At 38.4% G+C, this 115,343-nt stretch carries 124 protein-coding genes, 1 tRNA gene, 1 rRNA gene, 1 pseudogene and 2 other annotated features (1 of these 129 running past the window's edge); of the genes and pseudogenes, 109 read left to right on the top strand and 18 right to left on the bottom strand.

Annotated features, from left to right (window positions below; translation table 11 throughout):
* The 3 genes from ABE34_RS11590 to psiE all read right to left on the bottom strand — a co-directional run.
* A protein-coding gene (locus tag ABE34_RS11590; RefSeq protein WP_197142641.1) for a SpoIIE family protein phosphatase crosses the window boundary here: on the bottom strand, nt 1-546 show its start. It extends 591 nt beyond the left edge of the window; the window shows 546 of its 1,137 coding nt (coding positions 1-546); it begins with the start codon at nt 544-546; its stop codon lies off the left edge, out of view.
* Nucleotides 547-749: 203 nt separating this feature from the next.
* Nucleotides 750-1,760, bottom strand: a complete 1,011-nt coding sequence (locus ABE34_RS11585; protein WP_197142639.1) for a hypothetical protein — start codon at nt 1,758-1,760, stop codon at nt 750-752.
* A 587-nt stretch (nt 1,761-2,347) separates the two neighbouring features.
* Entirely contained in the window at nt 2,348-2,803 is a 456-nt protein-coding gene (gene psiE, locus ABE34_RS11580) for a phosphate-starvation-inducible protein PsiE (RefSeq protein ID WP_197142637.1), read from the bottom strand.
* Between the two features lie 448 nt (nt 2,804-3,251).
* On the opposite strand from psiE, the gene ABE34_RS11575 reads away from it, so the two are divergent.
* Nucleotides 3,252-3,473: a phosphate-starvation-inducible protein PsiE gene (locus tag ABE34_RS11575; protein WP_197142635.1), complete on the top strand. Its 222-nt coding sequence runs from the start codon at nt 3,252-3,254 to the stop codon at nt 3,471-3,473.
* 203 nt (nt 3,474-3,676) lie between these two features.
* Here the strand turns inward: ABE34_RS11575 and guaC are convergent, their stop codons facing one another.
* Nucleotides 3,677-4,660 carry a GMP reductase gene (guaC, locus tag ABE34_RS11570; protein WP_197142633.1) on the bottom strand — a complete coding sequence of 328 codons (984 nt, stop codon included), beginning with the start codon at nt 4,658-4,660 and terminating at the stop codon, nt 3,677-3,679.
* A 374-nt stretch (nt 4,661-5,034) separates the two neighbouring features.
* Between guaC and ABE34_RS11565 the strand changes: the two genes are divergently transcribed.
* Nucleotides 5,035-5,454, top strand: a complete 420-nt coding sequence (locus tag ABE34_RS11565; protein WP_197142630.1) for a VOC family protein — start codon at nt 5,035-5,037, stop codon at nt 5,452-5,454.
* A 61-nt stretch (nt 5,455-5,515) separates the two neighbouring features.
* On the opposite strand, the gene ABE34_RS11560 is transcribed toward ABE34_RS11565, so the two are convergent.
* Nucleotides 5,516-7,465 (bottom strand): methyl-accepting chemotaxis protein, encoded by a 1,950-nt coding sequence (locus ABE34_RS11560; protein WP_197142628.1) that lies wholly within the window; start codon nt 7,463-7,465, stop codon nt 5,516-5,518.
* Between the two features lie 302 nt (nt 7,466-7,767).
* On the opposite strand from ABE34_RS11560, the gene ABE34_RS11555 reads away from it, so the two are divergent.
* Nucleotides 7,768-8,142, top strand: coding sequence for a VOC family protein (locus ABE34_RS11555; RefSeq protein WP_197142626.1), 375 nt, complete (start codon nt 7,768-7,770; stop codon nt 8,140-8,142).
* A gap of 95 nt (nt 8,143-8,237) precedes the next feature.
* On the opposite strand, the gene ABE34_RS11550 is transcribed toward ABE34_RS11555, so the two are convergent.
* Nucleotides 8,238-8,984 (bottom strand): hypothetical protein, encoded by a 747-nt coding sequence (locus tag ABE34_RS11550; protein WP_197142625.1) that lies wholly within the window; start codon nt 8,982-8,984, stop codon nt 8,238-8,240.
* A 269-nt stretch (nt 8,985-9,253) separates the two neighbouring features.
* Here ABE34_RS11550 and ABE34_RS11545 point away from each other — a divergent pair, with 269 nt between their 5' ends.
* The 5 genes from ABE34_RS11545 to ABE34_RS11525 all read left to right on the top strand — a co-directional run bounded on the left by ABE34_RS11545 (nt 9,254) and on the right by ABE34_RS11525 (nt 14,119).
* Nucleotides 9,254-10,441: an acyl-CoA dehydrogenase family protein gene (locus ABE34_RS11545; RefSeq protein ID WP_197142624.1), complete on the top strand. Its 1,188-nt coding sequence runs from the start codon at nt 9,254-9,256 to the stop codon at nt 10,439-10,441.
* Between the two features lie 13 nt (nt 10,442-10,454).
* Nucleotides 10,455-11,324 (top strand): transporter substrate-binding domain-containing protein, encoded by an 870-nt coding sequence (locus ABE34_RS11540; RefSeq protein ID WP_197142623.1) that lies wholly within the window; start codon nt 10,455-10,457, stop codon nt 11,322-11,324.
* A gap of 604 nt (nt 11,325-11,928) precedes the next feature.
* Nucleotides 11,929-12,636, top strand: coding sequence for an amino acid ABC transporter permease (locus ABE34_RS11535; RefSeq protein WP_197142622.1), 708 nt, complete (start codon nt 11,929-11,931; stop codon nt 12,634-12,636).
* A gap of 12 nt (nt 12,637-12,648) precedes the next feature.
* Complete coding sequence (locus ABE34_RS11530) at nt 12,649-13,350, top strand: amino acid ABC transporter permease (protein WP_197142621.1); 702 nt, start codon at nt 12,649-12,651, stop codon at nt 13,348-13,350.
* A 13-nt stretch (nt 13,351-13,363) separates the two neighbouring features.
* Nucleotides 13,364-14,119: an amino acid ABC transporter ATP-binding protein gene (locus ABE34_RS11525; RefSeq protein WP_197142620.1), complete on the top strand. Its 756-nt coding sequence runs from the start codon at nt 13,364-13,366 to the stop codon at nt 14,117-14,119.
* Between the two features lie 56 nt (nt 14,120-14,175).
* Here the strand turns inward: ABE34_RS11525 and helD are convergent, their stop codons facing one another.
* Nucleotides 14,176-16,482 (bottom strand): RNA polymerase recycling motor HelD, encoded by a 2,307-nt coding sequence (gene helD, locus ABE34_RS11520; RefSeq protein WP_197142618.1) that lies wholly within the window; start codon nt 16,480-16,482, stop codon nt 14,176-14,178.
* A 665-nt stretch (nt 16,483-17,147) separates the two neighbouring features.
* Between helD and ABE34_RS11515 the strand changes: the two genes are divergently transcribed.
* The 3 genes from ABE34_RS11515 (at nt 17,148) to ABE34_RS11505 (ending at nt 18,932) form a co-directional block, all read left to right on the top strand.
* Entirely contained in the window at nt 17,148-18,104 is a 957-nt protein-coding gene (locus ABE34_RS11515; RefSeq protein ID WP_197142616.1) for an ATP-binding protein, read from the top strand.
* 23 nt (nt 18,105-18,127) lie between these two features.
* Nucleotides 18,128-18,763, top strand: coding sequence for an RNA ligase family protein (locus ABE34_RS11510; RefSeq protein WP_197142614.1), 636 nt, complete (start codon nt 18,128-18,130; stop codon nt 18,761-18,763).
* 98 nt (nt 18,764-18,861) lie between these two features.
* A tRNA-OTHER gene (locus ABE34_RS11505) sits at nt 18,862-18,932 on the top strand.
* 104 nt (nt 18,933-19,036) lie between these two features.
* On the opposite strand, the gene ABE34_RS11500 is transcribed toward ABE34_RS11505, so the two are convergent.
* Nucleotides 19,037-20,227, bottom strand: coding sequence for a coenzyme F420-0:L-glutamate ligase (locus tag ABE34_RS11500; protein WP_197142612.1), 1,191 nt, complete (start codon nt 20,225-20,227; stop codon nt 19,037-19,039).
* A gap of 226 nt (nt 20,228-20,453) precedes the next feature.
* Here ABE34_RS11500 and ABE34_RS11495 point away from each other — a divergent pair, with 226 nt between their 5' ends.
* Nucleotides 20,454-21,374 carry a LysR family transcriptional regulator gene (locus tag ABE34_RS11495; protein WP_197142610.1) on the top strand — a complete coding sequence of 307 codons (921 nt, stop codon included), beginning with the start codon at nt 20,454-20,456 and terminating at the stop codon, nt 21,372-21,374.
* 380 nt (nt 21,375-21,754) lie between these two features.
* Here the strand turns inward: ABE34_RS11495 and ABE34_RS11490 are convergent, their stop codons facing one another.
* Nucleotides 21,755-22,636 (bottom strand): LysR family transcriptional regulator, encoded by an 882-nt coding sequence (locus ABE34_RS11490; protein WP_197142672.1) that lies wholly within the window; start codon nt 22,634-22,636, stop codon nt 21,755-21,757.
* A gap of 113 nt (nt 22,637-22,749) precedes the next feature.
* Between ABE34_RS11490 and ABE34_RS11485 the strand changes: the two genes are divergently transcribed.
* A complete protein-coding gene (locus ABE34_RS11485) occupies nt 22,750-23,769 on the top strand; it encodes a YeiH family protein (protein ID WP_197142670.1) in 1,020 nt (339 codons plus the stop codon).
* A gap of 118 nt (nt 23,770-23,887) precedes the next feature.
* Here ABE34_RS11485 and ABE34_RS11480 read toward each other — a convergent pair whose 3' ends face one another.
* A complete protein-coding gene (locus ABE34_RS11480; protein ID WP_197142608.1) occupies nt 23,888-24,223 on the bottom strand; it encodes a heme oxygenase in 336 nt (111 codons plus the stop codon).
* A 266-nt stretch (nt 24,224-24,489) separates the two neighbouring features.
* Between ABE34_RS11480 and ABE34_RS11475 the strand changes: the two genes are divergently transcribed.
* The 13 genes from ABE34_RS11475 (at nt 24,490) to ABE34_RS11415 (ending at nt 37,869) form a co-directional block, all read left to right on the top strand.
* Complete coding sequence (locus ABE34_RS11475) at nt 24,490-25,176, top strand: response regulator transcription factor (RefSeq protein ID WP_197142606.1); 687 nt, start codon at nt 24,490-24,492, stop codon at nt 25,174-25,176.
* A complete protein-coding gene (locus tag ABE34_RS11470; protein WP_197142604.1) occupies nt 25,160-26,587 on the top strand; it encodes an ATP-binding protein in 1,428 nt (475 codons plus the stop codon). Before ABE34_RS11475 ends, ABE34_RS11470 begins: the two co-directional genes overlap by 17 nt.
* Before the next feature lie 124 nt (nt 26,588-26,711).
* Nucleotides 26,712-27,575, top strand: a complete 864-nt coding sequence (locus tag ABE34_RS11465; RefSeq protein WP_197229816.1) for a peptidylprolyl isomerase — start codon at nt 26,712-26,714, stop codon at nt 27,573-27,575.
* 12 nt (nt 27,576-27,587) lie between these two features.
* Nucleotides 27,588-28,289 carry a polyphosphate polymerase domain-containing protein gene (locus ABE34_RS11460; protein ID WP_197142600.1) on the top strand — a complete coding sequence of 234 codons (702 nt, stop codon included), beginning with the start codon at nt 27,588-27,590 and terminating at the stop codon, nt 28,287-28,289.
* 14 nt (nt 28,290-28,303) lie between these two features.
* Nucleotides 28,304-28,987, top strand: a complete 684-nt coding sequence (locus ABE34_RS11455) for a DUF4956 domain-containing protein (protein WP_197142598.1) — start codon at nt 28,304-28,306, stop codon at nt 28,985-28,987.
* Nucleotides 28,988-29,029: 42 nt separating this feature from the next.
* Nucleotides 29,030-30,829, top strand: coding sequence for a CotH kinase family protein (locus ABE34_RS11450; RefSeq protein WP_241747040.1), 1,800 nt, complete (start codon nt 29,030-29,032; stop codon nt 30,827-30,829).
* Nucleotides 30,830-30,912: 83 nt separating this feature from the next.
* Nucleotides 30,913-31,515, top strand: a complete 603-nt coding sequence (locus tag ABE34_RS11445) for a class I SAM-dependent methyltransferase (RefSeq protein WP_197142596.1) — start codon at nt 30,913-30,915, stop codon at nt 31,513-31,515.
* Between the two features lie 451 nt (nt 31,516-31,966).
* Complete coding sequence (locus ABE34_RS11440; RefSeq protein WP_197142594.1) at nt 31,967-33,187, top strand: ABC transporter substrate-binding protein; 1,221 nt, start codon at nt 31,967-31,969, stop codon at nt 33,185-33,187.
* A gap of 277 nt (nt 33,188-33,464) precedes the next feature.
* Nucleotides 33,465-34,340: a branched-chain amino acid ABC transporter permease gene (locus tag ABE34_RS11435; RefSeq protein ID WP_197142592.1), complete on the top strand. Its 876-nt coding sequence runs from the start codon at nt 33,465-33,467 to the stop codon at nt 34,338-34,340.
* Nucleotides 34,341-34,353: 13 nt separating this feature from the next.
* On the top strand, nt 34,354-35,289 hold the full coding sequence (locus tag ABE34_RS11430; RefSeq protein ID WP_197142666.1) for a branched-chain amino acid ABC transporter permease: 936 nt from the start codon (nt 34,354-34,356) through the stop codon (nt 35,287-35,289).
* Nucleotides 35,289-36,068, top strand: coding sequence for an ABC transporter ATP-binding protein (locus ABE34_RS11425; protein ID WP_197142590.1), 780 nt, complete (start codon nt 35,289-35,291; stop codon nt 36,066-36,068). The genes ABE34_RS11430 and ABE34_RS11425 overlap by 1 nt, the downstream gene beginning before the upstream one ends.
* Nucleotides 36,068-36,775 (top strand): ABC transporter ATP-binding protein, encoded by a 708-nt coding sequence (locus tag ABE34_RS11420; protein ID WP_197142588.1) that lies wholly within the window; start codon nt 36,068-36,070, stop codon nt 36,773-36,775. The genes ABE34_RS11425 and ABE34_RS11420 overlap by 1 nt, the downstream gene beginning before the upstream one ends.
* A 593-nt stretch (nt 36,776-37,368) precedes the next feature.
* Complete coding sequence (locus tag ABE34_RS11415; protein ID WP_197142586.1) at nt 37,369-37,869, top strand: cupin domain-containing protein; 501 nt, start codon at nt 37,369-37,371, stop codon at nt 37,867-37,869.
* Between the two features lie 73 nt (nt 37,870-37,942).
* Here ABE34_RS11415 and ABE34_RS11410 read toward each other — a convergent pair whose 3' ends face one another.
* The 3 genes from ABE34_RS11410 to rluF form a co-directional block, all read right to left on the bottom strand.
* A complete protein-coding gene (locus tag ABE34_RS11410; RefSeq protein WP_197142585.1) occupies nt 37,943-38,236 on the bottom strand; it encodes a hypothetical protein in 294 nt (97 codons plus the stop codon).
* Nucleotides 38,237-38,318: 82 nt separating this feature from the next.
* The gene (locus ABE34_RS11405) at nt 38,319-39,038 is read right to left on the bottom strand and encodes a DUF6904 family protein (protein WP_197142583.1); all 720 of its coding nucleotides are present in this window, start codon (nt 39,036-39,038) and stop codon (nt 38,319-38,321) included.
* Nucleotides 39,039-39,060: 22 nt separating this feature from the next.
* The gene (gene rluF / locus ABE34_RS11400) at nt 39,061-39,762 is read right to left on the bottom strand and encodes a 23S rRNA pseudouridine(2604) synthase RluF (protein WP_197142581.1); all 702 of its coding nucleotides are present in this window, start codon (nt 39,760-39,762) and stop codon (nt 39,061-39,063) included.
* Nucleotides 39,763-40,085: 323 nt separating this feature from the next.
* On the opposite strand from rluF, the gene adh reads away from it, so the two are divergent.
* The 5 genes from adh (at nt 40,086) to ABE34_RS11375 (ending at nt 45,154) form a co-directional block, all read left to right on the top strand.
* Nucleotides 40,086-41,606 (top strand): aldehyde dehydrogenase, encoded by a 1,521-nt coding sequence (gene adh, locus ABE34_RS11395; RefSeq protein WP_197142579.1) that lies wholly within the window; start codon nt 40,086-40,088, stop codon nt 41,604-41,606.
* Nucleotides 41,607-41,627: 21 nt separating this feature from the next.
* Nucleotides 41,628-41,987 carry a DUF779 domain-containing protein gene (locus ABE34_RS11390; RefSeq protein ID WP_197142577.1) on the top strand — a complete coding sequence of 120 codons (360 nt, stop codon included), beginning with the start codon at nt 41,628-41,630 and terminating at the stop codon, nt 41,985-41,987.
* A gap of 187 nt (nt 41,988-42,174) precedes the next feature.
* A complete protein-coding gene (locus ABE34_RS11385; RefSeq protein ID WP_197142575.1) occupies nt 42,175-43,137 on the top strand; it encodes a DUF4003 family protein in 963 nt (320 codons plus the stop codon).
* Nucleotides 43,138-43,179: 42 nt separating this feature from the next.
* Nucleotides 43,180-44,607 carry an aldehyde dehydrogenase family protein gene (locus tag ABE34_RS11380; RefSeq protein WP_197142573.1) on the top strand — a complete coding sequence of 476 codons (1,428 nt, stop codon included), beginning with the start codon at nt 43,180-43,182 and terminating at the stop codon, nt 44,605-44,607.
* Nucleotides 44,608-44,674: 67 nt separating this feature from the next.
* On the top strand, nt 44,675-45,154 hold the full coding sequence (locus ABE34_RS11375) for an acyl-CoA thioesterase (RefSeq protein WP_079562402.1): 480 nt from the start codon (nt 44,675-44,677) through the stop codon (nt 45,152-45,154).
* A gap of 48 nt (nt 45,155-45,202) precedes the next feature.
* Here ABE34_RS11375 and ABE34_RS11370 read toward each other — a convergent pair whose 3' ends face one another.
* A complete protein-coding gene (locus ABE34_RS11370; protein ID WP_197142571.1) occupies nt 45,203-46,513 on the bottom strand; it encodes a globin-coupled sensor protein in 1,311 nt (436 codons plus the stop codon).
* A 305-nt stretch (nt 46,514-46,818) separates the two neighbouring features.
* Here ABE34_RS11370 and ABE34_RS11365 point away from each other — a divergent pair, with 305 nt between their 5' ends.
* Nucleotides 46,819-47,028 (top strand): hypothetical protein, encoded by a 210-nt coding sequence (locus ABE34_RS11365; RefSeq protein ID WP_079562400.1) that lies wholly within the window; start codon nt 46,819-46,821, stop codon nt 47,026-47,028.
* A gap of 72 nt (nt 47,029-47,100) precedes the next feature.
* Here the strand turns inward: ABE34_RS11365 and corA are convergent, their stop codons facing one another.
* Together corA and ABE34_RS11355 are read right to left on the bottom strand one after the other, a co-directional pair.
* The gene (corA, locus tag ABE34_RS11360; protein ID WP_197142664.1) at nt 47,101-48,060 is read right to left on the bottom strand and encodes a magnesium/cobalt transporter CorA; all 960 of its coding nucleotides are present in this window, start codon (nt 48,058-48,060) and stop codon (nt 47,101-47,103) included.
* A 64-nt stretch (nt 48,061-48,124) separates the two neighbouring features.
* Nucleotides 48,125-48,808, bottom strand: a complete 684-nt coding sequence (locus tag ABE34_RS11355) for a class I SAM-dependent methyltransferase (RefSeq protein ID WP_197142569.1) — start codon at nt 48,806-48,808, stop codon at nt 48,125-48,127.
* Nucleotides 48,809-48,932: 124 nt separating this feature from the next.
* Between ABE34_RS11355 and ABE34_RS11350 the strand changes: the two genes are divergently transcribed.
* The 75 genes and pseudogenes from ABE34_RS11350 (at nt 48,933) to ABE34_RS10980 (ending at nt 112,502) form a co-directional block, all read left to right on the top strand.
* Nucleotides 48,933-49,238, top strand: a complete 306-nt coding sequence (locus ABE34_RS11350; protein WP_197142567.1) for a DUF4870 domain-containing protein — start codon at nt 48,933-48,935, stop codon at nt 49,236-49,238.
* 202 nt (nt 49,239-49,440) lie between these two features.
* On the top strand, nt 49,441-49,911 hold the full coding sequence (locus ABE34_RS11345) for a CtsR family transcriptional regulator (protein ID WP_079562396.1): 471 nt from the start codon (nt 49,441-49,443) through the stop codon (nt 49,909-49,911).
* Nucleotides 49,912-49,925: 14 nt separating this feature from the next.
* Nucleotides 49,926-50,474 (top strand): UvrB/UvrC motif-containing protein, encoded by a 549-nt coding sequence (locus ABE34_RS11340; protein WP_197142565.1) that lies wholly within the window; start codon nt 49,926-49,928, stop codon nt 50,472-50,474.
* Nucleotides 50,471-51,580, top strand: coding sequence for a protein arginine kinase (locus tag ABE34_RS11335; protein ID WP_197142563.1), 1,110 nt, complete (start codon nt 50,471-50,473; stop codon nt 51,578-51,580). The genes ABE34_RS11340 and ABE34_RS11335 overlap by 4 nt, the downstream gene beginning before the upstream one ends.
* Nucleotides 51,570-54,014 (top strand): ATP-dependent Clp protease ATP-binding subunit, encoded by a 2,445-nt coding sequence (locus ABE34_RS11330; protein WP_197142561.1) that lies wholly within the window; start codon nt 51,570-51,572, stop codon nt 54,012-54,014. The genes ABE34_RS11335 and ABE34_RS11330 overlap by 11 nt, the downstream gene beginning before the upstream one ends.
* 268 nt (nt 54,015-54,282) lie before the next feature.
* Nucleotides 54,283-55,659: a DNA repair protein RadA gene (gene radA / locus ABE34_RS11325; RefSeq protein WP_197142559.1), complete on the top strand. Its 1,377-nt coding sequence runs from the start codon at nt 54,283-54,285 to the stop codon at nt 55,657-55,659.
* A 342-nt stretch (nt 55,660-56,001) separates the two neighbouring features.
* Nucleotides 56,002-57,087, top strand: a complete 1,086-nt coding sequence (locus ABE34_RS11320) for a PIN/TRAM domain-containing protein (protein WP_197142550.1) — start codon at nt 56,002-56,004, stop codon at nt 57,085-57,087.
* Nucleotides 57,088-57,099: 12 nt separating this feature from the next.
* Nucleotides 57,100-57,792 carry a 2-C-methyl-D-erythritol 4-phosphate cytidylyltransferase gene (ispD, locus tag ABE34_RS11315; RefSeq protein ID WP_197142662.1) on the top strand — a complete coding sequence of 231 codons (693 nt, stop codon included), beginning with the start codon at nt 57,100-57,102 and terminating at the stop codon, nt 57,790-57,792.
* Between the two features lie 268 nt (nt 57,793-58,060).
* Entirely contained in the window at nt 58,061-58,537 is a 477-nt protein-coding gene (gene ispF, locus ABE34_RS11310; RefSeq protein WP_053482833.1) for a 2-C-methyl-D-erythritol 2,4-cyclodiphosphate synthase, read from the top strand.
* Between the two features lie 91 nt (nt 58,538-58,628).
* Complete coding sequence (gene gltX / locus ABE34_RS11305) at nt 58,629-60,089, top strand: glutamate--tRNA ligase (protein ID WP_197142548.1); 1,461 nt, start codon at nt 58,629-58,631, stop codon at nt 60,087-60,089.
* A 50-nt stretch (nt 60,090-60,139) separates the two neighbouring features.
* Nucleotides 60,140-60,358: a binding site (T-box leader), on the top strand.
* Between the two features lie 160 nt (nt 60,359-60,518).
* Nucleotides 60,519-61,169 (top strand): serine O-acetyltransferase EpsC, encoded by a 651-nt coding sequence (gene epsC / locus ABE34_RS11300; protein WP_079562388.1) that lies wholly within the window; start codon nt 60,519-60,521, stop codon nt 61,167-61,169.
* Nucleotides 61,166-62,566, top strand: coding sequence for a cysteine--tRNA ligase (gene cysS, locus ABE34_RS11295; protein ID WP_197142547.1), 1,401 nt, complete (start codon nt 61,166-61,168; stop codon nt 62,564-62,566). Before epsC ends, cysS begins: the two co-directional genes overlap by 4 nt.
* 5 nt (nt 62,567-62,571) lie before the next feature.
* Complete coding sequence (locus ABE34_RS11290; RefSeq protein WP_276569493.1) at nt 62,572-62,991, top strand: Mini-ribonuclease 3; 420 nt, start codon at nt 62,572-62,574, stop codon at nt 62,989-62,991.
* Nucleotides 62,991-63,743, top strand: a complete 753-nt coding sequence (gene rlmB, locus ABE34_RS11285) for a 23S rRNA (guanosine(2251)-2'-O)-methyltransferase RlmB (RefSeq protein ID WP_197142543.1) — start codon at nt 62,991-62,993, stop codon at nt 63,741-63,743. The genes ABE34_RS11290 and rlmB overlap by 1 nt, the downstream gene beginning before the upstream one ends.
* Before the next feature lie 2 nt (nt 63,744-63,745).
* Nucleotides 63,746-64,258, top strand: coding sequence for an NYN domain-containing protein (locus ABE34_RS11280; RefSeq protein WP_197142541.1), 513 nt, complete (start codon nt 63,746-63,748; stop codon nt 64,256-64,258).
* Nucleotides 64,259-64,326: 68 nt separating this feature from the next.
* Complete coding sequence (gene sigH, locus ABE34_RS11275; RefSeq protein WP_079562384.1) at nt 64,327-64,974, top strand: RNA polymerase sporulation sigma factor SigH; 648 nt, start codon at nt 64,327-64,329, stop codon at nt 64,972-64,974.
* 76 nt (nt 64,975-65,050) lie between these two features.
* Nucleotides 65,051-65,197: a 50S ribosomal protein L33 gene (gene rpmG / locus ABE34_RS11270; protein WP_197142660.1), complete on the top strand. Its 147-nt coding sequence runs from the start codon at nt 65,051-65,053 to the stop codon at nt 65,195-65,197.
* 48 nt (nt 65,198-65,245) lie between these two features.
* A complete protein-coding gene (gene secE, locus ABE34_RS11265; RefSeq protein WP_053596042.1) occupies nt 65,246-65,431 on the top strand; it encodes a preprotein translocase subunit SecE in 186 nt (61 codons plus the stop codon).
* A gap of 510 nt (nt 65,432-65,941) precedes the next feature.
* Nucleotides 65,942-66,475, top strand: coding sequence for a transcription termination/antitermination protein NusG (nusG, locus tag ABE34_RS11260; RefSeq protein WP_079562382.1), 534 nt, complete (start codon nt 65,942-65,944; stop codon nt 66,473-66,475).
* Nucleotides 66,476-66,702: 227 nt separating this feature from the next.
* Nucleotides 66,703-67,128 (top strand): 50S ribosomal protein L11, encoded by a 426-nt coding sequence (gene rplK / locus ABE34_RS11255; RefSeq protein ID WP_004233593.1) that lies wholly within the window; start codon nt 66,703-66,705, stop codon nt 67,126-67,128.
* Nucleotides 67,129-67,247: 119 nt separating this feature from the next.
* A complete protein-coding gene (gene rplA / locus ABE34_RS11250) occupies nt 67,248-67,946 on the top strand; it encodes a 50S ribosomal protein L1 (protein WP_197142539.1) in 699 nt (232 codons plus the stop codon).
* A 61-nt stretch (nt 67,947-68,007) separates the two neighbouring features.
* Nucleotides 68,008-68,154: a sequence feature (ribosomal protein L10 leader region), on the top strand.
* A gap of 33 nt (nt 68,155-68,187) precedes the next feature.
* Nucleotides 68,188-68,688: a 50S ribosomal protein L10 gene (rplJ, locus tag ABE34_RS11245; protein WP_197142537.1), complete on the top strand. Its 501-nt coding sequence runs from the start codon at nt 68,188-68,190 to the stop codon at nt 68,686-68,688.
* A gap of 72 nt (nt 68,689-68,760) precedes the next feature.
* Nucleotides 68,761-69,123 (top strand): 50S ribosomal protein L7/L12, encoded by a 363-nt coding sequence (gene rplL, locus ABE34_RS11240; RefSeq protein WP_197142535.1) that lies wholly within the window; start codon nt 68,761-68,763, stop codon nt 69,121-69,123.
* 77 nt (nt 69,124-69,200) lie between these two features.
* Complete coding sequence (locus ABE34_RS11235; protein WP_197142533.1) at nt 69,201-69,803, top strand: class I SAM-dependent methyltransferase; 603 nt, start codon at nt 69,201-69,203, stop codon at nt 69,801-69,803.
* Nucleotides 69,804-70,044: 241 nt separating this feature from the next.
* Entirely contained in the window at nt 70,045-73,620 is a 3,576-nt protein-coding gene (gene rpoB, locus ABE34_RS11230; RefSeq protein WP_197142531.1) for a DNA-directed RNA polymerase subunit beta, read from the top strand.
* Between the two features lie 336 nt (nt 73,621-73,956).
* Nucleotides 73,957-77,643 carry a DNA-directed RNA polymerase subunit beta' gene (gene rpoC / locus ABE34_RS11225; protein WP_197142528.1) on the top strand — a complete coding sequence of 1,229 codons (3,687 nt, stop codon included), beginning with the start codon at nt 73,957-73,959 and terminating at the stop codon, nt 77,641-77,643.
* Nucleotides 77,644-77,781: 138 nt separating this feature from the next.
* Nucleotides 77,782-78,030, top strand: coding sequence for a ribosomal L7Ae/L30e/S12e/Gadd45 family protein (locus tag ABE34_RS11220; protein ID WP_197142526.1), 249 nt, complete (start codon nt 77,782-77,784; stop codon nt 78,028-78,030).
* 98 nt (nt 78,031-78,128) lie between these two features.
* On the top strand, nt 78,129-78,548 hold the full coding sequence (gene rpsL / locus ABE34_RS11215; RefSeq protein WP_008181595.1) for a 30S ribosomal protein S12: 420 nt from the start codon (nt 78,129-78,131) through the stop codon (nt 78,546-78,548).
* Between the two features lie 151 nt (nt 78,549-78,699).
* Nucleotides 78,700-79,170, top strand: a complete 471-nt coding sequence (gene rpsG / locus ABE34_RS11210) for a 30S ribosomal protein S7 (protein ID WP_079562374.1) — start codon at nt 78,700-78,702, stop codon at nt 79,168-79,170.
* 45 nt (nt 79,171-79,215) lie between these two features.
* On the top strand, nt 79,216-81,294 hold the full coding sequence (gene fusA, locus ABE34_RS11205) for an elongation factor G (RefSeq protein WP_197142524.1): 2,079 nt from the start codon (nt 79,216-79,218) through the stop codon (nt 81,292-81,294).
* 139 nt (nt 81,295-81,433) lie between these two features.
* Entirely contained in the window at nt 81,434-82,621 is a 1,188-nt protein-coding gene (tuf, locus tag ABE34_RS11200; RefSeq protein ID WP_079562372.1) for an elongation factor Tu, read from the top strand.
* A gap of 673 nt (nt 82,622-83,294) precedes the next feature.
* Nucleotides 83,295-83,978, top strand: coding sequence for a response regulator transcription factor (locus ABE34_RS11195; protein WP_197142658.1), 684 nt, complete (start codon nt 83,295-83,297; stop codon nt 83,976-83,978).
* 6 nt (nt 83,979-83,984) lie between these two features.
* Nucleotides 83,985-85,001, top strand: a complete 1,017-nt coding sequence (locus ABE34_RS11190; protein ID WP_197142523.1) for a sensor histidine kinase — start codon at nt 83,985-83,987, stop codon at nt 84,999-85,001.
* Nucleotides 85,002-85,097: 96 nt separating this feature from the next.
* Complete coding sequence (locus tag ABE34_RS11185) at nt 85,098-85,859, top strand: ATP-binding cassette domain-containing protein (protein WP_197142521.1); 762 nt, start codon at nt 85,098-85,100, stop codon at nt 85,857-85,859.
* Nucleotides 85,849-87,819, top strand: a complete 1,971-nt coding sequence (locus ABE34_RS11180) for an FtsX-like permease family protein (protein ID WP_197142519.1) — start codon at nt 85,849-85,851, stop codon at nt 87,817-87,819. The genes ABE34_RS11185 and ABE34_RS11180 overlap by 11 nt, the downstream gene beginning before the upstream one ends.
* A 161-nt stretch (nt 87,820-87,980) precedes the next feature.
* A complete protein-coding gene (locus ABE34_RS11175; RefSeq protein ID WP_197142517.1) occupies nt 87,981-89,297 on the top strand; it encodes a Na+/H+ antiporter family protein in 1,317 nt (438 codons plus the stop codon).
* 477 nt (nt 89,298-89,774) lie between these two features.
* Nucleotides 89,775-90,083: a 30S ribosomal protein S10 gene (gene rpsJ / locus ABE34_RS11170; RefSeq protein WP_004233624.1), complete on the top strand. Its 309-nt coding sequence runs from the start codon at nt 89,775-89,777 to the stop codon at nt 90,081-90,083.
* A gap of 43 nt (nt 90,084-90,126) precedes the next feature.
* Nucleotides 90,127-90,756 carry a 50S ribosomal protein L3 gene (gene rplC / locus ABE34_RS11165; protein WP_197142515.1) on the top strand — a complete coding sequence of 210 codons (630 nt, stop codon included), beginning with the start codon at nt 90,127-90,129 and terminating at the stop codon, nt 90,754-90,756.
* A 26-nt stretch (nt 90,757-90,782) separates the two neighbouring features.
* Nucleotides 90,783-91,406, top strand: coding sequence for a 50S ribosomal protein L4 (gene rplD, locus ABE34_RS11160; protein WP_197142513.1), 624 nt, complete (start codon nt 90,783-90,785; stop codon nt 91,404-91,406).
* Complete coding sequence (rplW, locus tag ABE34_RS11155) at nt 91,406-91,690, top strand: 50S ribosomal protein L23 (RefSeq protein ID WP_004233628.1); 285 nt, start codon at nt 91,406-91,408, stop codon at nt 91,688-91,690. Before rplD ends, rplW begins: the two co-directional genes overlap by 1 nt.
* 47 nt (nt 91,691-91,737) lie before the next feature.
* A complete protein-coding gene (rplB, locus tag ABE34_RS11150; protein WP_079562364.1) occupies nt 91,738-92,568 on the top strand; it encodes a 50S ribosomal protein L2 in 831 nt (276 codons plus the stop codon).
* Nucleotides 92,569-92,628: 60 nt separating this feature from the next.
* Nucleotides 92,629-92,907, top strand: coding sequence for a 30S ribosomal protein S19 (rpsS, locus tag ABE34_RS11145; RefSeq protein WP_049662848.1), 279 nt, complete (start codon nt 92,629-92,631; stop codon nt 92,905-92,907).
* A gap of 22 nt (nt 92,908-92,929) precedes the next feature.
* Nucleotides 92,930-93,274, top strand: coding sequence for a 50S ribosomal protein L22 (rplV, locus tag ABE34_RS11140; RefSeq protein WP_004233639.1), 345 nt, complete (start codon nt 92,930-92,932; stop codon nt 93,272-93,274).
* A gap of 3 nt (nt 93,275-93,277) precedes the next feature.
* A complete protein-coding gene (gene rpsC, locus ABE34_RS11135; RefSeq protein WP_049662850.1) occupies nt 93,278-93,931 on the top strand; it encodes a 30S ribosomal protein S3 in 654 nt (217 codons plus the stop codon).
* 1 nt (nt 93,932) lies between these two features.
* Entirely contained in the window at nt 93,933-94,367 is a 435-nt protein-coding gene (gene rplP, locus ABE34_RS11130) for a 50S ribosomal protein L16 (protein WP_010860599.1), read from the top strand.
* The gene (rpmC, locus tag ABE34_RS11125) at nt 94,357-94,557 is read left to right on the top strand and encodes a 50S ribosomal protein L29 (RefSeq protein WP_049662852.1); all 201 of its coding nucleotides are present in this window, start codon (nt 94,357-94,359) and stop codon (nt 94,555-94,557) included. Before rplP ends, rpmC begins: the two co-directional genes overlap by 11 nt.
* 18 nt (nt 94,558-94,575) lie before the next feature.
* Nucleotides 94,576-94,839 carry a 30S ribosomal protein S17 gene (gene rpsQ / locus ABE34_RS11120; RefSeq protein ID WP_053482810.1) on the top strand — a complete coding sequence of 88 codons (264 nt, stop codon included), beginning with the start codon at nt 94,576-94,578 and terminating at the stop codon, nt 94,837-94,839.
* Nucleotides 94,840-94,882: 43 nt separating this feature from the next.
* Nucleotides 94,883-95,251, top strand: a complete 369-nt coding sequence (gene rplN, locus ABE34_RS11115; RefSeq protein ID WP_004233650.1) for a 50S ribosomal protein L14 — start codon at nt 94,883-94,885, stop codon at nt 95,249-95,251.
* Nucleotides 95,252-95,286: 35 nt separating this feature from the next.
* Entirely contained in the window at nt 95,287-95,595 is a 309-nt protein-coding gene (gene rplX / locus ABE34_RS11110; protein ID WP_197142511.1) for a 50S ribosomal protein L24, read from the top strand.
* Between the two features lie 27 nt (nt 95,596-95,622).
* Nucleotides 95,623-96,162 (top strand): 50S ribosomal protein L5, encoded by a 540-nt coding sequence (gene rplE / locus ABE34_RS11105; RefSeq protein WP_079562362.1) that lies wholly within the window; start codon nt 95,623-95,625, stop codon nt 96,160-96,162.
* Between the two features lie 21 nt (nt 96,163-96,183).
* Entirely contained in the window at nt 96,184-96,369 is a 186-nt protein-coding gene (locus ABE34_RS11100) for a type Z 30S ribosomal protein S14 (protein WP_004233656.1), read from the top strand.
* Between the two features lie 29 nt (nt 96,370-96,398).
* A complete protein-coding gene (gene rpsH / locus ABE34_RS11095; RefSeq protein ID WP_008181717.1) occupies nt 96,399-96,797 on the top strand; it encodes a 30S ribosomal protein S8 in 399 nt (132 codons plus the stop codon).
* Nucleotides 96,798-96,827: 30 nt separating this feature from the next.
* Entirely contained in the window at nt 96,828-97,367 is a 540-nt protein-coding gene (rplF, locus tag ABE34_RS11090; protein ID WP_197142509.1) for a 50S ribosomal protein L6, read from the top strand.
* Nucleotides 97,368-97,399: 32 nt separating this feature from the next.
* Nucleotides 97,400-97,759 (top strand): 50S ribosomal protein L18, encoded by a 360-nt coding sequence (rplR, locus tag ABE34_RS11085; RefSeq protein ID WP_075807301.1) that lies wholly within the window; start codon nt 97,400-97,402, stop codon nt 97,757-97,759.
* A 21-nt stretch (nt 97,760-97,780) separates the two neighbouring features.
* Nucleotides 97,781-98,284, top strand: coding sequence for a 30S ribosomal protein S5 (gene rpsE / locus ABE34_RS11080; RefSeq protein WP_053482806.1), 504 nt, complete (start codon nt 97,781-97,783; stop codon nt 98,282-98,284).
* A gap of 13 nt (nt 98,285-98,297) precedes the next feature.
* Nucleotides 98,298-98,480: a 50S ribosomal protein L30 gene (gene rpmD, locus ABE34_RS11075; RefSeq protein ID WP_049662869.1), complete on the top strand. Its 183-nt coding sequence runs from the start codon at nt 98,298-98,300 to the stop codon at nt 98,478-98,480.
* Nucleotides 98,481-98,514: 34 nt separating this feature from the next.
* Nucleotides 98,515-98,955, top strand: a complete 441-nt coding sequence (gene rplO, locus ABE34_RS11070; RefSeq protein ID WP_079562360.1) for a 50S ribosomal protein L15 — start codon at nt 98,515-98,517, stop codon at nt 98,953-98,955.
* A complete protein-coding gene (gene secY / locus ABE34_RS11065) occupies nt 98,955-100,250 on the top strand; it encodes a preprotein translocase subunit SecY (RefSeq protein ID WP_197142507.1) in 1,296 nt (431 codons plus the stop codon). The genes rplO and secY overlap by 1 nt, the downstream gene beginning before the upstream one ends.
* 70 nt (nt 100,251-100,320) lie before the next feature.
* Nucleotides 100,321-100,974: an adenylate kinase gene (locus ABE34_RS11060; protein ID WP_079562358.1), complete on the top strand. Its 654-nt coding sequence runs from the start codon at nt 100,321-100,323 to the stop codon at nt 100,972-100,974.
* A gap of 250 nt (nt 100,975-101,224) precedes the next feature.
* Nucleotides 101,225-101,302 (top strand): annotated as a pseudogene (locus tag ABE34_RS11055) (type I methionyl aminopeptidase); the annotation flags it as partial.
* Nucleotides 101,303-101,388: 86 nt separating this feature from the next.
* Complete coding sequence (infA, locus tag ABE34_RS11050; protein WP_004233690.1) at nt 101,389-101,607, top strand: translation initiation factor IF-1; 219 nt, start codon at nt 101,389-101,391, stop codon at nt 101,605-101,607.
* A gap of 37 nt (nt 101,608-101,644) precedes the next feature.
* Nucleotides 101,645-101,758, top strand: coding sequence for a 50S ribosomal protein L36 (rpmJ, locus tag ABE34_RS11045; protein WP_000868344.1), 114 nt, complete (start codon nt 101,645-101,647; stop codon nt 101,756-101,758).
* A gap of 24 nt (nt 101,759-101,782) precedes the next feature.
* A complete protein-coding gene (gene rpsM, locus ABE34_RS11040) occupies nt 101,783-102,148 on the top strand; it encodes a 30S ribosomal protein S13 (RefSeq protein ID WP_049662875.1) in 366 nt (121 codons plus the stop codon).
* Between the two features lie 25 nt (nt 102,149-102,173).
* A complete protein-coding gene (rpsK, locus tag ABE34_RS11035) occupies nt 102,174-102,563 on the top strand; it encodes a 30S ribosomal protein S11 (RefSeq protein WP_053482801.1) in 390 nt (129 codons plus the stop codon).
* A gap of 139 nt (nt 102,564-102,702) precedes the next feature.
* Nucleotides 102,703-103,647 (top strand): DNA-directed RNA polymerase subunit alpha, encoded by a 945-nt coding sequence (locus ABE34_RS11030; protein ID WP_004233733.1) that lies wholly within the window; start codon nt 102,703-102,705, stop codon nt 103,645-103,647.
* Nucleotides 103,648-103,704: 57 nt separating this feature from the next.
* Nucleotides 103,705-104,085: a 50S ribosomal protein L17 gene (gene rplQ / locus ABE34_RS11025; RefSeq protein WP_012296051.1), complete on the top strand. Its 381-nt coding sequence runs from the start codon at nt 103,705-103,707 to the stop codon at nt 104,083-104,085.
* A gap of 513 nt (nt 104,086-104,598) precedes the next feature.
* Nucleotides 104,599-105,444 (top strand): energy-coupling factor ABC transporter ATP-binding protein, encoded by an 846-nt coding sequence (locus ABE34_RS11020; protein ID WP_197142505.1) that lies wholly within the window; start codon nt 104,599-104,601, stop codon nt 105,442-105,444.
* Nucleotides 105,420-106,292, top strand: coding sequence for an energy-coupling factor ABC transporter ATP-binding protein (locus tag ABE34_RS11015; RefSeq protein ID WP_197142504.1), 873 nt, complete (start codon nt 105,420-105,422; stop codon nt 106,290-106,292). The genes ABE34_RS11020 and ABE34_RS11015 overlap by 25 nt, the downstream gene beginning before the upstream one ends.
* The gene (locus ABE34_RS11010) at nt 106,289-107,086 is read left to right on the top strand and encodes an energy-coupling factor transporter transmembrane component T family protein (protein ID WP_197142503.1); all 798 of its coding nucleotides are present in this window, start codon (nt 106,289-106,291) and stop codon (nt 107,084-107,086) included. The genes ABE34_RS11015 and ABE34_RS11010 overlap by 4 nt, the downstream gene beginning before the upstream one ends.
* 14 nt (nt 107,087-107,100) lie before the next feature.
* Complete coding sequence (truA, locus tag ABE34_RS11005; RefSeq protein WP_197142502.1) at nt 107,101-107,841, top strand: tRNA pseudouridine(38-40) synthase TruA; 741 nt, start codon at nt 107,101-107,103, stop codon at nt 107,839-107,841.
* Nucleotides 107,842-108,395: 554 nt separating this feature from the next.
* The gene (gene rplM / locus ABE34_RS11000; protein WP_053596074.1) at nt 108,396-108,833 is read left to right on the top strand and encodes a 50S ribosomal protein L13; all 438 of its coding nucleotides are present in this window, start codon (nt 108,396-108,398) and stop codon (nt 108,831-108,833) included.
* A 25-nt stretch (nt 108,834-108,858) separates the two neighbouring features.
* A complete protein-coding gene (gene rpsI, locus ABE34_RS10995) occupies nt 108,859-109,251 on the top strand; it encodes a 30S ribosomal protein S9 (protein ID WP_004233744.1) in 393 nt (130 codons plus the stop codon).
* 226 nt (nt 109,252-109,477) lie between these two features.
* On the top strand, nt 109,478-110,428 hold the full coding sequence (locus ABE34_RS10990) for a DUF4822 domain-containing protein (protein ID WP_197142501.1): 951 nt from the start codon (nt 109,478-109,480) through the stop codon (nt 110,426-110,428).
* Between the two features lie 233 nt (nt 110,429-110,661).
* Nucleotides 110,662-111,375, top strand: coding sequence for an N-acetylmuramoyl-L-alanine amidase (locus ABE34_RS10985; protein WP_197142500.1), 714 nt, complete (start codon nt 110,662-110,664; stop codon nt 111,373-111,375).
* A 71-nt stretch (nt 111,376-111,446) separates the two neighbouring features.
* The gene (locus ABE34_RS10980; protein ID WP_197142499.1) at nt 111,447-112,502 is read left to right on the top strand and encodes a P-loop NTPase; all 1,056 of its coding nucleotides are present in this window, start codon (nt 111,447-111,449) and stop codon (nt 112,500-112,502) included.
* Nucleotides 112,503-112,553: 51 nt separating this feature from the next.
* Here the strand turns inward: ABE34_RS10980 and gerD are convergent, their stop codons facing one another.
* Complete coding sequence (gene gerD / locus ABE34_RS10975; RefSeq protein WP_197142497.1) at nt 112,554-113,156, bottom strand: spore germination lipoprotein GerD; 603 nt, start codon at nt 113,154-113,156, stop codon at nt 112,554-112,556.
* A gap of 153 nt (nt 113,157-113,309) precedes the next feature.
* On the opposite strand from gerD, the gene ABE34_RS10970 reads away from it, so the two are divergent.
* Nucleotides 113,310-113,984: a KinB-signaling pathway activation protein gene (locus tag ABE34_RS10970; protein ID WP_197142496.1), complete on the top strand. Its 675-nt coding sequence runs from the start codon at nt 113,310-113,312 to the stop codon at nt 113,982-113,984.
* Nucleotides 113,985-114,137: 153 nt separating this feature from the next.
* On the opposite strand, the gene ABE34_RS10965 is transcribed toward ABE34_RS10970, so the two are convergent.
* A complete protein-coding gene (locus tag ABE34_RS10965; RefSeq protein WP_241747039.1) occupies nt 114,138-114,797 on the bottom strand; it encodes a hypothetical protein in 660 nt (219 codons plus the stop codon).
* 358 nt (nt 114,798-115,155) lie between these two features.
* Between ABE34_RS10965 and ABE34_RS10960 the strand changes: the two genes are divergently transcribed.
* A 16S ribosomal RNA gene (locus ABE34_RS10960) occupies nt 115,156-115,343 on the top strand; the annotation flags it as partial.

Here is a 115,343-nt window from a genome sequence, read left to right as displayed (position 1 = left end):
CATATCTCCTGCTAAATTAGAAGAGGGAAGATAAGAGACCTCTATTTGAATATTCGTCTCGTTTAAAGGAGCGCTCAAAAGGCTTCTTTGTACATGTGTTGCTAAATCTAATTCGTATTGTATTTTCTTTTCTTGCTGAGTGTGCCAATCTAATTCTGCTTTCAATCGTAAAGCGACCCGAATTCTAGCAAGAAGCTCGGTTTTATTTATTGGCTTTGTAATATAATCTACTCCACCGATATCAAGTGCTTTAGCGAGCGTGTTTTTATCTTCTAGAGCGGTAACAAAGATAATTTGAATATCCTTCAATCGTTCATCTTGCTTAATACGTTTGCAAGCTTCAATACCGTCTACTTCAGGCATCATAATATCTAATAAAATTAAATCCACTGAATTTCCTGTTGGATTTTGCGCATCTAACTGTAAATAATCAAAAAGTTCATAGGCAGATGTTAGAGAAACACAGTTATCATAACCTGCATTTTTTAATATTTTTTCAATTACAAATAGATTGACTTGATTGTCATCTACAAGAAGAATGGTCATAATTATTTCCCCTTATTCTGTCTGAATTAGTGCAAATTATTTATGAATGTATTTAATAACTCTCAATTTTATTATACAAAACATTAGAGAATAACGGTATTTTGATCGATTGGGGAAGTTTTAAACGTTTTTTTAGTAGGTAGTAAAAATATATGAATACGTATAGGGCCAACAAGAAATAGCCAGCCCCAAAACGTATTTTTTTAACTTCTAGCCTTTTTAAAGCCACTATAAATATCAAATGCATTTGCTACGATGGTGATAGCTATGCTGACGAATAATATTCGATCTATAGCTACCAAAATCTTAGCCGAGGTCGTTTCCGTAATCGCAGCGATATAAGGTACAGCGGGACTGTGTATGAAATCAGGGTGAATAGCCATGAGGATAAAAACAATGATTCCTGTACATTGAAGAAGAGCATTAACTACGGCAATTAACATTGTCCATTGGCCCTCCTTCAATTTCCATAATGTTAAAGCTACACTTAAAACGATACAACTTAAAATAATCGGTGCAAAGGAGATCAAGACTTCCTGATTGAATATAGGCATAATAAATTTAAAGCCGCCTTTATTGTGAGAAGTATAGATTCCTATAAGGTGATGAGCATTGAAATAGACAAAGGAGAAGATAGCAATACCTAAGAAACTTAAAATATTATCATTAAGCGAAATCGTTTTTTCTTTAGGAATTATTTTAACTTTAGTTAAATCATCAGGTGTCCAATCTGGATGGTCCTTTATAAAGGGTATTCGAATATTATTTTCCCCAGATCGTTCTATGACAATGAAAGTAACTGTAATCCAGAAGAGTACGTAGATGATTACTGAAATAATATGAGCGATAGTTATAGAAATAGTTTGAATAATAGCAGACAGAAGAGCGCCACCTTCTTCATTATAAAGCACAATACTTTCTATCATCTGTACAATAACTGTAATAATTATTGCCCAAGGAATAACTAATTTTATTGTCCTAATATAACTATCAAACACTTTAGGACCGATTAATAATTGAGGTGCGTTTTGATAGCTTGCTGCAACTTCTACAGGACTTCCTAGCTTCTTAAGCACTTCCTTAATATCTGATTCTGAATAATCTTCAGGTAACATATTTTCAATAGTAGATCTTAATTCTAGACTGGTTTCATCGCGTTTTTCTTTGCGGATTCTTCTAGTTACTTCATGAATATATACATCAATCAGATTCATTCTTTTCGTCTCCCTTCAATAATTGATGCTGTTCCAAATTCATAGTTGTACATTCCTTTTCGAGCTGAGCTATATGTGCTCAACCCATCCTATTTATGAGTTACTTATAATCACTTCCTAATGCTCTAATCGACGAAGTAACGAGATCAGTTCATAGTTACTTCTGAATGGCTTGAATAGGGGGCTAGCCGATAAACGATTTATGTAGTTGACCTAAAAAAAGCACTAATAGTCCACCTCGTTTTTTTGCTGGTGGTAATATATGTTATTATTAAAAACTAAAATTAATGTGGAAAAAATGATGAAAAGAGCGTGTTTAAAATAAATTCAGTGTAGGGTGGGGATGTATATGAGAATTATTGGAAAATAATTAAAGGGAGAAAGCTGTATACATCAGGAAGGTTTACTGAACAAAAGAGACCTTTTATACACAATCAAAACAATGAGCATTATTTTCAGTATGAAAGGTTATGCGACTCCATCATTTTGAAATGAATCTTAAATCCAATGAGGAAAAAGAAAAGGTCGCCAACGAATACAAAGCTCATTGTCTAAGGTTCAAGGGTTTTGATTACTGTAATATAAAGCTATTGTTCTTTTTTCATAAAGAGTGACGAGCGCACAGGTCGTTCCAGCGGTGTAATATTAATAATAAAATAGCTAATAATTAATATTAAAATAATAACGGAATAAATTAAGGTGTTAATGGGATGGTCATGCTCTACGATAATTAATCGAATCATGGCTGTAATCCCTATATATATAAAGTACCTTAGTGGAAAATGATAATTCTCTTTAAAATATTTAATAATCATCGTGATAAATTCAAAATACAAAAAGAAAATAAGAATGTTAGCGAGGAAAAGTTTATAGTCTCCGCCATCTTTGTTGAATAATAAAATTTTAAGAAATTGGATGAGTTCTTTGCAAAGTAGGAAGGATAAAATGAGTGCTAAAAGTACAAGGCAAACATTTAGAAACAATTGTAAAGATTTCGGTACAGCCTTTATTAATTGTAAGTAAGTCGAGTTCTTTTCGTTCACAGAATTCCTCCAATCTTGTAAATCGTCCTAAGTGAAAATGAAAAACTAAATGGAGAACAAATAATCATATGATTTAGCGTCATATTTTATGATTTGAATATAACAAATTATCGTAAATGTACGAGCATTTATTTGTAAAGTTTTGGTGTATATTGGATCATCCTCAAAAGCTATGGATGATATTTGTTAAAACGTATGTTATGTATATAGGTTGATCTTCGTTACGGCTGGGTGACTCCTTGGGGATCAGCGATAGGGGAACGAAGGCTAAAACTATCACATCCTGTGATAACGCCTTCGTGACCAACACCGAAGCGCCCAGTCGGAACGGAAATTAACCACACGTAGGTGATGAGCCTATATATTCGCGAAAGAAAGTTTTTAAAATAAATTAGCTGTATGCTAAAATAGATGTGCATGAATATAAAATTCAAAAGGGGTTTTTAAAATGGCTAAAGAAGCAAAAGCAGGAAAAATTACACCAGAGCGTTTAGAAGAAGCACTAAACGTACGTGATCGTCTTATTATCGAGTTACTAGTACAAGTACTTGATGAAAAGCTTGTAATTGAACGTCCAGTATTACGTGAGCGTGTAGCAAACCTTGTAGACCTTTCTGATCATGATGAAGAATTAAAAGAAACGATCCACGCTGTTATTAACAAACTTTAATTTAAAGGGAAATGCTACACTTCATTGGTAGCATTTTTTCTTTTGCTGAAAAGATATGTTTTCAACAAAAGAATCGGTCAACCAAGAGCCGAGAACGCTCGGGTAGTCCGAAAAATTGCTCAGTATTTGCCCTAGGAGAAACGGAAACCAACAAAAAACCCAAACAAGAATTTATTCCATTCTTGTTTGGGTTCTTCTAGTTTTTAGTATACTTTATCTCCATTAAAAATAGAGTTTTTCACAATTACGTAATCTACATTTCGAATGGCATCTAGTTTATTGCCACCTGCATAAGAAATAGACGATTGAAGATCTTGCTGCATTTCAATTAAAGTATCTTTGATGCTGCCTTTATGTTCAACAAACATCTTTTTACCTTCAACATTTTTACGTTCGCCTTTTTGGAATTCTGAAGCAGATCCGAAGTATTCCTTCACAGTTTTACCGTCGATTTCGATTGTTTCACCAGGTGATTCCTCGTGACCTGCAAATAATGAGCCAACCATCACCATTGAAGCACCAAAGCGAACCGATTTTGCAATATCTCCATGTGTACGAATACCACCATCAGCGATAATTGGCTTTGTTGCAGCTTTTGCACACCAGCGTAGTGCAGCTAGCTGCCAACCACCTGTACCAAAACCAGTTTTGATTTTAGTAATACATACTTTACCGGGTCCAATACCAACTTTTGTTGCATCTGCACCAGCATTTTCAAGTTCACGAACTGCCTCAGGCGTGCCCACATTACCAGCAATTACGAAGCTAGTTGGTAGATGTTTTTTAATATGCTGAATCATACGAATAACAGCATTTGAATGACCATGTGCAATATCGATTGTCATAAAATCAGGCACTACATTAGCAGCTGCTAATTCTTCTATAAATGTGTATTCTTCATCTTTTACACCAACACTAATTGATGCGATTAAGCCACGAGCTTGCATATCTTTGATGAAATCGATACGAGTTTCTGGATTAAAACGGTGCATGATATAAAAGTAACCGTTTTCAGCAAGCTTCACAGCAAGACTTTCGTCGATAATTGTTTGCATGTTTGCTGGTACAACCGGAAGCTTGAATGTATGACCGCCTAAAGTAACAGAAGTATCACATTCTGAGCGACTTTCTACAATACATTTTGCGGGAATTAGCTGAATATCCTCATAGTCAAATACGTTATCCATTATAAACACTCCTAAAATACGAATATTTTTTAAGTTTTGATTTAAATTGTTCGTCATTTGGTAATTTACATTATTTTCGAGTAAATGTCAAAGCTTTTATCTAAATTAATAAAAAAATAGCAGGAAAGAACAGGAATTAAGAGAAATATATAGATATATCACTTTTTGTTAGAGTGGGAAGGCGGTGTAAGTTTACTTTATTCAAAAGTTAAAAGTAGTTTGAGGAAATCCTGAGCTTTTGTAGGGGGAGTAAGCTGTTATTGTTTTTCAAAAGAAGAAAGTATTTTTTGATTGCTTCGTCTAAGATTTGTACTATTAGTTATTAACCATGTAAAATAAAAATTGTTTCGAAAATGACAAAGGGAGTGTTGGAAATGGCAGTAGAGGTTTATTTAAATTTTAATGGAAATTGTCGAGAGGCTGTAACTTTTTATGAGGCAGTTTTTAATACAAACAAGCCTGAAATTATGACGTTTGGAGATTCACCACAGAATCCAAGTTATCCATTACCAGAGGAAGCAAAAGATCTTGTCATGCATACGCGACTTTCGATTTTTGGTAGCACTGTAATGTTTTCAGATACATTTCCAGGACACCCATTCACGATTGGAAACAATGTAACGTTAGCTGTTGTCTCAGGCGATGAGTCCCAAATGCGAAAAGCTTTTGATGGCCTTAAAGAAGGTGGCAAAGTTACGATGGAACTACAAGAAACGTTTTGGAGTAAATGTTATGGCTCCCTTACTGATAAATTTGGTGTTGAATGGCAATTTAGTCATGAGGAGAATAAATAAAATTACTATTAAAAAGCACGATGTTTTTGGAAAGTTCACCATTAACATCGTGCTTTTCTTTTTAGTATTTAAAACGATTCACATAGCTTTGTAATTCATCAGCCATATCGAGAAGTGCTTTTGAGGCTACGGCCATTTCCTGCATCGAAGACAATGTTTGTTCAGTTGAAGCGGCAACTTCCTCTGACGCTGCAGCATTTATTTTAGCGTGATCTGTTAACTCTATAGCTGTTGCAGAAACCTCTTCGACTACTGCTGACATCTCCTGAGCTGATGCAGATATATCCTCCATTTTCGGAGCAATTTCGTGGAGACGCTTAATGATACTTGCAAACTTTTTACTTGTATCTTCTGTTAGCTGTAAACCATCCTGGACATCGGCTGAAGTTTTCATCATTGTTTGAACGGACTTAGCCGTATCTTGTTGAATACCAGTAATTAATGCAGAAATCTGCTCTGCTGATTGATGGGACTGCTCTGCTAACTTCCGTACTTCATCGGCAACAACTGCAAAGCCTTTCCCGTGCTCTCCAGCTCGCGCTGCTTCAATAGCAGCATTAAGGGCAAGCAGATTAGTTTGCTCTGAAATAGCGCTAATAATTTCTAAAATAGAACCAATTTCTTTTGTTCGATCATAGAGAGATTTAATCATCGTATCCGATTGTGTCACAGATTCATGAATCGAGACCATTTGATTAACAGTTTGTTCTACTGCTTGTCCGCCTTCATCGGCCAATTGTATAGCCCGGCTCGATAAATCGGAAACCTGCATTGAGCTATCAGCGATCTCGACGACTCCTTTTGCGATTTCCTCAATAGAAACAGCATTTTGGTCAATACTAGTTGTTTGTTTTTCTGTACTGATAGCAACTTGCTGCATAGCTTCAGTAACTTGCTCAGAAGCAGCGATATTTTGTTCGGCATTCGCAGATAAGCCATGCGCCGAAGTTTGAACATGTTGAGAGCTTTGATCAACGTTACGAATAAGCTTTTTTAAGTTAACCTTCATGGCGATAAAAGCTTCTCCAAGCTGTCCAATCTCATCTTTCGAATGATTGTCAATAAACTCTGTTAAATCGCCCTCGCTAATTTTTATAGCGCTTTGTTTAAGTCGATTGATCGGATTAACGACTGATTTGATCATGAATAACATAAAAATAATACCAACAGTAATAGAAATAGCGATAATTATTAAATTGATATTAAATGTCGAAGCAGCAGCGTTTGCAGCCTCAGCTGTAAACATGGTACCAACGACTTTCCAGCCTGTTAGCTTATTTGTAACAAATTGAAGTTGTCGATCTTTTTCTATAACCGTACCACTATCTTGTTCATAGATTTTAGTAATATAGCTTTCTGTTGCTTCAGCACCACTTTCTTTATTTGGGTGGGCAATATAAATTTTATTACTATCTAGAAGCGAAGCAAAGCCAGTTTCTCCAATGCGTATATCATTCGTGATGGTACTTAATCTAGATATATTTACATCTATCCCTATTACTCCTGTGCCGTCTGGTAAAGCCTGAGTAATCGTAAGAACGATATCACCTGTAGTCTGTGTAACGTATGGAGCTGTAATAGATACTTGGTCTTTGTTATCTATAGCTTGCTTATACCAAGATCTTGTACGAGGGTCAAACCCACTAGGGTATTTTTGAGCAGGTTCATCCAGTAGTCTGCCATCAGAGGTTCCGATATAAATTAGCTCCACCTCTGGATGCATGTTCATGTATTCGTGGAAAAGAGATTTAAGTTCTGTCGTTTTACCTTCTTGTAAATAAGATTGATGGAGCTTGTTTGAAAAATATTGAACGTCTTTCACTTTTGGCTCAATCGTGTTAGTAATATTCGTATTAAGCATGCGCACACTTTCAGTTGCACTTGCTTGCTGTTCTTTTGAAATTTGCCTTCCAGCGCTTTGGTAAGACACAATTCCAATTAACAGTGTTGGAATGAGAAGCATTGCTAAAAACGAAAAAATGAGCTTTTTCCTTAAACTTAGTTGTTTCACTTGAATTATCCTCACTATGATATAGTATTTTAAACTTTTTTATCACCTAATATTGAGTAAGTAATAATGCCTGAGTGGATGGTGATAAAGTCTATACATTTACTTTCTATGTAAACAATAGATAGCTAGGCTCATTTTACCAAAAATAATATAAAAGTTAAGCATTTTATAATAACTGTTCACTATATAGTAGATTTCTTCAATAAATACTTTAAAATTCTCCTAAAAACGATAACCGCTAAATGACATATAAAGCTACTTTTTGATGTATACTAATGCTCAAAAGAGGAGGGAATTGTTTCATGATTCGACAAATTGGACAAGTAATGTTGTATGTAAATGATCAAGATACTGCCGTGAAGTTTTGGACAGAAAAAGTTGGATTTGTTGTAGTTGCTGATCAGGAAGAGGGCGGAGTACGCTGGATTGAAATTGCTCCTACTAAAGAAGCTCAAACTACCTTTGTTTTACACAATAAAGAAATCATTGCAAAAATGCAGCCTGACTTAAATTTAGGGACACCTTCTATAATGTTTTATGCCGAACATATAGAAGATCTATATCAAGATTTTCAAGCAAAAGGCGTTAAAGTAGGGGATTTAGTCATGATGCCAATGGGTAGAGTTTTTAATTTTGCTGATCACGAAAATAATTATTTTGCATTAGTAGAAAAATAAGCCTTGTCTACCCTAGAAAAGGCAAGAATCTGTCCAATTTCGATTGCGGAAATCGGGCAAATTCTTGCTTATTCCTAATATAAGGACATGGTAACTTATTTTAAATCTTCGCCAAAAATCGCTACAGTTTGACGGTCAACGCTAAATTCATTGCCATCCCATTTCAAAATATTTTCTACATAACCTAATCCATCGGCATGAAATCTGCCTGCTATAGCCTGATACGCTAAAATCTCATATATGCCATCTCGTTCATAGTCGACCGGATACAATCCGCTGATTGGATCAACCCATCCTTGAATTGGCTGCTTTAGTGTACCGTCTTGATTATAAATATCTGCTAAATAATCCGGACCTTTGTATTGTAAATCGATAATATATTGTTTTTTTGGATTCATGCTACGCACGGCTACTTTATATTGGTTTTGATAATTAACAGTGTATTTTAGCGTATTACTAAACGTTTCTGCATCAAAAATTGAGCGTATTTTTCCGTTTATTGAGGCAAATATTTCGCCGTTGATAATACCGCCACTACCCCCCGTGTCAGAAATAGCTAAAATATTATCTTGATGATTCCCAGTAAAGTCACCTAAAAATATAGTTGGGTTGTACCCGACGCTTTGTTTTAGCATTATTTTTTCAAATTGGTGCGTCTGTCCGTAAAATATCGCAAGCGTTAGATTTTTCCACAAAGGGCTATCTGGTGTTTTATTCCCCATCAAAAGAACAGTTTCAAGTAAGCCATCTCCGTTAATATCTCCAAATTTCGTCTGAATAACCTGAGGGGTCATAGGCGAAATAGGCATATTATTTAAGGCTGGATTCATATTATTAGTCATACATGCACCTCTTTCTATAGTGTTAGCATATGCTGTAAATATGGCTTGGTGAAAAAAGAAGACATGTAATTAATGTGTATAAAACTTATAAAAAAACTTGTTATTATCCCATTGACATTTTTAAATGTGAAAAGTATTATAAATGTCAACGAATCAGAAAATTCAGTACCACACATTCTCTTGCTACAAAACGTAGTTAGAGATTTTTTACAACATTAATTCTTAGTAAGTATATATGTTTTATACAATTTGGGAAGAAGGAGATTTTCTTGAAAAATTTATTTGTTAAAACAAAGCAACAACAGTATTGGCTCGATCGGCTAGCATCTATTTCTGAGTCAATAAAGGCTGAAGCTAAAGAAGTAGATGAACAATCTCAATTTCCATTCGAAGCACATAAACTACTTCTGCAAATTGGTTATCCAAAACTAACTTTACCGAAAGAATTTGGCGGTGAAGGATTATCAGTCTATGATATGGTACTCGTTCAAGAAACGTTAGCAAGTTACGACGAGAATGCTTCACTTTCGCTAGGATGGACATTAGGTGTTGTAGGTGAACTATATGAGAAAAAGCTATGGACAGAAGATTTACTAAGTTCGTTTGCTCAGGAAATAAAGAACGGTGCAATTATAAATAGGGCTGCGAGTGAAGCGGCAACAGGTAGTCCAACACGTGGAGGGCGACCAGGAACGAATGCTGTTTCAAAAGAGGCAGGTTGGCTCATAAATGGGCGTAAAATCTTTACGACAGCCTCTCCAGTACTAGATTACTTCTTAACATCAGCATGGATTGAGGAGAAAAATCAAATTGGTTACTTCCTTATTCATAAAGATGCCCAAGGGCTTTCAATCGAAGAGAACTGGGAAATGTCTGCAATGCGAGGCACAAGCAGTCATGACCTAGTATTAAAAGATGTAATCGTTCCTTCAAATCATTTAGTAGAGTTACCAAGTCACCCGAGTGGCGGCAAAATAAATGGTTGGATTCTACATATACCAGCAACATATTTAGGGATTGCGCAGGCAGCCCGCGATTATGCACTGCATTTTGCAAATCATTATCAACCTAATAGTTTAAATGCTCCCATTAGTACATTACCTAATGTGCAGCAACTTCTAGGTGATATTGAATTAAAGCTATATCAAGCGCGCTTTGTACTGTATGGGGTTGCCGAAGCTTATGATGACCCAGCTAGACGTGAGCTTTTGGCAAATGAAATGGCAGTTGCTAAGCATACCGTAACAAATTTGGCGATTGAAATCGTCGATAAGGCAATGCGTGTAGTAGGAGCTAAAAGCCTACAATTAACGAATCCATTACAGCGTTATTATCGAAATGTTCGTGCAGGACTTCATAATCCACCGATGGATGATATGACAATTATTAAATTGGCAAAAGCCGCAATTGAACAGCAAAAATCGACTGAACATCAATTACAAAACAATGGAGAATAAGGGGAAATGACATATGTTTAAACAAAAGAAAAAGATTTTCCAATTGGCTGCAATCGGGTTAGCTTCACTTGCTATTTTAGCAGGCTGTAATTCAGGTGAAGCTTCAGATAAAGATTCAGAGGATGGCGGGAAAGTACGCACAGTGAAGGTCGCATTTGACCAGGCGTCTAAGCCAATTAGTTATCTTGATGATAACGGAAATCCGACTGGATATGATGTGGAAGTCATGAAGCTAGTGGATGAACAGTTACCTGACTATAAGTTTGAATTTGTAGGCACGACTAGTGATGATTTACTAATTGGTGTTGAGCAAGGGAAATATCAAGTAGGAATAAAAAATGCCTTCTTTACGCAAGAACGTACGGAAAAGTTTATTTTCCCTAAAGAATTTTTAGGCTTAAGTAGTGCGGGTTTAGTATTACGTAAAGAGGATGAAGGCGTAAAAACATTAGCCGACTTTGCGAAAAAAGATTATTCATTAGCTCCAATTGCTGCGAATAATGCTCAATACACAATTATTGATGAATATAATAAAGCCAACCCAGACAATAAAGTGAAATTACAGGCTGGTGATGCGTTCACTGTCGATGTTGTGCAATGGGTAAATGAAAAACGTGTCGATGGCGGTGTCATGATTGAAGGCCCATTTAAACAACAAGTTATAGCAGAAGATGGCCCCTATCATAATTTAAAGAATGACGTAGTTTACAACGAATTTGCCGTTATTAAAACATGGCCGTTATTCAATAAAAAGGAACAAGAATTTGCAGATGCTTACGATAAAGCTATAGAAAAAATTAAAGAGCAAAAGAAAACAAATGAATTAAGCACTAAGTTTTACGGTCGAGATTTATTTGAAGTGTTAGAAACCGTGAAGCGCTAATAGGCGGTAGCGGTACTACCAAATAAAAGGCTGTTGAGTCAGTATACTCAGCAGTCTTTATTAACTTCTTTCAGCGGTTGTCCAAACACCAGCTGAAGGAAGTTAAAGCCTCCGGCGGATGTCACAGAATCGGAAGGGAGCGCTTAGGGGATGTTAGCCTAAAACCATCGCATCCATGCGATAATGGCTAACTGACCTGCATCGTGCAGGCCTAAGCACAAAGCCGATTTTGGACGCAATTTGCCGAGGCATAATTGATTAAAAAGAGAATTATTGTATCAGGTGTGTTGATTAGGGAAAAATGTTGGTCAATTTTTGGGTAAAAAAGGATTTTTTATAATTTACCTTATATATAAGCATATTTAGCTGATTGTAGTGAAGGGCTACTTGACTCCCGCGGGAAAGCGAGACAGACGAGACCCTGAGGCCAACATGATGTTGGTCACGAAGGCATTGTCACAGGACGTGACGCATTTAGCCTTCGTTCCTTTAGCGAGGGAAGCGGCTCGTCACGGAAATCAGCGTCTTCTACTTAATTTTTGTAATTAAAAATGGCTAATCAACACACCTCTTATTGTACATCTATATAGAAGTTGGTGAGGAAATGGAGAAGTATTTTGATGCATCATACATTTGGAACTCAATTCCTGTATTATTGCCGTTTTTAAAAGTGACCTTCCTAGTCGCAGGATCTTCCATTGTACTAGGTACAATATTTGGCTTATTATTAGCGGCTGCCAAGTTAAGCTCGATAAAATTGCTGCGAAAATTAGCGAACTTATATACAACGATTATGCGTTGTACACCATCTATCGTCTTATTATTCCTCGTCTATTATGGTGTTCCAGCGTTAGCGGAAAACTTCGGCATAAATCTCCACTCGATTGAAACAGCCATTTTCGTAGTTGTAACGTTCACTTTACAGTTTGCAGCGATTATGTCAGAAGTTATTCGTTCTGCTTATTTAGCGATTGATAAAGGGCAATTTGAAGCAGCTGTTAGTGTAGGATTAACGCCATTCCAAGCTTATCGCCGTATTATTTTCCCGCAGGCACTCGTTATCGCTTTACCGAACTTTGGGAATGGAATGATTGCGTTATTACAAGAAGGAGCGCTCGCTTATACAATCGGTTTAATTGATATTGTCGGGAAGGCAAATTTAATTATCGCAAGTAATATTAATGCGCATGCATTAGAAATATATATTGCTTTAGCGATTGTTTATTGGGTGCTGTCGATTATTATTGAAAAATTCTTTGCTATGCTAGAAAAGTTCTTTGGTAAGGGGAAAAAGACATTAGAAACAACGTAAGGAGGCGAAACCATGAATTATCAATTTTTAGTTGAAACATTTTTTGTCGCATTATCAGGTGTACCTATCGCACTCCTTGTGACAATTGTTGCTATGCTTGTTGCTTTACCACTAGGCTTCCTACTAGCACTAACACGGGTCAGTAAAATCCCGGTGATCAATCATATAGCAAAGATATATGTCTCCTTTGTCCGAGGTACACCGATAATCATTCAAATCTTTATTATTTATAGTAGTATCCCGTTACTACTTAAAATGATCTTTGAAAAATATAATATTGCCTATGATATTTATAAAATCAATCCGATTTGGTATGCATTTATCGTCTTCGCATTTAGTACGACGGCAATTTTAATAGAGGTATTTCGTTCTGCTTTAAGTACGATTGAAAAAGGTCAGCTAGAGGCTGCTCATTCAGTAGGCTTAACAACATTTCAAGCTTATCGCCGTATTATTATTCCACAGGCATTAGTAGTAGCGATGCCGAATATTTGTACAGCCACAGTCAATCTCATTAAAGCAACGTCTTTAGGCTATGCAATGTCCTTACCTGAAATTACATTAAAAGCTAAAGTAGCTGCCAATGTTGGCTACAATTATGTGGAAGCATATATTGATATTTTCATTGTGTACTTAATTTTATGTAGTACGGTTGAATACATTTTTAAACGATATGAAAAACATTTAAGTAAATTCAAAGTGGCAAAAGCCTAAGGGGTGAACGAGTATGTTAGAAATTAAAAATATTCATAAATCATTTGGTAACAATGAAATTTTAAAAGGTGTCGATTTAGCTATTGATAAAGGAGATGTTGTCGTTATTTTAGGTCCCAGCGGCTCGGGAAAAACAACATTATTACGTTGCATTAACTTTTTAGAGAAAGCCGACCAAGGACATGCGACATTTGGCGATATCCAAGTAGATTTTCAAAATGCGAAGAAGAAGGACGTACATTCCATCCGACAACGTGTGGCCTTTGTATTCCAAAACTACAATCTTTTTACGAATAAAACAGCGCTAGAAAATGTGACAGAAGGGCTTATTATAGGACGTAAAATTCCAAAGGCAGAAGCCATAGATATTGGCAAAAAAGCGCTTGATAAAGTAGGTTTATCAGAAAAATATGATGCCTATCCAAGTCAATTGTCCGGAGGTCAGCAACAACGAGTCGGTATTGCACGGGCAGTAGCGTTAAATCCTGATATTATTTTATTTGATGAACCGACTTCTGCGCTTGACCCAGAGCTAGTAGGAGAAGTCCTTCAGGTTATGAAAAACATTGCAGCAGAAGGGACAACGATGCTTGTTGTCACACATGAAATGGGCTTTGCAAAAGACGTAGCCAACCGAGTCATTTTTATGGACGGTGGTGTCGTTGTAGAAGAAGGAAGCCCTCATGATATATTTGTTAATCCGAAAGAAGAGCGCACAAAGAAATTTTTAAAACGTGTTATTCCTGAGGATTATAATTACTACATTTAAAAAAGAGAATCTGCTAGCCTTTAATCGAAGCATGCAGATTCTCTTCTTTATTGAAATTAAAGTTTTAAAAAATGGGTTAACTCATTAATGGAATAGATATGCAATTCGTGCATTGCTCGTGTACAAGCTGTGTAGAAATAATTACGTTCTGTTTCTCTAGAATAATTAGTTGCAGAAGCATTGTAGAGCAAGACAGCATCGAACTCAATTCCTTTTGCCATATAAGCTGGTAACAGTAAAATTCCTTTTTTAAATTGATTAGTATGATGGGTAATGAGTTGAAGATCTACGACGTCTTTCATTTGATCAAACACCTTCGTACACTCTTGTTCTGTTTTGCAGATGACTGCAATAGTTTCGAACTTTAGGGACAAGCTGTTAATGTTTTCGACAAGTTTTTCAATTAAATCTATTTCATTTGGAACAATCGTGATAGTCGGTTCGGGACCAGTTCGATTAAAGGCTTCTACTTTTGCGTCCTCATGTAAAATCTTCGAAGTAAGGTGAATAATTTGTTTTGTTGAGCGATAACTTTTCGTTAATATTATTTTTTCTGCTTGTTCACCATACAATTGTGGCGTCAGCAGGGAAGGGTTTTTAAAGGTATGAGGATGGATAGTTTGATGTCCATCGCCTAATATAGTCATACGTGCACGTGGGAATAATTGTTGTAATACAAATAGCTGAAATGGAGAATAGTCTTGTGCTTCATCAACTAAAACATGACGAATCATCGTATTTGTTCGTTGACCTTCTATTTTGTCCTGCAAATATAAAAATGGAGCGGCGTCTTCATATGAAATAATGCGCTTTGTTAAATTTGGGAGTGTTTGTTGACAGATTTCTTCCCAATGGTCGGGCAAAAAGTTCTGTAATTGCTGATGTATAGTATTGTTCATATCAAACAGTTGACGATAAATGCCTAACAAATGAACGAACTTTAATTGTTTCACAGATTGACGAAGTGGCTTGAGCTGTTTTTTGACAATTTGGATAGCTATTTTCTTGCGCTCTTGCTCAAAATCATCAAAGGAGTTTTCTGAAAAGCGACCTTCATGTAAAAGTTCACTATAGGTTTTTGTATATTCTTCAATGTCTAACAGTTCACTAGCTTCTTCTACCCATTCTTTTGTCCGTTCTGCCTTTTCAATTTTTGATAATTGTTGTAACAACCATTCTTTCACTAACTGCAGTCGATTTGGGATCGGCATTGTGACATTGAACGAATAAAAGTACTCAGCGATTTCTTGCGCTGTAATAATTCTTTCTCCTCGAAAAACAATGTTTTTAAATAGCAAACCGTCATTGGCAAGGTACTCTATATATTTGTCCATCAATTCTCGATATTGGAGGCTAGCTTTAAAAGAAATAATCGCAAGCTTCGTTTGGTAGAGCGAGTCATCTTGCTCTGTTAAAAGAGACTCCAATTGCTCATAAGGATATTCTAATTGGAACTGTCGACCTAAACGTTTTGTTGCATATTCGGAGAAGGTTAATTGCTGCATATTATCTTCACCTAAATCAGGTAAAACGGTATGAACATATTGATTAAAGAGCTGATTAGGTGTAATCAATAAAATTTGATCAGCAGTAATTTGGTCTCGATAATGATACAACAAATAAGCAACGCGTTGGAGAGCAACTGCTGTTTTTCCACTACCCGCGACACCTTCTACGATGAGATAAGGCGTGTTGACATGTCGAATAATTTTATTTTGTTCGGCTTGAATCGTTGCTACGATGCTGCGGATATGTTCATTTGCATTTTGAGCGAGAATATCGAGTAATAAATCATCACCAATTGTTAGACCAGTATTAAACATTGATTGTAATTTGCCATTTTTAATGATAAATTGCCGTTTTAAAAGCATCTCACCTTGGATTTCTTCAGTCGCCGTTTCATAAGTAGCCGGGCCAGGTGTGAAATCATAATACATACTTGATATCGGGGCTCGCCAATCATAAATTAGTATGTTTTCATTCGCTTCATCCATTAAGGTTGCTACACCGATATAAATCTTTAAAGGTTCGTTTTGCCCATCCTGTAAAAAATCAATGCGAGCAAAATAGGGTGATTGCAGTAAACGGTCATAAGTTTTTACATCCTTGATGGCACGTTGCTGAGCATGTTGAGAATCGGATAAGAGCTCCGCCTGTTGTTTAATAGCATAATAAGTTTCGTCTATATCCTCAGGAGTATCTAAATTCACTCTGACGTCATCCCAAAAGGTTTTCTTTAATGTTAAAACATTGTCTCTAACATCCTTTTCCTTTTGTAGTAACTCCTCTTTTTTGTGACCAACTGTATTTAAACAAAGAACAAGATACTGATTTTCTTCTGTCCATTCATATTGCTTTTCCAATGTTACTCACATTCCTTTCAATATGGATTTAGAATCGGGAAATTTATCATACAGCTAGTTTGGGAAGAAGTATAGTCTAGTAATTTTGGCAAATTTATGATATAATAAAGTTATAACATAAAATCAAATTTTTAATAAAAAGGCTGTTCCGCAAAAAAAGTGGAGCAGTCTTTTTTGTAGTCGAATTTTCCTCTTTGAAAAATGTTGCTTTTTATGGATAGTCTCCAAAATTTTGGTATGACATCATGTATATAAGTTGATCTCCGTTCTGGCCGGGCGCTTTCCTTGGGTGTCCGATGGGTGTTTTCTATGCGAAAGTGTAGTGCTAACGCAGTGTCAGTGAATGATGTTGGTCATGAAGGCGTCATCGCAAGACGTAATGTTCTTAGTCTTCGTTCTAATACTCGGTCCGGGGGCTCATCTGTGACCAATGAGTTGCCTGGCCTCTGCTCCGGTTAACTTATATTCATGGTATACGTTTCAACAAATGCTATGTCCAATTTATATCATTTTAACCCCCGAAAATTAATCTCTATACTTTACAGTTAAGTGGATGATTGATTTTTTATGAATAACAGCTCCGTGAATAATAAGAATAGACGTTAATTGCCAACTAAAGAATGTGTTTTTATAAACGATATAGACACTTGAAAGGGGGTGAGAAAATGAAGGTGATATTTACGGTTGGGTTACCTGGAAGCGGCAAGAGTACGTTTGTTAAAGGGCTAGCGAAAAGTGAAAATGCAGTTATTCTTTCGAGTGATGCCATACGTCAAGAGTTATTTGGTGACGCTTCAAGACAGAAATCGCGAACAGTATTTCGTGTGTTGTATGAGCGTTTAAATGAATTAGTGGCTAAAGGTCAATCTGTCATTGTTGATGCAACAAATATCGAACGGGAACGCAGGATATTTGCACTAGGTAAATTGTCTGGTGATGTGAGGACGATTTGTTATTATTTTGATACTCCTTATACATTGTGTATAGCAAGAAATCAACAAAGGAAGAGAAAAGTTCCGTTAGTGATAATGGATAAAATGAGGAAGAATTTAGAGTTTCCGATATTGGGAGAAGGATTTGACGAGGTGCATATTGTACATGAAGCGAGTCCGTATGAAATCTCAAAAGAGCAATTTCTTTCGCTAATCCGAAGCGAACCCACATATGATGAGCTTTTTCAAAAGTTGAAATCAGTCCAACTATTTAAAGAGATTTATCAATTTAATCAAGAAAATCCTTATCATCAATTTTTACTTTGCCAGCATACGTATTTTGTTTATGAATATATGAACGAATACTATATGGAAAGTGACAAGTTAGCACTGCAGATAGCTGCTTTATTCCATGATATAGGCAAACCGTTTTGTAAAAAATATAAAGAATTACAACAAAGATATGGATATTATGGACATGAAAATGTATCTGCTCAAATGGTATGCCATTTTTTATTAGAGCTTGGTTTTGAAGAAGACTTTGTTTTAAAGGTGATTAATTTAGTGCAATTTCATATGTTAATTCAATATGGAGGTGATAGGGGATCAAGTAAGATTTATCATTTATTAGATGGTGACTTATTAACAAAGCTTTATTTCTTTCGAGAAGCAGATCAATTTGCGAAGTAGATGTAAACAAAGGAAGTGAGTTTATGACCAATTTGATGAAATATCCAAGAAGCTTTCATTTGCCGTGGAGTAGAGGATATACACACGATGACAAGGTTGCTAAAAATGTTGATCATTTTATTGGAAAAGAGGTTGTTGTAACCGAAAAATTAGACGGGGAAGGAACAACACTTTATCAAAACTATATGCATGCTAGAAGCTTAAATTCAGGAGATCATCCGTCGAGGCATTGGGTGAAAACGTTTCATGCTACATTTGCCTTCCAGATTCCAGAAGGTTGGAGATTATGTGGTGAAAATATTTATGCCAAGCACTCCATTTACTACAATGAGTTAACTAGTTACTTTTATTTATTTAGTATTTGGAACGAAAAAAATATTTGTTTAAGCTGGGATGAAACAGTCCGTTATGCAGCTGAATGGGGGATTGAAACGGTACCTGTATTATATCGAGGTATTTTCGATGAGGAAAAAATAAAGAAGACATTTACAGGGAAATCACTTCTTGGGGGTGAGCAGGAAGGGTATGTTATTAGAAATGCAGCTGCCTTCCATTATGATGATTTTCGATATAACCTGGGGAAATTTGTGAGACAGAATCATGTTCGAACAAGCGAACATTGGTTAAATGAAGAAGTGATTCCTAATCAATTGAAATAAGTATGATTTGAAAAGGTAAAGTATACCTAACTATAAAACAAAAGGACTGAGAAAAATGTAATTCTTAAAGTATGAAACTAATAAAATATAATAAATATGAGGAAGTATGCAGTGGTAGCATGTCCCTTTACGGAATAGGGATTTACAGGTTCGATTCCTGTCATCCTCACTAAATGAAATAATAAACTTGGACATAGCGTCAGACATTGAAGCGTGTACACTATATAAAAAATGAACGCCCAAGTAACATGGGCGTTCATTTTTTATAGCTTATTATTTTGTATAGTTATCGAAATAACCTTGAATATAAATCATTGGTGTTCCTTTGTCACCTGAACCAGAAGTTAGGTCAGATAGTGAACCAATTAGGTCTGTTAAACGACGAGGCGTTGTCCCTTGAGCGGCCATTTGCCCAGTTAAATCTGCATCTTTGTTTTGGATATACTCAGAAATGGCTGCTTTTAATTCTTCGCCGCGAAGTTCCGCAAAATCGTTATCCGCTAAGTATTTTAGTTTTACTTCGTTTGGTGTGCCGTCTAATCCAGCTGTGAAAGCTGGAGAAACAACAGGGTCAGCTAACTCCCAAATCTTGCCCACAGGATCTTTAAAAGCACCATCACCGTAAACCATTACTTCAACTGTTTTACCAGTAGCTTCTTTGATTTTTGCTTGGATGCCATCAACGATTGGTTGGCAAGTATGTGGGAATAATTTTACGCTATCTTCAGTAGCTTTATTTGAACCAAGTAGACCGTATTCTGCATTAAAGCCAGAGTCTTTATTGGGCTCAGATAAAATATTATCAAGACTGTATACTTTTTCAGCACCATTTGCCGTTAAAATACGTTTTGTACGTAAGCGTGTATGAATATCACATGTTAAAATGCTCTTCGTGAAATCTAAAATTGTTTTTGGGTTGTTTGAAAAGATAACTTCACAAGACGCGCCTTCAGCTTCAATTAGTTCTTTATAATATTCAATATAATCTACGCCTGTAAATGTATGTTTTTTATAGCCGAAATGCTCACGGAAATCAGCCTCAGTTAAAGTATCTGTCCAAGGATTAATCCCTTTTACATCTAGCTCATCGATATCAACTAGGTGGTTCCCAACTTCATCAGATGGATAGCTAAGCATAAGAACAACTTTTTTAACGCCTTTTGCAATACCGCGTAAGCAGTTAGCGAAGCGATTGCGGCTTAGGATTGGAAAAATAACACCAACAGTATCATCACCGAATTTAGCAGCTACGTCCGCTGCGATGTCATCGATGGATGCATAGTTACCTTGTGCACGCGCTACGACAGATTCTGTTACTGTAACGATGTCACGATCTTCAATTGAATAGCCTTCTGTCTTTGCTGCGTTTAATACTGTATCAACAACGATTTGCTCAATATTATCGCCTTCGTTAATAATCGGACCACGAAGACCTCTTACTACTGTACCAACTACACGTTCCAAAATAATCTCTCCTTATTAAATAGATAAATGTATGATTAATAGTTATGCCTTGGCATAATTGCGTCTGGAACCGGCTGTGGGTATTACAAAAGACGCCTTGCCGATTCTTTTCGCCTACTGAAAAAGTTAAATATTGTGAAATTAAACCAATATGATTTTACTATACGCCTCTTTAGTGGTATAAGTAAAATTAATAGTTCGTATAATAGCTATAAGAGGTGCTTATATGATAGGGAAATTAGATTTATATCGCGTTTTTAGTATTGTTGCTAAAAATAATAGCTTTTCAAGTGCTGCTAAAGATTTATATATGACTCAACCAGCTGTTAGCCAAGCTATGATGCAATTAGAAAAGGAGCTCGGCACACGTCTTTTTAATCGCACACCTAAAGGGGTGACATTAACAACTGAAGGCAGCCTTCTGTATGAATATACAAATTCAGCATTAGGCCTGTTAGATGCTGGCGAGGAGAAGCTGCTAGAATTTAAAAATTTAACAACAGGTCAGTTGAAAATTGGGGTAGGAGATACCATTTCTCGTTTCTTTTTAATGCCTTATCTAGAGGCGTTTCATACGATGTATCCAAATATAAAATTACAAATGTTAAATGGAACGACTTTGGAAATTTGTAATTTTATTAAATCTGGTGAGGTTGATATAGGACTTTGCAATTTTCCGATAGAAGATCCGACATTAAAGCTAACCGCTTGCACGGAGGTCCAAGATATTTTTGTATGTGGAGAGAAGTACAAAACATTGGCTTCAAAAAGTATAAGCTTTGAGGATCTGCTAAAGTTTCCACTTATTCTTTTAGAGAAAAAATCTAATTCAAGAAAGTACGTAGAAGATTATTTGATTGCAAGAGGAATCCACATTGAACCTGAGTTTGAGCTTGGTTCACATGATCTAGTGCTTGAATTTGCACGAAGTAATTTAGGAATTGCCTGTGTAACGAAAGAATTTTCTAAGGATTATTTGCAACGAGGCCTGTTATATGAGTTAACATTAACAGAAAGTATTCCAACACGAAGCATTGGCATGTGTTATTTGAAAAGTGTGCCCTTATCTCGAGCAGCCTTGAAATTCGTAGAAATTATTGAGCAAAAGCAGGAGCGTAAACGTATAAACCCAAGAACTTTAAAGTGAGATTAGCAAGTAGTGTCGAAAAACAAAATGGTGAAGAGAATCTATGGGCGTCACATTAAATAAAGGAAGGATTTTCTGCGAAACGAGAAGTTGATTCCGACTGGGCGCTTTGTTGCTGCCGCTTCGCTTTCGCACAGTTAAAACATTTGTTGCTGCCGCTTCGCTTTCGCACAGAGCAAAGCTTCCTGGGGGCGTCGGGGCAACAGGATGTTGGTCACGAAGGCGTTATCACAGGACGTGATGCTTTTAGCCTTCGTTCCCCTATCGCTGATCCCCAAGGAGTCGCCCAGTCTCCACTCCAATCAACTGCTTCACATAGTATATACCTTCTGATACATAATAACTTTTCAACAACATGAAGCTTAGCGAATTACTAGTCGCTAAGCTTTCTTTAATAATGCCTCTATAAGAGTGTCAACATTGCGTTTGTTTTTCATTGTAGGTGAGTACAAATAAGAAAATGTTCGTGTAAAATGTTGATCCTCGAGAGGTAAGGTTTTTATATCGTTATTTTTTAATTCACGCTCAATGACACTAGCGGACAGTAATGAAAATCCAAGCCCTTGAATCACGCTTTCTTTCACACCTTGATTACTACTAATAGTAAGAAGTGAACGTACTTGGAGCCCGTTTGCTCTAAATAAATGATCTAAGTAATATCGTGTGCCAGAGCCATCTTCACGTGCAACCCAATTTTGCTGCTGTAAGTCCGCAACCGTAATAGTTGGTACCTTTGCAAGAGGGTGATTACTCGCACTGACAATAAATAATTCATCTTGCATAAACGGATGAATAATAAGTTCATGGTCGTGTGCCTGTCCTTCAATAAGACCGATATCGACTTGTAACAATTTTGTATATTGAATGATTTCTTTCGTATTGCCAATAATAACTTGAAGCTCTAGCTTGGGGAATTGCTGTTGTAGATTAGCTATGATAGGAGGCAAAATATATTCGCCAATTGTAAAACTAGCCCCAATTACAAGCGTCCCTTGGATTTCATGATGATAGGTTAAAATATCTTCCTTTGCTGCTTCCGCAATTGCCAGCATCTGTTTAGCTCGTTTATATAAAATTTCTCCAGTTGGGGTGATTTGTACAGATTTTGGTGAACGGCTAAACAAGGTCGTTTGAAATTCTCGTTCTAAGTTTTTAATGTGTAAACTGACACTCGGCTGTGAAATATGAAGTATTTCGGAGGCTTTCGTAAAATTATTGACTTCCACCAGTGTGATAAATGTTTTTAAAGCATCATACTGCATATCGTTACTCCTATCATTAGAAATATTAATAATTGCCATTATATATATGTATTTTACTAATGATTAACTTTCTAATAAAGTAATAATCATCAAGGATGAAAGAAGTGAACAACATGGATAATGGACAACGTAGGTTAAAAAGTTTCCTAACCCCTGCGTTTATGAAGGGGATATTGTTGACACTCATTATTGCCTTAGTGGCGAAGTATATTTCGACATTTCCGTTCTTCTCAATATTAGGGCAGCTTGTCATTGCCATTATATTAGGTATGGCTTGGAGAGCAGCCTTTAAGGTGCAGGATACTTGGCAAATAGGCATCACATTTTCAAGTAAAAAATTATTACGCCTCGGCATTATTTTATTAGGTATGCGTTTGAATTTAATGGATATTTACAATGCTGGAGCGAGTGTCTTCCTTATTGCGTTTATTAATCTAGTATTTGCTTTACTTGTTGTATATGGCTTAACGAAGGTATTTCATGTCGATAAGAAACTCGGTATATTAACAGCTTGTGGCACAGCTATTTGTGGAGCTGCTGCCGTTGTCGCTATTGCTCCTCAAATTAAAGCAAATGAAAAAGAGACAGCAGTGGGCGCAGCGATTGTTGCATTATTAGGGACTGTATTCACATTAGTCTATACGGTGTTATATTCCGTATTTAATTTAACCCCTACTGAATATGGTATTTTTGCGGGAGGCACTTTACATGAAATTGCTCATGTTATTGCAGCAGCCTCTGCTGGTGGGAATGAAGCAATTGATATGGCGGTTATTGTTAAGCTAACACGTGTCGCATTGCTTGTACCGGTAGCCATTGTCATCGGTATTTTATATCGGAGAATGGACAAGAAGCAGGAAAAGGAAGGATTTTCACTGTCAATCATTCCATGGTTTATTCTCGGGTTTTTAGCGATGAGTGCTATTAATTCGTTAGGGATCGTACCAGCTAATGTAGCGCAAACCTTTGTAAATACCGCTTATATTTTAATCGGAATGGCAATGGCCGGACTAGGTTTAAATGTAGACATAAAAACCTTTAAACAATTAGGTGTAAAGGCGTTTATTGCCGGACTGATCGGTTCGGTTTGTTTATCAATACTTGGATATATTTTAGTTATTTTCATGCGATAAAGTATTAAAAAACCTGCATTTTTAAAAATGCAGGTTTTTTTTAGATAGAATCAGAAGATATGTTAGTTATTATCCCTCTTCCTCGCAAATAGTGAGGATAGGAGATACAAATTAAAAGTTAGCGTAATGCTTCAATTGAAGAAGCTAATTCAGCTATAACTATTTTGCTACCGATCATTGGACTGTTTTCGGGTTTTCCTCCCTCAGAGCTTTGTCCAGGACGGTGATGTGCCGCAGCGAATGCATCGCTATTACGCCAAGCTTGGAAATGCTCCTTAGTCTCCCAGTACATATTGACGCTCATTTCGTCATAAGTCGGATCATCAGTTGAAACTAGTACCTCTACTTTATGGAAGCCTTCGAACTGTTGTAGAGGACCTGGTTTTGTAAAGTTCGGTGCCATTTTTGCAGCAAAGCCGGGTTTGACTTGAATACGATTTGTAACAATAATCATGCTTTTCCCCCCTAATCATTTTGTTTAGTAAATCTACTATATGAATGAATTATCATTGATTATCATTCGCAATCAATGATAATTGGCTTAGGAAGACATTGTCAATAGATTTAAATTGTAAATAGCTCGATATTTGAAGTGTTGGAACCATACATGGAAATATACTTTGCTATAAGAATGAACAGACGCACTAACTCCTGACATTTAACTGACATAAATCGATGATATAATGAAAACACGAATGAGCTGGTAACGAGGTGAAGGACATGGCAAAAATATTAGTAGTAGAAGACGAATATGCAATAAGTCAAGTATTGAAGGCATATTTGAAAAAAGTAGGCTTTGATGTTGTGCAATGTTTTAATGGTGGACAGGCATTGGATATGTTTCAAAAGGTGCAGCCTGATTTAGTATTACTCGATATTATGTTACCAGAAAAAAATGGTTGGTTCATTTTAAAGGAAATTAGAGAATGTAGCTCTTGTCCAGTGATCATGCTAACGGCATTAGGCGATGTAAATAATCGATTAGAGGGTTTTGATCAAGGGGCAGACGATTATATTGCAAAGCCATTTATAGCTGATGAGGTAGTAGCAAGAGTAAAGGCAGTTTTAAGACGTGCTGAAGGAAGTTATAGATCTTCAGAAATAAAACGCTTTGGTGAGCTAGAGATTGATATGAAAGGCCACCGTGTGCTACTTAAAGGAGAAGAAATTATTTTAACGCCTAGAGATTTATCGGTGCTCTTATTTTTGGCAGAACACCCAAATCAAACATTTACACGTGATCAACTGATCGATCAAGTTTGGGGATGGGAGTATGAAGGTAGCGATAGAGCGGTGGATTTAGCTGTAAAGCGACTCAGAAAGGTACTTAAGGAGTGGGATGAGGAAGAGGGAGAAATAAAGACACTACGTGGATTGGGGTATCAGCTAAGTGTTCACAAAAAATAAGCGAGTATCTTTACGCAACTATTGGACAAGCCGCTATTTACTAACGCTCTTTGTAGGTCTAGCTATTATCACTTTTATTTCTGCGGCATGGATTCGACATACGACGTTTCAAAATCGACTAGAGATGATGGAATTTATAGCAGACGAGACTGTATTTCGCCTAACAGATACTTCTGGACAAAATAATGGACCTATGGGGGGGGTTTCAGGGTTTATTGGTAACCGTGAGCGATCTACTATGCGAGAAATTGATCCCGTTTTATATGTTGTAGATACGGCAGGCAATATAGTAAGCAGCAATCGACCGATGCCTCCGGGGAGTGAAAAAAATGTTGCCAACTTACTGGATAGTGAAGAAGGGACAAAGAAGATAACTTTAACGAGTGAGGGACGAGAGTTAGCTCAATATGTCGTAAAACGAAAACTTGAAAAGGACAATAAGGTAGTTGGCTGGGTGCTTGTCTTAGAGAAAAAGGACAATTTAACGAAGGTTAACCAAGCATATGGGCAACTGGCACTATTAATTGGAGCACTTGCTGTATTAGGTTGGGGTGCTATTTATTTTTTATCAAAACGTTTAGCGTATCCAATAAAACAAGTTGCCGAAGCCGCAAAGCAAGTACAAGAAGGAAACTATACATTGGATTTGCCTCAAAATAATAAGGAAGAAGAAATTTATGAGCTCGTTACGTCTTTTAAGGAAATGGCGACTAAGCTAGAGCAATTAGAAAAGACTCGAACAGAGTTATTAGCAGGGGTCACCCACGAGCTAAAAACACCCGTCACGTCAATTAGTGGGTTATTGCAGGCAGTGAACGATGGTGTCGTTACAGGTCAAGACGCTAGTGAATTTATTCAAATGGCGCTAGTAGAAACGACGAAAATGAAAACGATGGTCGGTGATTTGCTAGCTTACAATCATTTTGCTGTAGATGCAATTCCAGTAAAGCTTGAAACAGTAAGTGTTAATCAATTAGTACGTGATACTGTAGCACAATGGGAAGTCATGCAGGATAATGAAAATGTTAAAATACAAACGGATCTCCTTACAGAATCTGTTGATGTACACGCGGATGTTGTAAGAATACAGCAAATAGTTACAAATTTATTGACGAATGCAAAGCAGGCAATGCAAGAAGGGATCGTTACCGTAAAGCTTATGGAAAAAGAGGATGCTGTATCAATTACTGTAAGGGACACTGGATACGGTATTCCTCAAGAAGATCAAGCATTTATCTTTGAGCGTTTTTATAGAGGCGAAAATAAAAAATATGCGGTCCGTGGGTTAGGCTTAGGATTATCACTTAGTAAAATGATGGCGCAATCTATAGGTGGTGATTTACGCTTAATTGACAGTAATTCATCAGGAACATGCTTTGAAATAACACTAAAGAAGGCTACTACGCTCTAAAGGCGTGGTAGCTTTTTTTGTAAAGACTTTTTGAAGGAAATGTAAAGCTGACATCTGACTGACACATTAGGCCTTTATAGTAAGCATTGTAAACGAGAAACCAAAAGAAAGGACGGGATCAAGGATGACCGGAAACAAAAGGTTTTTCCAAATGATGACCTTACCTGCAGCATTATTAATACTACTAGTCGGTTGTGGTGAGAGTAGTGATTATGTGGCGAAGGTTGATGGTGAAAAGATTTTACAAACAGAACTAGATGACGCATTGCGTGAACAATACGGTACAGAGGTGCTAGATACACTAATTACCAATAAAATAGTTGAGCTAGAGGCGAAAAAAGAGGGTGTTTCTGTATCCGATGACGCTATTCAGGAAGAGTATGAGGAGTTAGCGGAGTCATATGGTGGGGAGGAATCATTACAGGAGGCACTAAAGGCGAATGGACTGACAGAGCAGAGTGTGAGGGATAATATTCGCATGTATCAGCTTACAAAAGATGTTATCGCTACAAGCATAGACATATCAGATGAGGAAGTAGCTCAATATTTTGAAGACAATAAAGATAGCTATGGACAAAAAGAAGAGGTAGTAGCCAGTCATATTTTATTGGAGGATGAAGCAACAGCAAAAGACGTGCTAGCAAAAATAAAAGCCGGTGAGGATTTTGCAGATTTAGCAAAAACATATTCAATCGATACAACAACGAATGAGGCTGGCGGGGAAATAGGTTATATTAGCCGAGGACAAATGGAGGAGCAGTTTGAGGAAGTAGCGTTTGGCCTTGAAAAGGGTAGCATCAGCGACATCGTACAAACATCAGAGGGCTATCACATTATTAAAGTAACCGATAAAGTACCGGCAGAAGAGGCAGTATTCGAAAATCTAAAAGATGAAGTTTATGCAACGGTGCTTGAGGAGCGCATAAATGAAGAGTATGCGTCTTGGTTAGCTGAAAAGCAAGAGCAATACAAAATTGAAAAAATGTAAGGAGTGAACTATATGCCAACTCTTACTTCGTTTAACCCTAACGGTCGTAAGGAGATTAAACAGGCCATCTCCTATTCGGACTATGCATTATTAAAAACTAAACTTCGGCATGTGATGCAGTTAGACAAGCATGCTGGGATGAATGGTAAGTATTTAATTCGCAGCACATACTTCGATAATTTTGCAAACAAGGTCCTAAATGAGAAAAAAGAGGGCTTTATCAATCGAGATAAATATCGAGTACGAATTTATGGTAAGTCCACAGAGATTATAAATTTGGAGCGGAAAAGTAAACGTAATAATTTAACGTTTAAAACGAAGTGTGCCATATCTCAAAAGGAATTTGAACAAATGCGCGTTGGGGATATCGCTTGGATGGAGAAAGACAAACGAGCGTTAATACAAGATTTATATCAGGAAATGAAGTATCACCAATTGAAACCGATGACAGTTGTTGATTACGAGCGAGAGGCTTACATCTATCCCTTTGGAAATGTGCGTGTCACATTTGATAGTAAAGTACAATCGAGCTTACGTAATACAGATATGTTTCATCCGAAACTGCCGATGGTTGATGTACTTGAGCCAAACTTAGTTATTTTAGAAGTGAAATATGATGAGTACTTGCCAGATATTATTAAGTACTTATTACAATCAGTAGATACACGTGCTGAAGCATATTCGAAATATCAGCTTAGTCGTATGTACGTATAAAGGAGAATTAAACAATGGATACTATAAAATTTAACGATATTTTTAAATCCAGCTTTTTAGAGAAAACAGCATCATTTTCATTAATAGATTCAATTTTAGGGTTAGTTGTAGCGTTCTTTGTGGGGCTGTTTATTTACGCCGTTTACAAGAAAACCTTTAACGGAGTGATTTACTCACATTCCTTCAATATTTCGCTACTCATTATGACAATGGCAACAGCACTAGTGATTATGGGAATAAGTTCAAATGTGCTGTTATCGCTAGGTATGGTTGGTGCGCTATCAATCGTGCGTTTCCGTACACCTATTAAAGATCCTATGGATTTAGTCTATATTTTCTGGGCAATAGTTTCGGGGATTCTTTGTGGTGCAGGATTTATTCCGCTTGTTATTATTGGCGCAGTTTTAATTGGTCTTGTATTACTAGTATTTGTAAACAAAATTACTGTGGAAAATCCATATCTTTTAATTGTGAAATTTGAAGAAGAGTTTGCTTGTGAAGAAGTGGAGCGTATTATTGCGACACAGTCTAAAAAATTCGCTTTAAAATCAAAATCTATTATGTCAGATATTGAAATCGAAACAACCTATGAAGTTCGTGTTAAACAAAATGATACAAAATTGATGGACAATCTTACAAAAGTACCTGGAGTAAAATCAGCAGTAATGCTTAGTTATGATGGTAATTTCACTGCTTAGTAACCACTCTGGAGGAGTTTTCTACTATGAAGAGAGGTGCAGATGATGATTAAAACACGGGTTGTCTATATTTGTATGGCAATTCTGCTACTCCTCTTTGTTGTTGTATTTGCTGTGCTTCCAAACGCGGGCATTGAAACGAAAAATACCGAGTTTTCCTATGAGACTATTGTATTTAATAAAAATAAAGTAACAACATTAGATATTGAAATAGCCGAGGAAGATTGGACAGACATGCTAGAAAGTGCAGCAGATAAGGAGTTGAAGCAAGCTAATATCACGGTAAATGGCAAGAGAATAGAGAATGTAGCTATTCGTACAAAAGGAAGTTCATCACTGAACTCGATTGTAAATAGCGACTCGGATCGATATAGCTTAAAAATAGATTTCGATTATTACGATGATACACAAAGTTTATATGGCTTGAAAAAATTAAATTTAAACAATAATTTCAGTGATACAACATTAATGCGAGAATATGTTTCTTATGAGCTCATGGAACAAATGGGATTGCCTACACCCGCTCATTCATATATGTATGTCACAGTGAATGGTAAGGATCGAGGTTTATTTTTAGGGGTAGAAGCGGTGGATGAAACATTCCTGGCAAATAACTACGGCTCTAATGATGGATTTTTGTTTAAGCCAGATGGGACAGGCAGTGATTTAAAATATATTAGTGATGATATTGCTGATTATACGGGAATTGGCTTAAAAACGAACGAAGGCAATGTCGATGAATCAAAATTCATTGAAATGATTGAAGCCATTAATAATGGCGGTAATATCGAAAAATATATTGATGTCGATGAAATGCTGCGTTACTTTGCTATGAACACAGCACTCGTGAATCTTGATAGTTATCAGGGAACTATGAAACATAATTACTATTTGTATGAGGAAAATGGTATGTTTTCGATTATACCATGGGATTTTAATATGTCGTTTGGCGGCTTTGGTGTTGGTGGTAGAATGGGTGGCAACAATAAAATCCAAGACAATGCCGATATAAAAGCACCTAATGATGCACAGATAAATGATAAATCCGAAATGAAGCCTCCGAATAATGGTCAACAGCAACAGCCAAATGCTGACCGGAATCGGGGTGGACTCAATATGGGATTTGGATTGTCTGGGGATTTGATGGAAGATAGCGCTATTAACTTTAGTGTGACTACACCTGTATCTGGCACAACTTTAGAGGAGCGGACGCTATTGAACGCCTTACTTTCCAATGAAGAGTATCGTGCAAAATATGAAGGCTATTTAGAAGAGATAGCGACTAATTACTTAACAGAAGATAACGTACACAACATTACCAAAAAATTAGCATTGCTATTAACAACGTATGTGGAAGCAGACCCTACGAAATTCTCTACAACAGAACAATTTATAGAAGCGGTAGAAGGGGAAAAGAGTCTCCCTGAATTTGCAAAGCAGCGCTCCGAATCTATTTTAAAGCAGCTGTCAGGGGAACTTGTTGTGGAAGCAACAACACAAGGGAATATGGCAATGCCTAATCCAGGCGAAATGGGTGACATGAACATTCCGATGCAAAGACCAGATGACTTTGATCCGAATCAAATGCCAGAGGATTTTGATCCTTCACAAGCCCCTCCGTTTAATCAAAATGGCGATAATAAGGGAGAAAGACCAAATGGTGGTGGCCCAATGCAACGACCTGACCAAAATGAAGGACCTATGTGGCCGAACCAAGGCGATGAGCAACTAAAGCAAGGAACCGTTATCGATAAAAATACAGTTCTTACAGCGATTGTTTGTTTTGCGTTGTTAATAGTTGCACTGCTCTTTGTTTTAAAATTTAACCGAAGAGGTCGTTAAAAAAAACCATATCCAAAACTTTTGGGTATGGTTTTTCCTTTTTATCGTGGTAAAATTAATCATTCTTTTTTAGGAGTAATAGTATGAATGAACATCAATTTGATAAATGTTTACATATTAACACAGTAGGTGACCAATACGGATTCCCGAAACTAGCTCACTACCATCGCTATGAGCCAACACCGTATACTGGCTTAGAACAATTATTTTCGGAGTATGAAATGCCTGATCATCCAGTGTTTATTGATATGGGATGTGGAAAAGGGAGAGTCCCTATTTATGTACATCATAAATTTCATATTCCTACAATTGGGGTAGAAATGGATGCAGGTTTTTATGCAGAGGCTGAGAATAATAAAAAGAGCTATCTTCAAAAGAAGAGTGCTCAAGCTCAGATTTCCTTTATTCATTCAATAGCGGAAGACTATGCTATACAACCATGCGACACGGTTTTCTTTTTCTTTAATCCGTTTTCAATCAATATTTTCCGTACAGTTATTCACAATATTTGGAAGTCTTTTGAACTGCATATGCGCGAAATTCATATTATTTTATACTACCCACCATATGATTATTTGCAGTTTTTACATCATGGGACACCTTTCGAATTAATCCATGAGGTCCATCTTGAAAATGAAACAAATATTAACGAACGCCTCTGTGTGTTTGCACTAAAAAAAGCTTAGAGCTGAGCAATAATTCTAAGTTTTTTTTATTTCTTTCCGACGGACACAATTATGCCGAGACTAAAAGCAAACGACCGATGATTACTCCCTCTACTTTTCTTTATTTCCTAGGTAATAAATAGCAACCATTTTAGTGCCTGATATTCTAAATCATGCGATTTATGACCTCTTTTTACGAGACTTTATCGGAAATAATAGGTTTGTATGAATATTCGCAATAAATTAATAGATAATTCACAAATTACTAATTATACTGAAAAATCACTCTAGACTAAATATAAGGAATGTTTTACAATGTAAAAGTCCTAAATGAATAATATTTTGATTTACTTAAAGATAGATAGTTATAAATTATAATTTTGGTTATTTTTGTTATTGAGCAAACGCTATTAATTGTTTATAATTATCTGAAATATCTAATATTTGAGAAAATTCTAGGGGGAATAAAATTATGAGAGAGAACAAAAAGCTTAAAAAGTTTGGCTCACTTCTAGTTGCATCTTCACTACTTGCGGGAGTTCTTGCTGGCTGTGGTGGCGGAGGTAGTTCAAGTTCAGGAGGAGGGTCATCATCAGGTGGTGGTTCTTCTGACGGTGATACGATTAAAATCGGTGCAAACTTAGAGCTTTCAGGGAACGTAGCTTCTTATGGTTCTTCGATTGGTGTAGGTGCAGACCTAGCAGTTAAAGAAATTAATGATAAGGGCGGAATCGACGGTAAAAAGATTGAGCTTATTAAAGTAGATAACAAATCTGAAAACTCAGAGGCTACTGCAGCGGCTCTTAAACTAGCAACACAAGATAAAGTAGTAGCAATGCTAGCTCCAGCAACTTCTGGTAATACAGTTGCTACTGTTCAAATAGCGAACAGCAATAAAATCCCGATTGTTACAGGTTCAGGTACTGCTCCTAACATTACAGTCAATGATGATGATAGCGTTAACGAGTATGCATTCCGTACTTGTTTCATTGACCCATTCCAAGGGATTGTAGCAGCGAACTTCGCTTCAGGTGAATTGAAAGCTAAAAATGTAGCTATTTTTGCGGACAACGCATCTGACTATGCAAAAGGTTTAGCAAAATCATTTAAAGATACAATCACTAAAAATGGTGGGAAAGTTGTAGAAGAAGAAGCGTATGTCGCTAAGGATACTGACTTCCGTACACAATTAACAAATATTAAAGCAGCTAAACCAGACTTTATCTTTATCCCAGGATACTATGAAGAGGTTGGTTTAATTGTTAAACAAGCACGTGAAATGGGTATCGATGTTCCCTTGATGGGGGCTGACGGTTGGGATTCGCCAACTTTAGTTGAACTAGCTGGTGCGAAAGCGCTGAATAACACGTATATCACAAACCACTATTCTGCAGAAGATCCAGATCAAAAAATTCAAGATTTCGTAAAGGCATTTAAAGCAGCGAACAGTGATAAAGCACCAGATGCATTCAATGCACTTGGCTATGACACAATTTACTACATTGCGGATGCTATTAAGCGAGCAGGCTCTACGGACGGGGAAGCTATTAAAACTGCTTTAGCTGACACAAAAGATCTTTCTTTAGTAACGGGTACTTTCTCGGTTGACGAAAATCATAATCCAATTAAAACAGCAACAGTTCTTGAATTTAAAGACGGTAAACAAGTGTTCAACTCTAAAGTTAATCCTTAATGTTTTCTTGGCAAGGGGAGGCGGGTAAACACGCCTCCCTTTTTATGTTTTACCTTCATAAAGTGAAGGCTCTCGCCATTGAAGGTGATGAGATGAATGCGTATATAGTTTCATTAAGTGTTCAAAATCCGGACGCAATTTCTCTAAAGCGAGATTGCTAGATAGACCATGAAAAAAATTTTTTAAAGACGACACAATTTACTCTATTTTCAATAATAACATGTAGTAGTAAATTCTATTTTTGCATTTTTCAGAAAAATAAAGGGAGTGAACGCTCATGGAATGGATACAGCAGCTTGTGAACGGTATTTCACTAGGTAGTATCTACGCATTAATAGCGCTAGGGTATACGATGGTATACGGGATTATTAAGCTGATCAACTTTGCCCACGGTGATGTTTTCATGATTGGGTCATTTATTGGCTTTTACGCAATTGCTAAATGGGAGCTTGGCTTCTTCTCAGCGCTATTATTGGCGATGGTGGTCTGTGCAATCTTTGGTGTTTTAATTGAACGTATTGCTTATAAGCGTTTACGAAATGCTACACGTATTGCTGCTTTAATTACGGCAATAGGTGTATCGCTACTAATTGAATATACAACGATCTACTTCAGAGGTGCGCAACCGGCTGCATACCCTGAAGTCATTACAAATAAATCATTTGATGTTTTCGGTGTTCAAATCAGTAGTACATCAATATTAATTTTATCTGTAGCAATTGTACTGATGATTCTTTTACAATTCATCGTACATAAAACTAAAATCGGGAAAGCGATGCGTGCGGTTTCTCATGATGCAGATGCAGCACGTTTAATGGGTATTAACGTAGATAATACAATTTCAGCAACATTCGCGATTGGTTCTGCTCTAGCTGGTGCAGCAGGTGTTATCTTTGGTGTTTACTATACGAAAATAGATCCATTAATGGGTGTTATTCCAGGGGTTAAAGCGTTTATCGCCGCGGTACTTGGTGGTATTGGGATTATACCAGGTGCTATGGTTGGAGGTATGTTGTTAGGTGTAGTGGAATCATTAGTAAGTGCACTTGGTTTCTCTTTATGGCGCGATGCAGCGGCATTCGTTATTTTAATTTTAATTTTAATCTTCAGACCATCGGGTATCTTTGGTAAAAATGCCCGTGAGAAAGTGTAGGTGAGCGGTAATGATGAAAAAGTCTAAAGTTTTCTGGGGCTATGCCGTATTAGCGCTAGTCATCTATGCAGTTGTTCAAATCCTTATTTCTACAAACATTCTCGATATTTACTATCAAAATATGTTGATCACAATGTGTATTAACATCATGCTTGCGGTCAGTTTGCATATTGTCATTGGGATTACTGGTCAATTCTCGATTGGGCATGCCGGTTTCTTAGCAGTTGGAGCATATGTTTCTGCAATTATTACAACTAAGCTATTGCTTCCGTTCCCATTAGCTATTTTTTTAGGGGCATTAGCAGCAGCTGTAGCAGGTTTAATCGTAGGTATTCCGACATTACGTTTAAAGGGTGACTATTTAGCAATTGCCACGCTTGGTTTTGCGGAAATTATACGTATTATCTTTTTAAATACGGACTATGTTGGTGGCGCGGCAGGGATGCAGGTTCTATATTTATCAAACTGGTCTTATGCATTCATAGGTGTTGTTCTAACAATTTTAGTCATCTCAAACTTTACGAATTCACGTCATGGACGCGCATGTATATCGATTCGTGAGGACGAAATTGCAGCAGATGCAATGGGTATTAATACAACCTACTATAAAGTTGTAGCTTTTGCGATAGGTTCCTTCTTCGCCGGCCTTGCAGGGGCCATTTTTGCACATAACTTTTACATTATCCAACCGACAACTTTCGGTTTCTTAAAATCATTTGATATTTTAATCTTTGTAGTTCTTGGTGGCTTAGGAAGTCTTTCTGGATCTGTCATCGCAGCTATTTTCTTAACAGTAGTCTCAGCATATCTAGCAAACTTCCCAGAAACACGTATGATTATTTACAGTTTAGTATTAATAGTCGTAATGCTATATCGCCCAACAGGGTTAATGGGAACAAAAGAAGTTGCGGATTTATTTAAGTTTGGTAAAAAAGGAGGTACAAAATAATGGCTAGAAACCTTCTTATCAATGTTGAAAACATGGGCATTCAATTCGGTGGTTTAAAGGCGGTACAGGGCGTTAATATGTACCTAAATCAAGGGGAACTAGTAGGTCTTATAGGGCCCAATGGTGCTGGTAAAACAACTAGCTTTAACATGCTTACCGGAGTGTATATGCCAACGGAGGGCGCGATTACATTTGACGGTATAAAGTTGAACGGGCTTGCACCATATCAAGTAACACAAAAAGGTATTAGCCGTACGTTCCAAAATATTCGTTTATTTAAGGAGCTATCTGTTTTAGATAATGTTAAGGTAGCGAACCATTCGCTTGCGAAGCATTCTATGTGGTCTTCCATTTTCCGCTTGCCGAATCATTTTAAAGGTGAGGCAGAAATGGAGCATCAATCTATTGAGTTTCTAAAAATCTTTGGTCTAGATGTTTATAAGGATGAGCTTGCGAAAAATTTACCTTATGGGATGCAGCGCCGATTAGAAATTGCTCGTGCCCTAGCTGCAAAACCTAAGCTACTTTTATTGGATGAGCCTGCAGCAGGGATGAACCCGCAGGAAACGCAAGACTTAATGGAATTAATAGCGTTTATTCGTAAAGAGTTTGGCTTAACCATTCTTCTAATTGAGCATGATATGAGCTTAGTTATGGGGATATGTGAACGTATATATGTGCTCGATCATGGTCAACTAATCGCAGATGGGACACCAGAAGAAATTCGCAACAATTCAAAGGTAATTGAAGCGTACCTTGGTGAGGAGGTTATCAGCTAATGCTAAAAGTACAAAATATAGATGTATTTTACGGTAATATTCAAGCATTAAAGGGCCTCTCTTTAGAAGTAAATGAGGGTGAAATCGTAACGTTAATCGGTGCAAACGGTGCTGGTAAAAGTACATTATTAAAAACATTGTCGGGCCTATTAAAACCAAAGGGTGGCATCATTGAATATGAAGGCTTCTCTATCGCAGGGAAGGCTGCACAGACAATAGTAAAATCAGGCATTTCACATGTTCCAGAGGGGCGTCGTGTTTTTGCCAATATGTCTGTTGAGGAAAACTTAGAGCTAGGCGCATATCTTCGCAACGATAAGGCTGGCATTAAAAAAGATATGGATCATGTGTTTGAACTATTCCCACGTCTTTTCGAACGTCGGAAACAGCAATCAGGTACATTGTCCGGCGGTGAGCAGCAGATGCTAGCGATGGGGCGAGCAATAATGGCAAAACCGAAATTGTTATTAATGGATGAACCTTCAATGGGACTTGCGCCACTCATGGTAAAAAATATTTTTAATATTATTGAGCAAGTCAACAAAGAAGGCACAACTGTATTGCTTGTTGAGCAAAATGCGAATATGGCATTATCGGTAGCGCATCGTGCGTACGTACTTGAAACGGGTCGTATTGTATTATCAGGTACAGCAAAAGAGCTTCAAGAGAGTGACCAAGTAAAGGCCGCTTATTTAGGTGGTTTATAGAGGGAGAAGGCGTCTCAATTTTTGGGACGTCTTTTTTCGTATAATCGGAGGAATGAGCAGACGATAGAAATGTTAAAGTGAAGAATAGAAGGGCTAGAGAGACGTAAAATTATCAAGGCGACGGAAAGAAAGGGCAAAGCGAACGATAGAATGATCAAGGTGAAGGAAAGAAGTCGAAGCGACGGATGGAAAGGCTAGAGCGACGGATAGACCAGTCAAGGCGACGGAAAGAAAGGGCAAAGCGACCGATAGAATGATCAAAGTGACGGAAAGAAGTCGAAGCGACGGATAGAAAGGCTAGAGCGACGGATAGACCAGTCAAGGCGACGGAAAGAAAGGGCTAAACGACGGATAGAATGATCAAAGTGACGGAAAGAAGTCGAAGCGACGGATAGAAAGGCTAGAGCGACGGATAGACCAGTCAAGGCGACGGAAAGAAAGGGCTAAACGACGGATAGAATGATCAAAGTGACGGAAAGAAGTCGAAGCGACGGATGGAATGATCAAAACGACGGATAGAATAGTCAGCGACGAAATAGCAGTAGCATTCGTCGTTTATTATTTGGTAATGTGGAAGAAAGGAGTGATGTTGTATGAAGTATTCAGCACAATATTTTATTGAAAAATTAAATTTAGCAGAGCATCCTGAAGGAGGGTACTATATATCCTCGTTTCGGGCATCTGATGATATGGCTGTAAGAGATGTACAGAGACCAATTTATACGAGTATTTATTTCTTATTACGTTCACAGGATATATCGCATTTGCATCGCTTGAAATCAGACGAGCTTTGGTATTATCATGCTGGCAGCCCACTAACGGTCCATATGATTTTCCCGGATGGTACATATGAGGCGAAGAAGCTTGGATTAAATGTAGAGGCAGGAGAAGTACCACAAATCGCGGTACCGAAAAATACTATATTTGGCTCATCCGTAGAGGATGCAAATACTTTTAGTTTAGTAGGCTGTATGGTTGCACCCGGCTTTGACTTTGAAGACTTCGAATTATTTACACAGGATGAGCTATTAATTGACTATCCACAGCACGAGGAAGTTATTCGAAAAATGGCTTACACGACAATTCAAGAATAGAAGAAAAGTAGCCGTCTCAAAATCATTTGAGACGGCTCATACTATTAAAAATGATTATATTAATGGTGTCAAATTAATAAGGTATGGCTCTTAGGCAAAACGAGGGGTTGATTTCCGTTTCGGCTGGGCACTTTTTTGCTGACGCTTCGCTTTCGCACAGATAAAACATTTGTTGCTGACGCTTCGCTTTCGCACAGATAAAACATTTGTTGCTGACGCTTCGCTTTCGCGCAGTTAAAACATTTGTTGCTGACGCTTCGCTTTCGCGCAGATAAAACATTTGGATGTTGGTCACGATGGCTTTATCACAGGACGTGATGCTTTTAGCCTTCGTTCCCCTATCGCTGATCCCCAAAGAGTTGCCCAACCTACACTCCAATCAACCGCTCACATAGCGTATGTTTTCGGGCATATCACTTTAATGTTTAATATGTGTCGGCTCTTTCTATCTACCACAAAATAGTTTCAGGATAATCAGCTTTAATTTCAATTTCATGTAACGCTTTTTTTGTAGTCATCGCAACTTCCATGAGCTGCGATTTTAACGCTACATATTCATCGTCTTCTAACATCAAGCGCAGAGCAAATGCCGCTAAGTGAGCTTTACGTGCCTCTAAATTTAAATGAATATACTCAAGATTTAAAACGTCTACATACTGTGTTGCATAACGGAATGTTAATGGACTTTTAGTGTGCAGCATTCTTAAAAATACTAAGTATTCATCTTCATGGAGATGCTGCTCTAAACAATTTGCAACAGCTGCTTGGAATTTACGAATTGTGGCAACGTCAATATTCCAATCAGAAGAATCAATTAGCTCTTGATGCAAACGAATGAAGTCATTTAATGAGATAGCAGTAAAAATAAGCTCTGGCCAAAGAATCTCTGCTGCGAAATAAGCATTTTTGTTAGGGAAAATTAGTTCATGCTGTGTCAGAACACTTTTATTGAGCCCGTTGCTAACAAACTCAAGCTGATGCTCCCCCTTGGCAGCTTGACGGAGATTATAACAAACGCTAAGAATACGAAAACGCGCTCCTTGATAATCATAATACTTGTTTTCATCACCAGTTATTTTGTAAATGGCATTAATCAGCTCATCTAGATCCCAAAAATCACCGCTAATACGTGCTCCGGTTAATTGCTCGGTACTTTGAATTGACAGCATAGTCCCATCCCCTTAAATGGCTTTATTTTGGTGTGTATTTAAGTAGTTTGAATAGTTCTGTTCGTTCTTTGTCTGTTAAATCGCGCCACTGTCCAACTTTTAAATTGCCAAGCTTTATATTCATAATACGAATGCGTTGTAGACGTTTAACGGAGTAGCCAAGCGCTGAACACATACGACGTATTTGACGGTTTAAGCCTTGCTCTAAAATAATTTTAAAGACTTTATCAGATATTTTTTCAACATGACAAGGTAGGGTTGTAGTATCTAAAATATCTACACCAGCGCCCATTTTCTTTATAAATTGCTCCGTAATAGGTTTATCAACTTGCACGATATATTCTTTTTCGTGATGGTTTTCTGCACGTAAAATCTTATTGACGATGTCTCCATCGTTAGTCAATAATAATAGCCCTTCTGACTCTTTATCTAGTCGTCCAATATGGAAAATACGAAGAGGGTGATTGACAAAATCAACGACATTTCCTTTAATATGACGTTCAGTTGTGCTTGTAATTCCTACTGGTTTGTTTAAGGCAATATAAACGAGCTGTTCTTCTTTTTTTACCTCTTTTCCATCAACGCAAACCATATCACCAGCCTCAACCTGACTGCCGACAGTAGCAAGCTCACCATTAATCGTTACTTTACCTTCTTCTATCCATTTATCTGCGCCTCGACGAGATACAATGCCTGTCTCACTTAAATATTTATTAATCCGCATATTGTTCTCCTATACATTTATATTATTTTTAAGTATACATTATAGTTGGTCAAACCGTGAATCCTAGAAGCTTTTCTAGCAAATATAAACCACTTTGCAAGCCTAATCACAAAGCCGATTCCAGAGGCTATTATGCCAAGGAATAATCGATTCAAGAATAGATTTCAGTATTAATTCAATAAAATTTTAAAAAGTTGAAATTATTCTTCGTTTCTGACAATATATTGAGTAAGAGGGTATCTATGAAAATATCGTTATTTCGATGAAATTGATGATTTTTGTAGATTATTTTCTCATTATTTTGTGTAAAGGGGAGAAGTAAAATGGTTTATGCATTTCCAAACACTGAAGGATCGGTAGTTCAATTCAAAGAGAAATATGAAAATTACATTGGTGGGGAATGGACACCTCCAGTGAAAGGACAATACTTTGATAATGTTACACCTGTTACTGGACAAGTTTTTACACAATTAGCTCGTTCTACTGCTGAGGATATTGAGCTTGCAGTTGATGCAGCACATGCCGCAAAAGAAGAATGGGGCAAAACATCTCCAACAGAGCGTGCAAACATTTTACTTAAAATTGCGGACCGCATAGAGCAAAACTTAGAAAAGCTAGCCGTTGCCGAAACATGGGATAACGGAAAAGCGGTACGTGAGACATTAAATGCAGATATCCCTCTTGCGATTGATCATTTCCGTTATTTTGCGGGGGCTTTACGTGCACAAGAAGGCGCGGTAAGCCAAATCGATAATGATACAGTCGCTTATCATTTCCATGAGCCAATTGGGGTAGTAGGTCAAATTATCCCATGGAATTTCCCGTTATTAATGGCCGTTTGGAAGCTAGCACCTGCACTTGCAGCTGGAAACTGTGTAGTGTTGAAACCTGCAGAGCAAACGCCAGCTTCGATAATGGTGTTCGTTGAATTAATAGAAGATTTATTACCATCGGGCGTACTTAATGTTGTGAATGGCTTTGGTTTAGAAGCAGGAAAACCATTAGCATCGAACCCACGGATTGGCAAAATTGCCTTTACTGGTGAAACTACGACAGGTCGCTTAATTATGCAATATGCTTCACAAAATCTTATTCCAGTTACATTAGAATTGGGCGGCAAGTCACCAAATATATTCTTTGAAGATATTATGGATGAAGACGATGCCTTTTTAGATAAAGCAGTTGAAGGCTTTGTATTATTCGCCTTAAATCAAGGTGAAGTATGTACATGTCCTTCTCGTGCAATAATTCAAGAGTCTATTTATGATAAATTTATGGAACGCGTCCTACAACGTGTTGAAGCGATTAAAGTTGGGAATCCACTTGATCCGAATACGATGATGGGAGCGCAGGCTTCGAGTGAGCAAATGGAAAAAATCCTTTCTTATTTAGATATTGGTAAGCAAGAAGGTGCAGAATGTCTAATTGGAGGAGAGAAAAATAATGTAGGAGCAGGTTTTGAAAATGGTTACTACATTAAGCCAACTGTCTTCAAAGGACATAATAAAATGCGTATTTTCCAAGAAGAAATCTTCGGGCCAGTTGTTGCCGTAACAACATTTAAAACAAAAGAGGAAGCATTAGAAATCGCAAATGACACACTATACGGTTTAGGTGCAGGTGTATGGACGCGCGATATGAATACGGCTTATCGCTTCGGTCGTGGTATTCAAGCTGGGCGTGTTTGGACAAACTGCTACCATGCTTATCCTGCACATGCAGCGTTCGGTGGCTATAAAATGTCGGGTGTTGGTCGTGAAAACCATAAGATGATGTTAGCGCATTATCAGCAAACGAAAAACTTATTAGTTAGCTACAGCGAAAACAAACTTGGCTTCTTCTAATTAGTAGGGAGGTGCATGAGCGTGGTCATGCGTGTTTTAGCAACAAAAGAAGCGCTAGCACTAATCGAATTATTGAAAGAAAAGCATGGGCCCATTATGTTTCATCAATCAGGTGGATGCTGTGATGGTTCCTCACCAATGTGTTATCCAGAGGGAGACTTACTATTAGGTGACCAGGATGTTTGTCTTGGAGAGATTGGTGGTGCTTCCTTCTACATGCATAAAAATCAATATGATTATTGGAAGCATACACAAATAATCTTGGACGTTGTCGACGGTAGAGGTGGTATGTTTTCACTGGAAGGCGTTGAAGGTAAAAGGTTTTTAACAAGATCAAGAGCCTTTTCCGCAGATGAATTAAAAGAATTAAGATTAATTTAAGTGCACCGAACAAGTGATTAAGCAAATTTACTTTTAAGGACAGCGGCAAGAATATTGCCGCTTTTTTTTATGTTCATTCTTCTGGAAAAAGCGTATGGAAGGTTTTAATTATGTTCTGATTTTTAAAAAACAGCTGAATCTTTTCGACAATATATTACGTAAGTATGGAAAAAGGAGCGTGTTAAACATGGACTTTGTTATGATAGAAAATCAGTTTACAAGTACGGTGGAGGATGTCTCAAAGGCTGTCGGTCGGACGGTTGATCGTAAAATTGTGTTGGCAATCGCTAGCAAATATGTGGCATCTGGAAAACCCTTTGATTCCGTTAAATATAAAAAAGTATTACAAGAAATGAAAAAGCAAACGTCATGGTCATCTCCGTTAAGAACGACGGTAGGTTATAGTATTGCTGCTAATTTGATGGAGCAAGAGGATACAGAACGAGCAGTTAAAAATTTACTGACGAACGTTAGCATAATGAAAGAGGTAAAATTCAGAAGCGGGAATTTTAGTTTTATAGGTGCACAGTTTTTAACGGAAGAGGAAAGTGAGAAACGTGCACATGCACAAGTAGCACGCGCATTATTTGATGCAATCCGCAAGCACCATCGATTTTTAACGTCGTACGATGATATTCCTTATGCAGTATTGTTAAGTAGCCAATCTAACGATGTGGAGCTACGTGCAGAAACAATGAATCGTTATTATAAAGAATTACGTACGTATAATTTTAATGCAGGTAATGAGCTTCAATGGCTATCACAAGTACTGACTTTCTTATCACCTCAATATGATAATAAGTTAGTGCCTAATGTTGTAACGATCCGTGACACACTAAAAAATCAAGATGTAAAGGTCAAGGCGATGCATTATCCATTACTGGGCTTTTTAGCAATCCTTGAAGTGAATCAAGCACAGATTCAACAGATTGTTGATTTATATCAAGAGTTAAAGGGTATGAAACTATTAAAATGGCATCGTGAATTTGTGTTATTTATGGCCACACAAATTGCTATTTATGATATGGCAAATGTACAACAATCTTTATCAATGTCAATCATGTCATCCATTGAATTGCTAATTCAAGCACAGCAGGCAGCAATGTTCGCAGCAGTAAGTGCAGCAGCTGTAGCAGCAAGTTCTTCGTGATAAAATAAAGAAGAACTTGATTTTTGGAGGTGCATTTGAAGGATGAAGGAAACAAAACTTTGGATGAATGGCGAGTGGCAAAACGCAAAGGAAACATATGAACTGAAATCACCCTATAGTGGTGAGGTTATTGCAAAGGTAGCTAAGGCGTCAATTTCTGACGTTGAACGAGCAATCGAAGGTGCTCAGGAGGCATTCCAAACGTTTAAAAAGACAACAGCCTACGAACGTGCCGAAATATTGTATAAAGTGGTCGACATAATGCGCCAGCGTAAAGAGGAATTAGCTGAAATTTTAGCTTTAGAGGCAGGTAAACCAATATCAGCAGGTTTAACTGAAATAGAACGTACAATAGCAACATACCAATTTGCTGCAGAGGGAGCTAAGCAAGCAAAGGGTGAAACGGTACCGATGGATGCTGCACCTGGGGCAGGAGATCGTATTGGCTGGACAAAGCGAGAGCCTCTAGGTGTAATTTCAGCCATTACACCTTTTAATTTTCCCTTTAATTTAGTGGCACATAAATTAGGTCCTGCCTTTGCGGTTGGAAATACGGTTGTATTAAAGCCAGCGACGCAAACGCCATTAAGTTCTATCGTAATGGCGGAAATTTTCCAACAAGCTGGTTTACCTAATGGTGCGCTTCAAATTATTACAGGTAGCGGTGGGGAGCTGAGTGATACACTTGTGACTCACCCGCTTGTGAAAAAGGTGACATTCACGGGAAGCGGTAAAGTTGGATTGAGCATTAAAGAAAAAGTAGGTTTGCGTAAAGTTACTTTAGAACTTGGTTCCAATGCGGCAGTAATTGTCGAGCCGTCGACACCAATTGATAAAATTATTTCGCGCTGTGTCAGTGGTGCCTTTAATTTTGCTGGACAAGTTTGTATATCTTTACAACGTATTTATGTACACACATCTATTATGGATGAATTTACAAAGGCGTTTGTTGCTGAGGCAGAGAAATTGGTGGTAGGTGACCCACTAGATACAAATACTGATGTTAGTGCAATGATTAACCAAAAAGAAGTTGAGCGTATTCGTCAATGGATTGAGGAAGCAAAGTCACAAGGGGCGGTAGTTGCTACAGGAGGAACTTTTACGGAACGTACTTTAACGCCGACTGTAATGACGAATGTGACGGCAAATATGAAAGTTGTTTGTCAGGAAACATTCGCGCCAATCGTCTCAATTGTTTCATATGAAACATTAGACGACGCTATTCGACTAGTGAATGAGTCGGACCTTGGCTTAAATGCTGGAATTTATACGAATGTTTTACAAGATGCATTATATGCAGCGGATGAATTACAGGCAGGTGCTGTTATGATTAATGATATTCCGACTTTCAGGGTTGATAATATGCCATATGGTGGCGTAAAAATGAGTGGCTATGGTCGTGAAGGCATTAAGTGGGCAATCGAAGAAATGACAGATATGAAATTAATTACGATGAAAAAATCGTTCTAATTTGCATCAACTCTTGTTCTGCGATACGATGACGAAAGAACATTCATGAAGGGAAGTCGCAAGAATTATGTCAAACAACGCAATACCGATGAGCCAGTCACGTACTGTTCAGACTCGTCTCGTATTACCGCCAGATACAAATAATCACAACTCCATTTTTGGTGGAAGAGTGTTAGCGTATATTGATGAAATTGCTGCTATTACAGCGATGAAGCATGCAAAAGGTCATGTAGTCACAGCTTCTATCGATTCGGTTGACTTTTTATCGCCAGCACATGTAGGGGCTATTTTAGAAATTGAAAGCATTGTTTCGTCAACTGGACGGTCTTCAATGGAAGTTTATGTTCGAGTTATTTCACGAAATATTGAAACTGGTGAGGAGAAATTAACGACGGAATCCTTTGTAACGATGGTTGCAGTAGATGATGAAGGTAAACCTAAGCCAGTTCCAGCAATTTATCCTGAAACAGATGCAGAAAAACGTCTGTTTGAAACGGGACCAGCAAGACGCGAACATCGTAAACAAAAACGCGAGTTACCGCATTAAAAATAAAAAGGGAAATTGACGTATGTTGTCAGTTTCCCTTTTTCGTACTTACATTTGTAATTCATTTACCACGTTAATAAGTGAATCGGAAGAAGACGAAACAAGTGTAGCTCCTTGTGACAGTTCAGTAATCAAATTAGAGATGGCTGAAATATCTCTGGATGTATTTACATACTGTTGCTGAATGCCAGAAACTGCATTGGCGATATCATTAAATGATTTAGATAAACTGTTTTGCGTATCTACACTATGTTGAATCTTTTGATCAACGTTAGTAACCGAAGTCGACATTGTTGTAATATTACTTTCTGTTTCTTTAATGAGATGAGAAACATTTTGTACCGCATTTTTTGTTTCTTCAGCAAGCTTACGAACTTCCTCTGCAACAACAGCGAAGCCTTTACCATGCTCACCTGCACGGGCTGCCTCGATAGAAGCATTCAGTGCTAATAAGTTCGTTTGATCGGCAATTCCTGTGACCAGTCCTACAATTTCCGATATTTTTTGAGAAGATGTGCGTAGCTGGTTCATCGTAACTTCGAGACTGTTTACACTTTGTAAAATTACTTGTATTAAATCATTTTGATCTTGCAACTGCTGCTGTCCACGTCTGGATTTTTCCTGTGTATCAGCAACGAAGGTTAAACCTTGCTTCGTAGCAACTGCGATATCATCTGTTTGAGAGGAAATGACTAATAAAGAAGCTGCTGTTTCTTCACTAATCTCATTGAGTTCCTCTGCCGTTTTTTGAATGGTAGTAACAAGTGCATGCTTTGTTTCACCTTCTACTGTACGAATGCGTTCCTCTTCTTTTTCATAGGCTTCGATTACAACCTGCTGCTCGAAGTTAATGATTTTGCAGAAGGCATTGATAGCACGAATTGCATCGTGTTTTGATACATCTAACTCATTTATAAAGCGTGTAAAGGTCGTTGTTAATGATTGGAATGAGGCGATATACCACTTCGATTGTAGACCAATTCGAACATGAGTTTCGGCAATTGCCTTTCGTTCATTAATGTAAGAGTCATTAATACGACTTTCAAAAATATCACTCAAATGTTTATGTAAAGTAACTTTTAAACGCTCGATTTGTGATGTTCTGTTTATAATATTTAACAAATCTTGGCTCAAACTAATGGCTGCATAAAATTGATCCACCATTTCAGGGACTAAATCCTTAGCTAAAGGCTGTAGTTGTTTAATGATGGCTAAATCCTCAATTGTTAAATCTAAAAGCTGTAACTGTTTTTGAAGTTTTGGATGGTTTGATACATCCAATTGTACATCGCTCTTATAATTTTCTGGTGCTAATGTAATTGAGTAGCTAGAATCGTTCTTTTTTGTAAACCAACTCATCGTTGTTTGCTCCATTCCTTAGGTCTGTATTATGTATAGAATAGTAAACTAAATACCTATTAAATTACTTGGGTTATTAATTTGCTGAATATATAGTATTTAATATATTCTACTATTTTTTGTGCTATATTTGGTTGAAATTTTAGTTTATTTCTATATTTTTTTATTAGTTACAGATGATTGTCGATTAAAAGTCATGAAATAGACTACTAAAAAGGTAATAGGTAAATTGAATTTGAAATAGGAAACCTGTAAAATACGAACTGTTTAGCTTGAACGTAACAATAGTGTTGAGGAGGTATTATATGGAGAAGAAACGTTTCAAATTTGTCATTCCGGTTATGGTAATTGTAGCAATAGGGTCGGTTTACATGTTAAGAAACTACTATGCTGAAGTACCAGACTTAGATCAACTATTAATTACTATCTGTGCAACATTAGTATCTGGTGTACTCGCATACTTTTTATTTCCACAGCAAGGTGAAGATAAAGTTGATGATCGCGGTCCTTATTAACAGTGAAAGGCACTTTAGAAAAAATCTCTAAGGTGCCTTTAGCTTGTCGACAAATGAATAAATGGCATACTTTTAAGTTTTAAATAAATTGAACCAGCCTTTAAGTTTAAAGATTGCCAGCATGAATAATGCGATAAAAATCATAATTCCGAGTACGATAAAGTAGCTATACTTCCCATGTAGCTCGGGCATATAGTCAAAATTCATTCCATAAACACCTGCAATAAATGTTAGGGGAATAAAGATGGTTGAAACAATTGTTAAGGTCATCATAATGCCATTCATGCGAGTAGAGCTCATCGCCATATAGCTATCACGCATATCGGCAGTGAGCTCGCGGTTAGATTCAATCATTTCAGTGAGTTTTAGCAGATGGTCGTAAATATCTCCGAAATAAGCTCGTTCTGATTTATTAAGTGAAAATCGGTATGAGTTAAGGATGCGATATAATAAATCACGCATTGGTAAAATGGTGCGTCTTAAATCGAGCAAATCACTACGGAATTCAAATACAATTTTCATGGCATTGGGATTACTTTGATAGGTAAGCTCATCTTCAAGTGTATTTAAATGATCCTCAATTTTATAGACAAGTGGGAAATAGTTATCAACGATTTTATCGATTACCTGGTACGTTAAATATACTGTACCACGTTCCCAATTCTTTGGCTGTTTTTCTAACATCATTTGTACTCGATCTATTTCCGGTGCTACATTTTTGTGGAACGTGACAATAAATTTATTTGAAACAAAAATATTTACTTCCTCAGCTGTTAATTCTTCGTTCATCCTTTGAATAACAAAGAAATGGAAATCATCATAAAAATCGAGCTTTGGCCGCTGTAAACGCATTAAACAATCTTCTATAGCGAGTGGATGGAAATGGAAAAACGAATCTAACAGTAGTTCTTCCTCATCGGTTGGACAATTAAAATCGACCCAGTACCATTCAAATTCGTTTTTGTGTATATCTTCAAGTGGAAAGTCTTTTATAAGTTTTTGATCTTTTGTAATGCCAATAGTGCGTATCACAGCTTTCACCTCAATTCTTTTACTTCTATCCTAACAGGTGTATTAATCTTCACAAGAAATAATTTCATATACTTTCTTTATAACATATCCAACCACCAAATAAAGTAGTGGCAAAGAATCTAGATGGTTTTGTAAAGCCTGCCTGCTGTAATAGTGCTAAAATATCCTCTTCACGCATAAATGAAAGAGAACGTATGGATTTCTCCATTTCCGCTACGTCTGATTGTGATAGCTTTGTATGCTGTAGCCAATAAGCGCGCCATAAATCAAATTGTAGTTCGGTCTCTAAAGTACCCAGCTGCCCATATTTTGAAACGAGCACAAATGGAGCACCAGGCTTTAAATTATTTGCAATTTTTTTTAATGTTGCAAGCTTCTCTTGATCATCTTGTATAAAGTGAAGCACTAGTACACAGCTTGCCGCATCAAATTTTACTGAAGGTAGCTGAGTATCCAGTATAGTTCCTTGATATAAAGAAATATTATTAGGTAGAGACTTTAAACGTTCGCCAGCAATTTGTAGCATCGCTTCTGATGGATCGATACCAACAAATGACCAATGAGGTCTTTTCTCGGCGAGCTGTAAAATTTCATTACCGCTTCCGGAGCCAACTACTAAAAATTCAGCGTTCTCAGGTAATGTAGATTGATAAAAGGTTTGTGTTAAACGTAGCATTGCATCGTAGCTAGGTAGCGTGCGACGAATACCTTTTTCATATTCATTTGCAAGTGTGTTATTAAAGTCCATTGAGTATCACATGCCTTTCAAAAAATTTTATAAATCCAATTCAAAAAAATTGAAACTATTTAAGGTGTATTTCCGTAAAAAATAGTACATAAAATAAAAAAATTATATGGAAGGGTTGATATAAATGGAAACTAAATGGTCTAAGGTAATCATACACGCAAGTGCATTTTTTGCGCCATGGTTAGTACCTATTATATTTTTCTTAATTAGTTCGGAGGAAGAGGTAAAGAGCATTTCTGTGCAAGCCTTGCTGTTCCAAGTAGTGATGATAGTTTTACTTACAATTTCGGGTATTTTTAGCTTCCTACTCATTGGTATACCGTTCTTAATTGTTTTTGGGATTATGTATTTTATCGCGCCAATTATCGGTATTGTGAAGGCTTTATCAGATGAGTCTTGGCGTTATCCAATTGTTGGTCGCTGGGTATAATTTCTATAGACGCAAGTATATGCTAGTTGCATATGCTTGCGTTTTTTCTTTTGCCAATAAGGGTATCTTATAGCTAAAGTATTCGGCGGATTTTTTTCTGTGTGCGAAATAATTGCAATTATTTTCAAGCGTTTTGTATAATATACTCAAAGAAAGTCAAAGATAGTCAAAGTCAGTGTAGTAAGCGAGGTGTATTCCTAAAATGCGTAATATATCAGACATCATAGAAGGCTACTTAAAGCAAGTACTTGAATTAGGTGGAGAAGGGCATATTGAAATAAAACGTAGTGAAATTGCAGATAAATTTCAGTGCGTACCCTCACAAATAAATTATGTAATTAATACAAGATTTACCGCCGAGCGAGGTTACCTTGTTGAAAGCAAACGTGGTGGTGGTGGATACATTCGAATTTTACGTGTCCGCGCGAATTCACAAATTGATCTAATCGATGATGTCCTCAGGCAAATTGAAGGTGGGGCATCGCAAATAATGGCAGAAGACTTAGTTTATCGACTAATTGATGAGCAGGTAATTTCAAGGCGAGAAGCGAAAATAATATTAGCAGCAGTTGATCGCTCAACTATCGATTTGCAACTCCCGTTACGGGATCATATTCGAGCAAAAATTTTACGAGCGATGCTAACAACGATTAAATATGAACAGCAAAAATAAAAGAGGTGATGGAAATGATTTGCGAACATTGTAAGCAGCGTAATGCGACGGTTACTGTAACACAAGTTCAAAGTGGTCAAAAGGTGGAGCACCATTATTGTGACGTGTGCGCCTCGCAGTTCCATCCATTTCATGCTGAATTTAAGCAAGAGCCAGTATCCATTCAACAGCTATTATCCAATTGGTTTGGCTCACCTACATGGCAGCAACAAAAAGTGGGTGAAAAGCAGCAAGCACCACCACAACCGCAAACATGTCCACAATGTGGATTTACGTATAAACGGTTTTTAAAAGAAGGTAAATTTGGATGTCCTAGCTGCTATGACACCTTTAGTGAGCACTTACCGAAGCTCTTTAATCGTATACAGGCTGGACCTCAACATATAGGGAAAATGCCCGGCGCTCGAAGCAATGTTTATGTCATCAAAAAGCAAATTGAGGATATTCGTAAACGTATGAAGATTGCTGTAGATAAAGAGCATTTTGAAGAGGCAGCGAAGCTTCGTGATGAAGCGAAGGAACTTGAGAAACAGGTACAATTGGAAGGTGGTGATGTGTCGTGATGATTGAATCGTTTTTAGAGCGTGCTACTCCAACATGGATGAGTGTGGAGGACGATTATTCAGACATTGTCATTAGTACACGCATCCGCCTTGCTCGAAATTTAGATGGTTATCGTTTTCCATTAGCCTTTACAGAGGATGAAGCATTACATGTAGAACAGGCAGTTACACATGCGATAAAGGACAGTACAGAACTTCAAGGAAATTTTTCATATTTTGCTATTAAGGATTTAACGCCTTTACAACGTCAAATACTTGTAGAAAAACATTTAATTAGTCCTCAGCTTGCAAAAAAAGAGCAAGTGGGCTCCATGCTCTTATCGGATGACGAATCAATTAGCATTATGGTGAACGAAGAAGACCATTTACGCATTCAATGTATGACAGCGAGTTTTCAACTTCAAAAGGCATACGAGCAGGCCAATAAAATTGATCGTACCTTAGAGAAAGCTTTGCCTTATGCATTCCGAGATACATTTGGTTATTTAACAAGTTGCCCAACAAATATTGGTACTGGTTTACGAGCATCTGTCATGATGCACCTGCCAGCCCTTACACTTACGGGTCAGATGAATCAAATCATTAATGCAATGACACGATTAGGAATGACGGTAAGAGGAATATATGGGGAAGGTAGTGAAAATATAGGTAATGTTTACCAAGTGTCAAATCAGATTACACTAGGGAAAACAGAGGATGACATTTTAGCGGACATCCAAAGTGTCGCTGAAAAAATAATTCAAAAAGAACGACATGCAAGAGGCAAGTTAATGGAAAAAGCAGAGCTTGCCCTAGAAGACCGTGTGTACCGTGCTTTAGGTACGTTAACATATGCTCGAGTTTTAACGAGTGAGGAAGCTGCTACCTGTCTATCCAATGTTCGTTTAGGAGTAGATTTACAGTTAATTGAAGGTATTAAAGCGACCAAATTAAACGAATGTGTAGTCAGTATGCAACCTGGTTTTTTACAGAATTATGCAGGAGACGTTTTACCGCCTGCTGAGCGAGATCGCGTACGAGCTGAAATGCTTCGTGAGGCACTATCTCAAGAAAGTATGAGTAAGCCTATTATTCGGGGAAAAGGAGAGGATTCATTTGATGTTTAATCGTTTTACACAACGCGCGCAAAAAGTATTACAGCTTGCACAAGAAGAGGCGATTCGTTGGAAGCACGAATCAATTGGAACAGAGCATATTCTATTAGGGCTTATCCGCGAAGGTGGCGGTATTGCTGCAAAAGCATTAGAAGCCATTGATATTAGCCCTCAAATGATTGAAGCGGGAATTGAAGAGCTTGTAGGGAAGGGTAAAGAGGATGTTGGCCCAATTGTCCACTACACACCTCGAGCTAAAAAAGTAATAGAGCTATCAGTTGATGAATCACGTAAATTAGGCCATTCCTATATTGGAACAGAGCATTTACTATTGGCGCTTATTCGTGAAGGTGAAGGGATAGCGGCTCGTGTATTAAATAATGCTGGTGTCGGATTGAATAAGGCTCGTCAGCAAGTGCTATTGTTATTAGGCAATAATGACAATGCTCAATCGGGTCAACAAGCTACACAGGCTGCCAATACACCTACATTAGATAGCCTTGCGCGTGATTTAACACAAATTGCTCGTGAAGGTACTCTAGATCCGGTTATTGGTCGAAGCAAGGAGATTACACGTGTTATCGAGGTACTGTCTCGCCGTACAAAAAACAACCCTGTATTGATCGGTGAGCCAGGTGTCGGTAAAACAGCTATCGCTGAAGGCTTAGCACAGCAAATTATTAATAATGAAGTGCCAGAAATTCTTCGTGATAAACGTGTCATGACACTTGATATGGGGACGGTTGTTGCTGGAACAAAATATCGTGGTGAATTTGAAGATCGCTTGAAAAAAGTAATGGATGAAATTCGCCAAGCAGGTAATGTCATTTTATTTATCGATGAATTGCACACATTAATCGGGGCTGGTGGTGCAGAAGGTGCCATCGATGCATCGAATATTTTAAAACCATCTTTAGCACGTGGTGAGCTTCAATGTATTGGTGCAACAACACTAGATGAGTATCGCAAATATATTGAAAAAGATGCGGCATTAGAGCGCCGTTTCCAACCAATTCAAGTTGATGAGCCAACTGTAGAAGAGGCGATTCAAATTATTCAAGGCTTACGTGATCGTTATGAAGCACATCACCGTGTGAAAATCACAGATGAAGCTATTGAAGCGGCAGCAAAAATGAGTGACCGATATATTTCTGATCGTTTCTTACCAGATAAGGCGATTGATTTAATTGATGAAGCGGGCTCTAAAGTACGCTTACGTTCATTCGCGGTGCCACCAAACTTAAAAGCACTTGAAGATAAGCTGGAAAATATACGCTCTGAAAAGAATGCAGCAGTTTCAGGTCAAGAGTTTGAAAAGGCGGCATCATTAAGAGATACAGAGCAAAAGCTAAAAGATGAAATTGAAACTACGAGAAAAAATTGGAAGGAAGAGCAAGGGAAAGCTGAATCAAAAGTTACAGTGGATGATGTAGCGGCGGTAGTATCTATGTGGACTGGAATTCCAGTATCTAAAATTGCTTCCGAGGAATCTTCTAAGTTATTACAACTTGAAGAAGAGTTACACAAACGTGTTGTAGGTCAAGGAGAAGCGGTAGAGGCAATTTCTCGCGCAATTCGTCGTGCAAGAGCTGGCTTGAAAGATCCGAAACGACCAATTGGTTCATTTATTTTCTTAGGCCCTACAGGGGTTGGTAAAACAGAGCTGGCTAGAGCATTAGCTGAAGTTATGTTTGGTGATGAGGACGCAATGATTCGCGTTGATATGTCTGAGTACATGGAAAAACATTCGACTTCACGTTTAGTTGGTTCACCTCCAGGCTATGTAGGCTTTGATGATGGCGGTCAACTAACAGAAAAGGTTCGTCGTAAACCATATTCTGTAGTATTACTAGATGAAATTGAGAAGGCTCATCCAGATGTTTTCAATATTTTACTTCAAGTACTAGAAGATGGCCGTTTAACAGACTCTAAAGGTCGAGTGGTGGATTTCCGCAACACAGTTGTTATAATGACATCAAACGTTGGTGCGGATGCTTTAAAATATCGGAAAAACCTTGGCTTCAATGTCGGTGGTACGGATACGAAGTATAAAGATATGAAGGGTACGATGCTGGAGGAACTGAAAAAAGCATTCCGCCCAGAATTCTTAAACCGTATCGACGAAATGATCGTCTTCCACTCACTAGAAAAAGAACATTTAAAAGAAATCGTAGCGATGATGGCGAATTCTTTAACAAAACGTCTAAAAGAGCAAGACATTTCGTTAGAGTTAACGGATTCGGCTCTTGAAAAAATTGCAGAGGAAGGCTACGATCCTCAATATGGTGCTCGCCCACTACGTCGTGCATTACAAAAACAAGTAGAAGACCGTTTATCGGAAGAACTACTGAAAGGCAATGTAGAGAAGGGTAACCAAGTGATCATTGATTATGTGAATGATGAGTTTGTTGTGAAGAAAAAAGAGGAAGTTTCTACTTCTAAATAATCGCGATTTAAAAAGACAGCGAGGCTTTAAGTGCCAAGCTGTCTTTTCTATCTTCATTCAAATGAAGATAGAGCCTCCGGCGGATGTCACGGATTTTAAAAGGAACGAATAAAAGATGTTAGCCTAAACCCTTCGCATCCTGCGAAAACGGCTAACTGACCTGCGTCGTGCAGGCCTAGGCACAATTAAAAATCCGGACGCAATTACGCCAAGACGAAATTGGTGTACAATAATACATATAAGAACAAATATTCGAGGTGGATGCAATTTGGCAAAGAAAAAAACAAAATTTGTATGCTCAGGCTGTGGTTATGAATCTGCAAAATGGATGGGAAGATGTCCAGGTTGTGGAGAATGGAATAAGATGGTTGAAGAGGTGGAGGTCGTTGCAAAAGGGCCACGCGGTGCATTCCAACACTCTGCTACGGTTACCCAAAAGGCTCTCCCTATTATGCAAATTGAAGCCGCTGAGGAGTCACGCGTTGCAACAGAAATGGGTGAGCTTAACCGTGTTTTAGGTGGAGGCATCGTACCAGGTTCTCTTGTGCTGATTGGGGGAGATCCTGGGATTGGGAAGTCGACGTTATTATTACAAGTATCTGCGTTGCTTTCAAATAATGGACATCGTGTGCTCTATATTTCTGGTGAGGAATCCATCCGTCAAACAAAGCTGCGTGCAGAACGTTTAGGGGTAATCTCACAGGAACTTTATATATATTCTGAAACAAATTTAGAGCTTTTAAATCAGACGATTGATGATGTGAAGCCAAAGTTTGTTATTGTCGATTCTATTCAAACTGTTTTTCATCCAGAGGTAACGAGTGCACCTGGTAGTGTATCACAAGTGCGTGAATGTACAGCAGAACTTATGCGAATAGCAAAAACAAAAGGAATTGCCATATTTTTAGTCGGGCATGTAACAAAAGAGGGGCAAATTGCAGGACCGCGTATTTTGGAGCATATGGTTGATACGGTATTGTATTTTGAAGGAGAGCGACATCATAACCACCGTATTTTACGCAGCCAAAAAAACCGCTTTGGTTCTACGAATGAAATTGCTATCTTTGAAATGCTTCAAGGGGGCTTAAAGGAAGTGTTAAACCCGTCTGAGTTGTTCTTACAGGAGCGTTCGCAGGGGGCGGCTGGTTCAACAATCGTAGCCTCAATGGAAGGCACACGGCCAATTCTAGTTGAAATTCAGTCGCTTGTAACACCAACAAGCTTTAATTATCCGAAACGAATGGCAACAGGTGTCGATCAAAATCGTGTGCAACTACTTATGGCCGTCCTTGAAAAGAGAATGGGCCTCATGCTGCAGGCGCAGGATGCATATATTAAAGTTGCTGGCGGCGTGAAGCTTGATGAGCCGGCTATTGATTTGGCTGTGTTGACAAGTATTGTTTCGAGTTTTAAGGATCAAGCTGTTAGGGCAACGGATTGCTTTATTGGAGAAGTAGGTTTGACTGGCGAGGTGCGTCGTGTATCTCGTATTGAACAACGTGTGATTGAGGCAGCAAAGCTCGGGTTTAAACGCGCCATCATACCAGCTTCAAATATCGGTGGTTGGGATTTTCCTCAAGGTATTGAGATCGTTGGTGTAGAAACGATAAAGGATGCATTAAATGCTTGCTTTAGGGAGCTATAAAGTATTTTGTGCATGTTGGACAATGTTCTGACATGCACTTTTAACTCCTTTCATCAATTAAACACCAGGATGTTAGTTTTTTTAATTCATAGTATAGAAGGTAGGAAACTCAAAGAGGAGAATTGGCGTCTATGATAATGTCTGTGAAAATGCTTGTTTAATGCAGAGCAGATGTCAAAGAGCATTTCTGATTTTAGTGTAAAAAATTTTTAGTCATTGATTTTCAGTATACTAGGGATGATCTACAAATGGATGAAATTACCGATACTTTGACGGGGTCATAAAAGATTTTCTGCAGTAAACTATGTATAATTATATATTAAGAATGGGGGGTGACAGTTTATGAAAAAATTTGTTCAAATTGCTTTTTTACTGATTGGAGGAGCATTAGGCCTTGTTTTCTTACCGCCATTATACGAATTGCTTCATTTATCATCTAATCCTTGGCTTGATAACCCTTACGTATCGGTAGCTTTAGGAGCGCTATTACTATTTACATTATCATTTGCCTTTTCGGATTATTTTGTACGGCTTATTAGCTGGATGGAAGAGGTGCTATTTAAAGTACCAGTTGGTGACTTATTCTTTGGTACTCTCGGCCTTATTATCGGACTAATCGTTGCTTATTTCTTAGGTTTTGCAATCGATAGTATTGATTTACCGATTATTACAAAGGTTTTACCAATTATACTGTCATTTATGCTTGGGTATTTAGGGTTCCGTGTAGGTTTTAAAAAGCGAGATGAATTAATCCAGCTATTTACTTTGCGTGGTAACACTGCAAAGAAAAAACTAGCGGAAGGTGTAGAGCCTCAAGAAGTACGAGGGAGCTATAAACTGTTAGATACTAGTGTTATTATTGATGGTCGTATTGCAGATATTTCGGAAACAGGCTTTATAGAAGGTACACTAGTTGTGCCACAGTTTGTCCTTACGGAGCTCCAGCATATTGCTGATTCTTCGGATACGTTAAAGCGTACAAGAGGTCGTCGCGGCTTAGATATTTTAAAAAAATTACAAGATGAACGTATGACGAATGTTGAGATTACTGAAGAGGACTTTGAGGATGTTCAAGAGGTTGACTTAAAGCTCGTACGCCTTGCAAAGAAAAGGGGCTACGATACACAAATTGTGACGAACGACTTTAACCTTAACAAAGTTTGCGAGCTACACCACGTTAAAGTACTGAATATCAATGATTTAGCTAATGCAGTCAAACCTGTCGTAATTCCAGGTGAGGATATGCAAGTGATGGTCATTAAAGATGGGAAAGAGCATAATCAAGGGGTTGCTTATTTAGATGATGGCACAATGATCGTTGTTGAAGGTGGACGTAGCTATATAGGACAGGCAATTACAGTAACCGTAACAAGTGTTCTTCAAACATCAGCAGGTCGTATGATTTTTGCTAAACCAAAGGATGACTAGGAAGTGGGAAATGTGCAATATGAAGTAGTATTGCCTGCTGCGGGAAGCGGAAAGCGAATGGGCGCAGGGCAAAATAAGTTATTTTTAAATCTTTTAGAAAAACCGATCCTCGTACACACGCTGGAGGTATTTGAACAGGATAGTCAGTGTACAGGTATTTGGCTCGCGGTAAAGCCTGAAGAGCGTGTGTTGATTCAGAACATGCTAGAGAGGTATGGAATTACTAAAGTTAAAGGTTTACCTGATGGTGGTGCAGAGCGACAGCATTCCGTCCATTCTTGCATGAAAGAAATGAAGCAGGTTGATATTGTGCTTGTGCATGATGCTGCGCGTCCATTTATTACTCACGACATTATAGCGAATCTTGTGCGAAGTGCGCATGACTTTGGCGCTGCGATTGCGGGTGTTCGTGCGAAGGATACGATGAAAAAAGTACGTGATGGTGTTATTGAAGAGACGATTGATCGGGAAAGCTTATGGATGATTCAAACTCCTCAAGCATTTCAATTTGATTTGATTGTGGAGGCAGAGGATGTCGCTGAGAAGGTGGGCTTCCTTGGTACTGATGAAGCAATGCTTGTTGAACGTCTTGGCCATGAGGTGCATATTGTAGAAAGTAGCTACGAAAATGTAAAGATGACGACGCAAGAGGATTTAGTTTTTGGTGAAGCGATCTTGCGTAAACGTGCTTTGAAAACATTATGATAGCATACAAAAAATCTCATTGGCATTAGAGGCTGATGAGATTTTTTTAATTGAACTTTAGTCTAGAGTAAGGTTTACTATTAACTCAATTTCCTAGGAAATATGTTAAAATGTGAGGGTATAATATAGAGTAAATATAAAAGTGAAGGAAGGTGAATGAGACTGCCTTATAAGCTGAATAGAAGCTTTTTGTCTGCATATTTCTTGAAGTAAATGAGCTTCGGTTGGTGGATTTTTTATTTATCTTATGAGACAGTCTCAAAATCATATGTTTCGAGTGGGACAAGGATTTGACGTACATGCATTTGAAGAAGGACGTCCATTAATTATTGGTGGTATAACAATTCCTCATGAAAAAGGGTTAGTAGGGCATTCGGATGCAGATGTTTTATTACACACTGTAACAGATGCAGCGTTAGGGGCTATTGGTGAGGGCGATATCGGTCGTCATTTCCCAGACACAGATCCTGCGTTCAAAGATGCTGATTCAGCGAAATTATTAGAGCATATTTGGAAGATTGTTGAGGATAAAGGCTATGTTTTAGGTAATGTGGATTGTACGATTATGGCACAGCGTCCGAAAATGGCACCGTATATTGAACAAATGCAAAATCGTATTGCTGAGTTGCTTCATGCAGAGCCTTCTCAAGTGAATGTTAAAGCGACAACAACTGAGCGTTTAGGTTTTACAGGTCGCGAGGAAGGGATTGCAGCGATGGCGACAATCCTATTGATGAAGAAATAAAAGCGGGTTCGCAGTGCTTTTATTTCCTGTAACAGAGTGGTAAAATGAACAAAGTCAATTTTTTGAACGAAAATTTAGGAGGCTTTTAATTATGGTGAAAGAAGTTCGTGTTCGTTACGCGCCATCCCCTACTGGTTTCTTACATATCGGTGGAGCGCGTACAGCGTTATTTAACTATTTATATGCAAAACATCATAACGGTAAATTCATCGTACGTATTGAGGATACAGATGTTGAGCGTAATGTAGAGGGCGGAGAAGCATCTCAGCTAGATAACTTAAAATGGTTAGGTATGGAATATGATGAGTCAATCGATATTGGTGGACCGTATGCACCTTATCGTCAAATGGAGCGTCTTGATATTTATAAAGAGCACGCTGAAAAGCTACTAGAGCAAGGTTTAGCTTACAAATGCTTCTGTTCTTCAGAGAAATTAGAAGCGTCTCGTGAAGAACAAAAAGCACGAGGTGTAGCAGCTCCAACTTATGATGGTACTTGCCGTCATTTATCAGCAGAGGAAGTTGCAGCTAAAGAAGCTGCTGGTGAACAATATACAATTCGTATGCGCGTACCTGAAAATGTAACATATGAATTTGAAGATTTAGTACGTGGACAAGTATCATTTGAGTCAAAAGATATTGGTGACTGGGTACTTGTTAAAGCAAACGGTATCCCAACGTATAACTATGCGGTAGTGCTAGATGATCACTTTATGGAAATTTCACATGTATTCCGTGGTGAAGAGCATTTATCGAATACACCAAAACAAATGATGATTTTTGATGCATTCGGCTGGGAATATCCAAGCTATGGTCATATGACATTAATCATTAATGAAAACCGTAAAAAATTATCAAAACGTGATGAATCAATTATTCAATTCGTAACACAATATAAAGATTTAGGTTATCTACCTGAAGCGATGTTTAACTTCTTCGCATTACTTGGCTGGTCTCCTGAAGGGGAAGAAGAGATTTTCTCAAAAGAAGAATTTATTAAAATCTTTGATGAAAAACGTCTTTCAAAATCGCCATCTATGTTCGATAAACAAAAGCTTACTTGGATGAATAACCAATACATTAAAAAATTATCTTTAGAAGAAGTAGTGGCTTTATCTTTACCACACTTACAAAAAGCTGGTTTATTACCAGAAGAATTAACAGAAGAAGAACGTGCATGGGCTACAGATTTAATCGCACTTTATCATGATCAAATGAGCTTTGGTGCTGAAATTGTAGAACTATCTCGCCTATTCTTTAATGATCATATTGAATATGATGAAGAAGCAAAAGCAGTTTTAGCAGGTGAACAGGTACCTGAGGTAATGACTGCATTTAAAGCACAGCTTGAAAGCTTAGAGGAATTTACGCCTGATACTGTTAAAGCGGCGATTAAAGCTGTTCAAAAAGAAACTGGACACAAAGGTAAAAATCTATTTATGCCAATTCGCGTCGTAACGACGGGTGAAACGCATGGTCCAGAACTTCCGAACGCAATTTGCTTAATTGGCAAACAGAAAACAATTGATCGTGTAGAAAAATTTGCGCAATAAGTAGAAATTGATTGACAATTTATTAGTTCGTTGTAAAATGTATTTACATTGAGAAAGCGTTGATAAGGAGAAGTAAGTGGCGCATGCTCTAAAGAGAGGACCATCACCGGCTGAAAGTGGTCTGAGCCTAGGCAAAACTGAAATGCACCTTTGAGCATGGAGCTGAACAAAAAGTAGGCTTTATCGATTCGTTCCCGTTACAGAACGTCCAGAGTGGAAGGCATTCGCCTTCAATCAGAGTGGAACCGCGCAAATTTAGCGTCTCTGTCATTCCTTTTTTGGGATGATAGGGGCGCTTTTTTATTTTCTAGACATAGACTTGAAGTGGGGGATACGCCAAATCCGCTCGGCTAACTCTGGGGTGAAATCAACGTCAGCTATAGTATTTCAAAGGATCCAGGCAGATCAAAATGAAAAGGGGGAGCTTTTGTGTTTAAAAGAATGAAGGAAGATGTAGAAACAATTTTTGAGAATGACCCGGCAGCGCGCAGTGTATTCGAAGTGATATTAACGTACTCGGGCCTACACGCTACTTGGGCACATCGAGTTGCCCATTGGTTCTTTAAAAAGCGTTTTTATTTTATAGCCCGTACCATTTCACAAATTAGTCGCTTCTTTACTGGAATTGAAATTCACCCTGGAGCGAAAATCGGTCGACGTTTCTTTATTGACCATGGGATGGGTGTTGTCATTGGTGAAACATGTGAGATTGGTGATAATGTAACGTTGTATCAAGGTGTAACTTTAGGTGGTACAGGAAAAGAAAAGGGGAAACGCCATCCGACATTAGAGGATAATGTACTAGTTGCAACAGGTGCAAAAGTGTTAGGTTCTATTACAATTGGTGAAAATAGTAAAATTGGTGCAGGCTCAGTTGTCTTAAAAGAAGTGCCACCAAATGCTACGGTTGTCGGTATTCCTGGTAAAATAGTGATTAAGGATGGAGTCCGTCTAGAGAAAAAACTAGACCATCAAAATATTCCTGACCCTGTAGAAGAACGTTGTCAAGCTTTCGAGAAGCAGATTGCAGCAATGAATCAGGAAATCGAACGCTTACAAAAGGAGAGAGAAATACAATGAGTATTCAAATTTTCAACTCATTAACACGACAAAAGGAAACTTTTGTACCGCTGGAGGAAGGCAAAGTAAAAATGTACGTTTGCGGTCCGACAGTATATAACTACATTCACATTGGGAATTCACGTCCTGTTATTGTCTACGATACAGTGCGTCGTTATTTTCAATACAAAGGCTACGATGTGAAATTTGTTTCAAATTTCACGGATGTAGACGACAAAATTATTAAGGCTGCTAATGAACTTGGAGAAGAGGTTCATGAATTAACGGAACGCTTTATTGCTGCATACTTTGAAGATATTACAGCGTTAGGTTGCAAGAAAGCAGATGTACATCCACGCGTAACAGAGCATATGGATGATATCATTCAATTCATTCAAGTTTTAATCGATAAAGGCTATGCTTATGAGTCAGCGGGTGATGTTTATTACCGCACTCGTAAATTTAATGGTTACGGTAAATTATCTCACCAAGCGGTGGATGATTTAAAAATCGGTGCTCGTATAGAAGCGGGTGAGAAAAAAGATGATGCGTTAGATTTCGCTCTATGGAAAGCTGCGAAGTCGGGTGAGATTTACTGGGAAAGTCCGTGGGGCAAAGGACGTCCAGGTTGGCATATAGAATGCTCAGTAATGGCACGTGAGCATCTAGGAGATACTATGGATATTCATGCTGGTGGGCAAGATTTAACATTCCCGCATCATGAAAATGAAATTGCACAATCTGAAGCTCATAATGATAAAACATTTGCGCGTTATTGGATGCACAATGGGTATATTAATATTGATAATGAAAAAATGTCCAAATCTCTTGGCAATTTTATACTCGTAAATGATATTCGTAAACAAATTGACCCGCAAATTTTACGATTCTTTATGCTTTCGGTGCATTATCGTCATCCGATTAACTTTGCGAAGGATTTAGTAGATGCAGCAGCAAATGGTTTAGAACGAATTCGTACTGCCTACAACAATGTCAAACACCGTTTAACAGCAACAGCAAGCTTAGGTGATTGCTCAGAAGAATGGCTTGAAAAAATTGCTGAACAAAAAGCGCATTTTGAAGAAGCAATGGATGATGATTTTAATACGGCCAATGCCATTTCGGTGTTATTTGAATTAGCGCGAATCGCAAATATTTATTTAAATGAAACGAATACTGATGAAAAAGTTTTATTGCGTTTTACTGAAACTTTTGAGGTATTAGGTGACGTCTTAGGTATTGAATTTGCAAAAGAAGAAGAGCTGTTAGACGAAGAAATTGATGCTCTTTTACAGGAGCGTATAGAAGCTCGTAAAAATCGTGATTTTGCCCGTTCAGATGAAATTCGTGACCATTTGCAAGCACAAGGTATCATTTTAGAAGATACGCGACAAGGAACTAGATGGAAACGAGGGTAAGTAATTTGGGTAAACTCCGCAACGAAGATGTTAAGCAATTGAATGCATTAGCGTTAGCCTATATGGGGGACGCTGTTTTAGAACAAAAGGTACGAGAGCATCTGCTACGTGCCGGTCGCGTCAAACCTAACACACTTCATAGGGAAGCGACACATTACGTATCAGCGAAAGCACAATCTATGATTGTACATCGAATGATGGATGAAGGCTTTTTAACAGAGGAGGAGTTGGCTGTGTTCCGTCGTGGACGTAATGCCAAATCCGGCTCTGTGCCGAAAAATACAGATGTTCAAACATACCGTAATAGCTCAGGCTTTGAGGCTGTGCTTGGTAGTTTATTTTTATTAAATGAATTAGAACGCGTTTATGCAATCATTGCATACGCTATTCAAATAATCGAGGAATCGAAAGGAGTGTCAAATTAATGGCAGAGCAAAATGGAGAAATGATTGCCGGTAAAAACCCAGTGTTAGAAGCACTTCGTTCAGGCCGCGATATGAATAAAGTATGGATTGCAGAAGGTGTGAAAAAATCGGGGGTTAACGAACTTCTAGATTTGGCACGTGAACGTGGTGTCATTGTTCAATTTGTCCCGAAGAAAAAGGTTGATCAATTATCAGATGCCAATCACCAAGGAATTGTTGCCTCTGTTGCGGCATATCAATATGCGGAGCTAGAGGATTTATTTGCTGCTGCGGCAAAAAAACAAGAAGACCCATTTTTCTTAATTTTAGATGAGCTAGAGGATCCGCATAATCTAGGCTCTATTATGCGAACTGCTGATGCGATAGGTGCGCACGGTATTATTATTCCGAAACGCCGATCTGTGAGTTTGACAGCTGTAGTGGCAAAGGCATCAACTGGGGCAATTGAGCATGTACCTGTCGTGCGTGTTAATAATCTAGCGCAGACGGTAGATGAGCTAAAAGAACGAGGGGTATGGATTGCAGGTACAGATGCCAAGGGTTCTGCAGACTATCGTAAAATGGATGCAACATTGCCGCTTGCGATTATTATTGGCAGTGAAGGCAAAGGAATGGGCCGCTTATTAAAAGAGAAATGTGACTTTTTATATCATTTGCCGATGGTTGGACATGTCACATCACTAAATGCATCGGTAGCTGCTGCACTTTTAATGTACGAAGTGTATCGTAAACGTCAAGAAGCGAATGATTGACAATGAAAACTATTTTGCTTGTTGACGGCTATAATATGATAGGAGCTTGGAAAGAGCTACGACCATTACGTGATACAAATTTTGAAGATGCCCGTAAGAGATTGATTGAGCTTATGGCTGAGTATAAGGCAGCTATGGGGTGGCGCGTAATTATAGTTTTTGACGCACATCTTGTATCGGGTGTGGAGCAAACTTATTTAGAAAACGATGTCGAAATCATTTATACACGGAAAAACGAAACAGCAGATGAACGTATTGAAAAAATGACTCACGAACTAAAGGCTAGAAATGTACAGATTCACGTAGCAACCTCCGATATGGCAGAGCAAAACGTTATTTTTGGTAACGGTGCTCTGCGAAAGTCGGCAAGAGAGCTAGAAATTGATATGGGTATTATCCAACATAAAATTTCTCATGAGGTGAAACAAAAACATGATAGCAAACCGCCATCCCGCATGGAGCTAAAGCCGGATGTTGCTTTGGCCTTTGAAAAATGGCGGCGTGGTTTGAAATGATTGATTGACTCATATTTTCCAATTCCGTTATACTGTTCCTAATTATCTGTTGTGGCTGAGGTGATACCATGTTTAAAAATAGTATTGTACAAGTGACACAAGATTTTGAACGATTCAATGATGAAGAACTTATTGAAATGGTGCATCAAGGTAATACAGATGCGTTGGATTATTTAATTACGAAATACCGTTTGTTAGTAAGAGCAAAGGCTAGATCTTATTTTTTAATTGGTGCAGATAAGGAAGACATTGTGCAAGAGGGCATGATTGGTTTATATAAAGCCATTCGTGATTTTAAGGGAGATAAGCTTGCTTCTTTTCGAGCTTTTGCTGAGCTATGTATTACAAGGCAGATTATTACGGCTATTAAAACAGCTACGAGACAAAAGCATATTCCACTAAACTCATATGTTTCTCTGGACAAGCCTATTTTTGACGAAGAGTCAGATCGTACTTTAATGGATGTATTAACGGGTGCTATTATGGATGATCCGGAAGAGTTAATGATTCATAGAGAAGAGTTTGGCTACTTAGAAGAGAAGATGGGTGAGATTTTAAGTGAACTAGAACTACAAGTGTTAGCTCTTTACTTAGATGGTCAGTCTTATCATGAAATTTCTGCGAAACTAAATCGTCATGTGAAGTCTATTGACAATGCTTTGCAACGAGTAAAGCGTAAATTAGAGCGACATTTAGTTCTTGAAGAAATGTCTTAGCAGTTGTATACCTTTGTTGACATTGACAAATATAGGTGTTAGTCTTGAAAAGACAAAGTGCCGAAAAGGTGATTATATGGCAAAAAAAGTCGTTCTAAATTGCGAAAAATGCGGATCGAGAAATTATACGTTTCCAGCTAAGGAAGATTCAACTGTACGCCTCGAATTAAAGAAATATTGCTCGCATTGCAATGAACATACAGTGCATAAACAAACGCTATAAAATAATTTGTAAATAGACAGATATGATTGATTCGGAGGTTAGGCTAGAATGGGCAAGATTAAAGGCTTTTTCAGCAATGTAATGTCGGAAATGCGTAAAACAAGCTGGCCAAAAAGTAAAGAACTGACGAAATATACAGTCGTTGTAATTTCAACTGTTGTAATTATGGCTTTATTTTTTGTGTTAGTAGACTTAGGTATTTCATCATTATTCCGCTGGTACTTAGAGTTATAATTTAGTAAATAGCATGTTAATACTTCTGAAATAGCCCGTCATTACAATAAACGGGTTTTTTCGTTTGTTTCGTTTGTTGTACGAAGTGATCAGCAGAAAAATATTCTTAATATGATAAGTATGCTACTCGGGATAGTATGAGGGTAGCGATAGATGACTATGCTAGATTCGGTATATATCATCAGGCTTTCGCTAGCTATTAGCGAAAGCTATGTTTTTCTAATAGCAGTTTGTGAAAAGGGTAAAGAATGCACTTAGCATATCTGATTCATTTCACTTTTATCATCATTCAGTAGAAGATTCCTGCTTCTAAAAGTGGTAGGTTGAATGCAAATGCAGTTCCTTTTTGGTAGGTGTCCAAACACCGACTGAATGAAGATAAAGCCGCTGGCAGATGTCACGGATTTTGAAAGGAACTAATTGTGCAAGCACAATACAAAATCCAGACACAATTACGCCAAGGCGTAATTGATTTAGTAAGGGAGGGACGGACGAGAAGTCCTAGTAGTTATGGAGAAAAATTGGTATGTTGTTCATACGTATTCAGGGTATGAAAACCGTGTAAAAGCAAACCTAGAGAAACGTGTAGAAACGATGGGTATGCAAGATAAGATATTCCGTGTTATTGTGCCTGAACATGAAGAAACGGAATTGAAGGATGGGAAAAAGCGTACAATGATGCGTAAAGTTTTCCCTGGTTATGTTTTAGTAGAGCTTATCATGACAGATGATTCATGGTATGTTGTGCGTAATACACCAGGCGTAACTGGCTTTATCGGTTCATCTGGCGGTGGTGCGAAGCCAACACCTTTATTACCTGAAGAAGCAGACCGTCTACTACAACAGATGGGCATGACTGACAAAGTTGTCGAGATTGATATTTCTGTTGGAGAAGCAGTAGAAGTATTAGAAGGACCTTTTGCGCACTTCCAAGGACGTGTTGAAGAAATTGACACTGAAAAAGGAAAAGTGAAGGTTTCTGTAGACATGTTTGGTCGCGAAACAATTATGGAACTTGATTTTGAGCAAATACAAAAAATGTAGTTTTAGCAACTAAAGTGCCATATGTCTGATGAGTATGTCACAGAATTTGTTATTTACTACTTGCTTAAAAAAAATAAAAGTGGTATCATTTCAAAGGTCAGACTGTCATACTTTGGTTTGACGTCTGCAATGATAATTTTAATGTTATCGGCACTTAGCTGACAGACAGATATTGAGTGGGAGGGGCAACCCAATTACCACATCACGGACTTAAGGAGGTGTGTCTCGTGGCTAAAAAAGTTATTAAAGTTGTTAAACTTCAAATCCCTGCTGGTAAAGCAAATCCAGCTCCACCGGTTGGTCCTGCATTAGGTCAAGCGGGTGTGAACATCATGGGATTCTGTAAAGAATTCAACGCGCGTACTGCTGATCAAGCTGGTCTTATTATTCCAGTAGAAATTTCAGTATTCGAGGACCGTTCATTCACTTTCATTACGAAAACTCCACCTGCAGCAGTTTTACTTAAAGTAGCGGCTGGTATCCAATCTGGATCAGGTGAACCAAACCGTAAAAAAGTTGCAACGGTTAAACGTGATAAAGTTCGCGAAATCGCTGAAACTAAAATGCCAGACCTTAACGCTGCTTCAGTTGAAGCTGCAATGTTAATGGTTGAAGGTACTGCACGAAGCATGGGTATTGTTATCGAAGACTAATCCCATTACTTGATGATGTATTTGTTTTTTGGAAGGTTGCGGAGTTTCTTTGTGAACGCGCAACCTTTATTCGTGGGAGGTAAAATCCGCTATAACCACAATCAAGGAGGAATTATATAATGGCTAAAAAAGGTAAAAAACTGCAAGATGCAGCAAAATTAATCGACCGTAACGCAGTGTACGGCGCACAAGAAGCAATCGAACTTGCTCAAAAAACTAGCTCAGTGAACTTCGATGCTACTGTAGAAGTTGCTTTCCGTCTAGGAATCGATACTCGTAAAAACGACCAACAAATCCGTGGTGCAGTAGTGTTACCAAACGGTACTGGTAAAACTCAACGTGTATTAGTATTCGCTAAAGGTGAAAAACTTAAAGAAGCTGAAGCAGCTGGTGCTGACTATGTAGGCGATGCAGAATACATCCAAAAAATCCAACAAGGTTGGTTCGATTTTGATGTAATCGTTGCAACTCCTGACATGATGGGTGAAGTTGGTAAACTTGGTCGTGTATTAGGACCTAAAGGTTTAATGCCAAACCCTAAAACTGGTACAGTTACTTTCGATGTAACTAAAGCAATCGAAGAAATTAAAGCTGGTAAAGTAGAATACCGTGCTGACAAAGCTGGTATCATCCACGCTCCTATCGGTAAAGTTTCTTTCCCTGCAGAAAAACTAGTAGAAAACTTCTTAACTGTATTTGATGTAGTACAAAAAGCAAAACCTGCTGCTGCTAAAGGTACTTACATGAAATCTGTAAACGTTACAACTACAATGGGCCCAGCTATTAAAGTTGATGCTTCAAGCGTAGTAGTAAAATAATTAGTTTTTTTATATAAATATGTTGACGGCTCTGTCTATCTATGATATGATGGATGCTGTTGTGAATCATCCATTTGTACCGTAGACAGTAGGAGTGACTTGTCACTTAATGTTCCTACCGAGGACATCGGAATTCGGATTCTTATTTTAAAGATGATGACTTTCAGCCTCTGTGTCTATTTTGACCCAGAGGCTTTTCTTTTGACGGTATAAATGACCCATTCTAATAGGAGGTGTCATCATGAGCAAAGCAATCGAAAACAAACAAGTACAAGTTCAAGAGATTACTGAGAAATTCCAAAACGCTGCTTCTGTAGTAGTTGTGGATTACCGTGGTCTTAACGTTTCACAAGTAACTGAGCTTCGTAAACAACTTCGTGAAGCTGGCGTTGAGTTCAAAGTTTATAAAAACACTTTAACACGTCGTGCTACTGAAGCTGTTGGCCTTGAAGGAATCAATGACGTATTAGTTGGTCCTAACGCAATTGCGTTCTCAAATGAAGATGTTGTAGCTCCTGCTAAAATCATCAATGAGTTCGCTAAGAAAAATGAAGCTTTAGAAATTAAAGCTGGTATTATCGAAGGTACGATCTCTTCTGTTGAAGATGTTAAAGCACTTGCAGAACTTCCATCACGCGAAGGTCTTCTTTCTATGCTTTTATCTGTACTTCAAGCTCCAGTGCGCAACTTCGCACTTGCAACAAAAGCTGTTGCAGAACAAAAAGAAGAACAAGGCGCGTAATTCCATACGCACTATAACTTCTGCGGCTTAACCCGCAACAAAAAAACATTATCCAATTAGGAGGAAATTATAATGAATAAAGAGCAAATCTTAGAAGCTATCAAAGCTATGACAGTTCTTGAATTAAACGATTTAGTAAAAGCTATCGAAGAAGAATTCGGTGTAACAGCTGCTGCTCCTGTAGCAGTAGTAGGTGGTGCTGCTGCTGGCGCTGCTGAAGAAAAAACTGAGTTTGACGTAGTACTAGCATCTGCTGGTGGCGAAAAAATCAAAGTAATCAAAGTGGTTCGTGAAATCACTGGTTTAGGTCTTAAAGAAGCTAAAGAAGTAGTAGATAACGCTCCTAAAGCTCTTAAAGAAGGCGTTTCTAAAGATGAAGCTGAACAAATCAAAGCTAAACTTGAAGAAGTTGGCGCATCTGTAGAAGTTAAGTAATCTCGTATTACTTTTAAACAAAAGGAAAGCTCGTCATTGCGGCGAGCTTTTTTTCTTCATTCTGAGGAGGCGTGGAAATGTCAGATCACTATTATACAAGTAAGCCTCAAACTGAGAGTAAACCTCGTCACTGGACATTCAAATTGTTAGGGCATACGTTTTCCTTCGAAACGGATGCAGGGGTATTTAGTAAAAGCGAAGTAGATTTTGGATCCCGTGTATTAATAGATGCTTTTCAAATGCCTGATATTGATGGTGCAATTTTGGATGTGGGGTGTGGGTATGGACCGATTGGATTATCGATTGCCAAAACAAACCCGTACCGTACCGTTCTTATGATGGATATAAATGAACGTGCAGTTGCACTCTCCCAAAAAAATGCGCAAGTAAACGGTGTTCAAAATGTACGGATATTTGTGAGTGACGGACTATCGATGGTTGACAACGATGTAAAAGCCGCAGCTATTTTAACCAATCCTCCAATTCGCGCAGGAAAGGAAACAATTTTCCGTTTTTACGATGGAGCTTATGATAAGTTAGTGTCATCTGGCGAGTTGTGGGTAGTAATACAGAAGAAGCAAGGTGCACCATCAACGGTAAGTTATTTAGAAGAAAAATTTTCTGAAGTCGATGTTGTGGAGAAGAAAAAAGGCTACTGGATAGTACGTGCAAAAAAATAAATGAAATATGCATAAATTATTGACTTGACAAATCGGCTATGATAATATGGTAAAATGCAAAAATATTATTTTGAGGTCGTATGCCCTTTTGTATATGATTGTTATAATGTGGGTATACTTGCCAAGATAAGTTTAGTTAACCGAAAATGAGATCTTTTTGAAGACTCGTTTTCTTTTTGTCTTTCGAAATCATACACTATTTGTATGATTTTGCAAAGACCTAATATCGCTTTATTGAGGGGTGAATGAGTTGACAGGTCAACTAGTTCAGTATGGACAACACCGCCAGCGTAGAAGCTTTGCGCGTATTAACGAGGTGCTTGAGCTTCCAAATCTGATTGAGATTCAAACGGCGTCTTACGAGTGGTTCCTTGAAGAAGGTCTACGTGAAATGTTCCGTGACATTTCGCCGATCGAGGACTTTACAGGTAATCTTTCATTAGAATTCATCGATTATTCATTAGGAGATCCTAAGTATGAAGTCGATGAGTGTAAAGAGCGAGATGTTACTTACGCAGCTCCATTACGTGTGAAAGTACGTCTTTACAACAAAGAAACAGACGAAGTGAAGGAACAGGATGTCTTCATGGGTGACTTCCCATTAATGACAGAAACAGGTACGTTCATTATCAATGGTGCTGAACGTGTTATCGTTTCACAATTAGTTCGTTCACCAAGTGTGTATTTCCATGATAAAACTGATAAAAACGGTAAAAAAGGTTTTGGAGCAACAGTTATTCCAAACCGTGGTGCATGGTTGGAATATGAAACTGACGCAAAAGATGTAGTATACGTGCGTATTGATCGTACTCGTAAGCTACCAGTAACAGTGCTACTTCGTGCATTAGGTTTCGGTTCAGACCAAGAAATTATCGATATTATCGGAGACAATGAATTTTTACGTAATACGTTAGAAAAAGATAACTCTGAAAGTACCGAAAAAGCACTTTTAGAAATCTATGAACGTTTACGCCCGGGTGAGCCACCAACAGTTGAAAGTGCGAAGAGTTTATTATACTCTCGTTTCTTTGATGCGAAACGCTATGATTTAGCGAATGTTGGTCGCTACAAAATGAATAAAAAGCTTCATATCAAAAATCGTTTATTTAACCAAACGATTGCTGAAACGCTTGTAGATCCAGAAACAGGCGAAATTTTAGTAGAAAAAGGTACAGTTCTTGACCGTCGTACTTTAGATAAAATCTTACCGTATTTAGAAGATTCATCAAAAGCGATCGGTTTCCGCACTTTATCACAAGTAGGTGGAGTGCTTGAGGATGATGTAACAATCCAGTCTATTAAAATTTATGCACCAAAAGATGAAGCGCAAAAAGAAATCAATATTATTAGTAATGCGTACATCGATGAAGAAGTGAAGAATATTACGCCTGCTGACGTATTATCTTCAGTAAGTTATTTCTTCAACTTGCTTTACCAAGTAGGGGCAACAGATGATATCGACCACTTAGGTAACCGTCGTCTACGCTCTGTTGGTGAGCTTCTACAAAACCAATTCCGTATCGGTTTATCTCGTATGGAACGTGTAGTACGTGAGCGTATGTCTATTAACGATACAGCGGCAATCGTACCACAGCAATTAATTAATATTCGTCCAGTAATTGCGTCAATTAAAGAGTTCTTTGGTAGCTCTCAATTATCACAATTCATGGACCAAACAAACCCACTGGCAGAGTTAACGCATAAACGTCGTCTATCTGCATTAGGACCTGGTGGTTTAACACGTGAGCGTGCTGGCTTTGAAGTACGTGACGTTCACTATTCTCACTATGGTCGTATGTGTCCAATCGAGACACCAGAGGGTCCAAACATTGGTTTAATCAACTCATTATCTTCATTTGCCAAAGTAAATAAATTCGGATTCATTGAAACACCTTATCGTCGTATTGACCATGAAACAGGTAAAGTATCGGATCAAATTGACTATTTAACAGCTGATGAAGAAGATAACTACTATGTAGCACAAGCGAACTCACTATTAAATCCTGATGGTACATTTGCTAAAGAAGAAGTAGTAGGCCGTTTCCGTGGGGATAATACAGTATTTAATAAATCGCAAATGGACTACATGGACGTATCTCCTAAACAAGTAGTGTCAGCTGCGACTGCATGTATTCCGTTCTTAGAAAACGATGACTCGAACCGTGCACTTATGGGTGCCAACATGCAACGTCAAGCAGTTCCTCTTCTTAACCCAGAAGCACCATTTGTTGGTACTGGTATGGAACACGTTGATGCGCGTGACTCAGGTGCGGCTGTAGTAGCGAAATATGATGGTATTGTTGAGCACGTTGAAGCTCGCTCTATCCATGTTCGCCGCATTGAAGTCGTTGACGGTAAAGAGGTTAAAGGCGATTTAACAAAATATAAATTACAAAAATTCATTCGTTCTAACCAAGGTACTTCATACAACCAACGTCCACTTGTAAAAGTTGGCGAACGTGTGAAACCTCGTGACATTTTAGCAGATGGTCCATCTATGGAAAATGGTGAACTTGCTCTTGGTCGTAACGTACTTGTTGCGTTCATGACTTGGAACGGCTTTAACTATGAGGATGCTGTTATTATGAGCGAACGTCTTGTAAAAGACGATGTGTATACATCTGTTCATATTGAAGAATATGAATCAGAGTCTCGTGATACAAAATTAGGACCTGAAGAAATCACTCGCGATATTCCAAACGTCGGGGAAGATGCACTTCGTAATTTAGATGAACGTGGTATCATTCGCGTTGGTGCGGAAGTACGTGACGGTGACATTCTTGTAGGTAAAGTAACACCTAAAGGGGTTACAGAATTAACAGCTGAAGAACGCTTATTACATGCTATCTTCGGTGAAAAAGCTCGTGAAGTTCGTGATACTTCATTACGCGTACCACATGGTGCTGGCGGTATTATTCTTGACGTAAAAGTATTTAACCGTGAAGATGGCGATGAATTACCACCAGGTGTTAACCAATTAGTTCGTGCTTACATTGTTCAAAAGCGTAAAATCCGCGTAGGGGACAAAATGGCCGGACGTCATGGTAACAAAGGGGTTATCTCTCGTATCTTACCGGAAGAGGATATGCCATTCATGCCAGACGGTACTCCTGTTGATATCATGTTAAACCCACTTGGTGTACCTTCTCGTATGAACATCGGACAAGTTTTAGAATTACACTTAGGTATGGCTTCTCGTTCTCTAGGCATTCATATGGCAACACCAGTATTTGATGGTGCCAACGAGGAAGATGTTTGGGAAACGATGGAAGAAGCAGGTATGAACCGTGATGGTAAAACAATCCTGTATGATGGACGTTCAGGTGAACCATTTGATAACCGTGTATCAGTAGGGATCATGTACATGATCAAACTTGCTCACATGGTTGATGATAAACTTCACGCGCGTTCAACTGGTCCATACTCACTTGTTACGCAACAGCCACTTGGTGGTAAAGCACAGTTCGGTGGACAACGCTTTGGTGAGATGGAGGTATGGGCACTTGAAGCATACGGTGCTGCTTATACACTTCAAGAAATCTTAACAGTTAAATCCGATGACGTTGTTGGTCGTGTGAAAACATACGAAGCAATCGTTAAAGGTGAAAGCGTACCAGAGCCAGGCGTTCCTGAATCATTCAAAGTATTGATTAAAGAACTTCAATCTCTTGGTATGGATGTGAAAATGTTAACGGTCAATGATGAAGAGGTAGAGCTTCGCGACTTAGACGAAGAAGAAGATCTTCAACCAGCTGATGCACTTAACATTGCACCACAGCAAGATAAAGAAGAAGAGCCAGTAGAGTCTTTGGAATAATGGAACACGTTAATTCACAATATTAGTGAACACGGTCAAAGTTATTTTTCAAATTAGTCGGGCAGGATTTAACGCCCTGTCCGGCTTTTTCTTTTAACTTCTTTCAGCAAAAAACACTTGCTGAAAGAAGTTAAAGCCTCCGGCGGATGTCACGGAATCGGAAAGGAATGCTTTGTGCAAACACAAAGCCGATTCCGGACACAATTATGCCGAGGCATAATTGATTAAATCATTCTATTTTTAATCTTTTGCTAAAGAGAAATGATTCTTGCAAACGATTATCGAGCTGCGTAAAAGAGTCTTTATAAAGACCTATACTAGAGGGAGGTAGGCTCCTTGATAGACGTTAATGAATTTGAATATATGAAAATTGGTTTAGCTTCTCCTGACAAGATCCGTTCTTGGTCATACGGTGAAGTTAAAAAACCTGAAACAATTAACTATCGTACTTTAAAACCAGAAAAAGATGGTTTATTCTGTGAGCGTATTTTCGGTCCAACTAAGGATTGGGAGTGTCATTGTGGTAAATACAAACGTGTACGCTATAAAGGTGTAGTTTGTGATCGTTGTGGAGTTGAAGTAACACGCGCGAAAGTTCGTCGTGAACGTATGGGCCACATCGAATTAGCAGCACCAGTATCTCATATCTGGTACTTCAAAGGTATTCCTAGCCGTATGGGTCTTATTTTAGATATGTCCCCACGTGCACTAGAAGAAGTAATTTACTTTGCTTCTTACGTTGTAATCGAGCCAGGTGCTACAAACTTAGAAAGTAAACAACTACTTTCTGAAAAAGAGTACCGTGCATATCGCGAAAAGTTCGGTAACACATTCGAAGCATCTATGGGTGCGGAAGCAATTAAAAGATTATTAGGCAAAATTGATCTTGAAGATGAAACTCATTCTTTAAAAGAAGAGTTAAAATCAGCACAAGGTCAACGACGTACGCGTGCCATTAAACGTCTTGAAGTTGTAGAATCATTCCGTAACTCAGGTAACTCTCCTGAATGGATGATTTTAGATGTACTACCGGTTATTCCACCAGAGCTTCGTCCGATGGTGCAATTAGATGGTGGTCGTTTTGCAACTTCTGACTTAAACGATTTATATCGTCGTGTAATCAACCGTAATAACCGTTTAAAACGTTTACTAGACCTTGGTGCTCCAAGCATCATCGTACAAAATGAAAAACGTATGTTACAAGAAGCTGTTGATGCACTAATTGATAACGGTCGTCGTGGTCGCCCTGTAACAGGTCCTGGTAACCGTCCATTAAAATCACTTTCACACATGCTGAAAGGTAAACAAGGTCGTTTCCGTCAAAACTTACTTGGTAAACGTGTTGACTACTCTGGTCGTTCGGTTATCGTAGTAGGTCCAAACTTGAAAATGTACCAATGTGGTCTACCAAAAGAAATGGCAATTGAATTATTCAAGCCTTTCGTAATGAAAGAGTTAGTAGAACGTGGTCTTGCTCATAATATTAAATCTGCTAAACGTAAAATAGAGCGTTTAAACAACGATGTATGGGACGTTTTAGAAGATGTTATTCGTGAACATCCAGTATTACTAAACCGTGCACCTACGCTTCACCGTCTTGGTATTCAAGCGTTTGAACCAACACTAGTTGAAGGTCGTGCTATTCGTCTTCACCCATTAGTATGTACAGCTTATAACGCTGACTTCGATGGTGACCAAATGGCGGTTCACGTACCATTATCAGCGGAAGCGCAAGCAGAAGCTCGTCTTCTAATGCTTGCTGCACAAAACATCCTGAACCCGAAAGACGGTAAACCAGTTGTAACACCATCTCAAGATATGGTATTAGGAAACTACTACTTAACACTTGAACGTGAAACAGCTCGCGGCGAAGGAACAATTTTCTATGGACCAAACGAAGTATTAATTGCATATGATACAGGTCATGTTCATTTGCATACTCGTATTGCGATTAAAGCAAGCTCGTTAAACAACCCAACATTTACTGAGGAACAAAATAATATGTTCCTATTAACGACTGTTGGTAAAGTAATCTTTAACGAAATCTTGCCTAAATCATTCCCATACATTAATGAGCCAACTGATTTCAACTTAGAGCAAGAAACACCAAGCAAATACTTCGTTAACTTAACAATTGATGAAGAAACGTTAAAAGAGCTTGAGGCAGATGCTTCTTATAATGGGCTTGATGAAAAGGGTAAAGTTGAAGCACAACGCACAGCTGTACTTCGTAAACACTTTGCATCAGTACCAGTTGTAAATCCATTCCGTAAAAAATTCTTAGGTAATATCATTGCTGAAGTATTTAAACGTTTCCACATTACTGAAACATCTAAAATGCTTGACCGCATGAAGAACCTAGGATTCAAATATTCAACACGTGCTGGTATCACTGTAGGTGTATCTGACATCGTCGTATTACCAGACAAAGGCGAAATTTTAGCGGTAGCTCAAGAAAAAGTAGATAAAGTTCAAGCGCAATTCCGTCGTGGTTTCATCACTGAAGATGAGCGTTATGATCGCGTTATCTCAAGCTGGAGTGCTGCGAAAGATGAAATTCAATCAAAGCTGATGAAGTCTCTTGAGAAAACAAACCCAATCTTTATGATGTCTGACTCAGGTGCCCGTGGTAACGCATCTAACTTTACACAGTTAGCTGGTATGCGTGGTCTGATGGCCAACCCGGCTGGTCGTATCATCGAACTTCCAATTAAATCTTCATTCCGTGAAGGTTTAACGGTATTAGAGTACTTCATCTCAACTCACGGTGCTCGTAAAGGTCTTGCCGATACAGCCCTAAAAACTGCCGATTCAGGTTACTTAACACGTCGTCTTGTTGACGTAGCACAAGATGTTATCGTTCGTGAGGATGACTGTGGAACTGACCGCGGTTTAACAATTGGTGCGTTAATGGAAGGCACAGAGCTAATTGAAGCGTTAGATGAACGTATTATCGGTCGTCATACGAAGAAAACAATCTTGCATCCAGAAACAGGTGAAGTTATCTTAGAAAAAGATGGCTTAATCGATCAAGATATCGCTCGTACAGTTATCGAGATTGGTATCGAGGAAGTAACAATCCGTTCAGCATTCACATGTAATACAAAACATGGTGTATGTAAAAAATGTTACGGCATGAACTTAGCAACAGGTGAAGAGGTTGAAGTTGGAGAAGCAGTTGGTATTATTGCGGCTCAATCAATCGGTGAACCAGGTACACAGTTAACAATGCGTACATTCCATACAGGTGGGGTTGCCGGGGATGATATTACACAAGGTCTTCCACGTATCCAAGAGATTTTTGAAGCTCGTAATCCTAAAGGTCAATCAGTTATTTCTGATATCGCAGGTACTGTTTCAGACATCACTGAAATCCGTGAAGGTCTAAAAGAGATTACAATTGAAGGTGAAGTAGAAACACGTAAATACGCAGCACCTTACAATGCTCGTCTGAAAGTATCAGAAGGGGACTTTGTAGAACGCGGTCAAGTATTAACAGAAGGTTCTATCGATCCAAAACAATTGTTAAAAGTTAAAGACGTTTCAACAGTTCAAGAATACTTGTTAAAAGAAGTACAAAAAGTATACCGTATGCAAGGGGTAGAAATTGGTGACAAACATATCGAGGTAATGGTTCGCCAAATGCTTCGTAAAGTACGTGTAATTGAAGCTGGAGATACAGAATTATTACCAGGTTCATTACTAGATATTCACCAATTCTCAGAGGCAAACGTAGATGCTGTTATGAATGGCAAAAACCCTGCAACTTGTCGTCCTGTGATCCTTGGTATTACAAAAGCGTCTCTTGAAACAGAATCATTCTTATCTGCTGCATCATTCCAAGAAACAACTCGTGTGTTAACGGATGCTGCTATTAAAGGTAAACGTGATGAACTTCTTGGTCTGAAGGAAAACGTAATTATCGGTAAACTTGTTCCTGCAGGTACTGGTATGCAACGTTACCGTCAAATCCGTATTGAAAAAGATGAGCTTGAGACAGAAAACCTAATTTCTGCTGAATAATCATTAAAATAAGTGCCGAGGAGATGTATTTTTATCATCTCTTCGGACTTTTTAAAGATATGAGTTGACAGTCGAAATTGGTAATGATAATATATTGAAGGTTGATAGTTAACTGTCTGTACTTCGGAGGATATGAAAATGTCTTATGATAGAGTAAGGGATAGTCAAACAATCATAGGTACAAAGCAAACAGTAAAAGCAATGCGAGCCGGTTCAGTGAAAGAACTTTTTGTGGCACTTGATGCAGACAATTGGGTAACCGATTCGGCCATATCTTTCGCGAGAGAAATCGGTATACCAGTTACTCTTGTTGAGTCGAAAAAGGAACTGGGCAAGGCCTGTGGAATCCACGTTGGAGCTGCAGTAGTTGCGATTACTGTAGAGTAGTTTTTGTGTATTAAACACAAAGACTTTGTTTTTACCCAAAAAATGAACCACCTGGATGTGTGGTATTAACAAGGAATAAATGAAGGGAGGAAAAACCGATGCCTACAATTAACCAATTAGTTCGTAAGCCTCGTCAATCTAAAAGCACGAAATCAAAATCACCAGCGTTAAACAAAGGATATAACTCATTTAAAAAATCTTTAACTGACGTTAAATCTCCACAAAAACGCGGAGTTTGTACTCGTGTAGGTACAATGACACCTCGTAAACCAAACTCAGCGTTACGTAAATACGCTCGTGTACGTTTAACTAACCAAATCGAGGTAACTGCTTATATCCCAGGTGAAGGCCACAACTTACAAGAGCACAGTGTTGTTCTTATCCGTGGCGGACGCGTAAAAGACTTAGCGGGTGTTCGTTACCATATCGTACGTGGTGCTCTTGATACAGCTGGTGTAAACGGTCGTTTACAATCACGTTCTAAATACGGAACAAAACGCCCTAAAGAAAAAAAATAATTTAACATTATTAAGCATTTGCTTAATAATGAACTTTACAATAGTTGTCGCAAATTTTTAATCTTGCTAGCAGATTGGGAATTTGCCAGTCAACTATGACAAAGTAATTCTTATAAAATAAATCGATAACTGTTCGAAAGGAGGAAAACACATGCCTCGTAAAGGTCCTGTTTCCAAACGTGACGTGTTACCAGATCCAATTTATAGTTCAAAACTTGTAACTCGTTTAATTAATAAAATGATGGTTGATGGTAAAAGAGGTACTTCTCAAAAGATTTTATACGGTGCGTTCGATATCGTTAAAGAACGTTCTGGTGAAAATCCAATTGAAGTATTCGAAGCTGCTCTAAACAACGTAATGCCAGTTCTTGAAGTTCGTGCTCGCCGTGTTGGTGGTTCTAACTATCAAGTACCAGTAGAAGTACGTCCAGAACGTCGTACAACTTTAGGTCTTCGTTACCTAGTTAACTACGCTCGTCTTCGTGGTGAAAAAACTATGGAAGAGCGTTTAGCTAACGAAATCCTTGATGCTTCTAACAACACAGGTGCATCAGTTAAAAAACGTGAAGATATGCACAAAATGGCAGAAGCGAACAAAGCATTCGCTCACTACCGTTGGTAATCAATATCTAAACCGCATACGCCCAATATGGAAGGAGAAATACCTATGAAACGCGAATTCTCCCTAGAGAATACACGTAATATTGGGATCATGGCTCACATTGATGCTGGTAAAACAACAACAACTGAGCGTATCCTTTATTACACAGGTAAGATTCACAAAATTGGTGAAACTCATGAAGGCGCTTCTCAAATGGACTGGATGGAGCAAGAGCAAGAACGTGGTATCACAATCACTTCTGCTGCAACAACAGCTCAATGGAACGGCCACCGTGTAAACATCATCGATACTCCTGGACACGTAGACTTCACTGTAGAAGTTGAACGTTCACTACGCGTACTTGATGGTGCTGTAACAGTTCTTGATGCTCAATCTGGTGTTGAACCTCAAACTGAAACAGTATGGCGTCAAGCTACAACTTACGGCGTTCCACGTATCGTGTTCATTAACAAAATGGATAAAACAGGTGCTGACTTCTTATATTCTGTAGGAACTCTACACGAACGTTTACAAGCAAACGCTCACCCTATCCAATTACCTATCGGAGCTGAAGATCAGTTCTCAGCAATCATTGACTTAGTTGAAATGAAAGCTACTTTCTACGGCGACGAAAAAGGTACTGCAGTGACTCAAGGTGAAATTCCTGAAGAGCACCGCGCACAAGCTGAAGAATACCGTGAAAAATTAATCGATGCTGTTGCAAGTGTTGATGAAGAAATCATGGAAAAATATTTAGAAGGCGAAGAAATTTCTATTGCTGAACTTAAAGCGGCTATCCGTCGTGCTACGATCGCAGTAGAATTCTACCCAGTAATCTGTGGTACAGCATTCAAACACAAAGGCGTACGCCCAATGTTAGATGCAGTTATCGATTACTTACCATCTCCATTAGATGTACCAGCAATCAAAGGTACTGATGTTGATGGTGACGAAGAATTAGAACGTCATTCTTCAGATGAAGAGCCATTCTCAGCTCTTGCATTCAAAGTTATGACTGACCCATTCGTAGGTAAATTAACTTTCTTCCGTGTGTACTCTGGAACTTTAGAATCAGGTTCATACGTACAAAACTCTTCTAAAGGTAAACGTGAGCGTGTAGGTCGTATCCTACAAATGCACGCAAACTCTCGTGAAGAGATTTCTAAAGTATTCGCTGGGGACATCGCAGCAGCAGTAGGTCTTAAAGATACTACTACTGGTGATACTCTATGTGACGAGAAAAACCTAGTTATTCTTGAATCAATGGAATTCCCTGAGCCAGTAATTTCTCTTTCTGTAGAACCAAAATCAAAAGCTGACCAAGATAAAATGGGTCAAGCTTTACAAAAACTTCAAGAAGAGGATCCAACTTTCCGTGCTCACACTGACACAGAAACTGGTCAAACAATCATCTCAGGTATGGGTGAGCTTCACCTTGATATCTTAGTTGACCGTATGCGCCGTGAATTTAAAGTAGAAGCTAACGTAGGTGCTCCAATGGTATCTTACCGTGAAACATTCCGTAGCTCTGCAAAAGTTCAAGGTAAATTCACTCGCCAATCTGGTGGTCGTGGACAATACGGTGACGTAACGATTGAGTTCTCTCCAAATGAAGAAGGTAAAGGCTTTGAATTCGAAAACGCTATCGTTGGTGGTGTAGTACCTCGTGAATACATTCCTGCAGTAGAAGCTGGTCTTCGTGACTCTCTTGACCGCGGTGTAGTAGCTGGTTACCCACTTATCGACATTAAAGCGAAATTAGTATTCGGTTCTTACCATGACGTTGACTCGAATGAGATGGCGTTCAAAATTGCTGCATCTATGGCTCTTAAAGAAGCTGCTAAACAATGTGACGCAGTTATCTTAGAACCAATGATGAAAGTAGAAGTTGTAATTCCAGAAGAATACCTTGGTGATATCATGGGTAACATTACTTCTCGTCGCGGACGCGTTGAGGGTATGGAAGCTCGCGGTAACTCACAAGTTGTTCGTGCAATGGTTCCTTTATCGGAAATGTTTGGTTATGCAACAACTCTTCGTTCAGCAACACAAGGTCGTGGTGTATTCTCAATGACATTCGATCATTATGAAGAAGTACCAAAATCGATCGCTGCTGAAATCGTTAAAAAAAATAAAGGTGAATAATTGAATTTTCATCTTGCATAAAGTATAACTAATTTGTAAGCTATGATTGTGGGATGGTGGATGGGCCCGTTCACCATCAGCAATCATTCTATAAATTTTTAAAAAATATAAACATATAATTTTGAGGAGGCAATCTCTAATGGCTAAAGAAAAATTCGACCGTTCAAAAACGCATGCTAACATTGGTACAATCGGACACGTTGACCATGGTAAAACAACTTTAACTGCTGCTATCGCAACAGTTCTTTCTAAAAAAATGGGTGGGGAAGCTAAATCATACGCTGATATCGATAACGCTCCAGAAGAAAAAGAACGTGGTATCACAATCAATACTTCTCACGTAGAATACGAAACTGATACTCGTCACTATGCACACGTTGACTGCCCAGGACACGCTGACTATGTTAAAAACATGATCACTGGTGCTGCACAAATGGACGGCGGTATCTTAGTAGTATCTGCTGCTGATGGCCCAATGCCACAAACTCGTGAACACATCCTTTTATCTCGTCAAGTAGGTGTTCCATACTTAGTAGTATTCATGAACAAATGTGATATGGTTGACGACGAAGAATTATTAGAATTAGTAGAAATGGAAATCCGTGACCTACTATCTGAATATGACTTCCCAGGTGACGATCTTCCAGTAATCAAAGGTTCTGCTCTTAAAGCTCTTGAAGGCGAAGCAGAATGGGAAGAAAAAATCGTTGAATTAATGGACGCTGTAGATTCTTACATCCCAACTCCAGAACGTCAAACTGACAAACCATTCATGATGCCAGTAGAGGACGTATTCTCAATCACTGGTCGTGGTACAGTTGCAACTGGCCGTGTTGAACGTGGTCAAGTTAAAGTTGGTGACGTAGTTGAAATCGTAGGTATTACTGAAGAAGCTAAATCTACAACTGTAACTGGTGTAGAAATGTTCCGTAAATTATTAGACTATGCTGAAGCTGGTGACAACATCGGTGCTTTACTTCGTGGTGTAGCTCGTGAAGATATCCAACGTGGTCAAGTATTATCTAAACCAGGTTCAATCACTCCACACACAAGCTTCAAAGCTGAAGTTTATGTTTTATCAAAAGAAGAGGGTGGCCGTCATACTCCATTCTTCACTAACTACCGTCCTCAGTTCTACTTCCGTACAACTGACGTAACAGGTATCTGTAACTTACCAGAAGGCGTTGAAATGGTAATGCCTGGCGATAACATCGAAATGACAGTAGAACTTATCGCTCCAATCGCTCTTGAAGAAGGTACTAAATTCTCTATCCGTGAGGGTGGCCGTACTGTAGGCGCTGGCGTAGTTGCTTCTATCCAAAAATAATTTAAGCTTTTAGCTTATTTTCAAAACCAATCTGTAGGGACGCTTACAGATTGGTTTTTTATGTTAAAATAAGTTAAAAACATTTGATGATTTTATTTGAATTAGATTATCTTATGTATACATACTAGGTGCAATACCAAAAAGTAGAAATAACTCAACACGCTAAAAGTAAGAATAAAATTTCTTTTATACGAAGTAGCCGGAAATGATAGCTAGTGCCATAGATCAAAATCCCCTTTTGTTTCTATAATTTTCTAATATGTCCTCTCCAAAAGATTGGTGGATGATATTTGTTAGAACGTATGTTAAGTATGCTGATCTTCGTTACAACTGGGCGACTCCTTGGGGATTAGCGATAGAGGAACGAAGGCTAAAAGCATCACATCCTATGATAACGCCTTCGTGACCAACATCGTGCTGTTGCCGCTTCGCTTTCGCGCAGATAAAACCCTTTTGCTGTCGCTGCACTTTCGCACAAACAAAACCAAAATCCTATGCTGCCGCTACGTTGCACTCACGCTTTCGCGCAAAAGACATCTGTTGGCCCGAGACCCTGCAGCGAAAGCGAAGCGTCAGCAACAAAGCGCCCAGTCAGAGCGGAAATCAACCCAACGTTAGGGTGTGAAGATATTTAATACATATAATATCCTGGAAGGAGAGTTTTCAAGTGGAGATGAAAATATTGTTGATAGAAGACGATCCATCCATTTTCGAAATGATTCAGACACGTTTTGCACAGTGGTCGCTTCAAGTTGTAGGTACTAAAGATTTTCAAAAAGTAATGGATGATTTTATTGAAGAAAAGCCACAGCTTGTATTGATAGACATTCAGCTACCGGCCTATGATGGCTTTCATTGGTGCCGTGAGATACGTCATATCTCAAAGGTGCCCATTCTCTTTCTATCTTCACGAGACCATCCAATGGATATGGTTATGTCAATGCAAATGGGTGCAGATGATTTTGTACAAAAACCTTTCCATATGGAGGTATTACTTGCAAAGGTACAAGCCGTTTTACGTCGTACATATGATTATATAGAAGAATCAATGGATGTCACACGGTTTAATGGTGCAGTTATTGACTATGCGCGCAGTGAAATTATGTATGAGGGGAAGCTTGCTTCATTAACTAAAAATGAGCTCTTTATTTTACGTGTATTAGTGGAGAAGGTCGATCAAATTGTTTCTAGAGATGATTTAATGAGAAAGTTATGGGATGATGAACGCTTTGTCAATGATAATACATTATCGGTAAATGTTAATCGATTACGTACTAAGCTTGAGGAAATAGGTTTACAAGAAGTGATTTTAACTAAAAAGGGACTTGGTTATATGGCTTTAACACAAGGGGCGTGATGGACAATGCTCATTTTATTTTTAAGAGAACGCCTCGCATGGATAGGCTTTTTTGTTTTTATTATCATTATGATCAATGTTTTATTTTCTTTAGACGTTGGATTAGTGGGGATTTCGATTTTATATATTAACATTAGCATGCTTATTAGCTTTATGATCTTTCTTTTTTGGCGATACATAGTAGAAGTTGGACAGCTAAAAAATTTCCTAGGAAATGTTGAAAACCAATTTGATGACGTGCATGGCAAAAATTTAGTGTTATCTCCTTTTCAAATGGCATACTTTACGAAAATTGAAGAAGTTCTTTACGGTAATAACACAGAGTTAAATCAAGCAAAGGTACAGCTGCAGGAATATTCGGATGAACTTCTAGCATGGGTTCATGAAGTAAAGGCTCCTTTAACTGCGGTTAATTTGATGTTGGATCGCGTAGAAGATTTGACATTACGTCGTAAATTAGAGACAGAATGGCTAAGGCTGCACTTATTGGTTGATCAGCAGTTACATCAAACACGGTTAGCTTCAATTGAAAAAGATAATTATATGATGGAGATTGAGCTGAAAACCGTTGTCTATAAAGAAATAAGAGCTATGCAGGCATGGTGTCTAGAAAAAGGTATCGGTTTTGATGTGGAAGATTTAACAGATACAGTGACGACGGATGCCAAATGGCTGGCCTTTATCATCCGACAAATTCTATCCAATGCGATTAAATATAGTCCTGCAAATTCAGAGGTAATAATATTTACTGAAGTAGATGCTACTGGAGCAACACTATTACATATAAAAGATGCAGGTATTGGTATCCGTAAGGAGGATCTACCACGAATTTTTTATAAGTCGTATACAGGAACAGCCGGAAGAGAGTCTGCGCAATCGACAGGTATGGGTTTATACTTAGCACATAATGTGGCGCAGAAAATTGGCGTCCGTATTACTGTCCAATCTAGTGTAGGTGAAGGCTCGATATTTACATTACGTTTTCCATTACAAAATGAATATGTCAAGCTAACAGGTAGATGACGAAATTGTCACCTACCTTTTTATATTGTCATGTAAAACACACGAATTGCCGACGTAGACAGAGTACACTTGAACTATAGAAGGGGGCGTTTACAAGTGGCGGTTTTAATTGGTCGTAAAGTAAAAAAAGTATATGGTAAAAAATCAACAGCCCAAGAGGTGTTAAAGGGTATTGATGTAGAAGTAAATCAAGGTGAATTTGTTGGCATTATGGGACCTTCAGGCTCTGGGAAAACAACACTCTTAAATGTTTTGTGTTCAATCGATTTTGCTACAGAAGGTGCTATTGAAATAAATGGGCAAAACTTACGTGGGATGAAGGAAAAGGCGTTAGCTAATTTCCGTCGTGAACAATTGGGATTCATTTTCCAAGATTATAATTTATTAGATACACTAACGGTGAAAGAGAATATTCTACTACCTTTAGCTATTGGCAAGCTACCAAAGGCTGTTGCAGAGAGTCGTGTAAAGGAGCTTACACACTTATTAGGAATTGCTGAGATTTTAAATAAATATCCAAATGAAATATCAGGTGGTCAAAAGCAACGTACATCGGCAGCTCGTGCACTAATTACAAATCCATCACTTGTATTTGCTGATGAACCTACAGGCGCACTTGACTCAAAATCAGCAACTGCACTTTTAAAAAATCTACAAAGTATTAATGAGTCAAAAAAGGCAACGATTATGATGGTTACGCATGATGCCGTAGCAGCGAGTTTTTGTACACGTGTTTTATTTTTAAAGGACGGACTCATTTATAGTGAGCTATATAAAGGAGATAAAACGAGACAGGCATTTTTCCAAGAAATCATGCATACGCAAAGTGTGCTAGGCGGTGACGGCTATGAGTCTTAGTAAACTCGTATTGCGCAGTATGAAGAAAAATATGAAGCATTATTATTTATATTTTTTCGCACTTATTTTTAGTGTTACTTTATATTTTTCTTTTGTGACATTGCAAAATAATGCTGAAGTGCTCGCTACAGTAGAGAAGAGCGGTACGGCCACAGCAGGTTTTAAAGCAGCAACCTATATGCTGTACTTTATTGTCTTATTTTTCGTCCTATATGCCAACCATCTATTTATGAAGCGTCGTAGTAAGGAGATAGGCTTGTATCAGCTAATAGGGATGACAAAGGGGCTTATCGTACGTTTATTAGCGGTAGAAAGTATCTTATTATTTGTAGGTGCGGTCGTATTAGGTATGCTTGCAGGGTTCTTTAGTTCACGCTTATTCGCAATGATTTTATTGCGCGTACTTGAAAAAGAGACACTTGTGACGATGACATTTAGTACAGAGGCATTACAGCAGTCTATCGTAGTATTTGCCATTCTACTATTAATTGTACTTGTGCAAATGGCTTGGATGATTTATCGCGTATCATTACTATCATTATTCAGTGCTTCTAAGCAAGCCGATGAGCGCGTAAAACGTTTCAGTCCATTACAAATGGTTATTGGTTTTTTGGGACTTGTATTCATTGGATATGGCTACTATGCATCAACTAAGCTATTCGATATTAACTCTCAGGGTAATTTAACGCTAAATATGATTATTATTTTAGCTACTACCATTGGTGGAACGTTCCTTGTTTTCCGTTTCTCTGTAGCATTTATTATGAATTCAATTCGTCTTAAGAAAAATGGGCATTTAACTGTGCGTGATGTATTAGCACTAACACCGATTATGCATCGCATGAAAGGTAATGCGAAATCCTTAACACTTATAACGGTTTTAACTGGTGTTTCACTTGGGGTTACAACTTTAGCTTATATTTCGTATTATTCATCAGAAGCGTCGGCATATAGCCGAGTACCAGGTGATTATGTTTTACTTGAAGATAAGGGCCAGGAATTTTTAAAGAAGCTAGAAGAAAATAATATTGCTTTTGATAAAAGAGATTACCGGTTACAGAGTGTTACAGCTTCGTTTACACAACTATTATCTGAAAGTCAGCGAAATGAGGATAATCCCCTTTTTGGTTTAGAAGGAATCATTTATACAATTCCACTTTCTGATTATCAACAAATAGTTCCCGAAGCTGCCGTTTCGGATAATGATGTTATATTAACAAATTATGGTGGCTATATGGCAGAGATGTTTCCGCTTGAAAAGGATCGTGATGTAGTTGTCACTACAGGAGGTTCAGAGGAGGCAACAAAGAAAGAAACGCTTCATGTCAAAGACGTTCGACATGAAAGTATTATAAGTGGTACTGTGACTTCTGGGCCTGGGGGACCAATTTTCGTAGTTTCAGATGCACTGTTTGAAAAACTAGCTACTTATTCAAGTACTTCTGAATGGCACATACAAACTTCTATTAAGATAAAGAATAAAAGTGATTCAGCACGAGCAGAAAAGGTATATATACAATTAAATGAAGAAAATTATTCAAACTTTATACAATCCTATGAAGAAGCACGTAAAGGGAATATTGAAACATGGGGAATTACGATATTTACCGCAGCATTTTTAGGCTTAGCATTTTTAATGACAACGGGTAGTATTTTATACTTTAAGCAAATGTCTGAGGCTGAAGAGGAGCGAGGTTCTTATACGATCTTAAGAAAGATAGGCTTCGCTGAAAAAGATATTATGAAAGGTATTTATATGAAACAAGCATTTAATTTTGGTGTTCCATTAATAATAGGGCTACTTCATAGTTACTTTGCTGTTAAGTCGGGGTGGTTTTTATTTGGATCAGAGTTAACCGCACCATTATGGATTGCTATGAGCTGCTATATAGCGTTATATGCTATTTTCGCTATACTTTCTGTTGGTTATTATAAAAAAGTCATTCGTGAATCATTATAATAGGAAGAACTCTAAAACAGTATGATTAGGTCATACTGTTTTTTGTGTCGTTTAAATGTGGGAAATTATTATAGGGGCATAAAAATATCTTGACTTTCAATTATTAGACGATTAAAGTTTAATGTATTAGTAATCTAGTGTACGAAAGTGTGGTGTTTGAAATGAACGCAGTAATTGTGGCGGTGGCCGTCATGTTAATATTAAGCTTGCTTCGTATCAATGTTGTTCTTTCTCTTGTATTGGGCGCCTTCGCAGGAGGTCTAACAAGCGGCATGGGTATTGAAGCGACTGTACAATCATTTACAGAAGGATTAGGAGCAGGTGCAACGATCGCTTTAAGTTATGGGTTGCTTGGTGGGTTCGCTATTGCCATTTCTAAAACAGGAATTCCTGAATTAATGATTGCAGGGATTTTAAACATATTAAATAAAAATGGTACAAGTAATCGAAAAGGTTTAGTAAAGGTTTTAATTTTCCTACTGATCTTTATGATGTCTATTTTCTCACAAAACTTAATTCCAATTCATATAGCCTTTATCCCATTATTGATCCCTCCGATTTTAAAGGTTTTAAATATGCTAGAGGTTGACCGACGAATAATCGCTACATTAATTGCTGTTGGTTTAATAGGGACGTATAGTTTCGTACCTGCAGGCTTCGGAGCTATTTTCCAAGATATCGTTTCTACTCAAGTAACCGAGGCAGGTATGGAAGCAACATCGCGTGATGTACCAGTAGCGATGGCTATACCGGTTCTAGGGATGTTAATTGGATTATGTGTAGCCTTTTTCGTATATAGAAAACCTCGACAATATCAAAATAAAGATGTTGATACAGAGTCTTTAAATGTTCATGTCAGTAAGTTCGTTATTTTTTCTACGACTGTGGCTTTAATTGTCTCTCTATGTGCACAAATTTATACTGATTCGATGATTGTAGGCGCCTTTGCAGGAATTATGATGATGTATTTTACTGGTGCACTTAAATGGAAAGAGGCTGATGAAATTCTTTCTGAGGGAATGAAGATGATGGCCTTTATAGGATTTGTGATGATCGCTGCAAATGGTTTTGCATCTGTTATTAACGCCACGGGTCATGTAGATAGCTTAATCTCTAGCTCGCTAACAATTCTTCAAGGAAATAAGAGTCTAGCTATATTGATAATGTTGGTCATTGGTTTAATAGTGACGATGGGGATTGGTTCTTCCTTTGCGACAGTACCTATTATTGCAACTTTATTTGTTCCGCTTGCACAAGGGTTAGGAATGAGTCCTTTGGCGATTATATGCCTTATAGGTACTGCAGGTGCTTTAGGTGATGCAGGATCTCCTGCTTCAGATTCTACTCTTGGACCAACTGCAGGTTTAAATGTAGATGGACAGCATAATCACATTTGGGATACATGTGTACCAACGTTTATTTTTATAAACATTCCACTCATTATTTTTGGCTGGGTTGCATGTGTGTTTTTTTTATAAGTAATAGAAAGAGCAGTTTCTAACTATTAGAAGCTGCTTTTTTATTGTCTTTATGAAATTATAGATTGTTAATGGTGACATAACTAAGTGCATCGTTTCCGTTAAAGATATAGTGCATCATCTACAAATTGAGTTCACCAGTGCTTTAGGAACTCGTTCTTGCAGTCGGCTATTGTTTGAAATATTCGAAAACGTTGATATAACAACCTTATGTGTTGCAAAGTGCATGAGAATTTTATATACTAGTAAACGGTTCAGAGGAACGTGAAATATTAGTAGTAAGAATATCAACAACATTTAAAAGAATTTAGCGAAAAGACTTGCTTATTCTTTTTTTATTGGGTATAATGTTGAATGTTGGTCTTTGACTGCGATGAAACGAGAGGTTGCCGACACACCCGGCCGCTTTGCCATGGCGGTGTGACGGAAAATTTTCGTGGAGAATGTCTAGAAAATAGGCGAGAAGGAGGGAAAATAATGGCAAAACAAAAGATTCGTATTCGTTTAAAAGCGTATGATCACCGTATTTTAGATCAGTCTGCTGAAAAAATTGTGGAAACTGCAAAACGTTCAGGTGCAAGTGTATCAGGTCCGATTCCACTTCCAACTGAGAAGTCTGTGTACACGATTCTTCGTGCCGTTCACAAGTACAAAGATTCTCGTGAACAATTCGAAATGCGTACGCATAAACGTCTGATCGATATCGTTAACCCAACACCACAAACTGTTGACGCGTTAATGAAACTTGATTTACCATCTGGCGTTGATATCGAAATCAAACTTTAATGGTAAAAATATAACTTTTTAAAACTTACAGGAGGTGTGACAAATGGCTAAAGGAATCTTAGGTAGAAAAATTGGTATGACACAAGTTTTTGCTGAAAACGGCGATTTAATCCCGGTTACAGTTATCGAAGCTACTCCAAACGTAGTTCTTCAAAAGAAAACTGCTGATACAGATGGCTACGAAGCTATCCAAGTTGGTTTCGAAGACAAGCGCGTAAAGCTTTCTAACAAACCAGAACAAGGTCACGTAGCAAAAGCGAACACTGCTCCTAAGCGCTTCATTCGTGAATTCCGCAACGTGAACGTTGAAGAATACGAAGTTGGTCAAGAAGTCAAAGTAGAAATTTTCGCAGAAGGCGATGTAATTGATGTAACAGGTGTTACTAAAGGTAAAGGTTTCCAAGGTGTAATTAAACGCCATGGTCAATCTCGTGGTCCTATGGCCCACGGTTCTCGTTACCACCGTCGTCCTGGTTCAATGGGTCCAGTTGCTCCGAACCGCGTATTCAAACAAAAGAAATTACCTGGTCAAATGGGTGGCACAGTAGTTACAATCCAAAACTTAGAAATCGTGAAAGTTGATGCGGAACGTAACTTACTACTTGTTAAAGGTAATGTTCCTGGTTCTAAAAAAGCTCTAGTTACAGTTAAAACTGCAATTAAAGCTAAGTAATCACCTAAGGAAAGGAGGAAACAGGAATGACAAAAGTATCTGTACTTAGTCAAACAGGTGCTTCAGTTGGTGAAATCGAATTAAACGATGCGATCTTCGGAATCGAGCCAAATGAAGCAGTATTATTCGACGCTGTAGTTGCACAACGTGCTTCTCTACGTCAAGGTAATCACAAGGTTAAAAACCGTTCTGAAGTTGCTGGTGGTGGTCGTAAACCATGGCGTCAAAAAGGAACTGGTCGTGCTCGTCAAGGTTCTATCCGTTCTCCACAATGGCGCGGTGGTGGTATCGTATTCGGTCCAACTCCACGTAGCTATTCTTACAAATTACCTAAAAAAGTTCGCCGCTTAGCTCTTAAATCAGCTTTATCAGCTAAAGTAGTAGAACAGAACTTCTTAGTTCTTGATGCTCTTTCATTAGCAGCACCAAAAACAAAAGAATTCACAAAAATCCTTAAAGATCTTTCTTTAGAGAAAAAATCTTTATTCGTAACTGCTGACCTAGATGAAAACGTAGCATTATCTGCTCGTAACATCCCTGGTGTAACAGTGTTAACTGCAAATGGAATCAACGTTCTTGATCTATTAGGTCATGAAAAAGTTGTATTCACTAAGTCTGCAGTAGAAAAAGTTGAGGAGGTGCTTGGATAATGGAAGCACGTGATATTTTAAAACGTCCAGTCATTACTGAGCGTTCTTCAGAACTTATGGCAGAGAAAAAGTATACTTTCGAAGTAGACACTCGCGCTAACAAAACTCAAGTAAAAGACGCTGTAGAAGAAATCTTTGGTGTAAAAGTTGAGAAAGTAAACGTTCTTAACTACAAAGGTAAATTCAAACGCGTTGGCCGCTACGGTGGTTACACTAACAAACGTCGTAAAGCGATTGTTAAATTAACTGCTGATAGCAAAGAAATCGAATTATTCGAAATGTAATCCTTTATGGATTTATGATTTGAACAATCAAGAAGGAGGGAAACACAATGGCGATTAAAAAGTATAAACCTACCTCTAATGGTCGTCGTAATATGACGTCTTTAGACTTTGCGGAAATTACAACTAACAAGCCTGAGAAATCATTGCTTGAACCAACTAAACGCAAAGCTGGTCGTAACAACCAAGGTAAAATCACTGTTCGTCATCATGGCGGTGGACATAAGAAGCAATACCGTGTTATCGATTTCAAACGTGTAAAAGATGGCATTCCGGCTAAAGTTGCTACTATTGAATATGATCCAAACCGTTCTGCGAATATCGCATTAATCAACTACGCTGATGGAGCAAAAGCTTACATCTTAGCACCAAAAGGTCTAGAGGTTGGTCAAACAATCGTATCTGGTCCAGATGCTGATATTAAAGTAGGTAACACATTACCATTAGCAAACATTCCAATGGGTACTACAATCCATAACATCGAGTTAAAACCTGGTAAAGGTGGACAATTAGTACGTTCTGCTGGTACTTCTGCACAAGTACTTGGTCGTGAAGATAAATACGTAATCGTTCGTCTACAATCTGGTGAAGTACGTTTAGTGTTAGCTACTTGCCGCGCTACAATCGGTCAAGTTGGTAACGAACAACACGAACTAGTACACATCGGTAAAGCAGGTCGTAGCCGTTGGTTAGGTAAACGCCCAACAGTTCGTGGTTCTGTAATGAACCCTAACGATCACCCACACGGCGGTGGTGAAGGACGTTCTCCAATCGGACGTAAATCACCAATGACTCCTTGGGGTAAACCAGCACTTGGTTACAAAACTCGCAAGAAGAAAAACAAAACGGATAAATTCATCATCCGTAGTCGTAAAAAATAAAGTGGTTAAACTACGGTTCTATGTGAGAGCCGTGGTGGAATCACGAAGGGAGGTTCCTACATGGGTCGCAGCTTGAAAAAAGGACCTTTTGTTGATGACCACTTAATGAAAAAAGTGGAAGCGCAAGAGGCTTCTGAGAAAAAACAAGTTATCAAAACTTGGTCTCGCCGTTCTACAATTTTCCCGACTTTTATCGGTTTAACGATTGCTGTTTATGATGGACGTAAACACGTTCCTGTATACGTTACTGAAGATATGGTAGGCCACAAACTTGGTGAATTCGCACCAACACGTGCTTACAAAGGTCACGGTGCAGACGACAAGAAAACAAGACGCTAATTTTGAGAGGAGGTAAATCCTAATGACACAAGCTAAAGCTATCGCTCGTACTGTTCGCATTGCTCCTCGTAAAGTCCGTCTAGTTGTAGACTTAATCCGAGGCAAGCAAGTTGGTGAGGCAGTTGCAATTTTACGTCATACTCCAAAAGCGGCGTCTCCAGTCGTTGAAAAAGTATTAAAATCTGCAGTTGCTAACGCTGAGCATAACTACGATCTTGACATCAACTCTTTAGTAGTTTCTGAAGTATTCGTTGATGAAGGTCCAACATTAAAACGTTTCCGTCCACGTGCACAAGGACGTGCAAGCGCAATTAACAAACGCACAAGCCACATTACTCTAGTGGTATCTGAGAAGAAGGAGGGTTAATCCGTGGGTCAAAAAGTACATCCAATAGGACTGCGCGTTGGTATTATTCGTGACTGGGAGTCAAAATGGTACGCTGAAAAAGACTATGCAACTCTACTTCACGAAGACATCAAAGTGCGTAAATATATTGAAACGGCTCTTAAAGACGCTTCTGTTTCTAAAGTAGAAATCGAACGCGCTGCAAACCGTGTAAACATTACAATTCACACTGCGAAACCAGGTATGGTAATCGGTAAAGGTGGTTCTGAAGTTGAGAATCTTCGTAAATACCTTAGCGATTTAACTGGTAAACGTGTACACATCAACATTATCGAAATCAAACGTGCTGATCTTGACGCTCGTCTAGTAGCTGAAAACATCGCTCGTCAATTAGAAAACCGTGTATCATTCCGTCGTGCGCAAAAGCAAGCGATCCAACGCACAATCCGTGCTGGTGCAAAAGGAATTAAAACACAAGTATCTGGTCGTTTAGGTGGCGCTGATATCGCGCGTGCTGAACACTATAGTGAAGGAACTGTTCCACTTCATACTCTACGTGCTGACATCGACTATGCACACGCAGAAGCTGACACTACTTACGGTAAATTAGGCGTTAAAGTATGGATCTACCGTGGTGAAGTTCTTCCTACGAAGAAATCTGTGGAAGGAGGCAAATAATATGTTATTGCCTAAACGCGTAAAATACCGTCGTGAACACCGCGGAAACATGCGTGGCGAAGCGAAAGGCGGTAAAGAAGTATCTTTCGGCGAATGGGGCTTACAAGCTCAAACAGCTAGCTGGATTACTAACCGTCAAATCGAATCTGCACGTATCGCGATGACTCGTTACATGAAACGTGGCGGTAAAGTTTGGATTAAAATCTTCCCACACAAACCTTACACTAAAAAACCTCTAGAAGTCCGCATGGGTTCTGGTAAAGGTTCTCCTGAAGGTTGGGTTGCAGTAGTAAAACCAGGAAAAGTAATGTTCGAAATCGCTGGTGTATCTGAAGAGATCGCACGTGAAGCACTTCGTTTAGCATCACATAAGCTTCCTGTTAAATGTAAGATCGTAAAACGTCAAGAAACTGGTGGTGAATCTAATGAAAGCTAATGAAATCCGTGACCTTGCCACTTCTGAATTAGAATTGAAAGTGAAATCACTGAAAGAAGAGCTTTTCAACCTTCGCTTCCAATTGGCGACTGGTCAATTAGAAAACACAGCTCGTATCCGTGAAGTGCGTAAAGCAATCGCGCGTATGAAAACTGTTATTCGTGAAAGAGAAATCAGTGCAAATAACTGATAAAGGAGGTTTTCAAGTATGACTGAGCGTAATCAACGCAAAGTTTACACGGGCCGCGTTGTTTCAGATAAAATGGACAAAACTATTTCTGTTTTAGTTGAAACTCACAAAAAGCACAAGCTTTATGGTAAACGTGTAAAATACTCTAAAAAGTTTAAGGCTCATGATGAGTTAAACACAGCGAAAATCGGTGATATCGTACGTATCATGGAAACTCGCCCGCTATCAGCTACTAAACGTTTCCGTCTAGTTGAAGTTGTAGAAAAAGCGGTTATTATTTAATAACTATTTCGGAACAACCAATTTCCGAAGGGAGGTAACCTAAGTGATCCAACAAGAAAGTCGTATGAAAGTTGCTGACAACTCAGGTGCACGTGAAGTTCTTACAATTAAAGTGCTTGGTGGCTCTGGCCGTAAAACTGCTAACATCGGTGATATCGTTGTTTGTACAGTTAAGAAAGCAACACCAGGTGGCGTTGTTAAGAAGGGTGACGTTGTTAAAGCTGTTATCGTTCGTACTAAATCAGGCGTACGTCGTAAAGATGGTACGTACATCAAATTTGATGAAAATGCTTGTGTAATTATTCGTGATGATAAATCACCACGCGGAACTCGTATTTTCGGACCTGTTGCACGTGAATTACGTGACAGCAACTTCATGAAAATCGTTTCTCTAGCTCCAGAAGTTCTTTAATTTCATGATAGTGCCAATCAAGGAGGTGCGACAGCATGCATGTAAAAAAAGGTGACAAGGTTAAGGTTATCACTGGTAAGGACAAAGGCAAAGAAGGCGTAGTTCTTGCTTCTTACCCTAAACAAGATCGCGTTCTTGTTGAAGGTGTGAACATCGTGAAAAAACACGTAAAACCTAACCAATTGAATCCACAAGGTGGAATTGTAAGCCAAGAGGCTGCAATTCACGTTTCGAACGTAATGCTAATCGATCCTAAATCTGGCGAGCCGACTCGTGTAGGTTATAAAATCGAAAACGGTAAAAAAGTTCGTGTTGCAAAAAAATCAGGTGCAGTAATCGACTAATTTCTATAAAAGAAGGGAGGTACACAAATGAGCCGCCTAAAAGAAAAATATTTAAATGAAGTTTCAACTGCTCTTATGAGCAAGTTTGGATATAAATCAGTTATGCAATTGCCGAAAGTTGACAAAATCGTTATCAACATGGGTGTTGGTGATGCAGTTCAAAACTCAAAAGCATTAGATGCAGCTGTAGAAGAATTAACAATTATCACTGGTCAAAAACCAGTTGTAACTAAAGCGAAAAAATCGATCGCAGGTTTCCGTCTACGTGAAGGTATGCCTATCGGTGCTAAAGTTACATTACGCGGTGAGCGTATGTATGAATTCTTGGACAAATTAATCTCAATTTCACTACCTCGTGTACGTGACTTCCGTGGTGTTTCTAAAAAAGCATTCGACGGTCGCGGTAACTACACTTTAGGTGTTAAAGAGCAATTAATTTTCCCAGAAATCGATTACGATAAAGTTTCAAAAGTACGCGGTATGGACATCGTGATCGTAACGACAGCGAATTCTGATGAAGAAGCTCGCGAGTTATTGACACAATTCGGTATGCCGTTCCAAAAGTAATTAAACAAGGAGGGCGAAAACGTGGCTAAAAAATCTATGATCGTTAAACAACAACGTAAGCAAAAGTTTAAAGTGCAAGAATATACACGTTGTGAACGCTGTGGCCGTCCACACTCTGTATATCGTAAATTTAAACTTTGCCGTATTTGTTTCCGAGAACTTGCATATAAGGGACAAATTCCTGGCGTGAAAAAAGCCAGCTGGTAATCCCCTAATTTGGGAAGGAGGTAAATGTAATGACAATGACTGATCCGATTGCAGATATGCTTACTCGCATTCGTAATGCGAACATGGTTCGTCACGAGAAGTTAGAAGTACCAGCTTCCAACGTGAAAAAAGAAATCGCTGAAATTTTAAAGCGTGAAGGTTTCGTACGTGACGTAGAATACGTGGAAGACAACAAGCAAGGTATTATCCGTATCTTCTTAAAATACGGTAAAGATAACGAACGCGTTATCACTGGCTTAAAACGTATTTCTAAACCTGGTCTACGAGTATATGCTAAAACAAATGAAGTGCCTAAAGTACTGAACGGTCTTGGTATCGCTTTAGTGTCAACTTCACAAGGTTTATTAACAGATAAAGAAGCTCGCGCTAAACAAGTTGGCGGCGAAGTTCTAGCATACGTTTGGTAATTAGCAATAAATGAATGGAGGTGCAACTAAATGTCTCGTGTAGGTAAAAAAATTATCGAGGTACCAGCTAACGTAACTGTTACTGTTGCAGCTGACAACACAGTTACCGTTAAAGGTCCTAAAGGCGAACTTGTTCGTTCTTTCCACCAAGATATGAAAATTGAGCAAGAAGGTAACGTGATTACTGTATCTCGTCCTTCTGACTCAAAAGAACACCGCACAAACCACGGTACAACACGTGCGCTTTTAGCGAACATGATTACTGGTGTTTCTGCAGGTTTCGAAAAATCATTAGAACTAATCGGTGTCGGTTACCGTGCGCAATTACAAGGTAAAAAACTTGTTCTTAACGTAGGTTATTCACATCCAGTTGAGTTCACACCGGAAGATGGTTTAGAGGTTGAAGTTCCTTCTAACACTAAGATCATCGTTAAAGGTATTAGCAAAGAACGCGTTGGTGCTCTTGCATCTAACATCCGTGACGTGCGTCCACCAGAGCCTTATAAAGGTAAAGGTATCCGTTATGAAGGCGAATATGTTCGTCGTAAAGAAGGTAAAACAGGTAAATAATGCTGCCTAAGCATTAGAAAGGAGTGACCCTTGTGATTACGAAACAAGATAAAAATCAGGTTCGTAAAAAACGTCATGCGCGCGTACGTTCTAAAATTTCGGGTACTGCTGAGCGTCCACGCTTAAACGTATTCCGTTCAAATAAGAACATCTACGCTCAACTTATCGATGACGTAGCAGGCGTAACAATTGTTAGCGCATCTTCTCAAGAAAATGGTTTTGAAGCTGCTGGTAGCAATGTTGATGCTGCAACTAAAGTCGGTGAAACAATCGCAAAACGCGCTACGGAAAAAAATATTACTGCTGTAGTATTTGACCGTGGTGGTTACTTATATCATGGACGTGTAAAAGCTTTAGCTGAAGCTGCACGTGAGAACGGTTTAGAATTTTAATAAAAAGGAGGGACACATTTCATGAGTCGAATTGACGCAAACAAACTTGGAGAACTTGAAGAACGCGTAGTTACTATTAACCGTGTTGCTAAAGTTGTTAAAGGTGGACGTCGCTTCCGCTTCACAGCATTAGTTGTTGTTGGCGATAAAAACGGTCACGTTGGATTCGGTACTGGTAAAGCTCAAGAGGTGCCAGATGCTATCCGTAAAGCTGTTGAAGATGCGAAGAAAAACTTAATCGAAGTGCCACGCGTAGGTGGAACAACTCCACACTTAGTGCAAGGTCGCTTTGGTGCAGGAGAAATCCTAATTAAACCTGCTGCTCCTGGTACAGGGGTTATCGCTGGTGGTCCAGTACGTGCCGTACTAGAACTTGCTGGTATTACTGATATTCTTTCAAAATCTCTTGGAACTAACACACCAATCAATATGGTGCGTGCAACTATTCAAGGTTTAACTGAATTAAAACGCGTAGAGGACGTAGCTAAATTACGTGGTAAATCAGTGGAAGAAATATTAGGATAAGGGGGGAAAGATAATGGCTAACAAATTAGAAATCACCCTTACAAAATCTGTGATTGGTTCAAAACCAGCACAACGCAAAACTATTGAAGCATTAGGTTTACGTAAATTAAACCAAACTGTTGAGAAAGCTGATAATGCAGCTACTCGCGGTATGATTGATGTAGTAGCTCACTTAGTTACTGTAAAAGAAAACTAATTTTTAATTAACGAACAAGGAGGTGCCATCCAATATGAAACTTCATGAGTTAAAACCAGCAGAAGGTTCCCGTAAAGTACGTAACCGCGTAGGTCGCGGTATCGGTTCTGGTAACGGTAAAACTGCAGGTAGAGGTCATAAAGGTCAAAACTCTCGTTCTGGCGGCGGTGTACGCCCAGGATTCGAAGGTGGTCAAAACCCTTTATTCCGTCGTTTACCGAAACGCGGCTTTACTAACATTAACCGTAAAGAGTACGCGATCGTTAATCTTGACACATTAAACCGTTTTGAAGATGGTGCAGAAGTAACAACTGCATTATTACTTGAATCAGGTTTAGTGAGCAATGAAAAAGCTGGAATTAAAGTTCTTGGAAACGGAACTCTTAACAAAAAGCTTACAGTAAAAGCTCATAAATTCTCAGCTTCGGCTAAAGAAGCAATTGAAAATGCCGGCGGAACTACTGAGGTGATTTAATGTTTCAGACGATCTCTAACTTTATGCGTGTTCGAGATATACGAAATAAAATCATTTTTACTCTTTTAATGTTAATCGTTTTCCGTATTGGTACGTTCGTACCAGTACCAAACGTTGACGCAAATGTATTAAAGGCAACTGATGAGTTTAATCTCGTTGGTTTCCTGAATACTTTTGGCGGTGGTGCCTTAAAGAACTTCTCAATCTTCGCGATGGGGATTATGCCTTACATCACTGCTTCAATCATTGTTCAGTTATTGCAAATGGACGTAGTACCGAAATTTGCTGAGTGGGCAAAGCAAGGTGAAGTCGGAAGACGTAAACTTGCACAATTTACTCGTTACTTTACAATTGTTCTTGCCTTTATCCAATCATTCGCAATGTCATTTGGTTTTAATAGAATGTATGGTGGATCTTTGATTAAAGATGAGGGAATTTTAACATATGTTATTATTGCTATTGTATTAACAGCGGGTACAGCATTCCTAGTATGGCTTGCTGATCAAATTACTGCGCATGGTGTTGGTAATGGTATTTCAGTTGTAATTTTCGCAGGTATCGTTGCGGCATTACCGACTGGTATTAACCAAATCTATGCACAGCAAATCGAGGGTGCTGGTGATAAGTTATTTATCAATCTAGTGATTCTTGGTTTACTTGTTTTAGTTTTGCTTGCAGTTGTTGTTGGAGTTATCTATGTGCAACAAGCACTACGTAAAATTCCAATTCAATATGCAAAACGAGTTACTGGACGCAATCAACAAACAGGTTCTCAACAAACACATTTACCATTAAAAGTAAATGCTGCAGGGGTTATTCCGGTAATTTTTGCATCAGCGTTTTTGATGACACCTCGTACGTTAGTTCCGTTCTTGGGTGAAGGTGGCGTAGCAACATTTATTTCTAACACGTTTGATTATACAAAACCTGTTGGAATGATTGTTTACGTTATCTTAATCATCGCCTTCACATATTTCTATGCATTCATACAAGTGAATCCAGAAAATGTGGCAGATAACTTGAAAAAGCAAGGTGCTTACATTCCAGGTATTCGTCCTGGTGAAAGTACTCAAACGTATTTAACAAGCGTGTTATATCGTCTAACATTTGTTGGTGCGATTTTCTTAACTGTTATATCAGTAATGCCGATTATAATCATAAACTTTATGAATCTACCTGCCACAGTGCAGATCGGTGGTACTAGTATAATTATCGTAGTCGGCGTTGCGCTCGAAACGATGAAACAGCTAGAATCTCAACTTGTTAAACGTCACTACAAAGGCTTTATGAAATAATGTTGGTTTTTAGGGAACGTGTCATCGTTTCCTGAAATCAGCAAACCTTTTGTGGGAGGAATATTTCCGTATGAATATCGTTTTAATGGGTCTGCCAGGTGCTGGTAAAGGTACTCAGGCAGATAAAATCGTTGAGAAGTACGCGATTCCTCATATTTCTACAGGCGATATGTTCCGTGCTGCTATGAAAGATGGTACAGAACTAGGCTTGCAAGCTAAATCGTTTATTGATCAAGGTGCTCTAGTACCTGATGAAGTAACGATTGGTATTGTTCGCGAGCGACTTGCTAAACATGATTGTGAAAAGGGCTTCTTATTAGATGGATTCCCACGTACTGTTCCTCAAGCTGAAGCTTTAGACAGCATTCTTGCTGATCTTGGTAAAGCTATTGAACATACAATTAACATCCAAGTTGAAAAAGATGAGTTAGTTGCTCGTCTATCAGGTCGTCGTATTTGTAAAACTTGTGGAACATCTTATCATTTAATTTTCAATCCTCCAGCTGAGGAAGGGAAATGTGATAAAGATGGTGGCGAGCTTTACACACGTGCGGATGATAATCCTGAAACGGTTGCAAACCGTCTGGAAGTAAATATGAAACAAGCACAACCATTACTGAACTACTATGAAGTAAAAGGTGTGTTAACAAATATAGATGGACAGCAAGATATTAATAAAGTGTTTGCTGATCTTGATGCTCTTTTACAGGGCAGCCGCAGCTGATACCCGGCTCCGGGCGCAGAATACTGCTTCCGCGGGAGGCATGCGGGAGCAACAACGAAACATAATTTTTTTTGAGAGTTGCAAAAGCATATTGTGCCCGGTATATATTTCTTTTAAAAAGTGCAACATGACTTTTGAAAGAGTATAATGGGTTTCGTGGAAGCATCTGTGTAACGGGTATGAATATCTCATCAAAGACATTCCGGTATTCGTGTAAACATGGAAGGTTCAGTGCCCTAAATGGTTCTGTATATTCCGTGGATTGTGTGAAGCGAAACCAGACGAGCGTCTTTCAAACATCTCTCATACAATCCAAACATATGTTGAAACGAGGTTGCTTCTATAGTTGCAGCAGATATCCGTTTGATGTAACGATGAGAACTTTAATTTGCATATAGAGAGGAGACAGAGTAGATGGCGAAAGATGATGTAATTGAAGTCGAAGGGACAGTTGTTGAGACTTTGCCAAACGCGATGTTTAAGGTAGAATTAGAAAATGGACATGTGATTCTAGCACACGTATCTGGTAAGATTCGTATGCACTTTATCCGCATTCTACCTGGAGATAAGGTTACTATCGAGTTATCTCCTTATGATTTAACTCGCGGTCGTATCACATACCGTTTTAAATAATCTTTTGCGCTCCGGACTACTAAGGAGGTTAGGTTAGATGAAAGTGAGACCATCTGTGAAACCGATCTGCGAAAAATGTAAAGTAATTCGCCGACGCGGTAAAGTAATGGTAATCTGTGAAAATCCTAAACACAAACAAAAACAAGGTTAATTCTAAAGGAGGTGCACAACGTACATGGCACGTATTGCTGGTGTTGATATTCCTCGCGACAAACGCGTGGTAATTTCATTAACTTACATTTACGGTATTGGTAAAACTACAGCTCAGAAAGTATTAGCTGACGCAGGTATTTCAGAAGATACACGCGTACGCGACTTAACTGAAGATGAGTTAAACAAAATCCGTGAACAATTAGACTCTTACAAACTTGAAGGTGACTTACGTCGCGAAACTTCATTAAATATCAAACGTCTGATGGAAATCGGTTCATTCCGTGGTATCCGTCACCGTCGTGGTTTACCTGTTCGTGGTCAAAATACGAAGAACAATGCGCGTACGCGTAAAGGTCCTCGTAAAACTGTAGCGAACAAGAAAAAATAATAAGTAAAGGAGGTTCCTTCTTAACATGGCTCGTAAACAACAAACTCGTAAACGTCGTGTGAAAAAGAATATCGAATCTGGTATCGCACACATTCGTTCTACATTTAACAATACAATCGTAACGATTACAGATATGCAAGGTAACGCTGTATCTTGGTCAAGTGCTGGTGCTCTTGGTTTCCGTGGTTCACGTAAATCTACACCATTCGCTGCTCAAATGGCTGCAGAAACTGCTGCTAAAGCATCCCTTGAACATGGTCTGAAAACGTTGGAAGTAACTGTTAAAGGTCCTGGTGCAGGTCGTGAAGCTGCAATTCGTGCACTTCAAGCGGCTGGTTTAGATGTAACTGCTATTAAAGACGTTACTCCAGTTCCTCATAATGGTTGCCGTCCGCCAAAACGTCGTCGCGTGTAATGGGTGCGTCTCATATTGTATGAGAACATCATTTTTTGTACAGACTGTCTTGTGCAGATAATAAACGATACGTCAATGACGATCGAATCTATGATGGAAAGAACCTATACATTCGATGTTTTGAAGGAGGGTAAATAAAATGATCGAAATTGAAAAACCAAAGATTGAAACGGTGGAGATCAGCGAAGATTCCAAATATGGAAAGTTTGTTGTAGAACCGCTTGAACGCGGATATGGAAACACTTTGGGTAATTCTTTACGTCGTATCCTTCTGTCTTCATTACCAGGAGCTGCTGTCACTTCAATTCAAATTGACGGTGTTCTTCACGAATTCTCAACTGTAGAAGGCGTTGTAGAGGATGTAGCTTCAATTATTTTGAACGTGAAAAAACTAGCTCTTAAAATCTACTCTGACGAAGAAAAAGTTATTGAGATTGATGTAAAAGGCGATGGTACAGTTACAGCTGCTGACATTACACATGACAGTGATGTAGAAATTTTAAACCCGGATCTATATATTGCAACAATCGCTAAAAACGGTCATTTACGTATGCGTATGTACGCTCAACGCGGCCGTGGTTACACTCCTGCTGATCAAAACAAACGTGAGGATCTTCCTATCGGCGTGATCCCGATCGACTCTATTTACACTCCAGTATCACGCGTCAATTTCCAAGTGGAAAATACTCGTGTAGGTCAGTCTTCTGACTACGATAAACTTTCTCTTGATGTGTGGACAGATGGTAGCATCGGTCCGAAAGAGGCGATTTCGCTCGGAGCAAAAATTTTAACCGAGCATCTAAACATCTTCGTTGGCATGACAGATGAGGCACAAACTGCTGAAATCATGGTCGAAAAAGAAGAAGATCAAAAAGAAAAAGTTTTAGAGATGACTATCGAAGAACTTGATCTTTCTGTTCGTTCTTATAACTGCTTAAAACGCGCTGGTATTAATACAGTACTAGAACTTGCGAATAAGTCAGAAGACGACATGATGAAAGTTCGTAACCTTGGACGTAAGTCACTTGAAGAAGTAAAAGCGAAGTTAGAAGAGCTTGGTTTAGGGTTACGCAAAGAAGACTAAGCGATTTAAACAAAACTTACAAGATCAGATAATTTTTTATAAAGGAGGGAAACATCCATGGGTTACAGAAAACTTGGTCGTACAAGTTCTCAACGTAAAGCGATGTTACGTGACTTAGCTACTGATTTAATCATCAACGAGCGTATCGAAACTACTGAGGCTCGCGCTAAAGAAGTACGTAAAGCTGTTGAAAAAATGATTACTTTAGGTAAACGCGGAGATTTACACGCACGCCGTCAAGCTGCTGCATTCATCCGTCGTGAACTAGTAACAACTACTGATGCTGAAGGTAACGAAACAACTTCATTTGCACTGCAAAAGTTATTTGATGATGTTGCACCACGTTATGCAGAACGTCAAGGTGGTTACACTCGTATTCTTAAAGTAGGTCCTCGTCGTGGTGACGGTGCACCTGTTGTTGTGATTGAATTAGTTTAATCATAAGAGAAAACAAGTGGTGAAGAGGGTGGAATCACCACCCTCTTTCTTTATAAAACGATTTATACGACAAATAATTAAGCTGAGCGTTATGATGAGCGGACACTGTTGTGTGGCGTCTCGTTTAGCTCTCCGCACCTCATTCAGAGGGAACATGGGCTTGAGCACCCGTGTTTCTTGAAAATGTAACGACTAGCGCATTTCTATTGAATGAGGTGCGCGCTTTTTTATTTTTTAGGGAAGTAAGAGTTAGCGCCAAATTAGTGGTGCTTTTTTTTATAGGCTGATTTTATAAGGGTAGTCACCGGGATGATTAAGGTGGCTCGTTCCAATATATGATGTATTCTTAAAAGATAATCTTTAAATTATTAGGTACGCTTAATGGGACAGACAAAAGAATGGAAAGTGATTTTAGCACTTTTCTTTTATCGACATACTGATTGTAGTAGAATTCATACATAAAAAAGTGTAAGTTAGTTAGTAGAGCTGAGCATGTAGAGAGGAGTTCTAGAAATGCCAGAAATTTTATCATTAAATAATGTGACATTTTCATATACACCAGAAGAAAAAGAAAGTCGTAATGCTGTCGAAAATGTAAGTTTTGCGGTACAGGAAGGGGAATGGATTGCCATTGTTGGCCATAACGGTTCCGGTAAATCCACTATTGCAAAGCTTATGAATGGTTTGCTTTATCCACAGCAAGGGGATGTCCGTATTTTACGACAACCATTGAGTGAAGAAAACCTGTGGGAAAGCCGTTCACAAATGGGCATGGTTTTTCAAAATCCAGACAATCAGTTTGTTGGAGCGACGGTGCAGGATGATGTTGCTTTTGCTCTTGAAAATAACGGAGTACCGTTTGAAGAGATGGTAGAACGTGTCCATGCAGCACTCGACCAAGTAAAAATGAACAACTTTTTAGATCATGAGCCACATCATTTATCGGGTGGGCAAAAGCAGCGTGTTGCCATTGCAGGCGCACTCGCGTTGAAACCTAAGCTCCTTATTCTTGATGAAGCTACTTCTATGCTAGATCCACAAGGCCGTGTTGAGGTACTACAAACAGTTCAAACTTTACGTGCTGAAACAGGGCTAACAGTACTATCTATTACGCATGATTTAGAAGAAGCTACGCTTGCAGATCGTGTTCTCTTTATGAATGACGGAAAGAAATTTGCTGAGGGTACACCTGCTGAAATTTTCACACTTGGGGACAAGCTAGTTGAGTTTGGATTAGACTTACCATTTGCCATGAAGTTATCAAAGTTATTGCAAAAGGAAGGTGTTCCATTAATGGGACAACATATGACAGAAGAAGAGTTGGTGAATGATTTATGGACATCAAACTTCAACAAGTAAGCTATGCTTATGCACAGGGTACACCTTTTGAAAAACGTGCATTATTTGATGTGGATTTTGAAATCCCTTCCCATACGTACCAGGCAATTATCGGACATACGGGTTCCGGTAAATCGACAATTCTTCAACATTTCAATGCACTTCTAAAACCAACATCTGGAGAAGTACATATCGGAGATCGTGTTGTTGTAGCTGGGAAAAAGGCCAAGGATTTAAAGGCTGTACGTCAAAAGGTTGGCATTGTGTTTCAATTTCCAGAGCATCAGCTATTTGAAGAAACTGTATTAAAGGATATTATGTTTGGTCCTATGAACTTTGGTGTTTCAGAGCAAGAGGCAGAAGCACGAGCAAAGGAGCTAGTAGGCTTAGTAGGCTTGCCAGGGGACGTACTTGAAAAGTCACCTTTTGATTTATCGGGTGGACAAATGCGCAGGGTAGCAATTGCTGGCGTTTTGGCGATGGAACCGGAAGTGATTGTTTTAGATGAACCGACTGCAGGGCTTGATCCACGCGGTCAAAAAGAGATTATGGATATGTTTTATAAGCTACACAAGGAACGTGGCCTAACAACGATACTCGTTACGCATAGTATGGAGGACGCAGCTCGTTATGCAGATAGTATTGTCATTATGCATGAAGGGAAAAATGTACTAAGTGGCACACCTCAAGAAATTTTTAAAGATGTAGAGACATTAAAAAATTTCCGCTTAGAACCACCTCGAATCGTACGATTTCAACAAAAAATTGAAAAAATGATAAACAAATCATTCTCGAAGATATGCTTAACTGAAGAAGAGTTAGCAATTGAAATTGCTCGGGTCCTAAGAGAGGAGCGTGGACAGTCATGATGGAGAAAATGATATTTGGACGCTTCCTTCCAGGGAATTCCCCAGTTCATAAGCTCGATCCACGGTCAAAGCTTATATTTGTGTTTGCATTCATCATTATTGTTTTTTTAGCAAACAATACTGTGACATATGCTCTGCTATTAGCGTTTACCTTACTCATTGTGCTAGTGTCACGGATTCGGTTGTATTTTTTAATTAACGGTCTAAAGCCAGTACTCTTTTTAATGGCGTTTACCTTCTTAATTCATATATTTATGACGAAAGAAGGCGCCGTTGTATTTGAGTGGAAGTTTATCACTATTTATGAAGAAGGTATCCGACAAGGGATATTTATTTCGATACGTTTTCTAGTTCTAGTGTTTATGACATCTATCTTAACACTTACAACGTCACCGATTTCCATTACGGATGGCATTGAAGTGCTGCTAAATCCATTAAAAGCGGTGAAAGTGCCAGTACATGAGTTAGCTCTAATGATGTCTATTTCATTGCGCTTTATCCCAACGTTAATGGATGAAACAGATAAAATTATGAAAGCACAAATGGCACGTGGTTCGGATTTATCTTCAGGACCAATAAAGGATCGGATTAAAGCGGTTGTGCCATTGTTGGTACCTCTCTTTGTAAGTGCTTTTAAACGAGCTGAGGATTTAGCAACAGCTATGGAAGTAAGAGGCTACCGTGGAGGCGAAGGGCGTACGAGATATCGCAAGCTAAAGTGGGATATGAGTGATACATTTGCACTTATGTTATTAGTAGCAATGGCCGTATTGCTATTCTTCTATAGAAGTTAAAAGGAGTAATCTTGATGCGACGATTAAAAGCAATTATAAGTTATGATGGAACGCAATTTTCTGGTTACCAAGTACAGCCTGGAGAGCGTACAGTACAGGTAGAGCTTGAACGTGTTCTAGCCATTATGCATAAAGGGGAAAAAATCAAGGTAACAGCTAGTGGACGTACAGATGCCAGAGTGCATGCAACAGGTCAAACTTTGCATTTTGACTCACCACTCACGATTCCAGTAGATAAATACATGAAGGCATTAAACGTTCAACTGCCAAGAGATATTCGGGTAATGTCGATTGAAGAAGTAGCTGCTGATTTTCATGCTCGCTACAGTGTAACAGGGAAGCGGTACCGATATATATGGTCATGTGAGCCTGTACAAAGTCCATTCCGCAGACATTACACAGTAGAGACAAATGGTGTGAAGCCGAATGTTCAGGCAATGCAGGAGGCGGCAAAGGCTATTATCGGTACACATGATTTTTCATGCTTTTGTGCAGCTAATACAAGTGTCAAAGATAAAGTGCGCACAGTAACTACGCTACGATTTGAATGGTACGGTGAGGAGCTACATATGGTGATTGAAGGAAATGGCTTCTTATATAATATGGTCCGTATTATCGCAGGCACACTTTGGGAAGTTGGTATAGGACGTCGTGACATTGAAAATGTTGAGTTAGTCGTTCAATCTATGAATCGCGATAAAGCGGGCAAGACTGCACCGCCACAAGGTCTGTATCTTGAGAAAGTATTCTATTAAAATGGCTTATCCAAAGTTGGGCTGTCATTTTGTTGAACGTATATCATGAGGATAAGTTGATCTTCGTTACGACTGGGCGACTCCTTGGGGATAAGCGATAGAGGAACGAAGGCTAAAACCATCACATCCTGTGATAACGCCTTCGTGACCAACATCGTGTTGGCCCGAGACCCTGCAGCGAAGCGGCTCATCGGACGCCCCCAGGAAGCTTTGCTCTGTGCGAAAGCGTAGTGCAACGCAGCGTCAGCAACAAAGCGCCCAGTCGGAACGGAAATCAACCACTCGTTTTGGTGATGAGCCATTATAATGTTATAAAATTTTTGACACGAAATATCATTATATTTTAAAAATGAAGGCTCGTAAAAGCCCTAATTTAACCAATAAATGAATCTGAACAACTTCACCAGGTGTTTATTGAAATTGCTTGACTTTAAAAGTCATTCATTATATGATAACAGATGGTATTTTCATTACCACCACAAATAAGCCCCGAAAACTTATAGTGTAGTCTAATGAAAAATAACGGTAATCGAATCGATTAGGAGGATATATACATGCGTACAACATTCATGGCTAAAGGTCACGAAGTAGACCGTAAATGGCTAGTAGTTGATGCAGAAGGCCAAACTCTTGGACGTTTAGCTTCTGAAGTAGCTGCTATCTTACGTGGTAAACATAAACCAACATTCACACCAAACGTTGACACAGGTGATCACGTAATCATCATCAACGCTGACAAAATCCATTTAACTGGTAACAAATTAGAGGGTAAACTTTACCGTCACCATACTCAATTTGCAGGTGGATTAAAAACTCGTACTGCTGGTGAAATGCTAGACAAGTACCCAACAAGAATGATCGAATTAGCAATTAAAGGGATGCTTCCTAAAAACTCTTTAGGTCGCAAAATGTTCGGTAAACTAAACGTTTACACTGGAACAGAGCACCCACACGCTGCACAAAAACCAGAAGCATACGAGCTTCGCGGATAATATAAATTAAGAGGAGGATATTACTTTGGCACAAGTTCAATACATCGGCACTGGTCGCCGTAAAAGCTCTGTAGCTCGCGTACGTTTAGTACCAGGTACAGGTAAAATTGTTATCAACAAACGTGAAATCGAAGAATACGTACCATTCGCTGCATTACGTGAAGTTATTAAACAACCATTAGTAGCTACTGAAACTACAGGAAGCTATGACATCCACGTAAACGTTAACGGTGGTGGATACACTGGTCAAGCTGGTGCAGTACGTCACGGTATCGCACGTGCTCTACTTCAAGTAGATCCAGATTTCCGTGCTGCATTAAAATCTGCTGGATTACTTACTCGTGATTCACGCATGAAAGAACGTAAAAAACCAGGTCTACGCGGCGCTCGTCGTGCACCTCAGTTCTCAAAACGTTAATATTACGTATATCAACGTTTCCAAACCCTTTCTCGAATATTATCGAGAAAGGGTTTTTTTTGTTTGGAAAATGTTCTACCTGGGTTCTTAGTGAAATTCAAGTATTGCAAGAAGTCCTGAGGCACTTTTATTGTCTGTAATGTTAGTAGCAATTATGATGTGTAATTTATATAGAAATGGCGGATACTACTTTTAAGTTGTTTATTCTGAAAGTGGAGGTCAATAGATGAAAAAGCTACTAATAGTATCACTAGCAGCAATGGCACTTCTTGGTGCATGTCAGAATAAAACTGACGTAAAAAAAACAGAGGAAGTAAAAACAGGGAATACTGAAGATCAGAGACAGCTGGAAATGACAGAAGGTCAAGCAAATGCCACCATTCTTAGTAATACGAACTGGCAAGCCTCAAAAGTTTACGATAAAAATAATAAAGATGTAACAGCAGAGAATTCTAATTTAATGGGCCTTGCGAAATATGATGCTGACTCAGGACGCTATGAATTTTTCGATCCAAATACAAGTGGAAATCTTGACGATAAAGGAATTTTCTTTTTTACGAATGATGGAAAGCATAGAATATTGATTTCAGAAACGAAAAATTACCAAGCAATTGAAGAGATTACTAAGATAAAAAATGATATGTTTACGTATAAAAAAATGGGTAAAGATGCAAATGGTAAAGATGTAGAGGTTTTCGTTGAGCATGTCCCTTATAAGGATAAAAAGCTAACATTTACTGAATCAGCTAAAGCTTTAAATAATTCGACAGGCACTGTTGTTAAGGATGTGGATGGAGATAAAATCTTAGCTGATACGCTTTGGCAAGGAAGCGTTGTATTAGATGTAAACAAAAATGATGTAACACAATATAATAGAAATTTCATTAGCCTTGCGAAATATGATGCTAATACGAATAAATATGAATTTTTCAATCCTGAAACAGGTGAAAGTCGCGGTGACTATGGGTACTTTAATGTTATCGATGGAAATAAATTAAGAGCCCATGTTTCAATTGGCGACAATAAATATGGGGCTGTGCTCGAAATTACCGAGTTAAACAATAAGAAATTCACGTATCAAAGAACTGGGAAAGATAAAGATGGTAAGGATATAACAGTATTTGTTGAGCATGAACCTTATACAGGTAAGTTTAAACCTGAATTTACAATTAAATAAGAAATTAACGGCGTTAGTCCTTAGAGTACAAATGGATTAATGCCGTTTTATCATTACCCAAAAAGTACCTTCTACTATTAATCAAACACTCAATTTTAACTTCTCTCGATAAACAATTACCCGCAAAAAGTAGGCTAAGAGTTCCTTTCTAATTACTTAAAGAGTTTTTTTACTTTCTAGCATAGTTCAATCACTAACTTCGTACACTAAATATAAAAGGGTGGTGGATATGGGTGAAGCGCTGGCTTGCACTAGGAGTAATTATGCTAATGAGTATAGTGGTCGTGGCATATGAAACGAATGCTTCGAACCGTAACTTCTTCTTACCGGACCCACTTGGTGGCATAAAAATTGTCATTGATGCGGGACACGGAGGTCAAGATGGAGGTGCTTCGAAGGGTGAAGTAATTGAAAAGGAGATTACACTTGCAATTGCTCAGCATGTTGAGAAGCAATTAAAGAAAAAAGGCGCAACAGTCGTAATGACAAGAACAAAAGATGGAGATGTAATCGATGAGCATGCGTCCTCAGAAAAGTTTGGAACTTTGAGAGAACGAAAAAAGCAGGACATCTTTTTAAGAAAAGACATAGTAGAAAAAGAAAAACCGGATATTTTTATTACAATTCATGCAAATGCCATTCCTGAAACAAAATGGCGTGGAGCACAGGTGTTTTATCATCAAGAAGGACATGCTGAAAGTGAATTTTTAGCAAAGAGTATTCAAGATTCCATTCGCACTAATTTGAAAAATACGGATCGAGAAGCAATGTCTATAAAACAAATATATTTACTGAAAAAAGCTGAGGTACCTGCTGCACTAGTAGAAACAGGATTTATAAGTAATGATGAGGAACGTGCACTATTAATAGATAAGAAATACCAAGAAAAAATGGGAGATGCCATTGTTGAAGGTATAGAAGAGTATTTATTAGCAAAAATTGAATAGAGCAACAACACAACGGAAATCAAATCATTATGATATACTAACATTGAGATAATATAAGGGGAGTGTTCGTCGTGATAAATGAACAACAAGTACGAGAAATACTAGGACAACTACAAGATCCATTTTTACATAAATCATTCGCTGAAACAGACGGTATTACAAACGTAACAATAAAAGAAGAGAAGAATCATGTGAGTGTAAAAATTGCGATTGCTAAAACAAATACACCTGAACAATTACAGCTACAAATGAAAATTGTTGAAGTTTTGAAAGAAGCGGGTGCAAATACAGTTGGAATTCGTTTCGAAGAGCTGTCAGCAGAAAAACTACAGAGCTTCCGTGGTGTAGCAACTGAAGCTGAAGCACAAGATATTTTATCTCCGCTTAGCACAGTACAAGTTATTTCAATTGCCTCTGGTAAAGGCGGAGTAGGGAAATCTACAGTATCAGTTAACTTAGCTGTTGCATTAGCTCGTCTAGGTAAGAAGGTTGGTTTAATTGATGCTGATATTTATGGTTTTAGTGTACCTGATATGATGGGCGTGACAGATATGCCTAAAGTGGTAGACAATCGAATTTTCCCTGTTGATCGTTTAGGTGTGAAAATGATTTCAATGGGCTTCTTTGTTGAAAATAACGCACCTATAGTATGGCGTGGACCAATGTTAGGTAAAGTGTTAGATCAGTTCTTCCGTGATGTAGAATGGGGCGAGCTAGACTATCTACTATTGGATTTACCACCAGGTACAGGTGACGTTGCATTAGATATTCACCAAATGCTTCCTTCATCAAAAGAAATTGTCGTAACAACACCACATCCAACGGCAGCGTTCGTTGCAGCTCGTGCAGGTGCAATGGCTTTACAAACAGACCATGAAATTTTAGGTGTTATAGAAAACATGGCATGGTATGAATCGAAATCAGGTGACCGTGAATTCGTATTCGGTCAAGGCGGAGGACCAAAGTTAGCAGAAGAGCTACGTACAGAGCTACTTGGCCAAATTCCTCTTGGTCAACCTGACTGGTCAGAAGAAGATTTTGCACCTTCTGTTTATGCTGAAAAACACACAACAGGACAAATCTATTTAGAGATCGCGACGAACATCATAAATAAATTAAATAAATAATGAAAACGGATTTCCTCAAACAATGGAGGAAATCCGTTTTTAAATATAAGGTTACTGAGGGCCTTTTTGTTCACTACCTTTTTCACCGCCGCCAGCTTCTTTTTTACCGCCTGCGCCAGCCTTACCTGTCTCGCCACCGCTCTTCCTAATAAGCTCCTGCCATTTTGCTTGCATAAGTGGACTTTCAATCGTTTCCTTGACGACAGTTTCCACTTCTTTTCTCATATTGGAGGATTTTAGAATGGTTTCTAACTGCTTTTGCATATCTGGCTGGCCAAAGAAAGCCTCCATATCTTTTTGGAAAGTGGGGTCTTTTATTAATTCCTTCATAATATCCTGTTGTTGCTTCTGCATACTTTTAGCTACGGTTTCTTTAAATTTTGGATCTTCGAAAGTTTTCTTCCAAAAGTCTTCTGCTTCTTTGGAAAGCAAGGTAGCCTCAGTAGCCTTCTTCACTTCATCATGTTCCAAAACCAATAATTCACGGAAACTTTGGTCCTCTAAAAGCTTACGCAGTGCCTTTTTACCATCCTCGGTTTGTAAAGAGTCGATCATTATTTTTTTTATTTCTTCATAGGACATGGTAGAGGCTTTCTCTTGTGAACAGGCAGAAAGAAACAGCATTAGAATTAGTAGTAAGAAGAATTTTCGCATGAATAATCAGTCCTTTCTTATAGATAGACTCTTTCAATTATTGTTCACATTTATGATGACTTTATGTATTGGTTAAGATGAGAAATAGCTTTTTTAACAATGCATTGTTAAAATAAGTACAGATATACATAAGAAATTGGGGGACTTTTAGTTGTGACGATACGAAATTGGGCTAAGTTTTTCTTCTTTGCAATGCTTGTTGGTGGCGCAGTCAACGGAATTTGCAGTTTATTTTTTCGCTGGGACTTCTTCCAACCATATGTTGCAAACGGTCAATGGGGAGAATTTTTGGCCGGGCTTTTATGGATGGTTTTCTTAGGATTTACAATGAGTGTTATTGCACAGGCAGGTTTTTTTGCTTATTTAACGCTCCATCAAGTAGGGGTTAATATTTTTAGAACACTTACATTATGGAATTGGGTACAGCTATTATTAATTGCTATTACTATTTTTGATATTATATTCTTCCGCTTTATACCAGATGTAAAAGAAGGTCAAAGTTGGGTATTCTATAGTGGTTTGTTAATTACGTTGATATTCAGTGCTATAGCAACGGCTATTCAAAAAGTAAAATTAACAGGAAAAAAACATGTTTTCATTTCCGCATTATTTTTTATGATTGTTATTACTACACTAGAATGGACAATTGCATTAATGGGTCGCGATGAAAATATTAACGAGTATGTTGCACTATTACTATTCCCATTACTCGCTGTAAATGCTTATCAATTATTAGTATTACCAAAATATAATGCAAAATCCGATGAAGATCGTCAAAAATTAGAAGCACGCCGTAAAGCACGTCGTGAACAAGCTAAAAATGCATAATCATAAAAAAGAAGTTGCCTCTATAATTCGTAGAGGCAACTTCTTATTTATCTCGCCTTAACGTGCAGTAATTTTCGAAAGTAAAGGTAGATCAACTGTCCGTTGGGGAAGACTAGTGGGGATGAAGAAAACTCTACTGATTAAAGTATCATTTTATGGTGATTTTTTAGTTTGAACTTTATAGCCGAATATATTTTCCTCAATCGACATAAATTTATTTTGTTGTAGAAGTGTATTGAGCTCTTTAATCGAGACTTTATTATTTTGGTGTAGAGATAGAAAAACAAAATCTCCCTTTTGTAATTTAGGTGTCTTATCACCTGTCCAGATTAGGGAGGGGGAAAGTATATTCATCTGCTGTTGAAATAAGTTATTTTGTAAATCCTGCGAGTACTGGTGGTTTCGTGTTGCAAACCAAAGTGGGGTTTCTTGTAAATGCTTTTCGTAAATATTAATATCTTTTTGAACGGCAGCAAGATCAACTGGCTTATCTAAGGAATCCTCAGGTCCTAATAATCCTGTAGGTAGCTTGCGTTCTAGAATGACTTTTATGTGCTCAGGGGAACGTTTAATCCACTCAACGTCTAATAAAAGAAGCGGATAAGGTTCTTTTACAGTTTTAAGCCAGTCCAGCAGGGCTTCATCAGAGAAAGAAATTTCGACAACAAGTGATGTGCCATAATGTCCTTTTGTTACAACTGCTGGAGCATCGGCGATGTTGAAAACAGAAATCATAGTAGAATTTATCGGCTTAATAAAAATAAACAATATTACGATGAAAATCAGTGAAATCAACGTTTTACGAACCATCATAACAACCTCGTTTCTAAATTTTTAACTTCTTTCAGTAAATGTTTTCGTAGCGAAAGCAAAGCGTCAGCTACAGGAGTTAATGCCTCTGGACGCGATTATACCGAGGCATAAATGATACGGAAAAATAAAGTCTTTAAAAAAACTTATGATATAGTGTTGACTTTCATGAATAATCGATGTTATTATGTATAAGTCGCCAAGAGGTGACACAGTAAATTTTAAAAATGAACCTTGAAAACTGAACAAGCAAAACGTAATCAATAAAGTTTTTAGTAACTAACCTTGAGTTAGTGAACGAAACAAAATTTTGGACATCAAACATGATGCCAGCAAAACAATTTGAGCTAATCAAATTTCTTTTATGGAGAGTTTGATCCTGGCTCAGGACGAACGCTGGCGGCGTGCCTAATACATGCAAGTCGAGCGAACAGATAAGGAGCTTGCTCCTTTGACGTTAGCGGCGGACGGGTGAGTAACACGTGGGCAACCTACCTTATAGTTTGGGATAACTCCGGGAAACCGGGGCTAATACCGAATAATCTATTT

The organism is Lysinibacillus sphaericus (assembly GCF_015844675.1).
GTDB classification, from domain to species: Bacteria; Bacillota; Bacilli; order Bacillales_A; family Planococcaceae; genus Lysinibacillus; species Lysinibacillus sphaericus_E.
The sequence above is the reverse complement of the archived record's forward strand: the minus strand, read 5'-3'. Positions and strand labels throughout refer to the sequence as shown.

Coding starts and splice junctions, on each gene's coding strand:
- ABE34_RS11585 (WP_197142639.1), bottom strand. CDS start 1,760: ATGAATCTGATTGATGTATATATTCATGAAGTAACTAGAAGAATCCGC.
- ABE34_RS11575 (WP_197142635.1), top strand. CDS start 3,252: ATGGCTAAAGAAGCAAAAGCAGGAAAAATTACACCAGAGCGTTTAGAA.
- guaC (WP_197142633.1), bottom strand. CDS start 4,660: ATGGATAACGTATTTGACTATGAGGATATTCAGCTAATTCCCGCAAAA.
- ABE34_RS11565 (WP_197142630.1), top strand. CDS start 5,035: ATGGCAGTAGAGGTTTATTTAAATTTTAATGGAAATTGTCGAGAGGCT.
- ABE34_RS11555 (WP_197142626.1), top strand. CDS start 7,768: ATGATTCGACAAATTGGACAAGTAATGTTGTATGTAAATGATCAAGAT.
- ABE34_RS11550 (WP_197142625.1), bottom strand. CDS start 8,984: ATGACTAATAATATGAATCCAGCCTTAAATAATATGCCTATTTCGCCT.
- ABE34_RS11540 (WP_197142623.1), top strand. CDS start 10,455: ATGTTTAAACAAAAGAAAAAGATTTTCCAATTGGCTGCAATCGGGTTA.
- ABE34_RS11535 (WP_197142622.1), top strand. CDS start 11,929: ATGGAGAAGTATTTTGATGCATCATACATTTGGAACTCAATTCCTGTA.
- ABE34_RS11530 (WP_197142621.1), top strand. CDS start 12,649: ATGAATTATCAATTTTTAGTTGAAACATTTTTTGTCGCATTATCAGGT.
- ABE34_RS11525 (WP_197142620.1), top strand. CDS start 13,364: ATGTTAGAAATTAAAAATATTCATAAATCATTTGGTAACAATGAAATT.
- ABE34_RS11515 (WP_197142616.1), top strand. CDS start 17,148: ATGAAGGTGATATTTACGGTTGGGTTACCTGGAAGCGGCAAGAGTACG.
- ABE34_RS11510 (WP_197142614.1), top strand. CDS start 18,128: ATGACCAATTTGATGAAATATCCAAGAAGCTTTCATTTGCCGTGGAGT.
- ABE34_RS11495 (WP_197142610.1), top strand. CDS start 20,454: ATGATAGGGAAATTAGATTTATATCGCGTTTTTAGTATTGTTGCTAAA.
- ABE34_RS11490 (WP_197142672.1), bottom strand. CDS start 22,636: ATGCAGTATGATGCTTTAAAAACATTTATCACACTGGTGGAAGTCAAT.
- ABE34_RS11485 (WP_197142670.1), top strand. CDS start 22,750: ATGGATAATGGACAACGTAGGTTAAAAAGTTTCCTAACCCCTGCGTTT.
- ABE34_RS11480 (WP_197142608.1), bottom strand. CDS start 24,223: ATGATTATTGTTACAAATCGTATTCAAGTCAAACCCGGCTTTGCTGCA.
- ABE34_RS11475 (WP_197142606.1), top strand. CDS start 24,490: ATGGCAAAAATATTAGTAGTAGAAGACGAATATGCAATAAGTCAAGTA.
- ABE34_RS11465 (WP_197229816.1), top strand. CDS start 26,712: ATGACCGGAAACAAAAGGTTTTTCCAAATGATGACCTTACCTGCAGCA.
- ABE34_RS11460 (WP_197142600.1), top strand. CDS start 27,588: ATGCCAACTCTTACTTCGTTTAACCCTAACGGTCGTAAGGAGATTAAA.
- ABE34_RS11455 (WP_197142598.1), top strand. CDS start 28,304: ATGGATACTATAAAATTTAACGATATTTTTAAATCCAGCTTTTTAGAG.
- ABE34_RS11450 (WP_241747040.1), top strand. CDS start 29,030: ATGATGATTAAAACACGGGTTGTCTATATTTGTATGGCAATTCTGCTA.
- ABE34_RS11445 (WP_197142596.1), top strand. CDS start 30,913: ATGAATGAACATCAATTTGATAAATGTTTACATATTAACACAGTAGGT.
- ABE34_RS11440 (WP_197142594.1), top strand. CDS start 31,967: ATGAGAGAGAACAAAAAGCTTAAAAAGTTTGGCTCACTTCTAGTTGCA.
- ABE34_RS11435 (WP_197142592.1), top strand. CDS start 33,465: ATGGAATGGATACAGCAGCTTGTGAACGGTATTTCACTAGGTAGTATC.
- ABE34_RS11430 (WP_197142666.1), top strand. CDS start 34,354: ATGAAAAAGTCTAAAGTTTTCTGGGGCTATGCCGTATTAGCGCTAGTC.
- ABE34_RS11425 (WP_197142590.1), top strand. CDS start 35,289: ATGGCTAGAAACCTTCTTATCAATGTTGAAAACATGGGCATTCAATTC.
- ABE34_RS11420 (WP_197142588.1), top strand. CDS start 36,068: ATGCTAAAAGTACAAAATATAGATGTATTTTACGGTAATATTCAAGCA.
- ABE34_RS11415 (WP_197142586.1), top strand. CDS start 37,369: ATGAAGTATTCAGCACAATATTTTATTGAAAAATTAAATTTAGCAGAG.
- ABE34_RS11405 (WP_197142583.1), bottom strand. CDS start 39,038: ATGCTGTCAATTCAAAGTACCGAGCAATTAACCGGAGCACGTATTAGC.
- rluF (WP_197142581.1), bottom strand. CDS start 39,762: ATGCGGATTAATAAATATTTAAGTGAGACAGGCATTGTATCTCGTCGA.
- adh (WP_197142579.1), top strand. CDS start 40,086: ATGGTTTATGCATTTCCAAACACTGAAGGATCGGTAGTTCAATTCAAA.
- ABE34_RS11385 (WP_197142575.1), top strand. CDS start 42,175: ATGGACTTTGTTATGATAGAAAATCAGTTTACAAGTACGGTGGAGGAT.
- ABE34_RS11380 (WP_197142573.1), top strand. CDS start 43,180: ATGAAGGAAACAAAACTTTGGATGAATGGCGAGTGGCAAAACGCAAAG.
- ABE34_RS11375 (WP_079562402.1), top strand. CDS start 44,675: ATGTCAAACAACGCAATACCGATGAGCCAGTCACGTACTGTTCAGACT.
- ABE34_RS11370 (WP_197142571.1), bottom strand. CDS start 46,513: ATGAGTTGGTTTACAAAAAAGAACGATTCTAGCTACTCAATTACATTA.
- ABE34_RS11365 (WP_079562400.1), top strand. CDS start 46,819: ATGGAGAAGAAACGTTTCAAATTTGTCATTCCGGTTATGGTAATTGTA.
- ABE34_RS11355 (WP_197142569.1), bottom strand. CDS start 48,808: ATGGACTTTAATAACACACTTGCAAATGAATATGAAAAAGGTATTCGT.
- ABE34_RS11350 (WP_197142567.1), top strand. CDS start 48,933: ATGGAAACTAAATGGTCTAAGGTAATCATACACGCAAGTGCATTTTTT.
- ABE34_RS11345 (WP_079562396.1), top strand. CDS start 49,441: ATGCGTAATATATCAGACATCATAGAAGGCTACTTAAAGCAAGTACTT.
- ABE34_RS11340 (WP_197142565.1), top strand. CDS start 49,926: ATGATTTGCGAACATTGTAAGCAGCGTAATGCGACGGTTACTGTAACA.
- ABE34_RS11320 (WP_197142550.1), top strand. CDS start 56,002: ATGAAAAAATTTGTTCAAATTGCTTTTTTACTGATTGGAGGAGCATTA.
- ispF (WP_053482833.1), top strand. CDS start 58,061: ATGTTTCGAGTGGGACAAGGATTTGACGTACATGCATTTGAAGAAGGA.
- gltX (WP_197142548.1), top strand. CDS start 58,629: ATGGTGAAAGAAGTTCGTGTTCGTTACGCGCCATCCCCTACTGGTTTC.
- cysS (WP_197142547.1), top strand. CDS start 61,166: ATGAGTATTCAAATTTTCAACTCATTAACACGACAAAAGGAAACTTTT.
- rlmB (WP_197142543.1), top strand. CDS start 62,991: ATGGCAGAGCAAAATGGAGAAATGATTGCCGGTAAAAACCCAGTGTTA.
- ABE34_RS11280 (WP_197142541.1), top strand. CDS start 63,746: ATGAAAACTATTTTGCTTGTTGACGGCTATAATATGATAGGAGCTTGG.
- sigH (WP_079562384.1), top strand. CDS start 64,327: ATGTTTAAAAATAGTATTGTACAAGTGACACAAGATTTTGAACGATTC.
- rpmG (WP_197142660.1), top strand. CDS start 65,051: ATGGCAAAAAAAGTCGTTCTAAATTGCGAAAAATGCGGATCGAGAAAT.
- secE (WP_053596042.1), top strand. CDS start 65,246: ATGGGCAAGATTAAAGGCTTTTTCAGCAATGTAATGTCGGAAATGCGT.
- nusG (WP_079562382.1), top strand. CDS start 65,942: ATGGAGAAAAATTGGTATGTTGTTCATACGTATTCAGGGTATGAAAAC.
- rplA (WP_197142539.1), top strand. CDS start 67,248: ATGGCTAAAAAAGGTAAAAAACTGCAAGATGCAGCAAAATTAATCGAC.
- rplJ (WP_197142537.1), top strand. CDS start 68,188: ATGAGCAAAGCAATCGAAAACAAACAAGTACAAGTTCAAGAGATTACT.
- rplL (WP_197142535.1), top strand. CDS start 68,761: ATGAATAAAGAGCAAATCTTAGAAGCTATCAAAGCTATGACAGTTCTT.
- ABE34_RS11235 (WP_197142533.1), top strand. CDS start 69,201: ATGTCAGATCACTATTATACAAGTAAGCCTCAAACTGAGAGTAAACCT.
- ABE34_RS11220 (WP_197142526.1), top strand. CDS start 77,782: ATGTCTTATGATAGAGTAAGGGATAGTCAAACAATCATAGGTACAAAG.
- rpsL (WP_008181595.1), top strand. CDS start 78,129: ATGCCTACAATTAACCAATTAGTTCGTAAGCCTCGTCAATCTAAAAGC.
- rpsG (WP_079562374.1), top strand. CDS start 78,700: ATGCCTCGTAAAGGTCCTGTTTCCAAACGTGACGTGTTACCAGATCCA.
- fusA (WP_197142524.1), top strand. CDS start 79,216: ATGAAACGCGAATTCTCCCTAGAGAATACACGTAATATTGGGATCATG.
- tuf (WP_079562372.1), top strand. CDS start 81,434: ATGGCTAAAGAAAAATTCGACCGTTCAAAAACGCATGCTAACATTGGT.
- ABE34_RS11195 (WP_197142658.1), top strand. CDS start 83,295: ATGAAAATATTGTTGATAGAAGACGATCCATCCATTTTCGAAATGATT.
- ABE34_RS11190 (WP_197142523.1), top strand. CDS start 83,985: ATGCTCATTTTATTTTTAAGAGAACGCCTCGCATGGATAGGCTTTTTT.
- ABE34_RS11180 (WP_197142519.1), top strand. CDS start 85,849: ATGAGTCTTAGTAAACTCGTATTGCGCAGTATGAAGAAAAATATGAAG.
- ABE34_RS11175 (WP_197142517.1), top strand. CDS start 87,981: ATGAACGCAGTAATTGTGGCGGTGGCCGTCATGTTAATATTAAGCTTG.
- rpsJ (WP_004233624.1), top strand. CDS start 89,775: ATGGCAAAACAAAAGATTCGTATTCGTTTAAAAGCGTATGATCACCGT.
- rplC (WP_197142515.1), top strand. CDS start 90,127: ATGGCTAAAGGAATCTTAGGTAGAAAAATTGGTATGACACAAGTTTTT.
- rplD (WP_197142513.1), top strand. CDS start 90,783: ATGACAAAAGTATCTGTACTTAGTCAAACAGGTGCTTCAGTTGGTGAA.
- rplW (WP_004233628.1), top strand. CDS start 91,406: ATGGAAGCACGTGATATTTTAAAACGTCCAGTCATTACTGAGCGTTCT.
- rplB (WP_079562364.1), top strand. CDS start 91,738: ATGGCGATTAAAAAGTATAAACCTACCTCTAATGGTCGTCGTAATATG.
- rpsS (WP_049662848.1), top strand. CDS start 92,629: ATGGGTCGCAGCTTGAAAAAAGGACCTTTTGTTGATGACCACTTAATG.
- rplV (WP_004233639.1), top strand. CDS start 92,930: ATGACACAAGCTAAAGCTATCGCTCGTACTGTTCGCATTGCTCCTCGT.
- rplP (WP_010860599.1), top strand. CDS start 93,933: ATGTTATTGCCTAAACGCGTAAAATACCGTCGTGAACACCGCGGAAAC.
- rpmC (WP_049662852.1), top strand. CDS start 94,357: ATGAAAGCTAATGAAATCCGTGACCTTGCCACTTCTGAATTAGAATTG.
- rpsQ (WP_053482810.1), top strand. CDS start 94,576: ATGACTGAGCGTAATCAACGCAAAGTTTACACGGGCCGCGTTGTTTCA.
- rplX (WP_197142511.1), top strand. CDS start 95,287: ATGCATGTAAAAAAAGGTGACAAGGTTAAGGTTATCACTGGTAAGGAC.
- rplE (WP_079562362.1), top strand. CDS start 95,623: ATGAGCCGCCTAAAAGAAAAATATTTAAATGAAGTTTCAACTGCTCTT.
- rpsH (WP_008181717.1), top strand. CDS start 96,399: ATGACAATGACTGATCCGATTGCAGATATGCTTACTCGCATTCGTAAT.
- rplF (WP_197142509.1), top strand. CDS start 96,828: ATGTCTCGTGTAGGTAAAAAAATTATCGAGGTACCAGCTAACGTAACT.
- rpsE (WP_053482806.1), top strand. CDS start 97,781: ATGAGTCGAATTGACGCAAACAAACTTGGAGAACTTGAAGAACGCGTA.
- rpmD (WP_049662869.1), top strand. CDS start 98,298: ATGGCTAACAAATTAGAAATCACCCTTACAAAATCTGTGATTGGTTCA.
- rplO (WP_079562360.1), top strand. CDS start 98,515: ATGAAACTTCATGAGTTAAAACCAGCAGAAGGTTCCCGTAAAGTACGT.
- secY (WP_197142507.1), top strand. CDS start 98,955: ATGTTTCAGACGATCTCTAACTTTATGCGTGTTCGAGATATACGAAAT.
- ABE34_RS11060 (WP_079562358.1), top strand. CDS start 100,321: ATGAATATCGTTTTAATGGGTCTGCCAGGTGCTGGTAAAGGTACTCAG.
- infA (WP_004233690.1), top strand. CDS start 101,389: ATGGCGAAAGATGATGTAATTGAAGTCGAAGGGACAGTTGTTGAGACT.
- rpmJ (WP_000868344.1), top strand. CDS start 101,645: ATGAAAGTGAGACCATCTGTGAAACCGATCTGCGAAAAATGTAAAGTA.
- rpsM (WP_049662875.1), top strand. CDS start 101,783: ATGGCACGTATTGCTGGTGTTGATATTCCTCGCGACAAACGCGTGGTA.
- rpsK (WP_053482801.1), top strand. CDS start 102,174: ATGGCTCGTAAACAACAAACTCGTAAACGTCGTGTGAAAAAGAATATC.
- ABE34_RS11030 (WP_004233733.1), top strand. CDS start 102,703: ATGATCGAAATTGAAAAACCAAAGATTGAAACGGTGGAGATCAGCGAA.
- rplQ (WP_012296051.1), top strand. CDS start 103,705: ATGGGTTACAGAAAACTTGGTCGTACAAGTTCTCAACGTAAAGCGATG.
- ABE34_RS11020 (WP_197142505.1), top strand. CDS start 104,599: ATGCCAGAAATTTTATCATTAAATAATGTGACATTTTCATATACACCA.
- ABE34_RS11015 (WP_197142504.1), top strand. CDS start 105,420: ATGGACATCAAACTTCAACAAGTAAGCTATGCTTATGCACAGGGTACA.
- ABE34_RS11010 (WP_197142503.1), top strand. CDS start 106,289: ATGATGGAGAAAATGATATTTGGACGCTTCCTTCCAGGGAATTCCCCA.
- truA (WP_197142502.1), top strand. CDS start 107,101: ATGCGACGATTAAAAGCAATTATAAGTTATGATGGAACGCAATTTTCT.
- rplM (WP_053596074.1), top strand. CDS start 108,396: ATGCGTACAACATTCATGGCTAAAGGTCACGAAGTAGACCGTAAATGG.
- ABE34_RS10990 (WP_197142501.1), top strand. CDS start 109,478: ATGAAAAAGCTACTAATAGTATCACTAGCAGCAATGGCACTTCTTGGT.
- gerD (WP_197142497.1), bottom strand. CDS start 113,156: ATGCGAAAATTCTTCTTACTACTAATTCTAATGCTGTTTCTTTCTGCC.
- ABE34_RS10965 (WP_241747039.1), bottom strand. CDS start 114,797: ATGATGGTTCGTAAAACGTTGATTTCACTGATTTTCATCGTAATATTG.